Below are 115343 nucleotides of genomic sequence, written 5' to 3' on the forward strand. Positions count from 1 at the left end.
AAGAAAAAGAACTTCAAGTTTATTCTTTAACAGACTACTCTACGCTAGTAGAGGCGGCAAACGAAGCGGGATACATTGGAGAAGAAGCGATGGAAAAGCTATTTAAATGGCGTGAAAATCCTTCAGATCCTTCATGGATGAACTAAACTAAAAACCCCCTATATAGAAAGGGGGTTTTTGTTATGACTGGCGCAGCTTCAGTACAAGTTCTTCGCTAGGCGTTACGTACACCGTTTGCTGATTATCGTACGTCACAAAACCAGGTTTAGCACCGCTTGGTTTTTTTACGTGGCGAATTTTTGTATAGTCCACTGGTACCGAACTTGAATTCTTGGCTTTACTAAAGTAAGCAGCAAGGTGAGCCGCTTCTAAAATTGTTTCTTCTGAAGGCTCTTGGCTGCGGATAACAACGTGAGAACCCGGTATATCTTTCGTATGAAACCAAACGTCATCACGAGCAGCAAGGCGATTTGTTAAATACTCATTTTGCTTATTGTTTTTTCCAACTAAAATCGTCGTGCCGTCGCTTGAAACGTATTGTTCAAGTGTAGGCGTGGTGTTTTTTTGTTTTTTTGCTTGCTTTTGCTGACGGTTGCGCAAATATCCTTCTTCCACAAGCTCTTCGCGAATCTCGGCAATGTCTTTGTGAGTAGCAGTATCCATTTGCTGAATAAGTGATTCAAAATACTGTACTTCTTCGTTTGCTTTTTCAATCTGTTCGATTACAATCGAAACGGAATTTTTCGCTTTTTGATACTTTGTAAAATAGCTTTGAGCATTTTGAGACGGTGATTTTTGCGGATCTAATGAAATCGTAAGTGTACCGCTATTTTCATCGTAATAATTAATAACATCCACTTTCGCATCTCCTTTTTTGACAAGGTGTAAATTTGCCGTAAGGAGTTCACCGGCTAGCTGATAATCAGATGCTTTTTCTGCATTTTGCAGCGTTTGCTCAAGTTTTTTTATTTTTTTCTCATTTTTCTTTTTCTCGGTGGAAATAAACTGTACTAAATCATGCGCTTGCTGCTTTACACGATCTCGCTCTGCTTTCCCGTAGTAATAGCGGTCAAGAAGCTCGCTGATAGTTGCATACGTTTTTTTCGTACCCTCTAAATGCGTTAATTCGAGTAAATAAAAATAGTCTTTTTGATTAACGGTTGTCAGAGTCGGTGTAAACTGACCTTCTTTGATCAGCGTCATGGTTTCGACGAATGATTTTGGAAGGGTAGAACGATTCGCTAAGCCAGAGCGAAACACTACTTCATTTGCAATTAAAGGAGAAAGCCCTGAGAAGGTCTGCACTAGCTGGTTAGCTAGCTTTCCGCTATTAAAATCAATTTTTTTAACCACGGTTTCCTCGTCCGCTTCAAATGGATGAAGCTTATCTTGGCTAGGAGGCAGTACGTAAGGAGCTCCGGGTAGAAGCGTACGATGCCTGTTCAAGGCCATTGGAACATGCTTAATACTGTCGATAATCGTTTGTTTTTCTTTATCTACAAGTACAACATTACTATGTCTTCCCATGATTTCAATAATAAGCTGCTTGTACGTCACGTCGCCAATTTCATTTCGTCCTTTTGTTTCAATGACTAAAATGCGGTCTAATCCAAGCTGATACACTTGTTCAATAATGCTTCCTTCTAAATGCTTGCGAAGAAGCATACAAAACATAGGAGGCTCAGATGGATTTTCATAGGGCTCATTTGTAAAATGAACGCGTGAATAGTTAGGGTGAGCTGAGATTAAAAGTTTGCGGTTTTCACCTTTAGCGCGTACTTGTAAAATCAACTCGTTTGGAAACGGCTGATATATTTTTGAAATTCGTCCTGAAACCAAGGTCTCAGATAATTCTTGTAAAATGCCATATGTAAAAATACCATCAAATGACACAGTGCTCACATCCTTAAGTAATTGAAAATTGTCCTATAGAAAAGTATAGCATTTTTTAGGACGAGTCTGAATAAGCATACGATATAAGATTGTAACAATCTAATAGGTGCATTTACAAATAAAAGGGTGTGAAAAGATGCAATGAAATGGTATGAATTAGGTGAAAAAGCAATAGTAGAAGTAACAAAAACAGACAGGCAGCATGGTCTTACACACAAAGAAGTAAAAGCACGTCAGCAGCAACAAGGGTTTAATGAATTGACTGAAGGAGAGAAAAAACCAGCCATTCTTGTGTTTCTAGAGCAGTTTAAAGATTTTATGGTACTGGTTTTACTAGCTGCCACGCTTATTTCAGGGCTTTTAGGAGAATACATCGATGCAATTGCTATCATTGCTATTGTGGTAATTAATGGGTTTCTCGGGTTCTTCCAAGAAAGAAAAGCAGAGAAATCTCTTCATGCATTAAAAGAGCTTTCGGCTCCTCAAGTAGCAGCCATGCGTGAAGGGAAATGGGTTAAGTTACCATCTAAAGAGCTGGTGGTAGGAGACGTTGTAAAGTTTTCGAGCGGAGACCGTATTGGAGCTGACCTTCGGATTATGGAAGCCAAAAGTCTAGAAATTGAAGAATCAGCGCTTACGGGAGAGTCTTTGCCTGTTGGTAAGCAAATAAAAGCATTGTCAGGAGATGAAGTGCCGCTTGGAGATCAGGACAATATGGCGTTTATGGGTACCCTTGTAACCAGAGGAAGCGGAACAGGTATCGTTGTAGGGATTGGAATGAAAACAGCAATGGGGCAAATTGCTGATTTACTTCAAAATGCTGAAGCCATGATTACTCCTCTTCAACGGAAGTTAGAGCAATTGGGCAAAATTTTAATTGTTGTAGCTCTTGCACTTACTGTATTAGTTGTTGGGATTGGTGTGCTGCAAGGGCATGATTTATACAGTATGTTCTTAGCGGGAGTTTCCTTAGCTGTTGCTGCCATACCCGAAGGTCTTCCTGCCATCGTAACCGTGGCGCTATCTCTTGGTGTACAGCGCATGATTAAGCAAAGATCCATTGTTCGCAAACTTCCTGCTGTTGAGACACTAGGATGCGCGTCAGTCATTTGCTCAGACAAAACGGGCACATTAACGCAAAATAAAATGACGGTTACCCACCTCTGGTCGGGAGGAATGACGTGGAGAGTATCAGGGACAGGGTATGAACCTACGGGCGTATTTTCACGAGAGGAAAGAGAAGTTGATACACGGAGTGAAAAACCGCTTCAGCAGCTTTTGGTGTTTGGTCTGCTTTGCAATCAAACGTCCATCTCGAGAAAAGATAAAGAATATGTTATCGACGGGGATCCTACTGAAGCGGCTTTGCTTGTTGCCGCGATGAAAGCGGGGCTGACAAAAGAAAATATTCAAAAGCAGTTTACGATTATTGAAGAGTTTCCATTTGATTCAACGCGTAAAATGATGAGTGTAGTCATTGAAGACGCATCTCATAAACGCTATGTGATAACAAAAGGTGCTCCGGATGTGCTGCTTATAAACAGCAAAAATATTTTGTGGGAAAGCAGACAACAAACGCTGTCGGTAACGGTTCATAATGAAGTAAAAGGAGCGATTGATCAGTTAGCTAGCCAAGCGCTTCGAACCATTGCTATTGCATATCGACCGTTAGGAGAACATGAGAGCGTTCATACAGAGAAGGAAGCAGAAAAAGACCTGACTTTCCTCGGGCTTCAAGGAATGATTGATCCGCCAAGACCAGAGGTCAAGCAAGCGGTCAAAGAATGCCGAGACGCAGGCATCAAAACCGTTATGATTACAGGTGACCACGTTATTACAGCACAGGCGATTGCAAAACAGCTCGGAATTTTACCGAAAAACGGTCAAGTCTTGGAAGGAACGGATTTATCCAAAATGACGCAGGAAGAGCTAGAAGAAGTAGTAGATGATGTTTATGTATATGCAAGGGTATCACCTGAGCATAAGCTTAAAATTGTTAAAGCTCTTCAAGCAAAAGATCACATTGTAGCGATGACGGGCGACGGCGTAAATGACGCACCGGCTATTAAAGCAGCAGACATAGGCATCGCAATGGGCATCACCGGGACAGACGTAGCAAAAGAAGCGTCTTCACTCGTTTTGCTTGATGATAATTTTGCCACTATTAAATCAGCGATCAAAGAAGGGCGAAATATCTATGAAAATATTCGGAAGTTTATCCGTTACTTGCTTGCATCAAATGTAGGAGAAATTTTAGTTATGCTCTTTGCGATGATTTTAGCACTTCCGCTTCCGCTAGTGCCCATTCAGATACTATGGGTAAACTTAGTAACAGACGGTTTGCCTGCGATGGCTCTTGGCTTAGACCAGCCAGAGGACAACGTGATGAAGCGCCATCCAAGGCATCCGCGCGAAGGTATTTTTGCAAGAGGATTAGGATGGAAAGTAGTCAGCCGCGGATTTTTAATTGGAGCTGCTACACTTGCTGCGTTTATGATTGTTTACGACAATGACCCAGATCGGTTGCAGTATGCTCAGACGATTGCATTTGCCACACTTGTCATGGCACAGCTTATTCACGTATTTGACTGCCGAAGTGAAAAATCAATTTTTGATCGGAATCCATTTCAGAACTTATATCTTGTAGGGGCTGTTATTTCATCTATTATCCTTATGCTGGTGGCCATCTACTATCCGCCGCTGCAGCCTATTTTCCATACAATGGCCATTGCACCGCGGGAATGGCTCGTTATTTTAGGACTTGCAAGCCTTCCAACTTTTTTACTTGCCGGTTCACTTTTAACAAGAAAAGCTTCATAAATTGTGCTATACTTTAATACAGGCTGTCCTAAATGAGAAAACTCATGAAGGCAGCCTTTACAGGTTGAATAAAGAAGAGAGATTTCTTTTTTTTGCTAACACTTTCTTTTATGATACTTTTTATGTAAGATGTACATAGTGGATGTGATGATAATGATAAAAAGTATGACTGGTTTTGGCCGCGGAAAAGCGGAAGTGGAAAATCGATCAGTAACAGTGGAAATGAAGTCTGTTAATCATCGTTTTTGTGAAATTGTTATTCGTATGCCAAGACAATTAATTGAAATTGAAGATAAAATAAAAAAAATCGTTCAAACATACATAAAACGTGGTAGAGTAGAAGTATTTGTTACTATTTCAGGTGAAGAAATGGCAAAAAAGAAACTGCAGACGGATTGGCAGCTGCTTGAGGAATACATGAATGCGTTGCAGCAAGTACAAGAAAAGCATGGGCTGCCACAATCTGTTCAAATTCAAGACATTTTACACATGCCTGAAGTAATGACAACTTATGAAGAAGAAGCTGATCAGACGAGTATTCATGGTGCAATCTTTGAAGCCGTTGACGCTGCTGTGCATCAGTTAGTGGATATGCGGAAACGAGAGGGATCAGAGCTGTATCACGATTTGATGGGGTACTTACAGGATATTCAAGACATTCGCGAAAAAATTACACAGCTTGCTCCTGAAGTTGCTGAACAATATCGCGAGCGTATTAAAAGAAAGCTGAGCGATTATTTAGAAGGTGCTTTCGATGAGCAGCGAGTGCTGACTGAAGTAGCTATTTTTGCTGAAAAAGCAGATATTAGCGAAGAACTTACGAGAATTCAAAGTCATGTTTCACAATTTATTCAAGCATTAAATACACCTGATTCAGTAGGACGCAAGCTGGATTTTCTTGTTCAAGAGCTGAATCGTGAAATGAATACAATCGGTGCGAAGGCAAATAATGGTACTATTGCTCAGTATGTTATTAGTATGAAAGCACAATTAGAACGCATAAAAGAGCAGGTTCAAAATATTGAATAGCCTTCGTGTAAGATAAAGATTATATTGGTATAGCGGGAGGCTTCTTATGAGCGGTAAATTAGTGAACGTTGGATTTGGAAATTTTATTTCTTCTAATCGTATAATCTCTGTCGTTCATCCTGAATCAGCTCCAATCAAACGCATTATTCAAGATGCAAAAGATCGAGGCTCTTTAATAGATGCAACGCAAGGACGTAAAACACGATCTGTTATTGTTATGGATAGCGATCATGTTATTTTAGCTCCTGTACAGCCAGAAACTGTGTCACAGCGACTTATAAACAAAGAAGAATTATTAGAAGGGTAGGTCACTTGAACCGATGATTGAAAGAGGTTTATTAATTGTTCTTTCCGGACCATCAGGTGTTGGAAAAGGAACGGTACGAAAAGCATTGTTTGAGCAAGAAGACATTAAATTGCAGTATTCTATCTCTGCAACAACAAGAAAGCCCCGCGAAGGTGAAGTAGACGGTGTTGACTATTTCTTCAAACCACGCGAAGAGTTTGAGCGCATGATTGAAAATAAGAAATTATTAGAGTGGGCTGAATACGTAGGTAACTACTACGGTACCCCGGTTGATTATGTAGAACAAACGTTATCTGAAGGCAAAGACGTATTTCTAGAAATTGAAGTGCAAGGTGCTCTTCAAGTGAAAGAAGCGTTTCCAGAAGGTTTGTTCATCTTCTTGGCACCGCCGAGTTTGTCAGAGCTTAAAAGTCGTATCGTAAACCGCGGTACTGAAACAGAAGATTTAATCAATAACCGTATGCGCGTGGCAAAAGAAGAAATTGAACTTATGGACGCCTACGATTATGTTGTAGAAAATGACAAAGTAGAAAATGCTTGTGCTCGCATCCGTGCTATCGTAACGGCTGAACACTGCCGTCGTGATCGTATTTCTGCGCGCTATAAAAGAATGCTGGAGGTAGAATAAACATGCTTTATCCATCAATTGATTCCCTAATGGAAAAATTAGATTCTAAGTACACGCTTGTGACAGTAGCTGCAAAACGTGCACGTCAATTACAGCTTCACAATGATACGCCGATTGAAAAGCCGGTTTCTTATAAATTTGTAGGCTGTGCTTTAGAAGAAATTAATGCTGAACAATTAAGCTATAAGCAAGGTGTAGCAGAAGAAGATTCTAAACATCAGTAAGTGAAAAAATAACAACCTACTTTATAGGTTGTTATTTTTTTGATGCTTTTGTTTGTATTCAAGCAGGATAGTGAATGTCTCATTACAAAAATGGTATAATAATTAAATTGAAAAGCTTTAGATAGTTACCCGAGTAAACAAGCGGATGCTGGTTGAGCGGGATAAATAGATGGGGGCATAATGATGAAGGGAAAACGAATTTTATTATGTGTTAGCGGCGGGATCGCCGTATATAAAGCCGCAGCTTTAACAAGTAAATTAGTACAAGCAGGAGCGGAAGTTAAAGTAATGATGACTGCTTCGGCATGCGAGTTCGTAACGCCGCTTACGTTTCAAGCTCTGTCTCGAAACCCAGTTTATACAGATACGTTTGATGAAAAAGATCCATCTGTGATTGCACATATTGATTTAGCAGATTGGCCTGATTTAATTTTAGTAGCTCCTGCTACGGCAAATATGATAGGGAAAATAGCAAATGGTCTTGCAGATGATATGATTTCCACAACGCTGCTCGCTGCTACTGCACCTGTGTGGATTGCACCTGCAATGAATGTTCATATGTACGATCATCCAGCTGTTAAAAAAAATATGAGCACTCTTTCATCATTTGGTTACTCTTTTGTAGAGCCTGGAGAAGGGTATTTGGCATGCGGTTATGTAGGAAAAGGCCGTCTTGAAGAGCCAGAAACAATTGTTTCACTAATCGGATCTTATTTCTCACAAGCATCAGATACACAAAAGATCCTTGAAGGTGTGAATGTATTGGTTACAGCAGGACCTACGGTAGAACGCATTGATCCCGTCCGATTTTTCACCAATCGTTCTACCGGGAAAATGGGCTATGCTCTTGCAGAACAAGCTGCTAAGTTAGGTGCATCGGTAACACTTGTAACGGGACCGACGAATTTAGAGTATCCAAAAGGAGTGCAGGTTGTTCAAATTGAAAGTGCGCAGCAGATGCTTGAAGCTGTTATGCAGCGCTATCATGAAGCAGATGTTGTTATCAAATCAGCCGCAGTGGCAGATTACCGACCAAAGCATGTGTTTGATCAAAAGATGAAAAAGCAGCCTGGTGCAGCAGTATTAGAGCTAGAGAGAACAACAGATATTTTACGCACGCTTGGAGAGCAAAAAGAACACCAGCTTTTAGTCGGCTTTGCAGCAGAAACAGAACAAGTGGATGAATATGCACAAAAGAAACTTTTATCTAAAAACTTGGATATGATTGTAGCCAATAACGTAACGACAGAGGGAGCAGGTTTTGGGACGGACACAAATATTGTGACGCTCTATAAGCGAAGCGGAGAGTCTAAAGAACTTCCCATTCTTTCAAAACACGATGTAGCTACCGAGGTGTTAAAAGAAGTGAAGGAAATGTTAGAAGGGCTGAGAAAATGAGTGTAGCTAGTGTAATTGTGGACGTGGCTGCTAAACAAACAGATCGAGCTTTTGACTACGCCATTCCTGACAAATGGAAAGGAATTATTGTTCCGGGTATGCGAGTTGTCGTTCCGTTTGGTCCAAGAAAAGTTCAAGGGTTTGTGGTGGCTCTTAAAGAAGAGGCTGAAGTTAAGCGTGTTAAACCAATCGCTGACTTGCTTGATTTAACGCCGGTTCTGACTCCCGAACTGTTAGAGATTGGGCACTGGCTAACAGAAAAAACGCTTTGTTTTATGATATCGGCTTTTCAAGTCATGCTGCCTGCGGCGATGAAAGCAAAATATGATAAAGAACTGTCACTCCTTTCAAAAGAGGCATACGAACAGCTTCATGAGCAAGTCAAGCCGTTTTTTCAGTCAAGATCCTCGCTGAAGTGGAGTGAAGTGGAAAAAACAGCCGCTGCTACTGCTTTTCACCGTGATATTCAAAAAGGTCTAATTGAAGTCGTCTACGTGGTGAAAAACAAAGGAAACAAAAAAACGGCAAAAGGCGTAAAACTGAATCGAAGCCTTGAAGACATTCAACAGTTTATGAACGAGTTAAATAAGCAGGCAGAAAAGCAAAAGCAAGTGCTGTCTTTTATGCTCGAGCGAAATGAAGAAGTAGCCATAAAAGAAATAGCGGAAGATTTGCAGATTACCTCCGCTCCTATAAAAGCGCTGATTAACAAAGGACTCTTAGCGGAAACGGAAATTGAAATATACCGTGATCCTTATCAAGATCGATACTTTACACCGTCAAAGCCATTTCAATTGACCGATGAACAAGCTGAGGCAATCGCACCGATTCTGCGGGACATCGAAGAAAATCTTCACGATGTGTTTTTAATGTATGGAGTAACGGGAAGCGGAAAAACAGAAGTGTATCTCCAATCAATTGATCAAGTGCTGAAAAAAGGAAAAGAAGCGATTATGCTTGTTCCGGAGATTTCCCTTACCCCTCAGATGGTCAAGCGGTTTAAAGAGCGGTTCGGCTCAAAAGTTGCTGTGCTTCATAGCGGCTTGTCTACTGGAGAAAAATACGATGAATGGCGAAAAATTCAGCGAAAAGAAGTATCCGTTGTGGTAGGGGCCCGCTCTGCTGTATTTGCTCCATTTGAAAATTTAGGCCTTCTTATTATCGATGAAGAACATGAGACGAGTTATAAACAAGAAGAAAACCCCCGTTATCATGCAAAAGATGTAGCCATTTACCGAGGGCAGCATCATCAGTGTCCAGTCATTTTAGGAAGTGCAACACCAACGCTTGAGTCCTTTGCAAGAGCGCAAAAAGGTGTATATAAGCTACTGACGTTAAAGCAAAGAATGAATAAGTCATCGATGCCGTCGGTGGATATTGTTGATATGAGAGAGGAACTTCGCAGCGGCAATCGCTCTATGTTTTCAACTATGCTGTTTGAAAAGATGAAAAACCGTTTGGGAAAAGGAGAGCAAATCGTTTTATTTTTAAATAAAAGAGGCCATTCTTCTTTTGTTATGTGCAGGGACTGCGGTTACGTTCCGACATGTGAGCACTGTGAAATTTCACTAACGTATCACCGCTATCAAAATAAATTAAAATGCCATTACTGCGGACACGAAGAACATGTGCACACTGAGTGCCCGGAATGCCACAGCGAACATATCCGCTTTTTTGGATCTGGTACACAAAAAGTGGAAGAAGAATTAACAAAAGTGCTGCCTGAGGCTAGAGTCGTGCGAATGGATGTTGATACGACAAGCCGAAAAGGCGCGCATGAAAAGCTCCTGAACAAGTTTGCAAGTGGAGAAGCGCAAATTTTACTAGGGACGCAGATGATTGCCAAAGGGCTAGACTTTCCAAACGTCACGCTTGTAGGCGTTTTAACAGCAGATACGATGCTGAATTTACCTGACTTTCGTGCATCTGAAAAAACGTTTCAGCTTTTAACACAAGTAAGCGGAAGAGCAGGACGCCACAAGCTTCCAGGAGAAGTAGTGATTCAAACGTACACGCCTGAGCACTACAGCATTCAACTTGCGAGTCAGCATGATTACGATGCGTTTTATAAGCAGGAGATGGAAATTCGTAAAATGCATAAATATCCGCCTTTCTTTTACTTGGCGCTTGTCACCGTATCTCATGAAAATATTGCAAAAGTGGTGTCTGTTACAGACAAAATTTCGCAGTATCTGGGTCAGAAACTTTCGCCGCAAACAACGATCTTAGGGCCAGTCGCATCTCCCATTGCTAAGATAAAAGATAGATATCGCTATCAATGCATGTTAAAATACAAGCTGGAACCAAGCCTGATTCCGCTGTTGAAATATATATTAGAACGTTATCAAGCGGAAATGCAGAAGGAAAATTTAACGATTACAATTGATTTGAATCCATACTCGATGATGTAACTAGTCGTCTTGATGGCGTTAAAGAAGAAGCTTTTTGGATATAAATAGAAAGAATAAAGGAGGTGCCTATTTGGCTAAGCTTAAGCTTGTTTACCATCCTAATGAAGTACTTGAACAAGAGTGTGAAGTCGTTAAAAACTTTGATAATAAATTAGCGAAATTACTAAACGGCATGTATGATTTAATGCTTGAAGCAGACGGTGTGGGTCTAGCTGCTCCTCAAGTAGGAGTTCTGCAGCAAGTGGCAGTGGTAGACGTGGACGATCGACACGGTAAAATTGAGTTAATTAATCCGGTAATTATTGAGCAACGAGGCGAACAAATCGGTCCAGAAGGCTGCCTAAGTTTTCCGGGCCTTTTTGGTGACGTGGCTCGAGCTGATTATGTGAAAGTACGTGCGCAAAATCGTAAAGGAAAACCTTATTTTATAGAAGCAAAAGGTTTTTTAGCACGAGCCATTCAACATGAAATTGATCACTTACACGGTGTATTGTTCACGGAAAAAGTAACAAAGTATTACGAAGAGGATGAACTAGAAGGGTAGGTTTTACACGATGAAAGTCGTATTTATGGGAACGCCGGATTTTTCAGTGCCGGTTTTACAAACATTACTTAAAGATGGATATGAAGTGGTCGCAGTGGTTACACAGCCGGACCGACCAAAAGGACGCAAGCGCGTATTAACACCTCCTCCTGTAAAAGTTGAGGCGTTAAAACATGAAATACCTGTACTGCAGCCAGAAAAGATTCGTTTAGAAGAAGAATATCAGCAAGTGTTAGCGTATGAGCCTGACCTAATTGTAACAGCGGCTTTTGGTCAAATTTTACCAACTCCTATTTTAGAAGCGCCTAAATACGGCTGTATTAACGTACATGCTTCTCTGTTACCTGAACTGCGCGGAGGCGCGCCGATTCACTATTCAATTCTACAAGGTAAGCCGAAAACTGGTGTTACAATTATGTATATGGTAGAAAAATTAGATGCAGGTGATATCTTAACACAGGTAGAAGTTCCGATTGAAGAACGTGATCACGTGGGCACACTTCACGATAAACTCAGCGCTGCTGGTGCAAAATTGCTTTCAGAAACCATTCCTTCTCTTGTGAAAGGTGAAATTACGCCGGTTAAACAAAACGATGGCGAAGCGACATTTGCTTCTAATATTAAGCGTGAACAAGAGAAAATTGATTGGGCCCGTACAGGAGAAGAAATTTATAATCATATCCGCGGACTTCATCCTTGGCCCGTTGCTTATACAACAGCAGACGGTCAAGTCATGAAAATTTGGTGGGGAGAGAAAGTATCCGCATCAAGCAAACCGGGTACCGTTTTATCACTTGAAGAGGACGGATTTGTAGTAGCAACTGGAAATGAAACAGCTATTAAAGTGACGGAACTTCAGCCGGCTGGAAAAAAACGTATGGATGCAGCGCAGTATTTACGAGGTACATCTGTTGAAGTCGGAACAGTATTAGGGGATGTCAATGAGTAAGTACAACGTTCGAGACATAGCTTTAGATATTTTACTAGCTATTGAAAAAAATCAGGCATTCAGCAATCTATTGTTAAATAACAGTATACAAAAACGTGGTATTCAAGGGAAAGATGCAGGGCTGTTAACGGAAATCGTGTATGGAACGATTCAAAGACGCGATACGTTAGATTACGGGTTAGCCCCTTTCTTGAAAAATCCCAAAAAAATTCAGCCTTGGGTGCGAGTGCTGCTTCGTTTATCTCTTTATCAGATGATGTATTTAGACCGAGTACCTGACCGGGCAATCCTTCATGAAGCAGTAGAAATTGCTAAAAAACGTGGTCACAAAGGAATTGCCTCAATGGTAAACGGCGTTTTACGAAATATTCAGCGCAGCGGCACGCCTTCTTTAGAAGAAATACAAAATCCTGTGGAACGCTTGGCAATTGAAACGAGTCATCCAGTATGGCTTGTAAAACGCTGGGTGGAACAATATGGATTGGACAAAACACGCGGAATCTGTTTAGCTAATTTAATGGCCCCTAAACAAACAATCCGAGTAAACAGTGCACGCTTTACGCAAAATGAAGTAAAAGAAGCGCTAGAAAAAGAAGGTATTGTTGTAGAACCAGGCCATTTTGTAGAAGAAGCGCTAGAAGTTCAAAAAGGAAATGCAGCTCATACACAAGCATTTCGTGAAGGAATGTTTACCGTTCAAGATGAAAGCTCTATGTTAGTAGCTCATGCACTAGGTGCAGAAGCAGAAGAGCTGATTTTAGATAGCTGTGCTGCACCGGGAGGAAAATCAACTCATATTGCAGAGCAGCTTAAAAACAGTGGTAGAGTTATTTCCTTGGACATTCATGACCATAAAGTAAAGCTGATTGCCCAGCAGGCAGAGCGTCTGCATCTTACCAATATTGAGCCAACGGTTCAAGACAGCCGCAAAGCCGGTGAACAGTTTGATAAAGAAATGTTTGACCGCATTTTAGTAGATGCCCCGTGCTCAGGTTTTGGTGTGATGAGACGTAAACCTGATTTGAAATATACAAAAACTGAGCAGGATGTAAAGCAGCTGGCGCGTATTCAACAAGATATTTTAAATGCGGTTGCGCCTTTATTAAAAAAAGGTGGGACCCTCGTATATAGTACATGTACAATTGATCGGGATGAAAATGGGGATGTTGTAGCAGCATTTTTAGCAGATCATGCTGATTTTCAAAAAGACGAAACGCTTGCTGCACGCATGCCGCAAAGACTTAAACAAAACGTAAAACATGGTGAAATTCAATTGTTGCCAGATGCACAAAGCGATGGATTTTATATTGCATGTTTACAGAAGAAGGTGTAAAAATGGAAGAAGTAGCTAAAAGAAAAGCAAAAGCAGAAGAAAAAACGCAAAAACCATCTATTTATTCATTAGAAATGCACGACCTAGAAAATTGGTTAGTGGAACATGGTGATAAGAAGTTCCGTGCTAAACAAATTTTTGACTGGTTATATGTTAAACGCGTAACGGACTTTGACGATATGTCAAACTTATCTAAAGGATTACGTGAACAATTAAAAGACAAATTTGCATTAACGACATTAAAAACAGTTGTTCAGCAAACGTCTGGAGACGGCACGATGAAGTTTTTATTCGAACTCCATGACGGTTATACGATTGAAACGGTGCTTATGCGTCATGAATACGGAAATTCTGTCTGCGTAACAACTCAAGTTGGCTGTCGCATCGGCTGTACGTTCTGTGCGTCTACTCTTGGAGGTTTAAAGCGTAACTTAGAAGCTGGAGAAATCGTAGCGCAAGTAGTAAAAGTACAAAAAGCGCTAGATGAACAAGGAGAACGCGTGAGCTCTGTCGTAATTATGGGTATTGGGGAGCCATTTGATAACTATGATGAAATGATGCGCTTCTTAAAAACAATTAACAGTGATGATGGATTAAATATTGGTGCACGTCATATCACAGTATCGACAAGTGGAATCATTCCAAAAATCTATAAATTTGCTGATGAAAAAATGCAAATCAATTTTGCGATTTCACTTCACGCTCCAAACAATGACATCCGCTCACGCTTAATGCCGATTAACCGCGCGTATAAACTTCCTGATTTAATGGAAGCCATTAAATATTATACGGATAAAACGGGAAGACGTATTAGCTTTGAGTATGGTCTATTCGGAGGAGTAAACGATCAAGTAGAGCATGCGGAGGAATTAGCGGATTTGATTAAAGACGTTAAATGTCACGTGAACTTGATTCCGGTAAACTATGTGCCTGAGCGTGATTATGTTCGTACACCGCGTGAACAGATTTTTGCATTTGAACGTACGCTTAAAAAGCGTGGCGTTAACGTGACTATTCGACGTGAGCAAGGTCATGACATCGATGCAGCTTGTGGCCAATTACGTGCGAAGGAGCGTAAAGAAGAGACGAGGTGATTGTATGGCAACTGTCTTCATGACAGACCGAGGGAGAGTTAGACAACACAATGAAGATAACGGAGGGGTATTTTTGAACCAACATAATCAGCTGCTTGCAATTGTGGCTGATGGTATGGGAGGTCATCGAGCTGGCGACATCGCCAGTGAGATGGCGGTTCAAAAATTGCAAATAGCGTGGGAAGAAGCGAACAAAGTAACGTCTCCTGATGAGGCGACGCAGTGGATTCGTACGCATGTTTCGCAAATTAATCAAGATATTTATCGGTATGCTCAGGAGCATGAAGAGTGTAAAGGCATGGGTACGACAGTTGTACTTGCTTTATGCGCCGATACGTTTTGTGCGATTGGTAATATAGGAGACAGCAGGTGCTATATTTCCAATGAATATGGATTTCAACAAGTAACAGAAGATCATTCTCTTGTGAATGAACTCGTAAAAAATGGTCAAATCACAAAAGAAGATGCTGAACATCATCCGCGAAAAAATATCTTATTGCGAGCACTAGGTACCGAAGAAAATGTTAGTTTAGATGTAAAAACAATTGAAGTGGAAAAAGAAGATCGATTATTATTATGTTCAGATGGACTGACAAATAAGGTAACGGAACAAAAGCTGAACGAAACGTTATCAACAAGTTCATCACTTCACGAAAAGGGTACGAGCCTGATTCAATTAGCAAATGAGCTTGGTGGAGAAGACAATATTACACTTGCAATTGTGGACTTTACATCTGAAAGTGGGTGAGAGTGTTGCTAATAGGTAGACGGCTAAACGACCGTTATAAGGTATTGCAAGTAATTGGTGGAGGCGGAATGGCAAACGTCTATTTAGGTCGCGACATGATTTTGGATCGTGATGTGGCAATTAAAGTGCTTCGTTTAGACTTTGCAAGTGACGATGCGTTTATAAAGCGTTTCCATCGAGAAGCTCAATCTGCTACGAGTATTGCTCATCCTAATATTGTCAGCATTTATGATGTTGGAGAAGAAGAAGATATTTACTATATCATCATGGAATATGTACCGGGTATGACATTAAAGCAATACATTCTGCAAGAATCACCATTATCTCTTGATAAAGCCATACATATTATGACGCAGATTACATCAGCTATTGCCCATGCTCATCAGTACGGAATTATTCACCGGGATATTAAGCCTCAAAATATTTTAATTGATCATGATGATACCATTAAAGTTACTGACTTCGGCATTGCCGTAGCACTAAGTTCTACAACCATTACGCATACTAATTCTGTTTTGGGATCTGTTCATTATTTATCTCCTGAACAGGCAAGGGGAGGGCTTGCGAATAAGCGTTCTGATATTTATTCGCTTGGCATCGTCCTATTTGAATTGCTAACGGGTCGAGTCCCTTTTTCTGGGGAATCGGCTGTGTCAATTGCATTAAAACATTTACAGACAGAAACACCTTCTCCAAAAAGGTGGAATCCATCTATCCCTCAAAGCGTGGAGAATGTTGTATTAAAAGCAACAACTAAAGATCCATTTTACCGATACAGTTCCGTCGAAGAACTCGAAGCGGATTTACAGTCTGCTGTTCATCCAAATCGTTATAATGAACAAAGATTTACGGTGCCTGATGATGAAGAAGTGACAAAAGCCATTCCCGTTATTAAGGAGGATTTTGTTGAATCCGAAGAAACGCACGTACCTGTGAGAAAACCACCTCACTTAGAGCGCGAAGAACAAGAAGAAGAAGAAGTAAAGCCGAAGAAAAAAAAGAAGAAAAAGAAAAAAGGCAAAAGCAAGCTGATTGTAACGCTTGTTTTAATTTTTTTGCTGCTGGCAGCTGCTAGCGTAGCCGCCGTTACATTCATTCCGGCTTTATTACTGCCAAAAGACGTAAAGGTTCCTGATTTACATAATCAAGATTATGAATCAGCTGTAACCGATTTAGTTTCTTTAGGCTTTAAAGTGAAGAATCCTAAAGATATATCTGATAATAAGGTGGAAGAAGGCGACGTGGTTAAAACGATGCCAGAAGCGGGAGACGTGATCAAAGAAGGCTCTAACGTCATTATTTATCGAAGTACAGGAAAGAAAAAAGAAGCATTTAACCGGTACATTGGAAGAAGCTTTACGGAAGTAAAAAGTCTGTTAGAAAAGCAGAATTATAAAGATATCCAATCCATCGAAGTTGAAAGCACAGAACCAAAAGGCAATATTACAGATCAGACGCCTAAAGAAACCGAACAAGTCGTGCCGGAAGATACAACGGTTACTCTATGGGTAAGTAAAGGTCCGCCGAAGATTGCATTAAAGGATTTCTCGGGCTGGACGGAAAAAAGCGTAAAAGATTATGCATCAGATGAAAATATTGAAGTGGACGTAAAAACAGCGTATTCCGACACTGTTGAAAAAGGTCTTGTGATGTCTCAAAAGCCTGCAGCAGAGCAGAGTATTGAGCAAGGTGATAAGCTCACCATTACGGTCTCAATGGGCAAAGAGCCAAAAGCTCCTCAAACGGTGTCAGTGGATGTTACCATTCCGTATAAAGAAGAGGCTGACACCGAAGCAAGCACGGAACAAGGCGACGCAACGGAAACAAGCGATGCCACTGAAACAGAAGAGGAAAAGCCAAAGCCGCAAAAAGTACAAATTTATATCGAAGATGCAGATAACGATATGTCGGTTCCTGCTAAAGAACTAACGATTACTGAAACAACAAAAGAATCATTCGATGTTTTAGTTGATGAAAATGAAAAAGCGTCTTATAAAATTGTCCGAGACGGGGAAGTTATTGAAGAAAAAGACGTTGAATATCCAGAGTGATAGGAGTGAGGTTATGCCAGAAGGAAGAATTATTAAATCCCTTAGCGGATTTTATTATGTTCTTCATGACGGACAAGTAACGCAATGTCGAGGACGAGGTGTTTTTCGTAAAAAGAAGGTAACGCCTTTAGTCGGTGACAATGTAGTATTTCAGGCGGAAAATAAGCTTGAAGGATATATACTTGAAATTAAAGAACGTAAAAATGAATTAGTTCGTCCCCCAATTTCAAATGTTGATCAGGCGCTGCTTGTTTTTTCAGCGATTGAACCTGATTTTAGTACAATGCTTCTTGACCGATTTTTAGTGTTAGTGGAGTCTAATCATATTGAACCTATTATTTGTATTTCAAAAGTAGATCTTTTATCACAGCAGCAAAAGCAAGAAATCGAGCAATATGCCGAAGAATATCGTAAAATAGGATATGAGGTCATTTTAACGTCGACAGTCACAGAAAAAGGCATGGAACGAATTCAGCCGTTATTTGAAGATCGCGTAACGGTTATTGCTGGACAGTCAGGTGTAGGTAAATCTTCACTGCTAAATACGCTTAAACCAGAGCTTGAGTTAAAGACAAATGATATTTCAATGTCACTTGGAAGAGGAAAGCATACAACACGTCATGTAGAACTGATTTCGTTTGGTGAAGGTTTAGTAGCTGATACGCCAGGCTTTAGCTCACTGGAATTTTTAACGTTAGAAGTAGAAGAGTTGACCGATTGTTTTCCTGAAATGTCGCGTTTGAGTGAACAGTGTAAATTTCGAGGTTGTTTGCATGTGAAAGAACCAAAATGTGCGGTGAAAGAAGCATACGAACAAAAAGAAATTCCGAGTTATCGCTACGAACATTACTTGCAATTTATTGAGGAAATTAAGCAAAGAAAGCCGAGGTATTAAAAATGACAAAAATCGCACCTTCCATTTTATCTGCCAATTTTTCAAAGCTTGCTGAAGAAATTCGTGAAGTTGAAGCAGGTGGAGCAGACTACATCCATATAGACGTCATGGATGGCCATTTTGTTCCTAATATTACAATTGGACCGCTTATCGTTGAGGCTGTACGCCCTGTCACAACACTGCCATTAGATGTGCATTTAATGATTGAAAACCCAGATCAATACGTTCCAATGTTTGCAAAGGCGGGTGCTGATATTTTAACGGTACATGCTGAAGCGTGTACTCATTTGCACCGCACCATTCAATTAATCAAAGAGCACGGCATGAAAGCAGGCGTTGCTTTAAATCCTGCAACGCCAATTGACGTGGTAAAGCATATCTTAGAAGATATCGATCTTATTTTATTAATGACGGTGAACCCAGGCTTTGGAGGACAAAACTTCATTCCAAGTGTACTGCCGAAAATCGAGCAAATCTCTCAGCTTATTGAAATCCGTCACCTTTCTATTGAAGTAGAGGTTGATGGAGGAATTAATGAAGAAACAGCAAGAAAATGTGTAGAAGCAGGAGCAAATGTCTTAGTGGCTGGCTCAGCTATTTATAATCAAGAAGATCGAGCTGGCGCAATCAGCCAAATTCGCACAACTGTTCAAGCGTAAGTAATAAAAGCTGCTGTGTACAACGGGTAGAACTTGTACACAGCAGCTTTTTCTTTTAGGATAAAGAAAACATATTTATTTCGTTCATTTTTTAATAGAAAAGGAGCATATACATAATGAAAATTCATATTCTAGCAGGGGGACCGGATGAACATATGCCACTCCTGCACCAATCAAATGATGTAAAGTGGGTAGGAGTAGACCGGGGCGTATTCCTGCTTCTTCAACAAGACATTTTGCCCGTGAAAGCATTCGGAGATTTTGATTCCATTACAAATGCGCAGCTTAAGCGAGTGAGAGAAGCATTACAAGATGTTGAATTGTATCCTGCGGAAAAAGATGCAACTGATTTGGAACTTGCTTTTGAGTGGGCAATAGAGCAAAAACCGGACAGTATTTGTATCTTTGGAGCAACAGGTGGAAGACTTGACCACATGTTTGGAAGCATTCAGCTCCTGTACAAAGGCTTAAAAAAGAAAGCGAATGTACAAATGATTGACAATCAAAATATCATTCAATTGTTTGAACCAGGCACTTATCATGTTGATCGTTTAAAGGAGTTTCACTATATTTCATTCGTTCCTTTTGCAGGCGGTGTAAAAGAGCTTACGCTAGAAGGTTTCAAATATCCTCTCAATAAGCATGAAGTAGAACTCGGCTCAACTTTATGTATTAGCAATGAACTTATTCAACAAAGAGGTACTTTTTCATTTACAAAAGGCATATTAATGATGGTAAGAAGCAATGATAAACGTTGCTTGTGATGAAGTATGGAAAATGAGAGCAGGACATAGGGCTTTCTTTAAAAGGAGATAAAGTGTGGAGACGGTTAGGAGGGACAGTATGAAATTCTATACAATCAAACTTCCAAAGTTTTTAGGTGGGATCGTAAAGGTCATGCTTAATTCGTTTAAAAAAGATTAACAACGCCGGAATAATAAAAGAAGCACCATAAAATATGGTGCTTTTTCATTATAAAGATTAAACGCGTTGAACTTTACCAGACTTAAGGGCTCTAGCTGAAACGTACACACGTTTTGGTTTACCGTTCACTAAGATACGTACTTTTTGAACGTTAGCACCCCATTTACGCTTAGTAGCGTTCATTGCGTGAGAACGTGCGTTACCTGAACGAGCTTTTCTACCAGTTACTACACATTTGCGTGCCATGATTTTCCCTCCTAACACCAAAAAAACTACTCAATTCTGTTTTGAGAAATACTATATTAATTTATCACAGCCTTAAAGAGAATGCAATAGTTCTGGAGAAAAGCTTTCAAGAAATTTTCCTTGACATATAAAATGAATCTATGTTCAATAATATAGAGAGTAGGAATAGGTATAACTTGGGCAATTACTTATTTTAAGACAAGTTGATACCCAATACTCTCATCTTTAAAAGGGACAAGCTGGACGCCTCTTTTAAAACGAGATTGATTATAGTAGAATATTTATAACCTATGAAAGTAGAAAGGGGAACGAGTATGTCCATCGAAATGAAAACGAAGTATGGTCAAATTGATATTTCTACAGATGTAATTGCAACAATTGCTGGAGGAGCAGCTGTTGATTGTTACGGGATTGTCGGAATGGCTTCAAAAAATCAGCTTAAAGATGGTCTTACAGAAATTCTTCGCAAAGAAAACTTTACACGAGGTATTGTGGTAAGACAAGAAGAGGATGACGTACATATCGACATGTACATTATCGTAAGCTATGGAACAAAAATTTCTGAAATTGCTCATAATGTGCAAACAAAAGTAAAATACACGCTGGAACAAACGGTTGGTCTAACGGTTGATTCAGTAAATATTTATGTGCAGGGTGTTCGTGTAACGAACGTTTAATTAAGGAGGAAGATTCGTGTCAATGACAACGTTGGACGGAAAGCGGTTTAGAGAAATGGTGCTTCAAGGAGCCCAGCATCTATCTAACAATGCAGATTACGTGGATGCGCTGAACGTTTTTCCTGTACCAGATGGTGATACTGGAACAAATATGAACTTATCGATTACGTCTGGTGCTAAAGAAGTGAAAAATAAACTATCTGATCACATCGGTCAAGTGAGTCAAGCTTTGTCTAAGGGCTTATTGATGGGCGCGCGCGGTAATTCAGGAGTTATTTTATCTCAAATATTCCGCGGTTTTGCGAAATCGGTTGAGCAAAAGTCAGCGATTACAACAGTTGAGTTTGCTGAAGCTCTTGAGCTTGGTGTAGAAACTGCTTATAAAGCTGTTATGAAACCAATCGAAGGAACCATTTTAACAGTAGCTAAGGATACTGCTAAAAAAGCAGCGGCTGTTGCTAAAAAGCAATCTGATATGATTCTGTTCATGGAAGAAGTACTTAAGGAAGCTAATGCTTCGTTAAATCGCACGCCAGATCTTTTACCCGTGTTAAAAGAAGTAGGCGTAGTGGATAGCGGAGGTCAAGGGCTTGTTTTAATTTATGAAGGGTTTTTAGCTGAATTAAAAGGTGAAAAACTTCCGGGTGTACCCATGTCAGCTCCTTCGATGAATGAACTTGTAAATGCTGAGCATCATAAGCATGCGCAAAGCCATATGAATACAGAAGATATTGAATTTGGCTATTGTACAGAATTTATGGTAAGGCTGGAAGAGGATAAGCCCGCAGCTAAAACATTTTCTGAAGAAACGTTTCGCCAAGATTTAAGTAAATGGGGCGACTCGTTGCTTGTAGTATCTGATGATGAAATTGTGAAAGTTCATATTCACGCCGAGCATCCTGGAGAAGTGTTAAACTACGGGCAGCAATATGGAAGTTTAATTAAAATGAAGATTGAAAACATGAGAGAACAGCATAGCAGCATTGTTTCAGATGAAGAAAAGCCTGCAGTAAAAAAGGCTGAAAAACAGCCCTTTGGCATTGTTACTGTATCAATGGGAAAAGGAATTGCTGAATTGTTCAAGAGCCTTGGGGCAACGGTTGTCATTGAAGGCGGACAAACAATGAATCCAAGTACGGAGGATATTGTCAAAGCGATTGAAGAAACAAATGCAGAACAGGTACTTATTTTACCTAATAACGGAAATATTGTAATGGCTGCTAACCAAGCGGCTGCTGTTGCGGGCAGTCACGTTTCGGTTGTCCCGTCTAAAACGGTTCCTCAAGGAATGACAGCGCTGCTATCATTTAATCCTCAGCAAAGCTTAAAAGAAAACGAGGAAGCAATGACAGAAGCTCTGCAGCACGTAAAAACAGGGCAAGTAACGTATGCAGTTCGCGATACAAATATTGATGGTCTTGAATTAGCTAAAGGCGATTTTATGGGTATTGCCGAAAAGAAAATCGTCGTAAAAGATTCAGAGAAATTAGAAGCAGCGAAAAAGCTATTGACTTATATGATTGATGACGAAGCGGAAATCCTTACGATTCTTCAAGGAGAGGATGTCTCAGACGATGAAGCTGAAGCGCTAACATCGTTTGTAGAAGAAACGTTTGAAGAAGTTGAGGTAGAGCTTCATAAAGGAGATCAACCTTTATATTCTTACATTTTTGCAATTGAATAACAAAAAAAGAAGCACTCCTCTCAAGGGGCGCTTCTTTTTTGTGTTTTTTAAGTTAAATACGAACTATTTTATTTTTACATGTTGTAATCGTTCGGTATATTAGGTATATTAGTTGAAAAGAACCCGTTTGTATGGTAGTTTTGAAAACTGATTGAGTCAAATGTGAAAGAAAACAGCATGAGAGGAGAGGCAACAGTGGATATTTTAAAAGGAACAGGTTTATTGTTATTAGTTTTATTTTTATTTTGGTTGTTTAGCAACAAGGCACCTTATGGCATGAAAGCGATGGGGGCTCTGGCAAGCGGAGCGGTGGCTGCGTTTCTCGTAGAGGCCTTTCAGTCATATGTAGGAGGAGATTTACTAGGTATTTCATTCTTAGGTGAAGTTGGAAAGGCTGCAGGAGGAATGGGAGGAGTTGCAGCAGCTGCACTAGTTGCTTTGGCGTTAGGAGTATCTCCTGTATATGCTCTTATGATGGGCGTGGTGTGTTCAGGACTAGGCTTGCTCCCTGGATTTTTTGCGGGATACCTCATGGCATTTGTAGTGAAATTTATTGAGAAAAAGGCACCTGCTGGTCTAGACTTATTAGGCAATATCTTAATTGCAGCACCTTTAACAAGATTAATTGGTAATGCATTCTCACCTATTGTAGATGCGACGCTTTTAAATATTGGAGGAATTATTAAAGATACAACAAGTGCTAGCCCTATTTTGATGGGAATTATTTTAGGGGGAGTTATTACAGTAGTAGCAACGGCTCCGCTTAGCTCAATGGCTTTAACGGCTATGCTAGGGTTAACGGGATTGCCTATGGCGATTGGAGCTCTTGCTGTGTTTGGTTCTTCTTTCATGAACTATGTGCTGTTTGATCGATTAAAAATTGGGGATCGTCGTACAACCATTTCAGTTGCAGTTGAACCTTTAACACAAGCGAATATTATTTCAGCCAATCCAATTCCTATTTACATTACCAACTTTGTTGGAGGGGCACTAGCGGGTGTAGTTGTGGCTCTGTTCGGATTAGTAAATGATGCTGCAGGCACGGCAACGCCAATCGCAGGACTTGCAGTGATGTTTGGGTTTAATGACCCTATGAAGGTCACAATTTGTGCAGTACTTTGTGCACTAGCGGGAGCATTAGCTGGGTTTATAGGTTCAGTTGTTTTTAAAAACTTTAAAATTAAAACAGTAGACGATGTAGCTTCAGAGCAAGAAGCAGCGTAAGTAATTCATCTTTTCCTGCATAACATAGCAAAAAAAGCGGTGTGCTTATCCTATTTTTATGGATAAATACACCGCTTTTTTTGTGCGTGAATCTCTAATAAAAATGAGAATTTTTAAATTTTTTAAGAGCGTGAAACAAAGCTTCCAAAAAGTCAAAAGCTCAAGTAACATATAAGTAATAACAATGTCTAAATAGCAGGGGGAAAATCCTTATGAAATATAAATCTGTCTTTGATATTATTGGTCCGGTAATGATTGGACCATCTAGTTCACATACGGCTGGTGCAGCGCGTATTGGACGCGTTGCCCGAACACTCTTTGGTAAGCAGCCCACAAAAGTTGTGGTTTCATTGTACGGTTCTTTTGCTCAAACGTATAAAGGGCACGGAACAGACGTAGCGTTGATTGGCGGTATTTTAGATTTTGATACATTTGATCAGCGTATTCCGGAGTCTTTGGACTTGGCTAAAAAAGAAGGAATTGACGTCACATTTGTTGAGGAAGCGGCAATCACCGACCATCCGAATACTGCTCGCATCAAAATGAGCGACGGATTAAAGGAAATTGAAGTTGTTGGAATTTCAATTGGTGGAGGAAAAATTCAAATTACGGAGCTTAACGGATTTGAATTAAATTTATCAGGCATGAATCCAGCTATTCTCGTTGTGCATAATGATCGATTTGGTGCCATTGCGACCGTTACAAATATTTTGATGAAACATTCAATTAATATCGGACATATGGAAGTATCTCGCAAAGAGCGCGGCGAAGTAGCGCTTATGGCAATTGAAATGGATACGAATATTGAAGATGATGTAATTGAAGAGTTAAAAACATTGCCTCACATTATTCAAGTAACAAGAATGGTTGAATAGGAAAGGCCTGGGAGAATAAATCGAATAATTATATATGGTTCTAAAGTGAAAATAAGACAGAATAATAGCGGAGGTTACTATGTTTCGAAATGTAGCAGAACTAGTAGAATTAGCAGAAAGTCAAAATGTAAAAATTGCAGAGATTATGATTCAACAGGAAATAGATATCACGGGAGTTACTCGTGAAGAAATCATGGAAAAAATGGACCGGAACTTAACGGTTATGGAAGAAGCGGTTGAACGCGGTTTAAAAGGGGTACAGTCTGTTACAGGTTTAACAGGCGGGGATGCAGTGCTGCTTCAAAACTATATTCAAAGCGGAAAATCTTTATCTGGAAATTTAATTTTAGATGCAGTTAGCAAAGCTGTAGCGACAAACGAAGTAAATGCGGCAATGGGTACAATCTGTGCAACGCCTACTGCTGGATCTGCAGGGGTAGTGCCAGGAACGCTGTTTGCAGTGCAACATAAGCTAAATCCCACTCGTAAAGAAATGATTGAATTTTTATTTACATCAGGTGCTTTTGGGTTTGTTGTAGCCAATAATGCGTCTATTTCAGGAGCAGCAGGCGGATGTCAAGCAGAAGTTGGTTCAGCTTCAGGTATGGCAGCTGCAGCGATCGTTGAAATGGCAGGAGGTACACCTAGTCAGGCAGCTGAAGCAATGGCAATTACTCTCAAAAATATGCTAGGATTAGTATGTGACCCAGTAGCGGGGCTAGTAGAAGTTCCATGTGTGAAACGAAACGCAATGGGAGCGGCGAATGCAATGATTGCAGCAGATATGGCCTTAGCAGGCATTACAAGTCGTATTCCATGTGATGAAGTCATTGATGCTATGTATAAAATTGGTCAAACAATGCCGGTTGCATTACGAGAAACTGCACAAGGAGGCTTAGCGGCAACACCAACAGGTCGCGAGCTTGAAGCGAAGATCTTTGGTATTGCATTAAATAAAAGTGAATGAACTAACAACTATTTCAATTAAAACCATTAAAGGTATTGGAGATGAAACAGCACAAGCATTAGAGGATATGCATATTCACAGTGTGCATGACTTGTTAGAACATTTCCCATACCGCTATGAAGATTATGAGTTAAAAGATTTGGCTGAAGCAAAGCACGACGAAAAGGTCACCGTAGAAGGAAAGGTTCACAGCGTCCCCTCGCTTACGTATTACGGCAAAAAACGTTCGCGCCTTACGTTTCGGCTGCTAGTAAACCGCTATTTGATTACGGTTACTTGTTTTAATCGCCCTTACTATAAATCAAAGTTAGAAATCGATCAAACTGTTACGGTTACAGGGAAATGGGATCAGCATCGGCAAACGATTAACTTGCAGGAGCTTCAATTTTCTCCGTTTGTTAAAAATCAAACGATTGAGCCTGTTTACTCAGTTAAAGGCAGCTTAACGGTCAAAGGAATGCGGAAGTTCGTCTCTCTTGCGTTGAAGAATTATGGGAGCAGCATTCAGGATATGCTCCCGGCCTCTATTCGTTCTAGGTACAAACTAGTAACGCGTGAAGAAGCGGTTAGAAGTATTCACTTACCTCGTGATCATGAAGATTTAAAACAAGCGAGACGTCGGTTTGTCTATGAAGAATTTCTACTTTTTCAATTAAAAATGCAGGCGCTGAGAAAGCGCGAAAGAGAAGAAACGCCTGGAATGAAGCAAGCATTTGATTCAACTGAGCTGGTAAACTTCACGAACTTGCTGCCGTTTCCGTTAACAAGCGCTCAAAAACGTGTAGTAAACGAAATTACGCACGATATGAAATCGCCTTATCGCATGAATCGCTTGCTGCAAGGTGATGTAGGGTCAGGTAAAACAGTCGTAGCAGCGGTTGCTTTATACGCCACTGTTTTAGCGGGACATCAAGGTGCTTTAATGGTACCGACTGAAATTTTAGCTGAACAGCATGCAGAGTCATTAACTGCGATGCTTGAAAAGGTAGGCATCAGCGTAGGCTTGCTAACAGGGTCTGTTAAAGGAAAAGCAAGAAGAGAGCTGCTTCAGCGAGTGAGAGACGGAGATGTTCATGTATTAGTAGGTACACATGCCTTAATTCAAGACGAAGTTATATATAATAGTTTAGGGCTCGTCATTACGGATGAACAGCACCGCTTTGGAGTTGGACAGCGCCGGGTTTTACGTGAAAAAGGAGAAAGTCCGGATGTACTGTTTATGACGGCGACTCCTATTCCAAGAACCCTTGCTATTACGGTGTTTGGAGAAATGGATGTGTCCATTATCGATGAAATGCCAGCAGGACGTAAGGCTATTGAAACGTACTGGGTAAAACATGATATGCTTGAACGTATTTTACATTTCGTTGAAAAAGAAATACACGATGGCAGACAAGCTTATGTTATTTGTCCGTTGATTGAAGAATCGGACAAGCTGGATGTTCAAAATGCAATTGATGTGCATGCAACACTCACTCACTATTTTAATGGAAAAGCAAGCGTTGGTCTCATGCACGGAAGATTGTCACCTGATGAAAAAGAAGAAGTGATGAAACAGTTTAGCGTAAATGACGTGCAGATTTTAGTATCAACAACGGTTGTAGAAGTAGGAGTGAACGTTCCGAATGCAACCGTAATGGTCATTTATGATGCAGAGCGCTTTGGGTTATCTCAGCTTCATCAGCTAAGAGGACGCGTAGGACGAGGAGATGCACAGTCATATTGTATTCTACTCGCGGATCCGAAATCAGAAGTTGGAAAAGAACGAATGACCATTATGACGGAAACAAACGATGGATTTGTATTATCAGAAAGAGACTTAGAGCTTCGTGGGCCTGGTGATTTCTTTGGTAGAAAACAAAGCGGGATGCCTGAGTTTAAAGTAGCAGATATGGTGCACGATTACCGTGCGCTTGAAGTAGCTCGAGAAGATGCTGCTAAGCTTGTAAATTCCGACAGTTTTTGGACAGAAGAGCAGTTTGCGCTGCTGAGAATACAATTAGAAGCAACGGGCGTATTAACTGGAGAAAAATTTGATTAGTAAAAGAGGCTGAAAGTAGTTTAGTTGAAGGGAAATCCGAACGATGAATCGAGATTCTTGATGAAGAATCCAACTCGTTCGGATTTTTTCATTGGCAGGGTGAACGTCGGTTTCATGTATGTAGATACTTTTAGCGGCTGTTAATAGTCATGAATATCCATAGTGTGATGCACAGAATACAGCATGTGAAAAATGTTGCAATTAGAAGGCAATGATTATATACTGCTATTAGTACCTAGTATTAAAAGTTCGGATGGTGGACAATGAAGCGCAGTAAAAAAGAAAGACAGCAGCTATTAAAAACGACAATTGAAGAAAACCCATTTATTACGGATGAAGAACTAGCAGACCGTTTTTCAGTGAGCGTTCAAACAATTCGATTAGACCGCCTAGAGTTGTCGATTCCTGAACTGCGAGAACGTATTAAGCATGTAGCTTCAAAACAACTAGACGAGGAAGTGCGTTCGCTTCCGATTGAAGAAGTAATTGGAGAAGTTATCGACATTGAACTAGATCAATCAGCGATATCTATTTTTGATGTGAAAACAGAGCATGTGTTTCAGCGTAATCAAATTGCTCGTGGTCACCACCTTTTTGCGCAAGCTAATTCGTTAGCTGTCGCTGTTATTAACAACGAACTAGCGCTCACAGCAGATGCGTCGATCCGTTATCATCGCCCTGTTAAGCTTCATGAACGAGTGATAGCAAAAGCGAAAGTTCTGTCAACTAGTGAAGTGCGAACCACCGTTGAGGTAAACAGCTATGTAGGGCAAGAGCAAGTGTTCTCTGGCACTTTTAAAATGTATCGTTCTACAAAGGATAAATAATAAAAAGGATGAGACCCAACATGAAACTAGCTATTGATGCAATGGGCGGAGATCATGCACCGAAAGCCATTATTGAAGGTGTAGAAAAAGCTACTGCTCAATTTAAAGAATTACATATTACGTTAATTGGAAACGAATCAGAAATAAAAAAGTATTTAACGAATTCAGATCGTATTTCGATTATTCATACAGAAGAAACCATTGATGCAACTGACGAGCCAGTGCGAGCTGTGCGTCGTAAAAAACAAGCATCTATGGTATTAATGGCAAATGAAGTAGCCGAAGGTCGTGCCGATGCTTGTATTTCAGCAGGAAATACAGGTGCGTTAATGACAGCGGGACTTTTTATTGTAGGTCGCATCAAAGGCATTGAACGCCCAGCACTTGCTCCGACGCTTCCGACACTAGATGGAAAAGGCTTTTTAATGCTAGATGTTGGTGCAAATGTTGATGCCAAGCCTGAACATTTGCTCCAGTACGCTGTGATGGGGTCGGTGTATGCCGAAAAAGTACGCGGCATTAAAGCTCCTAGAGTGGGACTGTTGAACATTGGAACTGAAGATAAAAAAGGAAATGACTTAACCAAACAAGCTTTTCAGCTACTAAAAAACGCTGATCTCAATTTTGTAGGCAACGTAGAATCTCGTGATTTGCTAAACGGCGTAGCCGATGTGGTTGTAACAGATGGTTTTACAGGAAATATGACTCTTAAGAGCATTGAGGGAACGGCGCTTTCCTTGTTTTCAATGATTAAACAAGAATTAATGAGCACGTTAAAAAGCAAGTTAGCCGCAGCGGTACTCAAGCCTCAGCTGCAGGGTTTAAAAGCGAAAATGGATTACAGTGAATATGGAGGAGCAGGGCTGTTTGGATTGCATGCGCCTGTTATCAAAGCGCACGGTTCGTCGGATGCGAATGCAGTATTTAGCGCGATTAAGCAAGCTGTGAATATGGTGGAAAACAATGTGTCTTCCACTATTCAAAAAGCAATCGAACAAACTGCTAATGAAGAAAAGGAGAGATAAGAAATGGGGAAAATTGCTTTTATCTTTCCAGGCCAAGGGTCACAAACTGTTGGTATGGGAAAAGATTTATATGATGAAACAGAGGAAGCAAAAAAGCTGATTGATACAGCTGACGAAGCTTTAGGGTTCAGTCTTTCAAACATTATTTTTGAAGGGCCTCAAGAAGAATTGACTTTAACTTATCACGCTCAACCTGCTCTTTTAACAACGAGTGCAATGCTGCTTGAAGCGTTTAAAACGAGCGGAATTACACCCGATTTTGTTGCGGGTCACAGTCTAGGAGAATACAGTGCGCTTGTGGCTGCTGAGGTTTTATCGTTTAAAGATGCTGTTGTGGCTGTTCACAAAAGAGGTCGCTATATGGACGAAGCTGTACCAGCAGGTCAAGGTACAATGGCAGCAGTGCTTGGCATGTCTGCGGAAGATCTAGAAGCCGTTACCGCTCAAATTACAAACGAAGGCGACACTGTTCAGCTTGCAAATATTAACTGTCCGGGTCAAATTGTTATTTCAGGTACGGTAAATGGCGTAGAAAAAGCAGGAGCTCTTGCCAAAGAAAAAGGTGCAAAACGCGTGATTCCTTTAGTGGTAAGCGGTCCGTTTCACTCTAGTTTAATGAAGCCAGCTGCTGAAAAATTACGTGATACGCTAGAAACAGTGGGCTTTAGCGATGCGAAAGTTCCAGTCATAGCAAACGTAACAGCAAAGCCGGTTACTGACAGTCAAGATATTCAAAACAAGCTAGTGGAACAACTGTATTCTCCAGTGAGATGGGAAGAAACAGTTGAGACACTTCTTGCAGAAGGTGTAGATACATTTGTTGAAATTGGACCAGGAAAAGTATTATCAGGTCTTGTGAAAAAAGTAAATCGCCGTGCGGCTGTTTACGCTGTTAATGATCTTACATCATTAAAATCAACGATTGACGCACTAAAAGGGGGAGAATAACATGTTACAAGGGAAAGTTGCAGTTGTAACAGGCGCTTCTCGCGGAATTGGTCGTGCCGTTGCAATTGAGCTGGGAAAGCTTGGTGCTAAAGTAGTTGTAAACTATTCTGGAAGCGAAGCGAAAGCTCTTGAAGTTGTGGATGAAATTAAAGGACTAGGAACGGATGCAATTGCTGTACAAGCAAATGTGGCAGAAAGTGATTCTGTACAAGCAATGATAAAAGAAGCGATTTCTACATTTGGTTCAGTAGATATTTTAGTAAACAACGCGGGCATCACACGTGATAATCTTCTTATGCGTATGAAAGAAGACGAATGGGATGATGTTATTAATACAAACTTAAAAGGCGTGTTTTTGTGTACAAAAGCGGTTACTCGTCAAATGATGAAGCAGCGCGCAGGACGCATCATTAACATTTCATCAATTGTCGGCGTCAGCGGTAATGCTGGACAAGCAAATTATGTAGCAGCAAAATCAGGCGTGATTGGTTTAACAAAAACAACTGCCAAAGAATTAGCAAGCCGCAATATTACAGTGAATGCAGTTGCTCCTGGTTTCATTGCAACAGACATGACGGATAAATTGAATGAAGAAGTTCAGGCGGAAATGTTAAAGCAAATTCCTCTTGCAAGTTTTGGCCAGCCTGAGGATGTTGCGAACGCAGTTGCGTTTTTAGCATCAGATGCAAGCCGTTATATTACCGGTCAAACGATTCACGTTGACGGCGGAATGGTGATGTAAAAAAGGCACTTTACGAAAAGTGCAATTTGGTGATAAAGTACAAAGGGACGTTTACTAGGCGACCGATAAACTTTATTATTCAACCATAGTATTTTAGATGGAAATCATCTATAATGACTTGAGGGGAGGTGAAGAACAATGGCAGAGGTACTAGAACGCGTAACAACAATCATTGTTGATCGTCTTGGTGTAGACAAAAGTGAAGTGAAACTAGAATCTAGTTTCAAAGAAGACTTAGGTGCTGACTCTCTAGACGTAGTTGAATTTGTAATGGAGCTTGAAGAGGAATTCGATATCGAAATTTCTGACGAAGAAGCTGAAAAAATTTCAACTGTAGGAGATGCAGTTAATTACATACAGAGCCAAATTTAATCTGTAGTATATGTATGAAAAGCCCCGTTAAACAGCGGGGCTTTCTCTTCTTTTTAAGAATTTCAAAAAAAGACCTCTTTTTTTTGAAAAGGTAGTGTATCTTTTAGGATACCTCGTTTTATAATGAGAGATGGTAGGGAAAAACTACGAAACAATTGAAGCAGGTAAGCGGAGGTATTTTATGCCTAAACAATATTCAAATCGAGATCGAAAGATGAACGTGAAATTCAAGCAAAATTTTGCCGAGTTTCAAAAGGAAATTGGTATTCATTTTACAAATGAAGCGCTTCTTTTTCAAGCATTTACACATTCATCCTATGTGAATGAGCATCGCAGAAGACCGTATGAAGACAACGAGCGTCTTGAGTTTTTAGGAGATGCCGTATTAGAGCTAACCGTATCACAATTTTTATTTAAAAAGTATCCAACGATGAGTGAAGGTGAGTTAACGAAGCTTCGTGCAGCAGTTGTGTGTGAACCGTCGCTTGTTACTTTTGCAAATGAAATGGATTTTGGTAAACTAGTGTTACTTGGAAAAGGTGAAGAGATGACGGGCGGCCGATCTAGACCGGCTTTACTGGCCGATGTGTTTGAAGCATTTATCGGAGCTCTTTATTTAGACCAAGGGCTTGATACGGTAGTAACGATTCTAAAAAAAGTTGTCTTTCCAAAAATTAATGAAGGTGCTTTTTCTCATGTGATGGATTTCAAAAGCCAGCTTCAAGAAGTGATTCAACGTGATGGAGTTGGACAATTAGAATACAAAGTTTTGCAAGAAAAAGGTCCAGCGCATAATCGCGAATTCTTATCTCGCGTATCGTTAAATGGTGAAGAGCTCGGCGTTGGTGTAGGCCGTTCGAAAAAAGAAGCAGAGCAAAAAGCAGCTCAAGTAGCTATTACGAAAATTAGAGCAAGTCAAACGAAATAAAATGATCCCCCTCTTAACGCATTCGTTATAAAGGGGGATTTGCTATGAAAAGATTACATGTGTGAGGGGGGATTTCTATGTTCCTCAAACGATTAGATATTGCAGGGTTCAAATCGTTTGCAGAAAAAGTATCGATAGATTTTGTGCCAGGTGTAACGGCGGTAGTAGGACCGAATGGGAGCGGAAAAAGCAACATTACGGATGCTATACGCTGGGTGCTTGGAGAACAGTCAGCCAAATCGCTTCGTGGAGGGAAAATGGAGGACATTATTTTTGCAGGAAGCGAATCACGCCGTGCGGTAAACGTGGCTGACGTAACGCTGACTTTGGAAAATGATGACCAGTTTCTCCCGCTTGATTATCATGAAGTTAGTATTACAAGGCGCGTGTACCGCTCAGGAGACAGTGAATTTTTTATTAACAACCAGCCGTGCCGTTTAAAAGATATTGTCGATTTATTTATGGACTCAGGACTTGGAAGAGAAGCTTTTTCGATTATCAGTCAAGGAAAAGTAGAAGAAGTACTAAGCAGTAAATCTGACGAGCGCCGTAAAATTTTTGAAGAAGCAGCAGGTGTATTAAAATACAAAACGCGTAAACGAAAAGCGGAGCTTCGGCTTCTCGAAACGCAAGAAAATTTAAATCGAGTAGTAGATATTCTTCATGAAATTGAAGGTCAGTTAGAGCCTTTACAGATTCAATCGTCTATTGCAAAAGATTATTTGCAGAAAAAAGAAGAATTAGAGCACATTGATGTGGCTGTTACGGTATTTGAAGTTGAAGATCTTCATCAGAAATGGGAAAAATTAAAAGCTGAAATGGCTCAGCACGAGCAGCTTGAAGAATCTCTCGCGACCAATATTCGCACGCGTGAAGGAGAAATTCAGACCCTTCGTTCGCATATTCAGCAAATCGATGAACAGCTAGACTCTTTACATAAAAAACTACTATATGTAAGTGAAGAAGTAGAAAAGCTAGAAGGCAAAAAAGAAGTATTAAAAGAGCGTAAGAAAAATGCTTTTCAAAATAAAGAGCAGCTGGAACGTTTAGTAAAAGAGTATACTCATAAGCATCAAGAGCTAAGTAAAGCAAAAGACAGCGAAGGAAAAGATCTTGAGCAATCTCAAAAAGAAGTGCAAGAGATACGTCTGAAGCTTACTGAGCAGGAACAGTTGTTCAGGCAGTACAGTGAGAATCTAGAAGAAAAACTTGAACAGATGAAAAGCGAATATTTTGAATTAGCGAACGCTCAAACATCCGCTCGAAATGAAATTTCATTTTTAGAGCAGCAAAAAATGCAAACGTTTGAAAAAGAGCAGCGCTTAACAAAATCCAACGAGCAATACGTTCAACAGCGCCGTGAATTAACGCAGCGAAAAGAAGCGGCGATCAAAAGGCTCGCTCAGTTTCGTCAAGAGCTTCAGCAGGCTGTACAAGTGTATAAGCAGCAAGGAGAGAAGCTTGAGTCATTAAGGCAAGCCTATCGTAAACAAGAGTCTACGCTTTATCAAGCTTATCAGTACGTGCAACAGACAAAATCACGAAAAGAAATGCTTGAAGAGATGCAAGAAGACTATGAAGGTTATTTTCACGGTGTAAAAGAAGTACTAAAAGCGCGTGATGGGAAGCTTGCAGGTATTAAAGGTGCCATTGCTGAGCTAATTAATGTCCCAAAAGAGTATGAAACAGCGCTTGAAATTGCGCTTGGAGGAGCAGCTCAGCACATTGTCGTTCAAGACGAACAAAGTGCCCGTCAGGCAATTGGCTTTTTGAAACAAAACGGTTACGGAAGAGCTACATTTTTACCACTGACGTCTGTAAAAGACCGTTATGTTCCGGCTCAAACTATTTCTATGCTAGAGAGTCACGAAGCGTATGTAGGAATCGCTTCATCTCTTGTTAAATACGAAGCTACTTACGACCGAGTTATTAAAAATTTGCTTGGAACCGTTATTGTTGTCAATGATTTAAAAGGCGCGAATGAACTTGCCCGTCTTGTGCAGCATCGCTATCGTTTTGTGACCGTTAAAGGGGATGTGGTCAACCCCGGTGGTTCGATGACAGGCGGTTCAATGAAGCAAAAGTCCAACTCTTTGTTAGGCCGTCAGCGTGAAGTGGAAGCCATTACGGCAAAAATAGAAGAGATGGAACAAAAGACGCTTGTGCTCGAGCAAGATGTGAAAGATAAAAAGTCACAGATTGAAGAGCTTCAACAGGAAATTAATAAACAGCAGGCATTTGTGGAACGCTTGAAAGACAAAGAGCAGGAATCTGACCGAGAAGTAAAGCAAATTGACATCGAAGAAAAAGCAGTGAATGACCGCTTAACCATGTATGATCATGATATTGCTAGCTTTAGACAAGATCAAACAAGCTTGTCCGCTCGAATTGATGAGCTGCATACGAGTTTGCAGGGAAATCAGCAGCAGGCAAATGTATTAGAGAAAAACATTGAAGAGTTAGCTGCACGCAAGCATACACAGCAAACGTCTAAAGAAACGGTTCAACATGAGCTTACAGAAGTAAAAGTGCTTCTTGCGAAAAAAGAACAGTTCCTCACAAATCAGCAAGAAAAATACGAAAGAGTGTGCTTTGAGCTTGATCAAACCATTCAGCGTTTGTCTGAAGCTACAGATGATCTTTCTCTTTTAACGAGTGAAATCACGAGCAACGACTCGGGTGAACTTCAGCTCGAAGAAGCGGCGCATGAGCGAATAAAAGAAAAGACAGAAACGTTACAATTAATGGATGACTGCAGATCAGAGCGGTTGAAAGCCCAGAATAAGCTTGAAGACGAAGAAAGGGTTGTAAAAGAGCTCCAGCGTCAGTACAAACAAATTACAGATGCTTTAAAAGATGAAGAAGTCAAAATCAATCGAATTGACGTAGAGCTAGACAGCCGTCTCCAGCAGCTGACAGAAGAGTACGAAATTAGCTTTGAAGCAGCAAAAGAAAAGTATCCTTTAACATTAGATATTCAAGAAGCAAGGAAAAAAATCAAGCTCATTAAGCTGGCAATTGATGAATTAGGAACCGTAAACTTAGGTTCTATCGAACAATACGAACGCGTTTCAGAACGCTATGAATTTTTAAATACGCAGCGAGCTGACCTCGACGAAGCGAAAAATACCCTGTATCAAGTGATTGAAGAAATGGACGAGGAAATGAAGAAACGTTTTTCTGATACGTTCTCTCGTATCCGCAATGAATTTGGTACAGTGTTCTCTTCACTATTCGGAGGAGGAAAAGCGGATTTGAAATTAACGGATCCGAAAGATTTATTAAATACAGGGGTGGAAATTGTTGCCCAGCCTCCTGGGAAAAAACTGCAGAATCTAGGGTTGCTGTCAGGCGGCGAGCGTTCGTTAACAGCCATTGCCCTCCTGTTTTCTATTTTGAAAGTACGTCCGGTGCCGTTTTGTGTGCTAGATGAAGTGGAAGCGGCGCTTGATGAAGCGAACGTTCATCGCTTCGCTACGTATTTACGCAAATTTAGTAATCAAACACAGTTCATTGTTATTACTCACCGAAAAGGTACAATGGAAGAAGCTGACGTACTGTACGGTGTGACAATGCAAGAATCTGGCGTATCGAAATTAGTCTCTGTTCGTTTAGAAGAATCAAAGCAATATGTTTAACTCATAGAATGAAAGGGTGGTACGAATGAGCTTTTTTAAGAAATTAAAAGAAAAAATTACAATGCAAACGGATTCTGTTACACAAAAATTTAAAGATGGACTATCAAAAACACGCAATTCTTTTTCGGAACGTGTGAATGATCTAGTGTCTCGCTATCGTCAAGTAGACGAAGAGTTTTTTGAAGAATTAGAGGAAATTTTAATTAGCGCTGATGTCGGTGTGGCTACCGTGTTGGATTTAATTGATGACTTAAAATCGGAAGTGAAACGCCGTAATATTAAGGACCCTCAAGATGTACAGGCTGTCATCTCTGAGAAATTAATTGATATTTATGAATCTGGTGAAGAGCAGATTGGTGAATTAAATATGCAGCAAAATGATTTAACGGTTATTTTGTTTGTAGGGGTAAACGGCGTTGGGAAAACAACAACAATTGGGAAAATTGCACATAAATTCAAACAAGAAGGCAAAAAAGTCGTAATGGCGGCAGGAGATACGTTCCGTGCCGGTGCGATTGAGCAGTTAGAAGTATGGGGAGAACGCGTTGGTGTTGATGTTATTAAGCAATCTGCAGGCTCTGACCCTGCCGCTGTCATGTATGACGCTGTTCAGTCAGCCAAGGCTCGAAAAGCAGATGTTTTATTATGTGATACAGCAGGTCGCCTTCAAAACAAAGTGAATTTAATGAAAGAATTAGAGAAAGTAAAGCGTGTTATTGAGCGAGAAATTCCTGGTGCTCCGCATGAAGTGCTTCTCGTACTTGATGCGACGACGGGTCAAAACGCTTTAAGTCAGGCTAAAACATTCTCAGAAGCAACGAACGTGACTGGAATTGTGTTAACAAAACTAGATGGTACGGCTAAAGGCGGGATTGTTCTTGCCATTCGAAACGAACTGAAGCTTCCTGTTAAATTCGTTGGACTTGGAGAAAAAGTAGACGACCTTCAGCCGTTTGACACGGAGCAATATATCTATGGGTTATTTGCCAATGCTGTAGAAGAAGAAACAGAAAAAGAGGCGTAATCTAAAAAGAGGCTGGGATAAAAGTATCTTCGTTGAAGGAAGATCCGAACGATTAATCGTTCGGATCTTTTTATTAGTAGGGTGGACGCAGGTTTCATATTTAGTCGTCTTTAAGTTGAAGTAATTTAGTTATGTTACCATCTCTTTTAAGTGGAAAAATGTGAGGTGTTAAGGAAAAAACTTGACATTCAAACCTCGCCTAGTTAAACTAATAACATGTAAAGGCTTTTCACTTAACAAGGGGGCGGTCAGATGGTTGAAAAGAGCGTGCATATGCTCGAGAAAACAACAAGAATGAATTACTTATTTGACTTCTATCAGGCGCTGTTGACGCCCAAACAAAGAAGTTATATGTCACTTTATTACTTGGATGATTATTCCCTCGGTGAAATAGCGGAAGAATTTGATGTGAGTCGTCAAGCAGTTTATGATAATATAAAACGTACAGAGCAAATGCTTGAACAATATGAGGAAAAGCTATTGTTATTTCAACGGTTTCAAGAGCGTCAATCAATTGTTCAACAACTGAAAGACGAACTTGCAGCCGACTTACACAAGAACAGTAAGCTTTCTTCTCTTCTTGATTCGCTCGAGAAATTAGATTAGGGGGCGGCGTATATGGCATTTGAAGGATTAGCCGACCGTTTGCAAAGCACACTGCAAAAGTTAAAAGGAAAAGGAAAAGTTAACGAAGCTGATGTTAAAGAAATGATGCGTGAAGTTAGACTTGCCCTTTTAGAAGCCGATGTAAACTTTAAAGTAGTAAAAGACTTTGTTAAGCGCGTAAGCGAACGTGCTGTAGGTCAAGACGTTCTTAAGAGCTTAACGCCTGGACAGCAAGTTATTAAGGTTGTACAAGAAGAATTAACTGCACTTATGGGCGGAGAGCAAAGCAAGATTGCAGTAGCTCCAAAAGCTCCAACTGTAATTATGATGGTTGGACTTCAAGGTGCAGGTAAAACAACAACAACTGGTAAACTTGCCAATTTATTACGTAAAAAATATAACCGTAATCCATTGCTTGTAGCAGCAGATATTTATCGTCCGGCAGCTATTAAACAGCTTGAAACACTAGGGAAACAGCTTAGCATGTCTGTTTTTTCATTAGGTGATCAAGTAAGTCCTGTGGAGATTGCGAAACAAGCTATTGCTCATGCGAAAGAAGAGCATCACGATTATGTATTAATTGATACAGCGGGACGTTTGCATGTTGATGAAAATCTAATGGAGGAGTTAGAACAGATCAAAGAGCTTTCTAACCCAGACGAAATTTTCCTTGTTGTCGATGCGATGACGGGTCAAGATGCAGTAAACGTTGCGGATAGCTTTAATAAGCAATTAGGATTAACTGGCGTTGTATTAACGAAACTAGACGGCGATACGCGCGGTGGTGCAGCGCTTTCTATTCGTGCAGTAACTGATACACCAATTAAGTTTGTCGGTCTTGGAGAAAAGATGGATGCTATTGAAGCATTCCACCCAGAGCGTATGGCTTCCCGTATCTTAGGTATGGGTGATGTGCTGACGCTTATCGAAAAGGCTCAGGCAAATGTAGATGCTGAAAAGGCAAAAGAGCTTGAAGCTAAGCTGCGCACGCAGTCATTTACATTCGATGACTTTTTAGATCAACTTGCTCAGGTGCGTCAAATGGGACCGCTTGATGAGCTAATTGGTATGCTTCCGGGCGCCAATAAAGTAAAGGGGCTCAAAAACCTGCAGGTTGATGAAAAGCAAATTAATCATGTAGAAGCAATTATTCGTTCGATGACGAAAGCGGAAAAAACAAACCCTGAAATCATTAATTCAAGTCGAAGAAAGCGTATTGCAAAAGGAAGCGGACGTTCTGTACAAGAAGTCAACCGTTTGCTTAAACAATTTGAAGACATGAAAAAAATGATGAAACAAATGACAAATATGTCAAAAGGCAAGAAAAAGGGTATGAAACTTCCATTCTTTTCATGATAAAATGCTTGATTTGAACTGAAAAAACCAAAGAAAATAAAATATTTTTCTAGTGTTAAGAAAAAAACCTTTACAAACATTTTACCTATTTGATATTATATTATCTTGTTGAAACATATTCGGAGGTGCTTTATAAAATGGCAGTAAAAATTCGTTTAAAACGTATGGGAGCTAAAAAATCTCCTTTCTATCGTATCGTAGCAGCAGACTCTCGTTCACCACGTGATGGACGTTACATCGAAGTAGTTGGAACTTACAATCCTGTAGTTCAACCAGCTGAAGTTAAAATCGATGAAGAGCTAGCTCTTAAATGGTTACAAAATGGTGCTAAACCATCTGATACAGTTCGTAACCTTTTCTCTAACGAAGGCATCATGGAAAAATTCCATAATGCTAAATTAGGAAAATAATTTCACTCGAGATGACATCACTAATCGAAACAATTGTAAAGCCGCTTGTTGATTATCCAGCTGATGTTAAAGTGGAGGAACAAGAAGATGAACGTCAAGTGACTTACATCCTTACTGTTCACCAAGAAGATGTCGGCAAAGTAATCGGCAAACAAGGCCGCGTTGCAAAAGCGATTCGAACTGTTGTGAATGCAGCAGCATCACAGCAAGGTAAAAAAGTGTATGTGAAAATTCAAGAGTAATCAAAAAGGGAGAGGGATAACCTCGCCCTTTTTTTATGTTATGATAAGATGAACGTTTTGATCACAGTAAGTCTTTTGCGAGCAAGAAGCAGCTATTTCAATATGCATGTAAAAAGCACAAGGTCACTATCTTGAGGGCGGAGGGAACGTTTTGAACATTATTCAAAAAGTGGTTGTGAAACAAGTGTTAACTGAAGCAAGCAAACAAGATCTTGAAAATCGTTTTATAAACCGCAAGCAGGCGCTTGAAAAGGAAATGGAACAGCTGAAATTTCAGTTAAAGCACATGGAAAAAGCCAATAAAGGTTCTTCTTTATTACATAGTCAATTTGAAAAAGAAAAATCCGCTCGCCTTGAAAAAATTGAAGTGTTGAACTTTCAGCTGACGCAATTAGAAAAGCTTCCTTTAGGGAGCGAACTCGTTGAAACGGAACTGGATGCCTTAGTAGAGGTAAAAATCGGCGATGATTGGGAAAAGATAAAAGAAAGTAAAACAATTATTATAAAAGATAGCAAAGTTGTTGAGATTAGATAGAGGTGAAGAAGCATGAAATGGTTTAAGGTTGGAAAAATTGTGAATACCCATGGTGTAAAAGGAGAAATTCGTATTGTATCAACTACGGATTTTGCTGATGAGCGCTATGAAAAAGGAAATAAACTTTATATCTTCAAAGAAAAGCAAAGCGAGCCGGTGGAAGTAACGGTAGCAAGCCATCGCAGGCATAAAAATTTTGATCTGCTTACATTCGAAGGCTATCACAACGTAAATGATGTTGAGCAGTACAAAAACTGCGAAGTGAAAATTCCTGAGGAGCAGCTAACGGATTTAGAAGACGGTGAATTTTATTTCCACGAAATTATTGGCTGTACAGTAAAAACAGAAGACGGAGTAGAGGTAGGAACGGTCAAAGAAATTTTAACGCCGGGAGCTAATGATGTGTGGGTCGTTAAAAAAGGCGGAAAAGAAGTTCTTATTCCTTACATCGACGACGTTGTACAATCTATTGATATAGAGGAAAAAGAGATTGTTATTACAGTAATGGAAGGGTTATTGGACTAATGAAAATTGATGTACTATCGCTATTTCCTTCTATGTTTGACGGTGTTTTTGGTGAATCAATTTTGAAAAAAGCACAGGAAAAAAATGCGGTTGAACTGAATGTAGTTAATTTCCGAGAATATTCTACGAACAAACATCAAAATGTGGACGATTATCCTTACGGCGGAGGTGCTGGAATGGTATTAACACCTCAGCCTATTTTTGACGCTGTAGAAAAGCTGACTGAAACAGCTAAGAAGCCCCGGGTAGTTTTGCTTTGTCCGCAGGGCGAACGCTATACACAGGCAAAAGCAGAAGAACTAGCAGCAGAAGAGCATTTAATTTTTATTTGCGGTCATTACGAAGGATATGATGAACGAATTCGTGAGCAGCTGGTAACTGATGAAATTTCAATTGGTGACTATGTATTAACTGGAGGAGAGCTTGGTGCAATGGTTGTGATCGATAGCGTTGTTCGCCTGCTTCCTGATGTGCTTGGCAATAATCATTCAGCTGTACAAGACTCACACAGTACAGGTTTACTAGAGCACCCCCACTATACGCGTCCTGCTGATTTTAGAGGCTTAACAGTTCCTGAAGTACTTATGTCAGGAAATCATAAAAAAATTGAACAGTGGCGCCAAAAAGAGTCTTTAAAGCGCACGTTGCTTCGAAGACCGGATATGCTTGAAAAGATGGAGCTAACGGAAGAGCAAAAGAAACTAGTAGCTCAATTAAAAGAGGAAAACAACCTTTCATAAATCCATAAAATTTATGCATAAACTCTGTTGCATACGGTATAAGAGTGTGCTAAGATAGATTTTGTGGCTTGGGCAGATGTCTGGTCACTTATAACGATGTTCCGCTGCAATGATTGAAAAGCATTGGTATGAGCGTCTGTTGGAAGGAGTTGAAACACGCGATGCAAAAATTAATCGAAGAGATTACAAAAGAACAATTAAAAACAGATCTTCCTACGTTCCGTCCTGGTGATACTGTACGTGTACACGTAAATATCGTTGAGGGTACTCGTGAACGTGTTCAGGTATTTGAAGGTGTTGTTATTAAGCGTCGTGGCGGTGGTATCAGCGAAACATTTACAGTACGTAAGATTTCTTACGGTGTAGGTGTAGAGCGTACATTCCCACTTCATACGCCAAAAATTGCAAAAATCGAAGTAATGCGCCGCGGTAAAGTACGCCGTGCGAAACTTTATTACCTACGTGAATTACGTGGTAAAGCTGCGCGTATTAAAGAAATTCGATAATAGTAAAGGGGAGCTTGTTTATACAAGCTCCTTTTTTCAAATGTTTTTTTATAACGATTCGTTCTCTGACAGTGAAAAATAGACGTACAAGTCATCATTTTTTTATTCTATTTATTTATTAGGCGTTTCAAACATTATCGTTTAAAATAAAGGTATGACATAAGAGTTGGAGGACTGAAGATGGCTCGAAAGAAAAATGAACTGTGGGAATGGATAAAAGCAATCGCCATTGCCGTACTGTTAGCTGTTGTAATTCGCTATTTTTTGTTTGCACCGATTGTAGTAGATGGACTTTCTATGATGCCTACGCTGCATGACCAAAATCGAATGATTGTAAATAAGTTCTCCTATAAGATTGGTGATCCTGATCGCTTTGATATTATTGTTTTTCATGCTACAGCGGAAAAAGATTACATAAAACGTATTATCGGACTGCCGGGTGATCATATTGAGTATCGAAATGATACGCTATATGTAAATGGAAAAGCTTATAAAGAGCCCTATTTAGATCAGTATAAAAAAGAAGTGATTGACGGTAATTTAACCGAAGATTTTAAACTAGAAGATGTAACAGGTAAAAAGACCGTGCCAGAAGGCTATTTGTTCGTGATGGGAGACAATCGACGCTACAGTAAAGACAGCCGTCAGATTGGCTTTGTGAGCATGGACAAGGTGCTTGGTAAAACGAGTGCCGTATACTGGCCGATTAAAGAAGCGCGTTTTGCAAAGTAAAATATAAAAGGTGAGTAAAATATGACAATTCAATGGTTTCCTGGCCATATGGCCAAGGCCAGAAGACAAGTAACTGAAAAGCTAAAATTGATTGATATTGTATACGAACTGGTTGATGCACGCATTCCGCAATCATCGCGAAATCCAATGATTGATGAGATTATTGTGAACAAGCCCAGAATCGTATTGTTGAATAAAGTGGACAAAGCGGATCCGCGCGTCACTCAGCAGTGGTTAGATTATTACAAAGAACAAGGTATTTATGCCTTAGCTATTGACGCACAAGCAGGTAAAGGAATGAAACAAATTGTTTCGTCTTCTAAAGAACTTCTTCAAGAGAAGTTTGACCGCATGCGCGCAAAAGGAGTTAAAAAACCCCGCGCTATCCGTGCGATGATTGTAGGGATTCCTAACGTCGGTAAATCAACGCTAATTAATCGCCTTGCCAGCAAAAAAATCGCCAAGACGGGAGATCGTCCAGGTGTGACGCAGGCACAGCAGTGGATTAAGGTAGGAAACGAGCTAGAGCTGCTTGATACGCCAGGTATTTTGTGGCCTAAGTTTGAAGATGAAACAGTTGGATATAAGCTTGCGACAACGGGTGCTATCAAAGATACCATTTTAAATATGCAAGATGTCGCTGTTTATGCGCTGCGCTTCTTAACTAGCCATTACCCAGAACAATTAAAGCAGCGTTATGATTTAAATGAAATCCCTGAAGACATTGTAGAGCTTTTTGATGCAATTGGGTCGCGCCGCGGCTGTTTAATGGGTGGCGGCATGGTGGATTACGATAAAACAGCTGAGCTTGTTCTTCGAGAAATTCGAACGGATAAAATTGGCACCTTTACATTTGATGATCCAAGTGAAGCTGAACAACAGCTGTAAGCAACACATTGCGAACTGAAGCAAAAAACGCCTCTGCCTTTTCAGCATGAGGCGTTTTTTATGTGAAAGTGCCGCGTGAAAATGTTGATATAAAGAAGGTGGAGCTAATGAAAAAGAGTATTAAGGAAATAAAAGAGGAACTAAAGCAAGTGAGAAGCCCGGAAGATGCTTTATTTAAGGCATATGCGCAAGATGAGCGTAAAGGTGTGCAGCAGGTTATTATTCAAAAACAAAGGCAATTTGAAGCGGCTGAGCGCTTGAAGCAACAGTTTGATGAAATGATGGCATATGAAAATGAATTATATAGGCAAGGAGCAACTTATATTGCCGGAGTAGACGAAGTAGGAAGGGGACCGTTAGCAGGACCGGTAGTAGCAGCTGCTGTTATTTTGCCTCCCGATTTTTTTCTCCCTGGTCTGACGGATTCAAAGAAGTTATCAGAAGCAAAGCGAGAAGCGTTTTATGAAGAAATTTGTAAAAAAGCTGTCGCTATCGGTATAGGGATTATAGACGCAGAGGTCATTGATTCTATTAATATTTACGAAGCAACAAAAAAGGCAATGACTGAAGCCATTGAACTGCTGGCAGTTCAGCCTGATGAACTGCTCATTGATGCGATGAAGCTGCCGGTGCCTATTTCGCAGCAGTCAATCATTAAAGGCGATGCTACAAGCATTTCAATTGCTGCAAGTTCTGTTATTGCAAAAGTGACGCGAGATCGAATGATGAAAGAACTTGGTGAACGCTATCCTGCATACGGATTCGAAAAACATATGGGATATGGAACAAAACAACATTTAGAAGCAATCGAACAATATGGAATTTTGCCAGAACACCGCCGATCTTTTGCACCGATAAAAAACCAAGTAAACTAGAACATGATACCCGAGCATATCTCTGCTTTTTAGCGCATGTTTCAATGCGGGATTCTAGGCTTAAAAAGAATATAGCCTATGTAAGCGGAGATATTGCAGCGGGAAAAATTCGTAAATTATTTTCCTCTCAGTCTGCTTTAGTTATGAAGGTTGATTTACATGATCAACCACACGTTTAACGTCCGCAGAGCCTCATCTACTTCATAAGGTATGGTTAAGTACTATCTCCATAAAAATATCAATTTTCTTATTATTTCAATATTTTTCACTAGAATAGTAGACAATTAGACAATTATTTTTATACAATGAAAGCGCAGTCTATTTTGTGCAGTATAGTTTTGTGGTTGATTATGTTAGGAGGATGGGAAATGAATATCCATGAGTATCAAGGAAAAGAACTACTCAGAAAATATGGGGTTGCAGTACCAAACGGTCGAGTAGCTTTTACTGTTGAAGAAGCAGTTGAAGCAGCAAAGGAATTAGGTTCACAAGTATCAGTGGTGAAAGCACAAATCCATGCTGGTGGACGCGGTAAAGCGGGCGGTGTCAAAGTAGCAAAAAACTTAGATGAAGTTCGTACATATGCACAAGATATTTTAGGAAAGACCCTCGTAACGCACCAAACAGGCCCTGAAGGAAAAGAAGTTAAGCGCTTGTTAGTTGAAGAGGGATGCGATATTAAGAAAGAATACTACATCGGTTTAGTTCTTGATCGTGCAACGTCTCAAGTTGTATTGATGGGTTCTGAAGAAGGTGGAACTGAAATTGAAGAAGTGGCGGAAAAAACGCCTGAAAAAATCTTTAAAGAATATGTAGATCCTGCGATTGGTTTACAAGCATTCCAAGCTCGCAGACTTGCATTTAATATTAATATTCCAAAAGAATTAGTTGGAAAAGCAGTTAAATTCATGACAGGTTTATATACAGTATTTGTTGAAAAAGACTGCTCAATTGCAGAGATTAACCCTCTAGTTGTAACAGGTGACGGAGACGTTATGGCATTGGATGCGAAGTTAAACTTTGATTCAAATGCGCTGTATCGCCAAAAAGATATTCTTGAATATCGTGACCTTGAAGAGGAAGATGCTAAAGAAATTGAAGCATCTAAATACGACTTAAGCTACATTTCACTAGACGGTAATATCGGTTGTATGGTAAACGGTGCAGGTTTAGCGATGGCAACGATGGATATTATTAAGCATTACGGAGGCGACCCTGCTAACTTCCTGGATGTTGGGGGCGGCGCAACTGCTGAAAAAGTAACAGAAGCATTTAAAATTATTTTATCTGACCAAAATGTAAAAGGTATTTTCGTTAATATTTTCGGCGGAATTATGAAATGTGATGTTATTGCAACAGGTGTTGTTGAAGCAACGAAACAAGTTGGATTAAGCCTTCCATTAGTTGTTCGCTTAGAAGGAACAAACGTTGAACTTGGAAAAGAAATTTTACAAAAATCAGGCTTAAATATCACAGCTGCTGAATCTATGGCAGACGGCGCACAAAAAATCGTTTCACTAGTGAAATAGAAAGGCTGGGGGATAGGAATGAGCGTATTTATTAATCAAGATACAAAAGTAATTGTACAAGGAATTACAGGCGGAGTTGGCCTTTTTCATACACAGCAAATGTTAGAATATGGAACAAAAATTGTTGGTGGCGTAACGCCGGGTAAAGGCGGCTTAGAAGTAGAAGGTGTTCCGGTATTTAATACGGTTGCCGAGGCGAAAGAAAAAACAGGCGCAACGGCTTCTGTTGTATATGTTCCACCAGCATTCGCAGCTGACTCCATTATTGAAGCAGTTGACGCAGATTTAGATTTAGTTATTTGTATTACAGAAGGTATTCCAGTATTAGATATGGTAAAAGTAAAGCGTTATATGGAAGGAAAACGTACGCGTCTTGTAGGGCCTAACTGCCCAGGTGTTATTACACCGGAAGAATGTAAAATTGGCATTATGCCAGGGTACATTCACAAAAAAGGTCATGTAGGTGTAGTTTCGCGTTCTGGTACATTAACATATGAAGCTGTTCACCAACTTTCTGAAGCTGGAATTGGCCAATCAACAGCTGTTGGTATCGGCGGTGACCCGGTGAATGGCACGAACTTTATCGATGTATTAAAAGCGTTTAATGAAGATGAAGATACGTATGCAGTAATTATGATTGGGGAAATCGGCGGTACAGCAGAAGAAGAAGCGGCAGAATGGGTAAAAGCAAATATGACAAAACCTGTTGTCGGCTTCATTGGCGGTCAAACAGCGCCTCCAGGAAAACGTATGGGCCATGCTGGTGCGATTATTTCAGGTGGTAAAGGGACAGCGTCTGAAAAAATTAAAACAATGAATGAGTGCGGTATCCAAGTAGCTGAAACACCATCTGTTATGGGAGAAACACTTATTAAAGTGTTAAAAGAACAAGGCATTTACGAGCAGTGTAAGACTCATTAATAGAAGACATATAGCCTCCTTTGACCGGGGGCTATTTTGTCCATTTAAAAAGGAGATTGTAGAATGTCTGGTTTACGGGAAAAATTAATTCATTTAGCACATTGTCCATCTGTTAATTGGAAACAAATTTTTACGCTACTTCAACAGAATTCTTCATTACAAAATCTCTACGAGTACTCTCCATCACAGCTTCAAAAACTATTGACTCTCTCGATTGAACGTGCTAATCAAATAAAAAAAGATTTGCAAACTATTCCAATACGAGATATTCTAGATAAATATGACGCTGAGAATATTCGATGTGTCACCATCTTAGATGATGAATATCCTGAACTTTTGCGCCATATTTATGATCCGCCTTGGGTATTATTTGCAAGGGAGAACTTGTCTCTTCTACACGCTCCGGCAAGCTTAAGCGTTGTAGGAACAAGAAATCCTACTTCATATGGAACTGCAGCTTTAACTCGTATTGTTAAGCCGATGCTGCATGAAGAATTTGTCGTTGTGAGTGGGCTAGCCTTAGGAATTGACCAGGCTGCTCATGAACTGGCTATCGCTGAAAAAGCTAAAACGATTGCAGTTTTAGGCGGAGGGTTTTATAATATTTACCCAAGAGGAAACCAAAATTTAGCAAGAGAAATTGCGCAGCATCATTTGCTGCTTTCTGAATATGCCCCGTTTATGAAGCCGACGAAATGGTTTTTCCCTCGCAGAAACAGAATCATTAGCGGATTAACAGGAGGCACGTTGGTGGTGCAAGCAAAAGAAAGAAGTGGATCTTTTATTACCGCCGACCAGGCGCTTCAGCAAGGAAGAGAAGTATTTGCCATACCGGGTTCTATTTTTGAAGAAACATCATGTGGAACGAATAAGTTAATCCAATTAGGGGCAAAACTTGTGCAAAGCGCTGCTGATATTACAGATGAAATGATGTATATAAGATGAATGTTTCAAAGTAGTCATATTCTTGCATGGTATGAAATACTAGTGAGATACGTAGGAAAATCGTATGACTTATCTTTTTGACATTTGACAAACAAGAACCAAATATTTAATAATAATGAAGATTTTATTCTACCTCTTGAGGAGGAACAAATAGATGTCTGACTACCTAGTAATTGTAGAATCGCCTGCAAAGGCTAAAACAATTGAACGTTATTTAGGAAAGAAATATAAAGTAAAAGCATCGATGGGACATGTTCGCGATTTACCTAAAAGTCAAATGGGAATTGATATTGAACAAGATTACAACCCGAAATATATTACAATTCGCGGGAAAGGCCCGGTTTTAAAAGAACTAAAAACAGCGGCTAAAAAAGCAAAAAAGATTTACCTAGCAGCCGATCCAGACCGTGAAGGAGAAGCGATTGCATGGCATTTGGCGCACAGTTTGGATGTAGACATTGCATCGGACTGCCGCGTAGTATTTAACGAGATTACAAAAGAAGCGATTAAAGAATCTTTTAAACATCCACGAGCAATTAATATGGATTTAGTAGATGCTCAACAAGCACGACGTATTCTTGACAGGCTGGTTGGCTACAATATCAGTCCATTGCTGTGGAAAAAAGTGAAAAAAGGATTAAGTGCCGGAAGGGTTCAATCAATTGCAGTGCGGTTAATTATTGATCGTGAAAAAGAAATTGCAAAGTTTATCCCAGAAGAATACTGGACGGTAAAAGCAACTTTTCAAAAAGGGAACGACCAGTTTGAAGGCCAGTTAATCGAATATCAAGGGAAAAAAGTAGAGCTATCGAATGAAGATGATGTAACCAACATTGTTAAACAATTAGATGGAAACGAATTTTCAATTTCTAAAGTAACAAAACGTGAGCGAAAGCGTAATGCGGCTCCTTCTTTTACCACGTCTTCATTACAGCAAGAGGCAGCGCGGAAACTGAACTTCCGAGCGAAAAAAACGATGATGATTGCGCAGCAATTATATGAAGGAATTGATTTAGGAAAAGAAGGTACAGTAGGTCTTATCACGTATATGCGTACCGATTCTACTCGTATTTCAGAAACAGCTCAAACAGAAGCTAGAGATTACATTACGAACGCGTACGGAAATCAGTTTGTGGCAACGGAAAAGCGTAAAGAAAAGAAGAATTCAAATGCGCAAGATGCCCACGAAGCGATTCGTCCAACTTCAGCTCTTCGTAAACCAGGAGAGGTAAAAGAGTTCTTATCGCGTGATCAGTATCGACTGTATAAGTTAGTATGGGAGCGCTTCGTTGCTAGTCAAATGGCACCTGCCATTATGGATACAATGGCTGTAGATTTGAAAAATGGAGACGTAACATTTAGAGCGAACGGCTCAAAAGTTAAATTTCCAGGCTTTATGAAAGTGTATGTTGAAGGCAATGATGATCAAGTGGAGGAAAAAGAAAATCTTCTTCCAGACTTAGAAGAAGGAGAAGTAGCTTATTCTAAGGACATCGATGAAAAGCAGCATTTCACACAGCCGCCGCCAAGATATACCGAAGCTCGTTTAGTTAAGACATTAGAAGAGCTAGGCATTGGCCGACCGTCTACATATGCTCCAACACTTGATACGATTCAAAAGCGCGGATACGTAGCGCTCGATAACAAGCGTTTTGTTCCAACAGAACTTGGAGAAATTGTACTAGAGCTTGTATTGGAGTTTTTCCCGGAAATTTTAGATGTAGAGTTTACAGCTAAAATGGAAAACGATTTGGATGAAGTGGAAGATGGTAATGTTCAATGGGTGCGTGTTATTGACGAATTTTACAGTGATTTTGAAAAACGCTTAGAACATGCTGAAAAAGAAATGCGCGAAGTGGAGATTAAAGATGAACCTGCCGGAGAAGACTGTGAAGAATGCGGTTCACCTATGGTATACAAAATGGGACGCTACGGAAAATTTATGGCATGCTCTAATTTCCCTGACTGTCGCAACACGAAGCCAATTGTAAAAGAGATTGGCGTAAAGTGTCCGAAATGTGAAGAAGGAAATATCGTTGAGCGAAAATCGAAGAAAAAGCGTACATTTTATGGCTGTGATCGATTCCCGGGCTGTGACTTCGTATCTTGGGATAAACCGATTGCAAGAAAATGTCCGAAATGTGAAAATCTGCTTGTAGAGAAGAAACAGAAAAAAGGAACTCAAGTGGTCTGTACAAGTTGTGATTATAAAGAGGAAGCTCAGCAGTAAAAGAGAATGGGATGAATTCCCACACTTTAAATTTAAAAATAGCAGTTATATAAGATGCGGCGACATTGCTTCATGTGCTAAAATGGAAACGTTATTAGCGACATTGAGTAATGTCGCATTTTCTTTGTCCCGTTAAAAAAGGAAAAGACAAGTGAATGAATAAGCAAAATGATAGAAAAGATAGAAATGAAGTTGGAGGATTTACAATGAATGAACAAGTAATTAATGTTATTGGAGCAGGTCTTGCTGGAAGTGAAGCAGCTTGGCAAATCGCAAAGCGCGGTTTGAAAGTCCGTCTTTATGAAATGAGACCAGTAAAGCAAACACCTGCTCATCATACGGACAAATTTGCTGAATTAGTATGTAGTAATTCACTGCGTGCGAATACATTAACAAATGCAGTGGGTGTGCTAAAAGAAGAAATGCGATTATTAGACTCTGTCATTATTCGTTCAGCAGACGAGTGTGCGGTTCCAGCAGGTGGAGCACTGGCTGTTGATCGTCACGAATTTGCCTCTCGTGTGACGGAAAGCGTTAAAAACCATCCGAACGTAACGGTTGTTAATGAAGAAATTACGGAAATTCCACAGGGACCAACTGTTATTGCAACAGGTCCGCTAACGTCAAAAGATTTATCGGAACAGCTGCGCGCGTTAACAAGTGAAGATTATTTATATTTTTACGATGCGGCTGCACCTATTATTGAAAAAGACAGCATTGATATGGATAAAGTATATCTTAAATCTCGCTATGACAAAGGGGAAGCTGCCTATTTAAACTGTCCGATGACAAAAGAAGAATTCCAGCGCTTTCATGAAGCATTAATCAATGCAGAGACGGTTCCTTTAAAAGAATTTGAGAAAGAAATTTATTTTGAAGGATGTATGCCGATTGAAGTGATGGCTTCACGCGGAGAAAAAACAATGCTCTTTGGACCAATGAAACCAGTTGGGTTAGAAGATCCGAAAACAGGAAAGCGACCTTATGCAGTTGTTCAGCTTCGTCAAGATGATGCAGCAGGTACACTATATAATATTGTAGGTTTCCAAACACATTTAAAATGGGGAGCACAAAAAGAAGTATTAAGCTTAATCCCAGGTTTAGAAAATGCAGAAGTAGTACGCTACGGAGTTATGCATAGAAATACGTTTATTAATTCTCCTAAATTGTTAAAGCCTACGTATCAATATCGCGAGCGTGACGACTTATTCTTTGCTGGACAAATGACGGGAGTAGAAGGATATGTAGAATCAGCTGCGAGCGGATTAATGGCAGGAATGAACGCGGCTCGACTTGTGCTTGGTGAAGAATTGGTTGTATTGCCGCAGGAAACAGCGATTGGCAGTATGGCTCACTATATCACACATACAAACGCCAAAAACTTCCAGCCGATGAATGCCAACTTTGGCTTATTCAAAGAATTGGAAGTGCGAATCAAAAACAAACAAGAACGAAATGAAACGCTGGCTAAACGAGCATTGGAAACTATTCAGAATTTTACAATAAAATAATCAAAATTGTTTGCAAGGGCTACTTAATTGTGATAATATTTAGTAGCCCTTGTGAGGTGATAACATTGGAATTTGTTAAAGATGTATTAAATTCCTTTCTAGAATATTTACAAATTGAGAAAAATTATTCAAAATATACAGTTGACTGCTATGAAAAAGACATAGGTATCTTCATGTCTTTTATGCAGGAAGAGCAAATACAAAACCTACAAAGTGTTACATATGCTGATGCAAGGCTGTTTTTAACACGCCTATATGAAAAGCAGTATTCAAAAAGATCGATGTCACGCAAAATTTCTTGTTTGAGAACGTTTTATCGTTACTTAAATAGAGAAGAATTAGTAGAAGATAATCCATTTGCGCTCGTTACCCTTCCTAAAAAGGAAGAGAGAAATCCTCGCTTCCTGTATGAAGAGGAGATTGTGAAATTATTTCAAATGAATGACTTAACAACTCCGTTAGGGCAGCGTAATCAGTCTCTCTTAGAATTGCTGTATGCCACCGGAATACGAGTGAGTGAATGTGCATCTATTAAGCTTAGCGATATAGATTTTTCACTTCAAACTTTGCTCGTATATGGCAAAGGGAAAAAACAACGGTACGTGCCATTTGGCTGTTATGCCAAGGACGCCCTTAGAGTATATATAGATAATGGAAGAAAGCTTCTTTTAAAAAAGGCTCCTTCTGATACTCATTCGCTCTTTTTAAATTATAAGGGGACACCGTTGACAGACCGAGGCATACGCTTAGTCATTGATCAGTTAGTAAAGAAAACCGCTGAGAATATACATATTAGTCCACACGTTTTGCGGCATACTTTTGCGACTCATATGTTAAATGAAGGGGCAGATTTACGTACAGTTCAAGAAATGCTAGGTCATGAACATTTATCAACCACTCAAATATACACACATGTGACGAAGGATCGTTTAAAGGCAGTTTATATGAATCACCATCCTCGCGCATAAAAGGAGGAGTTAATTTGTCTACTTTCCATGCTACTACGATTTTTGCAGTTCAGCATAACGGTCAATGTGCCATGTCTGGGGACGGACAAGTAACGTTTGGAAATGCTGTTGTGATGAAACATACTGCTCGAAAAGTAAGACGTCTATTTCAAGGGCAAGTTCTTGCCGGCTTTGCAGGTTCAGTAGCTGATGCATTCACTCTTTTTGAATTATTTGAAACGAAGCTTGAAGAGTATAACGGAAATCTTCAGCGTGCAGCCGTGGAGCTTGCTAAACAATGGAGAAGTGACAAAGTATTGCGAAAGTTAGAAGCAATGCTTATTGTTATGAACAAAGATAACTTACTGTTAGTATCAGGAACGGGTGAAGTTATTGAACCGGACGACGGCATTTTAGCAATTGGATCAGGCGGAAATTATGCTTTATCAGCGGGACGTGCATTAAAACAACATGCAGGCGAACATTTAACAGCTAAAGAAATTGCAAAAGCAGCTTTAGATGTAGCAAGTGAGATATGTGTTTATACAAATGATCATATTATTGTAGAAGAACTGTAGGAAAGGGGATTTTTTTATGAATTCTCATTTAACACCTCGACAAATTGTAGAAAAGCTCGATCAGTATATTATTGGTCAAACGAAGGCAAAGAAAGCGGTCGCTGTTGCGCTGCGAAATCGCTATCGCCGCGGTCTGCTAGACGAATCTTTACGTGATGAAGTTGTGCCGAAAAACATTTTAATGATTGGTCCTACAGGTGTGGGTAAAACCGAGATTGCACGCCGCTTAGCTAAGCTTGTCGGTGCACCTTTTATTAAGGTTGAGGCAACAAAATTTACGGAAGTTGGATATGTAGGACGCGATGTGGAATCAATGGTTCGTGATTTAGTGGAAACGTCAGTTCGACTTGTGAAAGAAGAAAAAATGAACGGCGTGCGTGATCGTGCAGAAGAAAATGCAAACAAGCGGATAGTGGAGCTTCTTGTTCCAAGCAAAAAGAAGCAGCAATCGTTTAAAAATCCGTTTGAAATGATTTTTTCAAACGGTACACAGTCAAGCGATGCGGATCCTGATCAAGATGAGGAAACGAATATTGCAACGAAGCGCAAGCAGATTGCTCATCAGCTTGCTCTAGGAGAGCTTGAAAATCATTATGTCACAATTGAAGTAGAAGAGCAACAGCCTTCTATGTTTGATATGTTACAAGGTTCGGGTATGGAACAAATGGGCATGAACATGCAGGATGCCTTAAGCAATTTTATGCCTAAAAAACAAAAAAAGCGCAAACTTACTGTTAAAGATGCACGAAAAGTATTAACAAATGAAGAAGCGCAAAAATTGATTGATATGGATGAAGTGACGCAAGAAGCTGTGAATCGTGCAGAACAATACGGAATTATTTTCATTGACGAAATTGATAAAATTGCTCAAAAAAGTGGTAATTCATCTTCCGCTGATGTTTCACGTGAAGGCGTGCAGCGAGATATTTTACCAATTGTAGAAGGATCAACGATTGTTACCAAATATGGTGCAGTCAAAACTGATCATGTTTTATTTGTAGCAGCTGGTGCTTTCCATGTATCAAAACCGTCGGATTTAATTCCAGAATTGCAAGGTCGATTCCCAATTCGCGTTGAATTAACGAAGCTAACCGTTGAAGATTTTATAAACATTTTAGTAGAGCCAGATAATGCGTTATTAAAGCAATATGCGGCATTATTGGAAACTGAAGGTATACAAATTGAATTTTCTGACGATGCTATACGTAAGATTGCAGAAATTGCATATCAGGTAAATCAAGATACAGACAATATTGGTGCAAGAAGGCTTCATACGATTTTAGAACGTTTGCTAGAGGATTTATCGTTTGAAGCACCAGAAGTAACATTAGAGAAAATTGTGATTACTCCGCAGTATGTGGAAGAAAAATTAGAAAAAATCGCTAAAAACAAAGATTTGAGTCAATTTATTTTATAGAACTGAAATCGCAGGAGGAAGAGTACTAATGGATTTATTAGGGAAAACTAGAAAGATTAATGCAATGCTACAAAAAGCAGCTGGTAAACCAGTAAACTTTAAAGAAATGGCTGAAACACTTTGCGAAGTGATCGAATCAAACGTATTCGTAGTAAGTCGTCGCGGTAAATTATTAGGAATCGCTGTTAAACAGCAAATTGAGAATGCGCGCATGAAAGATATGTTAGAAGCACGCCAGTTCCCAGAAGAATATACTCAAAGCCTATTTAACATTCAAGAAACATCTTCTAATTTAAACATTGAAAGTCAATATACAGCTTTCCCAGTTGAAAATAAAGACTTATTTGATGCAGGACTAACAACAATCGTTCCAATTATCGGAGGCGGAGAGCGTCTAGGTACGCTTGTACTATCTCGTTTAGACCGTCAGTTCGAAGACGATGATTTAATCCTTGCTGAATACGGTGCAACGGTAGTAGGTATGGAAATTCTTCGTGAAAAAGCAGAAGAGATTGAAGAAGAAGCGCGTAGCAAAGCTGTTGTACAAATGGCAATTAGCTCATTATCATACAGTGAGTTAGAAGCTATTGAGCACATCTTTGAAGAGTTAAATGGAAATGAAGGACTATTAGTCGCAAGTAAAATTGCTGACCGCGTTGGAATTACACGTTCAGTAATCGTAAATGCGCTACGTAAATTAGAGAGTGCTGGCGTTATCGAATCACGTTCGCTAGGAATGAAAGGAACTTACATTAAAGTTCTTAACAACAAATTCTTAGTAGAGCTTGAAAAATTAAAATCTAACTAAGTTTATGAACCAAAAAGCACACGGGCAAAGCCCGTGTGCTTTTTTTATATGCTCTCAGTATGAAAAGGTTCGCTCTGGATTAAGACGATTCGTTCACTATTTTTATAAATCTTTAACAAACTTCATATAAAAATCTAAAAATTATATTATAGAATCTTTAAATAGTAAAAAGATACTAGTTGATTACAAATCGTTACTTTTATTACATATTGTTCAGGACTTATGGTATGTATTTTGAATTTAAATTAAAAAAATAGAGCTAAAGTACAGCATTGATGTTAAAATATGCTTGGAAATCGAATGAAAATTTTGGTTTATAGTCCAAAAGTTCTTAAAAAAGGATAGACATTGCATGAAGTTTTTCTTACAATAAGTTCTATGGTACTAAAGTCGAAATTTGTCTCATTTTTGAGAAAAATAGAATAGGTAAGCAGGTGTAAGAATTGAGTTTGTTTTCAACTACTTTTCAAACAATTGAAAATGGAATTAGCTACGCGTCACAAAAGCAGCAGACGATTGCACAAAATATCGCAAACGTTGATACTCCAAATTATAAATCGAAAACAGTATCGCGTACGAGTGAATTTCGAGATTTATTACATAACGAGTTAGAAGCATATCAGACTGATTCAAAACATATCCCATTTTCCGATTCATCCCAGCGAGTGATTACCCAGCAAGGAAACACTTCCTATCAAGCAAATGGAAACAATGTGGATATGGATAAAGAGATGGCGGATATGGCTGAAAATCAAATTTACTATGAGGCGCTAGTAGATCGCTTAAACGGAAAATTTAATTCTCTTCAAACAGTCATTAGAGGGGGGAAATAAGTTTGACTATTTTTCAAAATATGAATATTACATCTTCAGCTTTAACTGCCAATCGTTTAAGGATGGACGTTGTTTCATCTAACATGGCGAATGCTGAAACGACAAGAGGGACGTACGTTAATGGTGAGTGGCAGCCTTACAAAAGAAAAATGGTTGTCATGCAGTCTGATCGTTCGCCTTCTTTTTCGTCTCTCTTACACTCCGAAATCAATAAAAGTCAAAACAATGGTGTAAAAGTCACAGATATCGTAGAAGATAATACTCCTTTTAATTTAGTATATAATCCGACGCATCCAGATGCGAATGACCAAGGGTACGTGCAGATGCCGAACGTAGATCCCTTAAAGGAAATGACGGATTTAATTAGTGCTACTCGATCCTATGAAGCAAACGTGACGGTCTTTAATACAAACAAAAATATATTAACAAAGACGTTAGAAATTGGAAAATAAAGGAGCGATAAAATGATTAATGGTATCAGCAATCAAATAGCAATAGCAAAAACAGCCGCTTCGACTGGCACTGGACAAACAACTCAACAGTTTTCAACGTTTTTAAAAGACTCAATCAATGAGTTAAACAATGCTCAACGCGCTTCGGATATAGCGACTGAAAAGCTTGCTAAAGGAGAAAATGTCGAACTCCAAGATGTAATGATTACTGCTCAAAAAGCAAGTATTACGATGCAAACGGCTCTTGAAATACGCAATAAAGCTGTTGAAGCCTATCAGGAAATGATGAGAATGCAAATGTAATTGAGCGGTTATTAAAGAAAATGAAAATAGTAATAACCGGAGGAATACCATGAATGAAAGAATAGCTCTTTATCGAGATAAGATGAAAGTCTTTTGGAATAACCGCAAAAAAGGACAGAAAATAGCCCTTATCGCTGCTCCTCTTGCGGCTATTCTAGTCATTAGTTTAGCATCTGTTTTCTTAAACAAAGATAAATTTGTCCCTCTTTATAGCAATCTATCGGCTCAAGAAACAGGACAAATCAAAGCAGAGCTTGATGCTAGAAGCGTTCCTTCAGAAATCTCTGATAATGGAACAACCATTTCGGTGCCTGAACAAAGCGTTGACTCGCTAAAAGTTGATTTAGCTGCACAAGGAATTCCTGATAGCGGAAGTATCGACTATTCGTTTTTTGGGAAAAATGCGAGCTTTGGTATGACAGACAATGAATTTGATGTGTTAAAACTCGATGCGATGCAAACTGAATTGGCTAACTTAATGAAAAACATTCAAGGAGTCAACGATGCAAAAGTGATGATTACCCTTCCCAATGAAAGTGTATGGGCGACTGAAAAGCAGGGAGAAGCCTCTGCATCGATTGTGCTTAATACAAAGGCTGGTTATAAATTTGATGATCAGCAAATTAAATCTCTTTATCATTTAGTATCCAAAAGTGTGCCAAACCTTCCTACAGATAATATCGTCATTATGAACCAATATTTTGAGTACTTTGATTTAAAAGGAAATGAACCGGATTCAGCTTCTAGCTCATTTGCTTCGCAGAACGAAGCGAAAAAAGAAGTTGAGCGGGATATTCAGCGTCAAGTACAGCAAATGCTAGGAAGACTGGTCGGTCAAGACAAAGTAATGGTCTCTGTTACAGCAGATCTTGATTTTACACAGGAAAATCGCGAAGAAAAGCTAGTAGAGCCTGTTGATAAAGATAATATGCAAGGAATTGCCGTTAGCGCTGAAAAAATCAATGAAACATTTTCTGGTAAAAATGCTCAAGATGGAGGCGTTGCTGGAACAGGAGAAGAAGATACAACAAATTACTCATCTAGCACAGCAAGTGGAGACGGAGACTACGAAAAAAACGAAGAACGTATTAATTATGAAGTGAATCGAATTCATAAAGAAATCGTTGAAAGTCCATACAAAATTCAAGACCTTGGCATTCAAGTAATGATAGATCCCTCCAATGCAAAAGGGAAATCACAAGTGTCCGATACACTTGAGTCAGACGTTCAAAAAATGTTAGGTACAATTGTCCGTACTTCTATTTCAAAAGATGCAAATACGAAAGCTCTCTCGGATAACGCGGTCAGCGATAAGATTACCGTTTCCGTTCAGCCGTTTAATGGACAAGAAACAGCTGACAGCACAGCAAGTTCGATTCCATTGTGGATGTATATAATCGGAGGAGCACTGCTGCTTATTATTGTTGTTCTTATTGTGCTGTTGGTTAGGAAAAGGCGTCAAGACTTAGATGAAGACGAATATGATGAAGAGTATGATGAAACTTTTGAAGCATATGAAGCGGCACAAAAAGCCCCTGTTTTAAGTGCTGAACAGCAAACAAAAAGCAATCTTGAAACGTTAGCGAAGCAAGACCCGGAAGAGTTTGCAAAGCTGCTACGAACATGGATTAGTGAGGATTAGGAGGAAAGCTAATGGTAAAGGCTATGCAAAAAAATGAGTTAACTGGAAAGCAAAAAGCAGCAATTTTGTTGATTTCTCTCGGTCCGGATGTATCAGCTTCTATCTATAAACATCTCAGTGAAGATGAAATTGAGCAACTAACGCTTGAAATTTCTTCAGTGAGAAAGGTAGAGCCGTCCCTAAAAGAAGCTGTGCTTCATGAGTTTGAACAAATAACGCTTGCTCAAAACTACCTTGAAAAAGGAGGAGTAAGCTATGCGAAACAGGTGTTAGAAAAAGCACTTGGACCAGAGCAGGCTATGATGATTATCAATCGATTAACTTCTTCTTTGCAAGTTCGTCCGTTTGACTTTGCCAGAAAAGCTGATCCTATGCAGCTGTTAAATTTTATTCAGCATGAGCATCCTCAGACGATTGCCCTTATTTTATCTTACTTAGAACCGCCGCAGGCAGGACAAATCTTATCATCACTGCCTCAGGAAAGGCAAGCGGATATTGCAAGGCGGATTGCAACGATGGGAAGTACGTCTCCGGAAGTCATTAATGAAGTGGAGCAAATTTTAGAGAGAAAGCTTTCAGCTACCGTTACCCAAGACTATACTCAAACAGGTGGTTTAGAAGCAGTAGTTGAAGTATTAAATGGAGTGGACCGAGCGACTGAAAAAATTATTATTGATACGCTTGAAATTCAAGATCCGGCATTAGCAGAAGAAATCAAACAGCGAATGTTTGTATTTGAGGATATCGTAACGCTCGATAACCGTTCTATTCAGCGTGTGATACGAGATGTAGAAAATGATGATTTATTGTTGAGCTTAAAAGTAGCAAGTGAAGAAGTGAAATCTATTATTTTTAAAAATATGTCTAGCCGTATGGTGGAAACGTTTAAAGAAGAAATGGAATTTATGGGCCCTGTGCGTTTGAAAGATGTAGAGGAAGCCCAGTCACGTATCGTTGCTGCAATTAGACGTTTAGAAGATGCTGGTGAAATTGTACTAGCTCGAGGTGGAGGAGACGATATTATTGTCTAATATCATTAAATCAACTTATACGAACAAACTTTCAGACGAAAATGCTAAGCACATTCAAGTCATTCCATTTGGTTTTCCGATACAAGATGAGCCGACAGAAGAACATCTTCAGCAAGAAAATGCACAGCACGTTATTGAACAAGCGCATAGTGAAGCTGAAATGATAAAGGCCGAGGCAGACGCTTACCGCAAACAAGCTCAAAACGAAGTTGAACGTTTGAAAAAGCAGTGGGAAGAAGAGAAGGTGCTGCTGTTTCAACAAGAAAAAAAACGCGGCTATGAAGAAGGGTACGAAGAAGGGCTGCTTCAAGGGAAACAAGAGTACGAACATGTATTAGCCATGTCGCGAAACATTGTTGACGAAACAAAGAATCAGTACTACGAATATATAAATCAATCTGAAGAAGTCATTTTTGAATTAGGTTTCACCCTAGCAGAAACGCTTTTAAATGAGCAGCTTCAAAGAGATGAATCATTTTTATCACTTGTTGCAAGGTCTTTAAAAGAAGTTAGAGAACATAAAGAAATCCAGCTTTTTGTTTCTCCCAAAAAATATGCATATGTATGTGAACATAAACGAGAACTGTTCGATTTATTAAACGGAGAAACCGGGCTGTTTATTTATGCAGATGAAAATCTTCAGGAAATGGATTGTGTCATCGATTCCTCTTATGGGCGTCTTGTTGCTTCTTTTGATAGTCAGTTAATGGAAATGAAGAAAAAATTAAAAGAACGTTTGTTAGAGGGGAGTAAACATGAAAGTCACACAACTCATTCATGAAATCCCGCGCACATCTTCTTTTAAACGGTACGGGAAAGTCAGCCGAGTAGTAGGAATGATGATTGAATCTAAAGGACCTAGAACGTCAATAGGAGATGTTTGTTTTATTCATCTCAGTGAACGAGGAGAAAAAATTCGTGCAGAAGTTGTTGGTTTTAACGGTGAGCACGTCGTTTTAATGCCTTATACGTCTGTTCGATATATCGGACCTGGCTGCCTAGTGGAAACAACAGAAAAACCTCTGCAGGTAAGCGTGGGGAAAGAGTTAATAGGTCAAGTGCTTGATTCGTTAGGCAACCCTTTAGATGGGTCTGAACTTTCTCATTATTTGCCTTTTGTTTTAACCGATCAAGACCCCCCTAATCCTTTAGAGCGCCCGCCTATTGAACAGCCTATTGAAGTAGGTGTACGGACGATTGATAGTTTGTTAACCGTAGGCCGAGGGCAGCGCATAGGTATTTTTGCAGGAAGCGGTGTTGGGAAAAGTACGCTGCTTGGGATGATTGCTCGTAATACAAAAGCAGATATCAATGTCATTGCCCTTGTAGGCGAGCGAGGAAGAGAAGTTAGAGAATTTATTGAACGAGATCTTGGAGAGGAAGGGTTAAAGCGCTCCGTTGTAGTAGTTGCTACCTCGGATCAGCCTGCTCTACTTCGAATGAAAGCAGCATATACAGCTACTTCTATTGCTGAATACTTTCGAGATGAGGGGCTGAGCGTCATGATGATGATGGATTCTGTTACCCGTGTAGCAATGGCTCAGAGAGAAATTGGATTAGCCGTAGGTGAACCTCCGACTACCAAAGGTTATACACCATCTGTTTTTGCTAGCTTGCCAAGGCTGCTTGAACGTACAGGGACTAATCAACATGGATCTATTACCGCTTTTTACACTGTATTAGTAGACGGTGATGATATGAACGAACCTATTTCGGATACGGTGCGAGGCATTATAGACGGACATATTGTACTAGACAGGGAGCTTGCCAATAAAGGTCAATATCCGGCCATCAATGTCTTAAAAAGCGTTAGTCGCGTGATGAACCATATCGTAAGTGAACGGCATAAAGAAGCAGCTGAAAAACTGCGTTCATTAATGGCTACCTACGCTAATTCTGAAGACTTAATTAACATAGGTGCCTACAAAAGAGGATCTTCTGCTTACATTGATGAGGCAATCCACTATCATCCTGTCATTGAGGCGTTTTTAAAGCAAAAAACGAACGAACATCCATCGTTTGAAACAAGTGTAACAAAGCTCTGTGAACTGTTTGTGAAAGGTGAGTAAATATGGCATATGAATTTAGGTTATCTAAAATAATGGCAATTGAGTCAAATGAAAAAGATGAACTGCTATCTCAATATAATCAGTCCTTACAGCAGTTTGAAACAGCGGGTGAAAAGCTTTATAAAAAGTTAAAAGAAAAAGAAACGCTGATTGAACAGCATACGGGCAAAATGAAGCAGGGGCTTTCTATTTTAGAAATTACATCATTTCAGCAGTTTTTAACAAGTGCCGAACGAGTGATTGAAAGGCTGCAACAAGAGGTCATGTTTGCCAGACAGCAAATGAACTTAAAGAAACTGAAGCTAGAAGAAAAGAATATAGAAGTAAAGAAGTATGAAAAATTAAAAAAGAAAGACTACGATTCTTATATAACAGCGGAAAAACAATTAGAAGCGAAGCAAATGGATGAGCTGTCTTTACAGCAGTACATGCTGCATAGAAATTAGGTGAAAAACATGGCTAAACGAAAAGAATTAAGAGAAGAGTACGAAGAAGAAAACTATGAAGATGGGAAATCTTACAGTAAAAGCCAGGTGTTTTTATTTTTAATCTTTATTCCAGCGGTGTTCCTCATCTTGGCAGCTTACATTGTCCTGACACTTTTAGGCGTCAATATAAATGATAAGGTTTCTGCTGTTACACACGCTATTCCATTTGTATCAAGTGAGCAGTCACAAAAAAATGAAAATATTCAAGAAAGCAATGAAGAAATACAAAAGCAGGTTGAGAGCCTTCAAAAGAAGCTGAGCACGAAAGAAAAGCAAATTTCAGCCTATGAGAAAACGATCAGTACAAAAGATCGTCAAATGGATGAACTAAAAATTGAAATGCGTGATATGGAAGAAAAAGCCGATGACGAAGCGAAAAAACAAAAGAACAATCAGCTGGCGAAAAAAGATGTCATTGCTACCTATGAAAACATGTCTCCTAAAAATGCAGCGCTCATTTTTGCCGAATTAAAAGAAGACAAAGCGGTCGCGATGCTTAAGCAGTTCAAAGCAAGTACAAGAACGGCAATCTTAGAAAAAATGGATCCGAAAGTAGCTGCACGCTATACGACATTGTTAACAGATCAGATTGATGAATAAAAGCAGAGGTGAAAACAGTGGAAATTTCACTACGTCCAGCAGCTGCATCAAAGGTAAACTGCGATGAAAAAGCGGCTGTTATTCAGACTCAGGGTTTTTTTGAAGAAATCGTTCAACAGCTTCAGCAGCTAAATGCGCAACCTTTAGCGAGCCGGGAGAAATCATTGAATGAACAAGCGATAAATCAAGACGTCTTTAACGCGGTCGGGTTAATTGCGATTCAGTTAAGCGAAGCAGAATATGAAGGAGATGAAGGAGATGAACCGTCTGTCTTATACGAACATCTAGCCGAAATGATCAGTAGTATTCCAAGTAGTCTAGATTTGGAACAGCCGCTTCTAAAGCTGCAGCACGTGTTAACAGAAATGCAGCAGGAACCTGTTTCATCTAAAACAGACAGTCAAGAACAATATTTGTCTTCTATTTCTAGCTTGTTGACTATATGTAAAAACACGTCGTCTGCGTTTCAAACAGAATTCGCTGAGCTGATGGAAGAACTACAAAAACCGCAGCTACAGTCAGTGAAGCTTTCAGATACGCAGCTTCAAGGCTTGGAGAAAGCTGCTGTTGAAAAAATAGAGAAAATTCATAAACAACCACGTGTATTAACCGATACCTTACATGAAAAGCGCTCAGCTGATTTTTTCGCCGTTGTTCATTCAACTTCAAAAAATTCGCTAAAAGATATGAGCGCTGTTCGTAAAGAAGAAAAAGGGCCGCTATTTAATCAGCTTCCATGGAAAAAAGATGTGGTTTTAGGTAACCCAAGTATAGATAGTGAAAGTTCTTTCACTGCTAAAACAGCCGGGGTGACGTTAAAAAATAACCCATCAGCTTTTGGAGCTGGAGAAATGCTTAAGATCCAAGAGTTTTCTATTGATCTAGGGCAAGCAAACTCTGATCATCAACAGTCTGACAATCTGGTAAATGAGCTGCAAAAAATATGGAGTAAAGCTTCGATCAGTACTGAAGAAGGAGCATCTAAGCTTTCCATTAAATTGTTTCCAAAGCAGCTAGGGACGATTTCGATTGAAGTGCTTCAACAAGACAATGAAACAATTGCGCAGGTTGTGGTAACGTCAGCGAAAACAAAAGAGCTGTTAAATTCCAACCTTTTCAGTTTACGACAAGCTCTTGCGTCTCAACGCGTAGCGGTTGATCAAGTGGATGCGGCGGGCGTTCAAGCAGCTCCAGAAAGTTCTGTAACAGAGATGAATGCTTTTGGTAAAGAAGAAAAAGAGCCGCAGTTTTCTATTGATTTAAGCCAAGTAAAATCAGACTATCAGCAGTCTAGGGATTTGGTGAATAATCTGGAAAAAATATGGAGTGAAGCTTCCATCAGTATTGAAGAAGGAGCATCCAAGCTTTCCATTCAGTTATTTCCAAAGCAGCTAGGGCCGATTTCAATTGAAGTGTTTCAACAAGACAATGAAACGGTTGCACAAGTAGCTGTATCGTCAGCGAAAACAAAAGAGCTGTTAAATGCCAACCTTTTCAGTTTACGACAAGCTCTCACGTCTCAGCATGTATCCGTTGATGAAGTGGATGTGGCTACTGTTCAAGCAGCTCCAAAAAGTTCAGTAACAGATATGACTGCTTTTGGTAAAGAAGAAAAAAGGCCGCAGTTTTCTATTGATTTAGGGAAAGCGAAATCAGATTATGAACAGTCTAGCGATCTGGTAAACGAGCTGCAAAAAATATGGAGTAAAGCTTCAGTTGGATCTGAAGAGGGGGCGTCCAAGCTTTCCATTCAGCTATTTCCAAATCAGCTAGGCACAATATCAATTGAAGTACTTCAACAAGACGATGAAACGATTGCGCAGGTTGTGGTAATGTCAGCGAAAACAAAAGAGCTGTTAGATGCCAATCTTTTCAGATTACGGCAAGCTCTCGGGTCTCAGCATGTATCGGTTGAACAAGGGGATGTGGACGCTGTTCATACAGCTTCAGAAAGTTCTGTGAAAAATATGACTGCTTTTCCTAAAGAAGAAAAAGTACCGTTTTTTAATCAGCTTCCATGGAAAAAAGATGTGGTTGTACCCAACGGAAGTATAGATACCAATAGCTTTTTGGAAAATAGCGAAAGTCCGGCAGGTACACACACAACCGGGGCGCCAGTAGAGAATCAGCCATCATCCTTTGGAAGTGGAGAAATGCCTAAGCTTCAGCAGTTCTCTATTTATCTAGGGCAAGCAAAATCTGACTATCAGCAGTCTAGCAATTTGGTAAACGAGCTTGAGAAAGTATGGAGTAAAGCTTCGTTTAGTGCCGAAGAGGGAACATCCAAGCTTCTCATTAAGTTATTTCCCAAACAGCTAGGTGCGATTTCAATTGAAATGCTTCAGAAAGACAGCGAAACGGTTGCGCGAATTGTCGTATCGTCAGTAAAAACAAAAGAGTTATTGGACTCCAATCTTTCAACTTTGCGGCACGGTCTCGCGTCTCAGCATGTATCAATTGATAAAATCGATGTGCTGCTGTCAGAACAAGCGATGTCGTATAACAATGAAAACGATCAGCAAAAAGAAAGACAGGAAAAAGAGCTGTTTAGAAACGAAGAGGAAGATCAAGATTCACAACACTTGGAAGAAGGGGCTTCATTTTTGTCTTCTTTTGAAGCAGCGCTTATTAACTACAACGTATAGGTGATAACAATGACAAATGAAATTACGTCTGACTTGTATCTAAGTAATAGGGAAACACAAGTGAAGCAAACGGGAAACAGCTCGCTTGGCAAAGATGACTTTTTGAAGCTTTTGATTGCTCAGCTTCAAAATCAAGATCCAATGAATCCAATGGAAGACAAAGACTTTATTGCTCAAATGGCTCAGTTTTCATCTCTTGAACAAATGACAAATATGAGCACATCGCTCAATACGTTTGTAACGCAGTCTCAGGCTTCTCCTATTTTAAAAGGAAGCGAATTAATTGGTAAAACCGCTGCATGGTTAGATGAAGAAGGAAATAAAAAGCAAGGAGTCATTTCAACAGCATCCGTCAAAAACAATGAGGTATCGTTTACGATCAACGATGAAAATCATACGGTACTTTCGCTAAACGATATCTTAGAAGTAAGCAGTTAACCAACCAAATTTAAGGAGTGATTTTATGTTACGTTCGATGTATTCAGGAATCAGCGGCATGAAAAATTTTCAAACTAAATTAGATGTCCTAGGAAATAACATTGCCAATGTTAATACATACGGCTATAAAAAAGGACGTACAACGTTTCAAGATTTAGTAAGTCAGCAGGTAGCAGGAGCGACGGCACCGGGAGCTAACCGTGGAGGTGTTAACGCTAAACAAGTTGGGTTAGGTTCACAAATTGGCACGATTGATACAGTTCAAACGGCAGGAAGCATTCAGTCAACGGGACGTCCGCTTGATTTGGCTATTTCTGGGGATGGGTATTTTGTTGTAAATGATGGAAACACAAATTATTACACAAGAGCAGGTAATTTTTATTTGGATAGCAGCGGTAATTTGGTAACGGGTGATGGACTGTATGTACAAAAAACTGGAGGAGGGAATATTAATATTCCTTCAACAAGTAAGAGCTACAGTATAGGAGCAAATGGGAAGGTTAATATCATAGATGCTAACGGAAATATAACTCCAAATACACCAACAATTGAACTTGCTAAATTTGCAAATAATGAAGGACTCCAAAAGGCAGGAGGAAATTTATTTACTCAAAGCGTAAACTCAGGAAATCCTTTGCTAGGAGCTCCAGGAGCCAACGGTACAGGAACCTTCGTCTCAAGCGCCCTTGAAATGTCCAACGTTGATTTATCCGAGGAATTCACGGACATGATTGTTGCACAGCGCGGATTTCAAGCGAATACAAGAATTATCACAACATCCGATGAAATACTGCAAGAATTAGTGAATCTAAAACGATAGGCGGGAGGAAGGAGTAGGTATTACTCCGGTTGATTATGATCACTTTAACGAGGCTAAACGGCAAAACATTTACGTTAAATGCTCTTTACATCGAGCAGGTTGAGGCATTTCCAGATACAACTATTACGCTAACAAATAACAAAAAGCTAGTGGTAAAGGATTCAGTTGAAGAAGTGAATGAGAAAGTGACGAGTTATTATCAGCGAATTAACGTATTAGGGTTGCAGCAAACGACGGAGGAATAAAGTGTGTTCAAAAATAAGCTAATTAGTAAGATGATTATTATCCTGCTTTCTCTTACTTTAATAGGAAGCATTGCGGTTATTGTGACGTTAAAGTATACGGAGCAGGCAAGTACCGAAAAAGGTCCATCTATCGACGATGTGATTAAAGCTTCTGTGGATGTAACGGATATCAAAACCAATTTAAAAAGCAATAACTACATCAGCATCTCCTTTAAAATTCAAATGGATAGTAAAAAAGCGGCAGCAGAGCTTCAAAAAAGAGACTTTCAAGTAAGAGACATTATTATCAAACGGCTCTCCGATATGAGTGCTCAAGATTTTGAAGGAACGCAAGGGCTCAGTACGTTAGAAACAGATATTGCAAAGCAAATTGATCAATTAATGGAAAACGGACATGTTGTTAAAATTTATACAACGTCTAAAGTGTTGCAGTAAAGAAAAAGGGAGGGAAGCTAGTGGCTGGGGATGTATTATCACAAAATGAAATTGATGCCCTATTATCCGCGTTATCAACCGGAGAGATGGATGCGGATGAGCTAAAAAAGGAAAATAAAAAACAGCGTATTCGTACATATGATTTTAAACGCGCGCTGCGTTTTTCAAAAGATCAGATTCGCAGTTTGACGCGAATTCATGAAAATTATGCGCGCATGCTCATCAACGTCTTTTCGGCACAGCTTCGTAACGTTGTACAAGTGTCCGTTGTATCAGTGGATCAAATTCCGTATGAGGAGTTCATTCGCTCTGTTCCGAAAGTAACCATCTTAAATGTGATAGCTGTCCCTCCTTTAGAAGGGCATATCATTATGGAAGTCAATCCGAACATTGCCTATGCGATGCTTGACCGCTTGCTCGGGGGACAAGGCGAGAGCAGTGGGAAAATTAGTAACTTAACGGAGATTGAAACGAGCTTGGTTCGAAACTTGTTAGAGAAAACGTTAGACAGTATGAGAGAAGCTTGGAGTTCTATTGCGGAAATTGAACCTGAAACATCAGAGTTTGAAGTGAATCCTCAGTTTTTGCAGGTAATTTCACCAAATGAAATTGTCATCGTCATTTCATTAAACGTACAAATTGGAGATGAAACGGGCATGATCAATCTATGTATTCCGCACGTGACGCTTGAGCCGATTGTGTCCAAACTGTCCGTTCATTACTGGATGCAATCTTCGAAAAAAGAACCTAACGTACAAGAGGTTGAGCAGCTAAAGGAACAAATTAATGATGCGGAATTGCAGGTTTTAGCCGAGCTAGGAAAAGCGGATATTTCCATTGAAGATTTCCTAGCATTAGATGCGGGAGATGTTATTCGACTGCAAACAAGCGTTCATAATCCGTTAACTATTTACGTCGGAGAACAACCTAAATTTATTGCACAGCCTGGAAAAGTCAGTCGGAAAGTCGCTGTGCAAATTCTAGATGATGTTAAGAGGAGGAACGAAAGGAATGAACGATGACATGCTTTCGCAAGATGAAATTGATGCGTTGTTAAAAGGAACTTCTTCACTTGACGAGTTTTCAGAGCCGAATAAGTCAAGTCAAGTAGACGATTACTTTACGGAAATGGAAAAAGACGCGCTTGGCGAAATTGGAAATATTTCGTTTGGCAGTTCAGCAACAGCGTTATCGGCTTTATTGAATCAAAAAGTCGATATTACCACACCGTTTGTATCGCTCGTGTATAAAGAAGAGCTGACGGATGAATTTCCAAATCCTCATGTTGCTGTGCAAGTTCAGTACACAGAAGGCTTTTCTGGTACGAATTTGTTAGTTATTAAACATGAAGATGCAGCTGTTATTTCAGATTTGATGCTTGGTGGAACGGGAGAGAATCCGACGGAAATCATGGATGAAATTAAGCTGAGTGCAGTGCAGGAAGCGATGAATCAAATGATGGGTTCTGCAGCGACGTCTATGTCTACGGTATTTCAAAAGAAAATTGATATCTCTCCGCCGAGCTTAGATATTTTAAATATTCAAAAAGGAGAAGGTACAGAGCTGATTCCCCAAGATGACGTCTTTGTAAAAGTCTCTTTTAATTTGAAGGTAGGCACATTAATCGATTCCAATATTATGCAGCTGTTATCGATATCTTTTGCCAAAAGTTTGGTGGAAGAGCTCTTAGTTCCAAGCGCAGAAGGTACGGAAGCTTCTATTGAAAAAGAATCAGGTCTTAATGAAAAGCAAACAGAACAGCCAGCAGCTGAATACATACAGCATGAAGAAACACAGCAGGCAGAACCTGTTCATGTACCAGTTGATGTTCAGCCCGCATCGTTTTCAGAGTTCGAGCACGTGTCTTCTCCTCAAGGGGATTCACGAAATTTAGACATGCTGCTTGATATCCCGCTTCAAGTTACCGTGGAGCTTGGAAGGACTAAGCGAACGGTTCAAGAGATTTTAGCATTATCTTCTGGTGCAATCATTGAACTTGATAAACTAGCAGGCGAACCGGTAGATATCTTGATTAATAGCAAATTAATTGCAAAAGGTGAAGTGGTCGTCATTGACGAGAATTTTGGCGTTCGCGTAACTGATATTATTAGTCAAAGAGACCGTATTAACAAACTAAAGTAATGATTTTTAGGAGGAGTAGAGATGGGAAACCGAATTTTAATTGTAGATGATGCTGCATTCATGCGCATGATGATTAAAGATATTTTAACGAAAAATGGATATGAAGTAGTAGCCGAAGCGGCAGACGGCCAGCAGGCTGTAGAGTTATTTAAAGAGCATACACCAGATCTTGTCACAATGGATATTACGATGCCTGAAATGGATGGAATTACGGCCTTAAAAGAAATTAAAAACATAAAAAGTGATGCCAAGGTGATCATGTGTTCAGCGATGGGACAGCAGGCAATGGTGATTGATGCCATTCAAGCAGGGGCAAAAGATTTTATCGTTAAGCCGTTTCAAGCAGATCGTGTATTAGAGGCAATTTCAAAAGCAATTGGATAAACAACAGATTGGCGGGACTTTCCCGCTAATCTTACACTATGTTGAAGTAAGAGGTGGCAGACATTGCTGCGAAAGTTCGTAATTGTTGCGCTGTTAATAAGCGTATTAGCAGGATCAAATCAAATCGTCTATGCAGAAAGTGGATCTGCATCGGTAAAAGAATGTTTGGAGAAAACGGAGAAGTGTTCAGAGAGTGAGAGTACTGATTCAAAAGAAAAAACTGAACTCCAGGCGACGCCTGCGCTTTCAGCTGGAGATATCGTGAAGATGATATTCGCGTTTTTACTTGTAATTGGGCTGCTTTTTGCGCTCTTAAAATTTGTAAATAAAAAAGGAAGGCTGCTACAAAAAAATAAAGTCGTACAAAACTTGGGTGGTACAAATGTTGGAAGCAGCAAGTCTGTACAAGTAGTCAAAGTTGGAAATCAGCTTTTTGTTATTGGAGTCGGTGAAAATGTGCAGCTTCTTTCAGAAATTACAGGGCAAGAGAAACAGCAGCTGCTTACGCAGTATGAGGAACAACAGAAAAACGAGGGCGAATATAAAGTCGTACTACCGTCTTTTTTAGAAAAATTCACTTCTAAAAAAGAAGAGAAATCTAGTCATTCTTTTCAGCAGCTTTTTCAGCGAGAAATGAATGAAATGAAAATAAAAAGACAAAACGCACTGAAAGAGTTAGAAAGGAACAAAAAGAACGATGAATGAAGTTATGAATCTCTTTAACTCGAGCAGTCCTACAAATATTTCAACTTCTGTCCAGCTTTTGTTGCTGCTGACGGTGTTTTCAGTAGCTCCTGGGATTTTAATCATGATGACCTGCTTTACACGAATTGTCATTGTGCTTTCATTTGTACGTACGTCGCTTGGGACACAGCAAATGCCTCCTAATCAAGTATTAGTTGGTTTATCGCTGTTTTTAACATTTTTTATTATGGCACCAACTTTTTCTCAGGTAAATGAACAGGCGCTTCAGCCGCTTTTAAAAGAAAAAATCACGTTGAATCAAGCCTATAAAAAAGCAGCTGAACCAATGAAAGAATTTATGAGTGCTCATACAAGACAAAAAGATTTAGCTCTTTTTTTAGAATATGCGGATATAGATAAACCATCCTCTGTTCAAGATATTCCCTTAACTGCGCTCGTTCCAGCTTATGCGATCAGTGAGCTAAAGACGGCATTTCAAATTGGATTTATGATTTTTATTCCTTTTCTCATTATCGATATGATTATAGCAAGCGTGCTGATGTCTATGGGAATGATGATGCTTCCTCCCGTTATGATTTCGCTCCCATTTAAAATTTTACTATTTGTACTGGTTGACGGCTGGAATTTAGTTGTTAAATCATTATTAATAAGTTTTCAATAGGTGATAGACAATGAATGGAGAATTTGTCATTTCGTTAGCAGAAAAAGGCGTGTATACGATTTTAATTGTATCTGGTCCTCTATTACTGCTGGCCCTTGTAGTTGGGCTCATTATTAGTATTTTTCAAGCAACTACCCAAATTCAAGAGCAAACTCTTGCTTTTGTTCCTAAGATTGTAGCGGTCTTAGTAGGGATTGTATTTTTTGGTCCGTGGATGTTATCGAAAATGATTTCATTTACATATGAAATTTTTGCAAATCTGTATCGGTACGTAGGATAGCTATGAGTCAGTTGATCTTATCCTATCCCGCGTTTTTACTAGTACTAGTGCGGGTAACGTCTTTTTTCATCACTGTTCCGCTATTTTCATACAAAACGATTCCCGCAGTTCATAAGGTAGGTTTGTCTGCCTCGCTATCCGTCATTATTGCGACAACGATTGATTTACCCGTCGTTTCGTTAGATGCACAGTTTGTACTTTTAGTAGTAAAAGAATGTGCTGTTGGGTTGTTTATTGGTTTGACTGCGTATGTATTTATTATGGCTATTCAAATCGCCGGAGGTCTCATCGATTTTCAAATTGGGTTTGCCATTGCCAATGTAATAGACCCGCAGACAGGGGCGCAAAGTCCGATACTAGGTCAATATTTATATGTATTTGCTCTTCTATTTTTATTATCGACCAATGGGCATCATTTATTAATAGATGGCATTTATAATAGTTATTTAATTATTCCGTTAGACAAAGTAGCTTTCCCTGTGGGAAGCCAAGCATTTGCTACACACATCATAACTGTTTTTTCATCGATGTTTTTAGTAGCCGTTCAAATGTCTTTGCCTTTGGTTGGTTCATTATTTTTAGTCGATATCGCGCTTGGCATCGTCGCGAGAACGGTTCCGCAGTTAAATATTTTCGTAGTTGGATTTCCGGTGAAAATCATCGTTGCTTTTATTTTACTAATTGTAGTGATGGGGAGCATGTTTTATATGATGCAAATCATATTTGAACAAATGATAGAAGCGATGCGCGCGATGATCCGCATATTAGGAGGGGTGTAGCTTTGTTTTTAGTAAAAGTTGATTTGCAATTTTTTGCAGGAGAAAAAACGGAAAAAGCTACACCTAAAAAAAAGCAGGACTCTCGAAAAAAAGGACAGGTAGCTAAAAGTCAAGACGTTACCACTGCGCTCATTCTTTTAATGGTTTTTCTTTATTTTTTGTTTGGAGCCAAACAATTTTTACAGCAAATGATGAAGCTGTTAAGAGAAGCTTTTCAAACGTATATGCTTGAGGAAGTGACGGCAGAGCGCGTATTTGCGATGTTTAAGCATCTTCTTCCTTCAATTGCTCTTGCAGCGGGTCCTGTCATGCTCGCAGCTTTTGTTGCTGCGCTCGGAGCGAATTATATGCAGGTTGGCATTCTTTTTTCCACGGAGTCCCTTCAGCCTAAGTTAGAAAAGATTAACCCTATTAGCGGAGCCAAACGAATTTTTGCCATGAGAGCGCTGGTAGAACTAATCAAGTCAACGCTGAAAATTATGTGTATCGGAGCCGTCACGTTTTTTATCTTATGGATTCACATAGAAGATGTATTAAATTTATCTCAAAAAAGTATAGGGGACTCGCTGGTTGTTCTGTCTAAGCTTGTTTTTCAAATGGGACTTGCAGCTTCGCTTATGCTTTTATTTTTATCGCTGCTTGATTATTTGTACCAAAAGTTTGATTTCGAGAAAAATATTCGAATGTCAAAGCAAGATATCAAAGATGAGCATAAAAACATTGAAGGAGATCCTCTAATCAAATCAAAAATAAAGCAAAAGCAGCGTGAAATGGCAATGTCTCGCATGATGCAAGAAGTTCCAAAAGCAGATGTCGTCATTACAAACCCTACTCATTATGCCATTGCTTTAAAATATGATGAAGAAAAAATGGATGCTCCCTATGTTGTAGCCAGCGGCGTAGATTTTATTGCTCAAAAGATCAAAGGAATTGCCAAAAGTCATGAAATTATCATGGTAGAGAACCGCCCGCTGGCAAGAGCGCTTTTTGATCAAACCAAAGTAGGGGATGCGGTTCCAGAAGAGTTTTTTAAAGCGGTGGCTGAAATATTAGCTTACGTATACCGCATTCAAAATAAAATGTAACGTTACGCTATTGTAAGGAGAGAAAAATTAATGTCTGCAAGAGAACTGCCAGTTGTTATAGGTGTTGTACTCATTATCGTTATGCTTGTTATTCCGTTGCCTTCATGGTTATTAAGTATTTTAATCATGATTAACATTTCTCTTGCGCTGCTTGTACTGCTCGTTTCCATGAACATGAAAGAACCTTTAGAGCTATCGGTGTTTCCGTCTTTGCTGCTGGTTCTTACGCTGTTTCGATTAGGTTTGAACGTATCGACAACCCGTTCAATTTTAGGAACAGGAGAAGCAGGCGGAGTAGTGGAAACATTTGGCCACTTCGTGATTGGTGGAAATCCGTTAGTGGGGTTTGTTGTCTTTATTATTTTAATTATCATTCAGTTTCTCGTTATTACAAAAGGAGCGGAGCGTGTTTCTGAAGTAGCCGCACGTTTTACCTTGGATGCGATGCCAGGGAAACAAATGAGCATTGATGCAGATTTAAATGCAGGTATGATTTCAGAAAAACAAGCAATTGACCGCCGTGAAAAAATTCAGCGCGAAGCAGATTTTTACGGAGCAATGGATGGAGCTAGTAAATTCGTCAAAGGTGATGCCATTGCAGGGATTGTCATTACCCTTATTAACATCTTGTTTGGAATTATTATCGGCATGCTGCAAATGGGAATGTCCATCACTGAAGCATCCCAAACGTTTACTTTGTTAACAGTAGGCGATGGATTAGTGAGTCAAATTCCAGCCCTCATGATTTCAACAGCGACAGGAATTATCGTCACGAGAGCTGCTTCAACAGGCAATTTGAGCGAAGATATTACACGGCAGCTGTTTGCTTTTCCCGTTATGCTTTATGTAACTGGAGGAACAATTGCCGCTCTTGGTTTAATCACGCCAATTAATGATGTCATTACAATGCCTATTGCTATTTTATTAGGGGTGGGAGGCTATTATTTGTCTCAGGCTAAAAATCAGGCGGTTCGTGAAGAAATGGCCCCTACTGAAGAAGAGCTAGAAGACAATGAAATGAAAAGTCCAGAGAGTGTTGTCAATCTATTAAGCGTTGATCCGATTGAATTTGAATTTGGATATGCATTAATTCCGCTTGCTGATACGAATCAAGGAGGCGATTTACTCGATCGAATTGTTATGATTAGGCGCCAGCTGGCACTTGAGCTAGGATTAGTCATTCCAGTTGTTCGTATCAGAGATAACATTCAGCTTCAGCCCAACGAATACTGTCTTAAAATAAAGGGCAATGAAGTGGCGAAAGGGGAGCTGCTGCTCGATCACTACTTAGCAATCAGTCCCGGAATGGATGATGAGTTGATTGAAGGAATTGATACGTTAGAACCAGCTTTTAAAATGCCTGCGAAATGGATTAGCGAGTCGGTGAAGGAGCAGGCTGAGATGTTTGGGTATACCGTTGTGGACCCACCGTCGGTTGTGTCTACGCACATAACAGAAGTTATAAAATCGTATGCGCATGAGCTGATTGGAAGGCAGGAGACAAAGCAACTAATTGATCACACAAAAGAAACGTATCCTATTTTAATTGAGGAAGTAACGCCTAATCCGCTTTCCGTTGGAGACATTCAAAGGGTACTGGCAAAACTTTTAAAAGAGAGCGTCTCAATTCGAAATTTACCCATTATTTTTGAGGTGCTGGCCGACTACGGAAAAATGACGTCAGACACCGATTTGTTAACTGAATATGTCAGGCAAGGACTTGCAAGGCAAATTACCAGTCAATATACGGTCCAAGAAGGTCTGCTTCGAGTTCTTACCCTTTCAGGAAAAGTTGAAAAAACGATGGCGGAAGCTGTTCAACAAACGGAGCATGGGAACTATTTATCACTAGACCCTAACGTTTCACAAGCTATTGTGGAAAGTATAGCTAAGCAAATAGAAACACTTTCTTTTCAAGAACAGTCTCCAATTGTGTTATGTTCTCCTGCAGTGAGGATGTACGTGCGTCAAATCACTGAGCGGTATTTTCCTCATATGGCGGTTTTATCATATAACGAGTTAGAAGCAAATGTTGAAGTTCAAAGTGTTGGAGTGGTGGATATCTGATGAAAGTAAAAAAATATTTAGTAGAATCTATGCCGCAAGCTATGAAAGCCATTCGTTCAGATTTAGGTGAGGAAGCGGTTATTTTACATTCGAAACAAATTCGAACAGGAGGTTTTCTTGGCTTATTTACTAAGGCGAAAATAGAAGTATTGGCAGCTGTCGATCCCGTAGAAAAGCTGAGCGTAAAGAAGAACTCAGCGCCGCCAGAACCCAGTATGGAAGATAATCAATCTTTTATGAAGCAGCAGCTTAGTGAGTTAAATACTCTTGTCTCACAAATGAGTCAAATGCCAAAGGTTTCTTCAGGTTCATATCCAAAAGTAGTGGAAGATGTGCTTGCTTATTTGCGTTTGCAAGAAATAGACGAAGCTATTTTAGAAAACTTGGAGGCTCCTATGCTAGAGTACTACTACTTACATCGCCCTAACTCAAACCAACTCATGAAGTGGACGAAAAACTGGTTTACCAATCAGTTTAAAGCAAGTGAATGGAGCGGTCCTTTCAAAAAATATGTAAATGTAGTAGGGCCAACAGGTGTCGGTAAAACAACCACTCTTGCTAAATTGGCTGCAAAGTGTGTCCTAGAACAAAATCAAAAAATAGCATTTATCACAACGGACACCTATAGAATTTCAGCGATTGAGCAGCTCAAGACGTACGCTTCGATCTTAAATGCGCCTTTAACGATTTGCTATAACGGAGAAGATTTTAAAAAAGCTTTGCTGGAAACAAAAGCATACGATGTGATTTTTATTGACACAGCAGGCCGTAACTTTTTAGAACCGCAATATGTAAATGATTTAAAGAAAATTATTACGTTTCAAGAAGATTTGCAAACGTTTCTTGTTCTAGCACTAACGTCAAAAGCATCAGATATGAAAGCTATATATGAACGTTTTTCTAGTCTCCCTGTTAATCAACTGATTTTTACGAAGCGAGATGAAACAACTCACAAAGGCTCGCTTTTAAATATGTTGTATCGTTACGACCAACGAGCTGCTTTTACAACAAACGGGCAGGATGTACCAGAAGATGTTTCGTCATTTAAAATAGAAGAGTTTATCGACGATGTGTTTGGAGATTGGAAAGATGAATGATCAAGCAGCAGTTTTAAGAGAAAAAGTGTTAAAGAAACATCAAAACTCTTTAAGGAATTGTAAAACGATAGCCGTGTTAAGCGGAAAAGGAGGAGTTGGAAAGTCGAATCTATCATTAAACTTATCTCTTGCGCTAACGAAGCAAAAGCAAAGAGTTCTTCTTTTTGACATGGATATAGGGATGGGAAATATTGATATTTTGATTGGACAAACTGCTTCCTATACGATGGTTGATTTGCTAGAAAAAAAGCTTTCCATCCAGCAAATTATTAAAAAAGGTCCTGAAGATTTAGCTTATGTGGCTGGTGGAACGGGAATTTCCTCTGTATTTGAATGGTCTCCATCGGACCTTGCTCATTTAATACAAGAATTGAGTTCTTTGACAAATCAATACGATTACATGATTTTTGATATGGGAGCGGGCATGTCAGAGAGTGTGCTTAAGTTTTTAAAAGCTGTAGATGAAATGATCGTGGTCACAACACCCGAACCTACATCTATCACAGATGCTTACGCTGCTATTAAGCTAGCAGCTTCCTATTCTGTATCAGCACCGGTTCGTCTTATTATTAACAAAACGCTTTCTGACAAAGAAGGAAATGAGACGTATGAACGATTTAACCGAGCTGTTCAGCAGTTTTTGAACATATCTATTTCTCTATTAGGTATTGTGCCAAACGATCAAGCTGTCCAGAAAGCGGTCAATCGCCAAATGCCTTTTTTGCTTCAAAACCCAACATCTAAAGCAAGTGTATCACTAATAGAAATGGTGAATATTCTTATTCCTCAAGACAATAGGATAACGGCTAAAAACGAGGGAATGTTTATTCGGCGCCTCAAACGATTTTTTCTTGAAAGGTAGGAAATGAGAGTGAATGAAATAAAGGTGCTTATTGTAGATGATTCTGCATTTATGCGAAAGCTAATCGGCGATTTTTTAGCATGTGACAGTCGTTTTCACGTTGTGGGTACCGCACGTAACGGTGAAGAAGGGTTGAAAAAAGCGCTCGAGCTGTCGCCAGACATTGTGACACTTGATATCGAAATGCCTAAAATGAATGGCTTAGATATGTTAAAGCAGCTTATGCGTGTGAAGCCCCTTCCTGTTGTCATGTTATCGAGTACAACAATAGAAGGTGCTGAAAATACGCTGACCGCTATGCAGTACGGCGCAGTTGATTTTGTTGCTAAACCTTCGGGAGCTATTTCGCTGGACTTACATAAAGTGAAAGATGAGCTTATCTCTAAACTATTGCTTGCTAGTAAAGCCAACATATCTTCAAGCAGTCATCAGCACGTGCAAAACAGAAGTGTATATAACCTCCCGATGGGGACGAAAGTGAACAAAATGATTTGTATTGGCACTTCTACTGGAGGACCGCGTGCGCTGCAAGAAGTATTATCAACTGTTTCAAAAGACATACACGCACCTATTTTTATTGTGCAACATATGCCTCCAAACTTCACAAAATCATTAGCGGTTAGACTAGATCAGCTAGCTGATATTGAAGTGAAAGAAGCACAAGACAATGAAATCGCGCGCTCAGGATGTGCGTACATTGCGCCTGGAGGTTTTCATATGACGGTTGTAGAGAAAGAAGGACAGCTCAGCATTTGTTTAGACACTTCTTCACCTGTAAAGGGACATCGCCCCTCAGTGGATCGTTTGTTTCAGTCGATTAGTAAAATTTCAGGTTATCAAAAACTTGCTATTGTGTTGACGGGAATGGGGGCGGATGGAACGGAAGGCATTATTGATTTAAAGAAAAATAAAGACGCGCTTATATTGGCTGAATCTAAAGAAACAGCTGTCATTTATGGGATGCCCAAATCAGCTGTTTCTACAAAGCTTGTTGATTATATTGAACCGCTGCGAAACGTTGGAAGCTTTATTTCTCGCTACGCACAGAAATAGGAGGGAAAGTTACGATGGATATGAATCAATATCTAGAAGTGTTTATTGAAGAAAGCAAGGAACATCTTCAAAACGTTAACGACCAGCTAATGCGTTTTGAAAAAAATACCGATGATCTTGGTTATGTAAATGAAATTTTTCGGTCTGCTCATACGTTAAAAGGTATGTCTGCAACAATGGGATTTGATGATTTAGCACAATTAACCCACAAAATGGAAAACGTGCTAGATGCCGTTCGAAATCATCAAACCGACGCTCACACGGAAGTTCTTGATGCTTTGTTTGAATCAGTCGATGCGCTAGAAATAATGGTTCAATCTATTTCTGAAGGCGGCGATGGTCAGCTTGATGTCAAATTGCTTGTTCAAAAGCTGCAGCGTATTGTAGCAGAGGAACCCGCAGCAGAGCATGCGGCTTGTTCTATTGAGTATGATGAGTTCGTACAAACGCTGCTCAGTCAAACAGCAGGGCAAGGATTTAATACGTTTGAAATAACCGTACAGCTCGAACGCACCTGTCTGTTAAAAGCTGCGCGTGCATATATGGTATTTGATGTGTTAGAGCAAGCGGGAGACGTCATTAAGTCAGCGCCAACTGTTCAAGATATCGAACAAGAAAAATTTGAATCATCTTTTATCGTTATATTAGTAACAAGCGAATCGCAAGAAAAGCTGAAGGCGAGCATTATGGAGGTCTCTGAAGTAGAAAGCGTGAAAATTTCTGCGCTCCCCATAAAAAAGGAGACAGAAATGCAGGAGCTTGTTTCACAAGAAGCAGCAGCTATACAGGAAGTTACTGTGTCAGCACCTTCTAAATCGCCTGTTGAAGAGAAAAGACAGCTCTCAAATAACAAGACGATTCGAGTCAATATTGACCGTTTGGACAGTCTCATGAACTTGTTTGAAGAACTAGTTATTGATAGAGGCAGGTTAGAACAAATATCAAAAGAATTGAATAATAGCGAATTAGACGAAACGGTAGAGCGGATGTCCCGTATTTCTGGAAATTTGCAAACGATTATTTTAAATATGCGTATGGTGCCTGTAGAAACCGTTTTTAATCGGTTTCCCCGTATGATGAGACAGCTTTCAAAAGATTTAGGGAAACAAATTGAACTTCAAATTGTCGGAGCTGATACAGAGTTGGACCGGACCGTCATTGATGAAATTGGAGATCCGCTTGTTCACTTATTAAGAAATGCCGTTGACCACGGAATTGAAATGCCTCAAGCACGCTTAAAGAACGGAAAGAATGAAAAGGGAACGATTCGCCTTAAAGCTTATCATAGCGGAAATCATGTCTTTATTGATTTAGAAGATGACGGGGCGGGCATCAATCGTGAAAAGGTATTGCAAAAAGCGTTAGATCGAGGAATTATCGATGGGGAAACTGCTGAAACGCTGACGGATAAACAAGTGTACGAGCTCATTTTCGCTTCGGGCTTTTCGACGGCTGAACAAATTTCAGATGTTTCCGGACGAGGAGTAGGTCTAGATGTCGTGAAAAACACGATTGAATCGCTAGGGGGTTCTGTAACGATCGATTCTAACGAAGGATACGGTTCGCGTTTTGCTATTCAACTGCCGCTCACTCTGTCTATCATTTCTGCTTTACTCGTGCAAATGAGTGAAGAGCGCTATGCCTTGCCGCTTTCTTCGATTATTGAAACAGCTATTGTTCAGCCGAAAGAGGTCATGCATGTACATGGTCAAAAGGTTATTGACTTTCGAGGAGCCATTATTCCTCTTATTGATTTAAAAGAACTATTTACTGTGCCTAACTCGGTACAAAGAGATCATTATTCCGTCGTTATTGTGAAAAAAGGAGAAAAGACCGCCGGGCTAATTGTTGATTCTTTTATCGGTCAGCAGGAAATTGTTTTAAAATCTTTAGGTCATTATCTGCCGGGTGTATTTGCTATTTCAGGAGCCACGATTTTAGGCGATGGACAAGTAGCACTTATCATTGATTGCAACGCTTTGATCAAATAACAAATGCTGTAAAAAGAAAGGGAGAAAGGCATGAAAATTATTGTGTTTCAATTGGGGGACGAGGAGTACGGAATTTCAGTAGAAGAAGTGCAATCGATTGAAAAGATTCAGCACATAACACGCGTTCCTGGAGTAAAAGAATATGTAAAAGGTGTTATTAATCTTCGCGGTGTTATTACACCGATTATTGATTTGCGCACTCGTTTTAACTTACAAGAACAGCTTAACCATGAGCTGACACGTATTATTATGGTTCGTCTTAATGATGTAGAAGCAGGTTTGATTGTGGATGCGGCAAATGATGTAGTAGACATTGATGAAAAAACGATTGCTTCAGTGCCTGAAACAGTTGAAGGAACAGCTGTAGAATACTTGAACGGAGTTGTTAAAGTAGATAGCCGTTTAATTGTTCTTCTAAATTTACCTAAAGTGCTCTCTTTAGAAGACCACCTCCAGTGAGCCAAGCGAATAATGGATATCACGCTGAAGTTTGTAGGAGTTGAAGAATCGTGAGAGATGATAAACAAGTGATTAAGGTAGGAATTGCCGAGATGAATGTTACACATGCACCCGCAGTGCTTCGAACAGCGGGATTAGGGTCATGTGTAGGAGTTGTCGTTTACGACTCTGTTCACTCAGTAGCTGGGCTCGCTCATGTAATGCTTCCCGATTCAAGCGGGGCTAAATGTCCTTTTAATAGAGCTAAATATGCAGATACAGCCATTTTTGATTTGATAAATATGTTGATTAAACAAGGTGCACATAGAAGATTATTAAAAGCAAAAATAGCAGGGGGCGCACAGATGTTTCAATTTGAACCAAGAAATGATGTGATGCGAATTGGCCTTCGAAATGTTCAAGCAGTGGAGAGAGAACTGCATAGAAACAGTGTAGAAATTGCAGCAAAAGCTACAGGAGGACACAACGGACGCACAATTGAATTTGATCCTCAAACGGCTATTTTAAAGGTTCGTACGATTAATGAAGGGATAAAAACGATATAAAGCGCGCTCTGACCGTTGACCGTTTAATAGCGCTATAAAAAGGAGTTGAAAGACCCTTGAAAAGTATACAAGAAGTTGAAGAACATAAAATTTGGCAGGAATGGATAGAGACGAGAGACTCCCATGCGGGAAACATGCTTGTTAAAAAGTATATGCCGCTTGTTAACTATCACGTTCAGCGGATTAGTGTAGGGCTGCCGAAGAATATTCATAAAGAAGAGCTTCGTAGTTTAGGATTAATCGGCCTTTACGATGCTTTGGAAAAGTTTGATTACGGTAGAGACTTAAAGTTTGATACATATGCGTCTTTTCGAATTCGAGGGGCGATAATAGACGGGCTTCGTAAAGAAGATTGGTTATCAAGAAGCGCAAGGGAAAAGACGAAAAGAATTGAGCAAGCAACAGAAGCACTTGAACAAAGATACTTGCGCAGAGTTGCACCAAGTGAGGTTGCAAAAGAAGTAGGCATGACAGAAGCAGATGTTGTTCATACAATGAATGAAGGCTTCTTAGCTAACGTTTTGTCAATGGAAGAACAGCCAAAAGAGTATGAAGATGGAGAGCAAAAATACACGATTAAAGATGAAAAAACGCTCTCTCCTGAAGAGGAGCTAATTAACGACGAACGATATCAAGAGCTCGCTGAAGTTATCGAGCAGCTAAATGAAAAAGAGCAGCTTGTTGTTTCATTATTTTATAAAGAGGAGTTGACTTTCACAGAGATCGCGCAGCTGTTAGGGCTATCCACTTCACGCATTTCTCAAATTCATTCGAAAGCGCTGTTTAAAATGCGTACGAGTTTAAGCAAAATAATTTAACAAAGAGGTAAAGTGATGGGGTTTTTACTCACAGTTAGTTTTTTAATTCATGGTCTATCACTGTTTTGCATTATTCTTTTATATATGCAAGTGACCAAAGTGAAAAGGATTGAACGCTTGCACCAGCAAAATATAAATAAAATGGAAGCTGCAATGAGTTCATATCTCGCTGAATTTCAGGAACAAAACGAGCAGTTTTTACGGCAGCTTCGTGAGCGTTCAACTTCGCTTTCTTCCGAAATGGAAGAAAGCAGCGCCAAATCACCTTTGGTAGATGAAGAAGACGTGCCTGTTCAAAGGGTGGATCTAAAAAGTGAGCCTTCCCAGTCGCTGCATGAACTTCTCTCTATAGAAGAAAATCAGAAACATATAAGCACATCTTTTGATGAATTAACTACAGACCAAATTCAAGATTTGTCAGGTGAAGAGATAAAAGAATTTTCCGTTTATTTAAAGGGAAAAGGTTTAACAATTGAAGAAATTGCAAAACATTTACACAGAGGGAAAACTGAAATTGAATTATTATTGAAATTTCATCAATAAACTTAATGAAACGCTTGCTTGTGAAAAAGGAGTATGCTATATTAGTTTTTGGTGTTATTACACACGCTTGTTGATTCGGTTGATGGTGCTACTTTTTGTAGTTTCGGCTGAAGATGATATAAGCGGAGGAGACTTAAAACCATTAGGAGGAAAAACACATGTCAGTAATTTCAATGAAACAATTACTAGAAGCTGGTGTACATTTCGGTCACCAAACTCGCCGTTGGAACCCAAAAATGAAGAAATATATCTTCACTGAGCGTAACGGCATCTACATTATCGATCTTCAAAAAACAGTTAAGAAAGTAGAAGAAGCGTACAAATTCGTTAAAGAATTAGCTGCAGACGGCGGTACTGTTTTATTCGTAGGTACGAAAAAACAAGCTCAAGATTCTGTTAAAGAAGAAGCAGCTCGCGCTGGTATGTACTTTGTTAACCAACGTTGGTTAGGTGGTACATTAACTAACTTCTCAACTATCCAAAAACGTATCAAACGTTTAAAAGATATCGAAAAAATGCAAGAAGACGGTACTTTCGAAGTACTACCTAAGAAAGAAGTAGTTCAACTTAAAAAAGAGTTAGAGCGTCTTGAAAAATTCTTAGGCGGCATTAAAGATATGAAACAACTTCCAGATGCATTATTCATCATTGACCCTCGTAAAGAGCGTATTGCAGTAGCGGAAGCTAAAAAATTACACATTCCAATCGTTGGTATCGTAGACACTAACTGTGATCCAGACGAAATTGATTATGTAATCCCTGCAAACGATGATGCAATTCGTGCTGTTAAACTTTTAACTTCTAAAGTTGCTGATGCTATTCTAGAAGCTAAACAAGGTGAAGAAACAGCAGTTGAAACTGAAACAACTACTGCTTAATTCCGTGAAAGGTGATAAGAGGGAATAGCCTTTTATCACCTTTTTTTGAAAAGATTTAACCCATTTATATACATTAATTACATACCCAAACAAGGAGGCTACACATTATGGCAATTACTGCTCAAATGGTAAAAGAACTACGTGAAAAAACAGGCGCTGGTATGATGGATTGTAAAAAAGCGTTAACTGAAACTAACGGTGATATGGAGCAAGCAATCGATTTCTTACGTGAAAAAGGTATTGCAAAAGCTGCTAAAAAATCAGACCGTATTGCTGCTGAAGGTCTAACTTACATCGAAACTCAAGGTAACGAAGCTGTTATCTTAGAAGTTAACTCTGAAACTGATTTCGTTGCGAAAAACGAAGGTTTCCAAAAATTAACAAAAGAATTAGCTGCTCACATCTTAGCTAACAAACCAGCTGACGCTGCTGAAGCTGCTACTCAAAAAATGGAAAACGGTGCAACTGTTGAAGAACACATCAACTCTGCAATCGCTACAATCGGAGAAAAATTATCTCTACGTCGTTTCGCTGTAGCAACAAAAACTGATGCTGATGCATTCGGTGCTTACCTACATGCTGGCGGACGTATCGGTGTGTTAACAGTATTATCTGGTACAACTGAAGAAGCTGTTGCAAAAGACGTTGCTATGCACATCGCTGCAATCAACCCTAAATACATCTCTCGTGACCAGGTTTCTGCTGAAGAAACTGAGCGTGAGCGCGAAGTATTGACTCAACAAGCATTAAACGAAGGCAAACCAGAAAAAATCGTTGCAAAAATGGTTGAAGGTCGCCTTGGCAAATTCTTTGAAGATATTTGCTTACTTGATCAAACATTTGTTAAAAATCCTGATCAAAAAGTACGTCAGTTCGTTGAGAGCAAAGGCGCTACTGTTGAAAGCTTCGTTCGTTTTGAAGTAGGAGAAGGTATTGAGAAACGTCAAGACAACTTCGCTGAAGAAGTAATGAACCAAGTTAAAAAGTAAGGGTTTGACCGTATAGGGAACACTGTGTGTTCCCTTTTTTACAAAAGAGATCTCACCGTTAACGATGGAGGTAAGCATGAGTCAAGCAAAATATAATCGTATCGTATTAAAGTTAAGTGGAGAAGCATTAGCTGGTGAAGATGGTTTTGGTATTAACCCATCCATCATCAAATCTGTTGCTGAACAAGTAAAAGCCGTTTATGAATTAGGTGTGGAAATTGCTGTAGTCGTTGGTGGTGGAAACATTTGGCGTGGTAAAATTGGTAGTGAAATGGGTATGGATCGTGCAGCTGCTGATTATATGGGAATGCTAGCAACAGTAATGAACTCGCTGGCTCTTCAAGATAGCTTAGAGAACATTGGTGTGCAAACACGAGTTCAGACTTCTATCGAGATGAGACAAGTAGCAGAGCCTTATATTAGAAGAAAAGCTGTTCGACATCTTGAGAAAAAACGCGTTGTTATTTTCGCTGCGGGTACAGGAAACCCTTATTTCTCTACAGATACAACAGCAGCTTTGCGTGCAGCTGAAATCGAAGCTGACGTTATCTTAATGGCTAAAAACAACGTAGATGGCGTTTATAATGCAGATCCTAAGCTTGTACCTGATGCTGTAAAATATGAAACATTAACATATATTGATGTTTTAAAAGATGGACTAGCTGTTATGGATTCTACAGCTTCTTCATTATGTATGGACAACGATATTCCGCTAATTGTTTTCTCAATTACGGAAGAAGGCAATATTAAACGTGCCGTTACAGGCGAAAACATTGGAACAATTGTAAAGGGGAAATAAACATGCCAAAACAAGTGTTGCAAAACGCAAAAGAAAGAATGGAAAAAGCAATTCAATCATTTAGCCGCGAACTAGCATCAATTCGCGCTGGACGTGCAAGCGCGTCACTTCTTGACCGCGTAACGGTAGAATACTACGGTGCACCAACACCGATTAACCAATTGGCGCAAGTAAGCGTACCGGAAGCTCGTATGCTTGTTATTCAGCCTTATGACAAATCACAAATTGGTGAAGTCGAAAAAGCTATTTTAAAATCTGATTTAGGATTAACACCTACAAGCGATGGAACTATTATCCGTTTATCGATTCCTGCTTTAACGGAAGAGCGTCGTCGTGAGTTAGTGAAAATGGTTAAAAAATATGCTGAAGAAGCAAAAGTTGCGGTTCGTAACGTACGCCGTGATGCAAACGATGATTTCAAAAAGTTAGAGAAAAAAGGTGAAATTACTGAAGACGATCTACGCGGCTACAGTGATGACATTCAAAAACTAACAGATGACCATATCGTAAAAGTGGATAAAGTGGCAAAAGATAAAGAAGAAGAAATTATGGCAGTTTAAGTCATTTCAAGGTAAAATATATTGTAAAAGACCCTCTATTGTTTACAGGGGGTTTTTTTGTTAATAATGTGTAGTAAGAAAAAACTCACATAAGCTACACGTTTATGTGAGAGCGTACAACGGGGGACCTTTGCATGTTAAGAAAATTTCAAGCATGGAAGAAAAGTCAAGATTTAAATACACTGTCTTTGTCAGAACGAAAAGATCAAGTGAAACAGCACCCTGTTCCTGAACATATTGCAATTATTATGGATGGGAACGGTCGTTGGGCGCAAAAACGAGCTCTTCCTCGCATGATGGGCCATCATGAAGGAATGAAAGTAGTACGTCATGTGACCAGACTGGCCAATGAATTAGGTGTTAAAGTATTAACTTTATATGCATTTTCCACTGAAAATTGGAAGCGCCCCAAAACTGAAGTTGAGTTTTTAATGAAACTGCCAGAGGAATTTTTAACAACCTTTTTGCCTGAGCTAATTGAAAAAAATGTGCAAGTTCGTATTATGGGAGATAAAAGTGAGCTCCCTGCCCATACGATTCGAGCCGTGGATAAGGCAATTGAAAAAACAAAGCATAACACGGGGATGATTTTAAACTTCGCGCTTAATTACGGTAGCCGTCACGAAATTGTGGGCGCTATTCGGTCATTGGCAGAAGATGTAGAACAGGGAAAAGTGGCTTCCTCTTCTATTTCAGAAAATTTATTTTCTTCCTATTTAATGAGCAAAAGCCTTCCAGATCCGGATTTGCTTATTCGCACAAGTGGTGAGCTTCGCTTAAGTAACTTTATGCTTTGGCAGCTAGCGTACACAGAGTTTTGGTTTACAAAAGTATTATGGCCAGATTTTAAAGAAAATCATTTAATCGAAGCAGTCGAGGCGTTTCAAAAGCGCGGTCGCCGCTTTGGTGGTGTATAAGAAGGTGTGGAAAACAAAATGAAACAGCGCATTATCACCGCGATTGTAGCACTTGCGGTATTTGTGCCGATTGTTTTAATTGGAGGGTTACCTTTTACCCTTATCATGTATGTGATCGGAACAGTTGGTGTAATTGAGCTTTTAAAAATGAAACATTTGAAAGCAATGTCTTTTCCAAGTATCATTAGTTTATTGCTAACTTGGGTGTTTTTACTACCAAACGGAAGAGATGTTGCATTTCAATTCGTAAGTGAACATAAGATAGAAGTAGCGCTTGCTGCTGTCCTTCTTTTATTAATGTACACGGTTGTAGTTAAAAATAAATTTACCTTCGATGACGTTGGGTTTATTTTATTAACAACAGTATATGTTGGCTTTGGCTTTCATTATTTTATCGAGGTTCGTCAAGAGTTCGGGTTAGCTTATTTGTTCTTTGCTTTCCTTATTATTTGGGCGACGGATTCCGGAGCTTATTTTATTGGACGAGCAATGGGGAAACGAAAGCTATGGCCGGAAATCAGTCCCAATAAAACAATTGAAGGTTTTGTTGGTGGCGTCGTATGCGCTATTATAGTAGCCATTGTATTTAAGCTGTTAGCAAATATTGATCAAACTATGATCGAGCTACTTGTAATTGGTATTATCGTATCGTTATTTGGACAGATGGGTGATCTTGTACAATCAGCGTTCAAACGTCACTATGGCGTAAAAGATTCAGGGAAAATTTTACCGGGTCATGGTGGGATTTTAGACCGTTTTGACAGTTTAATGTTCATCATGCCAATTTTAGCTTTTTTATTATCTCTATAAAAAAGATGTCTTTGTTTTAATAGGAGTGAATATACTTGAAGAAAATTTCCTTGTTAGGAGCTACAGGTTCAATCGGTACTCAAACCGTTGATATTGTTCGAGCGCATCCTGAGCATTTTGAGCTCTCAGCAATCTCTGTAGGTCGAAATATTAACGAAGCAAGAAAGATTATTCAGCAGTGTAAGCCAGCCCTTGTTTCTGTAATGAAGAAAGAAGATTGTCTGTCACTGCAAGCAGAATTCCCTTCTATTCGATTTGTTTATGGAGAAGAAGGACTTGTGGAAGTAGCAACTCATCCTTCTACAGAAGTGTTGGTAAACGCTGTTCTTGGAAGTGTAGGGTTGACTCCTACGCTAGAAGCAATCAAAATGAGAAAAACAATTGCTATTGCAAATAAGGAGACACTTGTTACCGCTGGTCACCTTGTCATGGAAGCAGCCAAGGAATATGGCGCTGATATTTTACCGGTAGACAGTGAGCATTCAGCTATTTTTCAAAGTTTGCAAGGGCAAGATCAAAAAGCAATAGACCGTTTAATTTTAACGGCTTCTGGAGGGAGCTTTCGAGATAAGACGAGAGCAGCACTACAGGGAGTAACGGTTGAAGATGCGTTAAATCATCCAAACTGGTCAATGGGAGCTAAAATTACAATTGATTCGGCAACGATGATGAATAAGGGACTAGAAGTGATTGAAGCACATTGGCTTTTTGATCTTCCCTATGAGAAAATTGATGTATTGTTACATAAGGAAAGCATCATTCATTCTATGGTAGAGTATTCTGATACAAGCGTTATTGCTCAGCTTGGAACGCCCGATATGCGCGTGCCAATTCAATACGCGTTAACGTATCCAAGACGCATGTCTTTGCCTGACACCAAGCGTTTAAGTTTGGCGGATATTGGTCAGCTTCACTTCGCTAAAATGGATGAAGAGCGTTTTCGCTGTTTAGCTTTTGCATTTGAGGCTGGCAAAGCGGGTGGAACACTTCCGACTGTTTTAAATGCAGCTAATGAAGAAGCTGTTCAAGCCTTTCTAGATGGTCACATTACATTTTTACAAATTGAAGATGTGATTGAAAAAGCAATGAATGAACATACTGTAATACAGAAACCTTGTTTATCTACTATTAAAGAAGTAGATTTAGAAGCAAGAGAGTTTGTTAGATCCGCCATCTCTCGATAATGTGCGTGCGAGAGAAGCCACTCCCTTATTTTTGGTGGGTGGAGGTTTGACTCTATTACATGAAGGGGGTAATACCCATTGAACACAGTCATTGCGTTTGTCGTCATTTTTGGAGCTCTTGTATTCTTTCATGAGCTTGGTCATTTAGTTTTTGCAAAGCGTGCAGGCATCTTATGCCGTGAGTTTGCCATTGGGTTTGGTCCCAAAATCTTTTCATTTAAACGAGATGAAACAGTTTATACCATTCGCTTACTGCCTCTAGGTGGATTTGTTCGAATGGCTGGAGAAGACCCGGAAATGATTGAAGTTAAGCCTGGTCAAATGGTGGGCCTCATATTTGATAAGGAAGGCAAAGTAAATAAAGTCATTATTAATAACAAGGAACAGCATCCAAATGCAAAAGTTATTGAGGTAGAGCAAGCAGACTTAGAGCATAATCTATTTATTTCAGGTTATGAAGAAGGTGAAGATGAACATCTGCAAAAATTCGAGGTAGCAGAAGAATCTTACTTTGTTATGGACGGAGAAGACATTCAAATTGCACCTTACAGCCGTCAGTTTGCTTCCAAAACTCTTGGTCAGCGTGCGCTAGCCATTTTCGCTGGTCCGCTAATGAACTTTATATTAGCCTTTGTTATTTTTATCGTTCTTGGGATTTCTCAAGGATATGTTGTTGACAAACCTGTGATGGGCAAATTAACATCAGATGGAGTAGCCGTTGATGCGGGACTTAAACAAGGAGATAAAGTTCAAGCAATTGATGGACAAAGTGTTTCAACGTGGGATGATGTCGTAAAAGTAATTCAAAAACATCCTGAACAGCAAATTACATTCACGGTTCAGCGCGGCGGCAAAACCCTAGATATTCCAATTACACCTGAAAGCCGCAAGGTTGGGGAACAGACAATTGGATTAATTGGCGTATATGCACCGGTTGAAAAGTCATTCATTGGTTCGATCACGCACGGAGCTACTGAAACATATACGTGGATGAAAGAAATTTTAACGGGCCTTGGGAAGCTTGTGACAGGACAGTTCAAACTGGATATGCTTTCTGGTCCTGTAGGTATTTACGCAGCAACCGATCAAGTAGCACAGTCAGGCATTTATTACCTAATGAAATGGGCAGCCGTTTTAAGTATTAACTTAGGAATTGTTAATTTGCTTCCACTTCCTGCTTTAGATGGAGGACGACTGTTATTCTTCGCTGTAGAAGGAATTCGCGGTAAGCCAATTGATCGTCAAAAAGAAGGGATTGTTCATTTTATCGGTTTTGCTTTATTAATGCTGCTGATGCTCGTTGTAACGTGGAACGATATTCAAAAGTTCTTTTTATAGGACATACGCTCAGCGAGGGATATTCCCTCGCTGATTATATGAAAATTGCGGCATGGTCCGCCTTAAAAAATAAGATAGAGAAGTAAGCAAAGAGGTGCGAGGTTATGAGACAAAGTTCTACATTGATTCCTACATTAAGAGAAGTGCCAGCTGATGCGGATATAAAAAGCCATCAGCTTCTATTGCGCGCAGGTTATATGCGTCAAAATGCAAGCGGCGTGTACAGCTTTTTACCGCTTGGTAAGCGTGTATTGCAAAAAGTTGAACAAATTGTTCGTGAAGAGATGGACCGTGCAGGTTCTGTCGAATTATTGATGCCTGCTTTACAACAAGCTGAATTGTGGCAAGAGTCTGGCCGCTGGTATTCATATGGGCCTGAGTTAATGCGTATGAAAGATCGTCACGGCCGTGAATTTGCTTTGGGAGCAACACACGAAGAAGTTATCACAAGCTTGCTTCGTGACGAAGTGAAGTCATACAAACGTTTACCACTAAATTTATATCAAATTCAAACGAAGTTCCGTGATGAAAAACGTCCACGCTTTGGCTTATTACGCGGTCGTGAATTTATTATGAAAGATGCATATTCGTTTCATGCTTCTCAAGAAAGTTTAGATGAAGTGTATGATAAAATGTTTGCTGCCTACAGCCGCATCTTTGAGCGCTGCGGATTAAATTTCCGTGCGGTTATCGCTGATTCAGGTGCAATGGGCGGAAAAGATACGCATGAATTTATGGTTCTTTCTGAAATCGGCGAAGATACAATTGCTTATTCAGATACATCTTCTTATGCAGCAAATGTTGAAATGGCACCGGTTGTAAATACGTATGAAAAATCAGATGAAGCTGAAAAAGAATTAACAAAGGTGGAAACACCAAATCAGCATAGCATTGAAGACGTAGCTGCTTTCTTAAATGTTGAAGCGACTTCTTGTATCAAGTCCCTTTTATTTAAAGTAGATGATCGTTTTGTGCTTGTACTTGTTCGCGGGGATCACGAAGTAAACGATATTAAAGTGAAAAACTATTTTGAAGCTTCCGTCGTTGAACTGGCAACTCCAGAAGAAACAAAAGAAGCATTAAAATGCGCAGTTGGTTCAGTAGGACCGATTGGTGTAAGTGATTCAGTAGAAGTGGTAGCTGATCATGCGGTAAAAGCAATCGTTAACGGTGTATGCGGAGCAAATGAAGAAGGTTATCACTATACAAATGTGAATGAACGTAACTTTAATGCAACTTACGAAGATTTCCGCTTCATCCAAGAAGGAGATCAGTCACCGGATGGACAAGGTGTTATTAAGTTCGCTAAAGGTATTGAAGTCGGACATGTCTTTAAGCTAGGAACTCGCTACAGTGAAGCGATGGGAGCAACGTATCTAGATGAGAACGGACGCAGCCAGCCAATGATTATGGGTTGCTATGGTATCGGTGTTTCTCGTACAGTAGCTGCGATTGCAGAACAATTCAATGATGAAAACGGTCTTCTATGGCCAGAGGCTGTTACGCCTTATCAAGTGCACGTTATTCCAGTTAACGTGAAAAATGATGAACAGCGTGAACTAGGTGAGAAATTATATAATGAGTTATTAGATAATCGCTTTGAAGTGCTGTTAGATGACCGCCAAGAGCGTGCAGGAGTAAAATTTGCAGATTCAGATTTAATTGGTCTTCCTGTTCGAGTAACAGTTGGTAAACGTGCATCTGAAGGAATTGTAGAAGTAAAAGTACGGAAAACTGGGGAGTCACTAGAAGTGTCAGTTGACAATCTTGTTTCAACAGTGAAAGAACTGCTAGCGAAGTAGTGAAGCAGCGGGGATTTGTATCCCTGCTGTTTTTATGTTTATAAACAGAACATATGACAGAATAGAAGTCATTTATGTTAAAATAGATTGCACTCATTTATAAAAGGAGGCAGAAAACTTGGAAGCACAAACGCTAGGAAAAAAAGAGCGTTTTAAGTTGCTGCTGCAGCAGTTAGAGCTGACGAGTGATCAAATTGTTCCTTATTTTGAAAACGCAGCGATTGAAAAGCTCGTCATTCAGAAAGAACAAAAAAAATGGCATTTTCATTTTTCTTTAGAAGGGTTATTACCTTTTGAGATCTATGAGTTATTCCATGCTCGCATGTCTTCAGCTTTTTCTCATATTGCGAGTGTTTCTTTTTCTATTCAAACCGTTAATAAAGAATGTACGGAAGAGCATGTACAGTCATATTGGAAGCATTGTATTGGAGAAATGCAGGGAATATCCCCGCTTTTACAGTCGCTTTTACAAGATCAAATGCCGAGATTGAACGGTGCCAAATTGATTGTGAACGCACGACATGATGCAGAAGGAACGGCTTTACGTAAAAAGTACAGTCAGTTAATTGCTGATCAGTATGCGTCCTATGGCTTTCCGAACCTTCAGCTAATGACGGAAGTTGTACATTCAGAAGAAGCATTTCAGCAGTTTGTAGAGCAACGAAAACAAGAAGATACAGAAAAAGTATTACAAGCCATCACAGAAATGCAAAATAGAGAAAATGAAAAAAGTGATGGACCAGACCTACCAAAAGGTCCGCTTACAATTGGATATACGATTAAAGACGAGACGGTTCGCCTAGACTCCATTGTGGATGAAGAAAAGCGAATTGCCGTTGAAGGATACGTATTTGATGCAGAAACTAGAGAATTACGAAGCGGACGTACGCTTCTTATTTTTAAAGTGACAGATTATACAAACTCTATTATGGTTAAAATGTTTTCACGTGACAAAGAAGATATTCCTTTACTTCAAGCGATTAAAAAAGGAATGTGGGTAAAGGTTCGCGGAAGTGTACAAAATGATACATTTGTCCGTGATTTAGTTATGATTGGAAATGATGTCAACGAGATTACCGGTCCTGCTAGACAAGATACAGCGCCTGAAGATGAAAAGCGTGTGGAGCTTCACTTGCATACGCCAATGAGTCAAATGGATGCCGTTTCATCTGTTGGAGCTTTAGTCGGACAAGCTAAAAAATGGGGACATCCGGCTGTAGCGATAACTGATCATGCGGTTGCACAGTCGTTTCCTGAAGCATATGGAGCCGGGAAAAAGAACGGCATTAAAATACTGTACGGAGTGGAAGTTAATTTAGTAGACGACGGCGTGCCGATTGCCTATAATCCGAAGCATGTGGATTTGACAGAAGCAACTTACGTAGTATTTGACGTCGAAACAACCGGTTTGTCAGCCGTATACGATACCATTATTGAACTTGCTGCCGTGAAGATGAAAGAAGGAGAAATCATTGATCGATTTGAACGGTTTGCAAATCCTCATCATCCTCTGTCTGCAACAACAATTGAGCTGACGGGTATTACAGATGATATGGTCCAAAATGCGCCTGAAATCTCAGAAGTACTTCGTGATTTTCACGAGTGGATGGGTGACAGTATTTTAGTCGCTCATAATGCAAGCTTTGATATGGGATTTTTAAATATGGGACTGCAAAAAATCGGTTTAGAAAAAGCAGCTAACGGCGTTATTGATACGCTTGAACTCGGAAGATTTTTGTATCCGCATATGAAAAACCATCGTTTGAATACTTTAGCTAAAAAGTTTGATATTGAACTTGTGCAGCATCACCGCGCGATTTATGATGCGGAAACAACTGGCTATTTGTTAAATAAAATGCTGAAAGATGCATTTGAACGGGAAATTACAATGCATGATCGCTTAAATGATTATATGGGAGAAGGGAATGCTTATCAGCGGGCCCGTCCTTATCATGCGACTCTTTTAGCACAAACCGACGTAGGATTAAAAAATCTATTTAAACTTGTTTCGATTTCTCATTTAAATTACTTTTATCGAGTTCCGCGAATTCCAAGATCTCAGCTTGACAAATATCGAGAAGGCATCTTGATTGGAACCGCATGTGACCGAGGCGAAGTATTCGAAGGCATGATGCAAAAAGGAATTGATGAAGTAGAAGGAGTAGCTGAATTTTATGATTACATCGAAGTACAGCCTCCTGACAACTACAAGCACTTAATTGAACTAGATTTAGTGCGAGATGAGAAAGCCTTAAAAGATATTATTAGCAATATTGTGAAGCTTGGTGAAAAGATTGGAAAGCCGGTTGTAGCAACAGGGAATGTTCACTATCTAAATCCGGAAGACAAAATTTACCGAAAAATTTTAATTGGTTCACAAGGCGGGGCTAATCCTTTAAACCGTCATCAGCTGCCGGATGTTCACTTTAGATCAACGGATGAGATGCTGAATTGTTTTTCATTTTTAGATGGGGATAAAGCGAAAGAAATTGTTGTTCATAATACGCAAAAAATAGCCGATATGATCGATGATATTAAACCAATTAAAGATGATTTATATACGCCGAAAATTGAAGGTGCGGACGAAGAAATGCGTGAAATGAGCTATGCGATGGCACGCAGCATCTACGGTGAAGAGCTGCCTGAAGTAGTAGAAGCTCGTCTAGAGAAAGAGTTGAAAAGTATTATCGGCCACGGGTTTGCCGTTATTTACTTGATCTCGCATAAACTCGTTAAAAAATCATTAAATGATGGTTACTTAGTTGGTTCACGTGGTTCCGTAGGGTCTTCATTTGTTGCGACGATGACGGAAATTACAGAAGTAAACCCACTGCCGCCGCATTATGTGTGTCCAAAATGTAAGAAATCCGAGTTTTTTAATGACGGTTCCGTAGGTTCTGGATTCGATCTGCCGGACAAAAGCTGCGACGATTGTGGCGTACCGTTTATTAAAGATGGACACGATATTCCGTTTGAAACGTTCTTAGGATTCAAGGGAGACAAGGTTCCCGATATCGATTTGAACTTCTCCGGAGAGTATCAGCCGCGAGCTCATAACTATACAAAAGTACTGTTTGGAGAAGATAATGTATACCGTGCGGGAACAATCGGTACAGTTGCCGAAAAAACAGCTTATGGCTATGTAAAAGGCTATGCTGGTGACCGCGATTTACATTTACGAAACGCAGAAGTGGATCGTTTAGTAGCAGGATGTACGGGCGTAAAACGTACAACTGGTCAGCATCCAGGAGGAATTATTGTTGTACCGGACTATATGGATATTTTCGATTTTTCACCCATCCAGTTTCCAGCTGACGACCGTAATTCCGAATGGAGAACAACTCATTTTGACTTCCATTCGATTCATGATAATTTATTAAAACTTGATATACTCGGACACGATGATCCGACCGTGATTCGCATGCTTCAAGATTTAAGTGGAATTGATCCAAAAACAATTCCGACGGATGATCCTGAAGTGATGAAAATTTTTAGTGGAACGGAATCACTTGGCGTAACAGAAGAACAAATTATGTGTAAAACAGGAACGCTTGGCATACCTGAATTTGGAACGCGCTTTGTGCGTCAAATGTTAGAAGATACGAAGCCAACGACGTTTTCAGAACTTGTTCAAATCTCGGGACTGTCGCATGGGACGGACGTATGGCTTGGTAATGCGCAGGAGCTAATTCGCAATGATATTTGCAACTTAAGTGAAGTAATCGGCTGTCGTGATGACATCATGGTTTATCTAATTTATCAAGGTCTTGAACCTTCACTTGCTTTTAAAATTATGGAGTCTGTGCGTAAAGGGAAAGGGCTAACACCTGAATTTGAAGAAGAAATGATCAAAAATGGTGTTCCGGACTGGTATATTGATTCTTGTAAAAAGATTAAGTACATGTTCCCTAAAGCCCATGCGGCTGCTTATGTATTGATGGCCGTGCGTATTGCTTATTTCAAAGTGCACCACGCGCTTCTTTATTACGCAGCATACTTTACGGTTCGTGCAGATGACTTTGATATTGATACGATGATTAAAGGATCAACTGCCATTCGAGCGAAGATGGAAGAAATCAATGCCAAAGGTTTAGATGCATCTCCTAAAGAGAAAAACTTATTAACGGTGCTTGAGCTTTCTTTGGAAATGTGCGAACGAGGCTATTCATTTAAAAAAGTAGATTTATATGAATCGAGCGCAGACGAATTTTTAATTGACGGCACATCTTTAATTCCACCGTTTAATGCCATTCCTGGTCTTGGCACAAATGCAGCGCTGAACATTGTAAAAGCTCGTGAAACGGGAGAGTTTTTATCGAAAGAAGACTTGCAGCAGCGAGGCAAAGTATCGAAGACGATTTTAGAGTATCTAGACAACCATGGATGCCTTGAATCATTACCTGATCAGAACCAGCTTTCTCTTTTCTAACATTTGCATAAAATAAGCGGTTATGATATAGTAATTGTGGAAATGCTAAGGATACGGACGAGAAAGAGTGGGGAAACCCGCTCTTTCTTATTGATATGAACTTACTGTCATAGTAAGTAGTATGGAGAACGAATCGGCTTCTAGCATGATTCGTTTTTTCTGTAGATTTTCAATCACCATGATTGATTTATTATGTGACGTTTAAAATCCTGCAACACAAATGACAACATTTCCACTCTAGTAGGTTAGACCTCTTATAGAGTGCAAAATAAAAATAGCAAATAAACCACTCTTTTTTGATATAAGAGACATAAAAAACGCGTAACCTAAACATACCATGCAATGTCTCGAAGGGAGGATTAGAATGAGTAAAAATGTAAAACAAACAGTGGAAGAAATGGTTTCCCCTATCTTAGAGGAAATGAATTTAGAGCTTGTTGAAATTGAATACGTAAAAGAAGGAAAAGATTGGTTTTTACGTGTGTTTATCGACTCTGATACCGGCGTGGATATCGAAGACTGCGGAGCAGTAAGTGAAAAATTGAGTGAGAAAATGGATGCAGTAGATCCAATCCCTCATAACTATTTTTTAGAAGTATCATCGCCTGGTGCGGAACGCCCATTAAAAAAAGATAAAGATTTTGAACGTGCAATTGGTAAGCATGTATACATAAAAACATATGAACCAATTGAAGGTGCAAAAGAATTTGAAGGCGAATTACAATCATTTGACGGAGAAACTGTCACATTATCTATTCGTATCAAAACACGCACAAAAACGGTGATTTTACCATATGACAAAGTCGCTTTTGCTCGATTAGCGATTGTATTTTAATGTGTAGGGGCCAATATTAAAGGGGGATTATCCAACGATGAGCAGTGAGTTATTTGATGCCTTAGTCATTCTTGAAAAAGAGAAAGGCATTAGCAAAGATGTAATTATTGAAGCAATTGAAGCAGCGCTAATTTCTGCTTACAAACGCAACTTTAACCAAGCGCAAAACGTACGCGTTGATTTAAATTTAGAAAGAGGTTCAATGCGCGTGTTTGCTCGCAAAGATGTGGTTGATGAAGTATATGATCCACGTCTAGAAATTTCGGTTGAAGAAGCACAAACAATCAACCCTAACTTCCAGCTAGACGATGTGGTTGAAATCGAAGTAACGCCAAAAGACTTTGGACGCATCGCGGCTCAAACAGCAAAACAAGTTGTTACACAGCGTGTTCGTGAGGCGGAGCGCGGCGTTATCTACTCAGAGTTCAGCGATCGTGAAGAAGATATTATGACAGGTATTGTTCAGCGTCAAGATTCTCGCTTCATTTACGTGAGCCTTGGCAAAATTGAAGCATTGCTTCCTCAAAGCGAGCAAATGCCAAATGAGCAGTATAAACCTCATGATCGTATTAAAGTGTATATTACGAAAGTAGAAAAAACAACAAAAGGACCACAAATCTATGTTTCACGTACGCATCCAGGTCTTTTAAAACGTCTTTTCGAAAAAGAAGTTCCGGAAATCTATGACGGTACAGTTGAATTAAAATCAGTAGCTCGCGAAGCTGGAGACCGTTCAAAAATCTCTGTTCATTCTGAGTATGCTGAAGTAGATCCGGTCGGCTCTTGTGTTGGGCCAAAAGGTCAGCGCGTACAGGCTGTTGTGAATGAACTAAAAGGTGAAAAAATTGACATCGTTCGCTGGTCAAATGACCCAGTTGAATTTGTTGCCAATGCCCTAAGTCCATCTAAGGTAGTAGATGTGATTGTAGATGAAAATGAAAAAGCAACAACTGTTATCGTTCCTGACTATCAGCTGTCACTTGCAATTGGTAAGCGTGGACAAAATGCACGTCTAGCCGCTAAGCTGACAGGCTGGAAAATTGATATTAAAAGTCAATCAGAAGCTGAGCAAGAAGGTATGGTTGTAAAAAGCAGCGATGATATGCTAGTAAGTCAACATGCATTTGATTCAGATGAAGATATGGAATAAGAGGTGAGCCAAGGTGAACAATCGTAAAAAAGTCCCGATGCGAAAATGTGTGGCCACTGGAGAAATGAAGCCTAAAAAAGAGCTAGTACGCGTTGTACGTTCAAAAGAAGGCGACGTTTCAGTTGATGTAACGGGTAAAAAGTCCGGGCGCGGAGCTTATGTAAGCAAGGATAAAGAAGCAATTTTATTGGCAAAAAAGAAAAATGTGCTTTCGACACATTTAGGCGCGTCAATAGATGAAGCGGTTTATGAAGAGTTGCTAGCGCTTGTAGAAAAGGAGAAACAGTCACGCTAATGAATGAACAGTGGATCTCTTTTTTAGGGCTTGCAAACCGTGCACGCAAATTGATTTCTGGAGAAGAACTTGTGGTTAGAGAAGTTCGGAAACAAAAAGCAAAGTTAGTACTTTTAGCAAGCGATGCGTCTGAAAACACAAAGAAAAAAGTAACGGATAAATGTTCTTACTACAACGTTTCGGTTAGAATGGTTCCCGATCGCTACACGCTAGGTCAAGCGATTGGTAAAGATGCTCGAGTTGTGGTAGCCGTTATGGACGAGGGATTTGCTAAAAAGCTAGCAACGATGCTCGGTTAATTTTATGGGGGTGAAAGTATTGAATAAAAATACAAAATCAACAGCTAACAAAGGAAACAATAAAGGTAACAAAAAGTCACAGGCACCAAAAGGTAGACCAGCTCCAGCAGCTGCAAAAGAGTTACCGGAAAAAGTAACGTTTGTCGGAAGCTTAACGGTTTCTGAGTTAGCAAAAGAATTAGGCAAAGAGCCTTCTGAAATTATTAAAAAATTATTTATGCTTGGTGTAATGGCAACAATTAACCAAGAGTTAGATAAAGATTCTATCGAACTAATTGCCGGAGAATACGGTGTAGAAGTTGAAGAAGAAGTAGTAGTAGATGACACTGCTTTTGAATCATTAGAAATTATTGACGACGAAAAAGACCTTCAAGTGCGTCCTCCAGTTGTTACAATTATGGGTCACGTTGACCACGGTAAAACGACGCTTCTTGACTCTATCCGTAACACAAAAGTAACGGCTGCAGAAGCAGGCGGTATCACGCAGCATATCGGTGCTTATCAAGTTGTGGTTGATGAAAAGAAAATTACATTCCTTGATACACCAGGGCATGCTGCATTTACAACAATGCGTGCTCGCGGTGCGCAAGTAACGGATATTACAATCCTTGTTGTTGCAGCAGACGATGGTGTAATGCCTCAAACAATTGAAGCGATTAACCATGCAAAAGCGGCAGAAGTGCCAATTATTGTTGCGGTTAACAAAATGGATAAAGAAGCAGCAAATCCAGATCGCGTTATGCAAGAACTAATGGAGCACGGCCTTGTAGCTGAAGAGTGGGGCGGAGAAACAATCTTCTGTAAGCTTTCAGCCATTTCAGGTGAAGGGATCGATCAATTACTTGAAATGATTTTACTTGTAAGTGAAGTAGAAGAGTTAAAAGCAAATCCTAACCGTCGTGCAGCAGGTACAGTTGTAGAAGCACAGCTAGATAAAGGCCGTGGGTCTGTAGCAACGCTTCTTGTTCAAACTGGTACACTACGCGTAGGTGATCCAATCGTAGTCGGAAATACGTTTGGCCGCGTTCGCGCAATGGTAAATGATATCGGCCGCCGTGTGAAGGAAGTAGGACCATCTACTCCGGTTGAGATTACTGGCTTAAACGAAGTTCCATTAGCTGGAGATCGTTTCTTAGTATTTGAAGATGAGAAAACAGCTCGTCAAATCGGAGAAGCTCGTGCTCAAAAGCAGCTTGAACAACAGCGCGGTGAAAAATCTCGCGTAAGCTTAGATGATTTATTTGAAAAAATTAAACAAGGTGAAATGAAAGACTTAAACCTTATCGTAAAAGCAGACGTACAAGGTTCTGTAGAAGCATTGGCTGCTGCTCTTCAAAAGATTGATGTAGAGGGTGTAAATGTTCGTATTATCCATACGGGTGTAGGTGCAATTACAGAATCTGATATCATTCTTGCAACTGCTTCTAACGCAATCGTTATCGGCTTTAACGTGCGTCCAGATGCTGGAGCAAAACGTACAGCTGACGTAGAAAACGTAGATATTCGTCTTCACCGCATTATTTATAAAGTAATTGAAGAAATTGAATCTGCGATGAAAGGAATGCTTGACCCTGAGTTTGCTGAAAAAATCATCGGTCAAGTGGAAGTACGTCAAACATTCAAAGTATCAAAAGTTGGTACAATCGCAGGAAGTTACGTAACAGACGGTAAAATTACGCGTAACAGTGGAATTCGTTTAATCCGTGACGGAATTGTTATCTTTGAAGGTGAAGTAGATGTGCTAAAACGCTTTAAAGACGATGCAAAAGAAGTCGCTCAAGGATATGAGTGTGGTATTACAATTAAAAACTTCAATGATATTAAAGAAGGAGATATTATTGAAGCATATGTAATGGAGCAAATTGATCCTAAATGATTGGACTAGTGGAGTGTGAATGCTTAATTTACGATGCTGCTTCTCTTAAAGAAAAACGTGCCGTGCTTCAGCGCATCTTGATGCGCTTGAAGCAGCGGTTTAACGTATCGGTTTCAGAAACTGATTTTCAAGATGTGTGGCAACGAACAAAAATTAGCATTGTCGCAGTCTCATCTAGCCGTGTCACAACGGAACAAGAACTGCAAAAAGCGCTAAGCTTGATTGATTCTTTTCCAGAGATTGAACGTACCATTACAACTTTTGATTGGTTATAAAAGGGGTGACACAGATGAACATAAGAGCAACTAGAGTCGGAGAACAAATGAAAAAAGAGATGGGCGAGATTTTAAATCGTAAAATCAAGGATCCGCGCATCGGTTTTGTGACTGTAACAGATGTTCAAGTATCAGGCGATTTACAGCAAGCGAAAGTTTATATCTCTGTTTTAGGAGATGCTGAACAGCGTGAGAATACGTTAAAAGGCCTTGCGAAAGCAAAGGGATTTATCCGCTCAGAAATCGGTCAGCGCATTCGCTTACGTAAAACACCTGAAATTACGTTTGAGTTTGATGAATCAATTGATTATGGTAATCGAATTGAATCATTGCTTCATGAAATAAAAAAAGAAAGCGATGACCATCAAGAGAACGAATAAGATCAGTGAATGTAGAAACAAAAAAGGGTGTCTCAAAAGTGGTTTTTGCTTCTGAGACACCCTTTTTTAAATGAAAAGGAGATGAAGAATGAGTGGACGGTGTTTTAGTTTTACATAAACCAGCTGGCCTGACTTCGCACGACTGTGTGTTTAAAGTCCGAAAGCTGCTTCGTACTAAAAAAGTAGGGCATACAGGCACATTAGACCCAGATGTTACAGGGGTATTGCCTATTTGTATCGGTAGAGCTACCAAGATTGTAGAATATCTAACAGGAGCTACTAAAACCTATGAAGGGGAAGTTACACTCGGGTTTTCTACAACAACAGAAGATTCTTCCGGAGAGGTTGTAGAAGAAAAGAAAGTAGCGGATTCTTTTTCACGTGCTCAAATCGAAGAAGTGCTGTCTTCGATGACAGGAGAACTTCAGCAAGTCCCTCCAATGTATTCAGCGGTAAAGGTCAAAGGTAAAAAGCTATATGAATATGCAAGGCAAGGAATCGAAGTAGAGCGCCCAGTTAGAACCATTCATATCTATAACTTTGAACTGCTGGATGATCGCGCTACATTTGAGGGAGAACAAATTTCCTTCAAATTCCGCGTAACGTGCAGCAAAGGTACATATGTGCGAACGCTTGCTGTGATGATTGGAGAAGCTCTTGGCTATCCATCTCATATGTCGTATTTGCAGCGAACGGGTTCCGGGCAGTTTTCACTCAAAGATTGTGTGACATTTGAAGATATTGAACGGGCGGTAGAAGAAGAAACGATCAATGAGAAACTACATTCGATCGAAGAAGCTCTTAATCATTTGCCGAAACTTCAAATTAGTGATACATTAGCAGAGAAAGTGAAAAATGGCGCGGTATTGCCGTGTACGGAAGATGAAGAGTTAAAAAAAGAACCCTTCTTTTTAATGATAAATTCTGCAGGCAAGTGCTTAGCAATTTATGCTCAGCACCCAACAAAAAAACATTTAATGAAGCCGGTTAAAGTGTTGGCAATCGACTAGACCGGTTAGGGAAAAGGTGAACTGTGTTTTGGAAACGATTGAAATTCGACATCCACACCACTTTCAACGAGAAGCTGTTCAACAATCAGTGTTAGCGCTTGGTTATTTTGATGGTGTGCATTTAGGGCATCAGCAAGTGATAAATTCAGCAAAACAGTTAGCCGATGAAAAAGGCATAGCTAGTGCTGTGATGACGTTTACTCCTCACCCTTCTGTGGTGCTCGGGCGCAATGTGCAGCACATTGATATGATCACACCGCTTCAAGAAAAAAAGAAACTCATTGAGGAAATGGGAATTGACTTTTTATATATCGTTCATTTTGATAAACAGTTTGCAGCACTATTGCCTCAAGAGTTTGTTGATCAGTATATTATTGGACTGAATGTACAGCATGTGGTAGCTGGATTTGACTATACGTATGGAAAGTTAGGTAAAGGAACAATGGAAATACTACCATTTCATTCTCGATCAAAATTCACGCAAACAACAATTGATAAGTTAACAAATGGCGAAGAAAAAATTAGTTCAACGCTTATTCGCGAAAGTTTAGCAAATGGAGATATGCATCGAGTAAAAGAGCTGCTTGGCCGCTATTATGAAGTGTCAGGTACAGTGACTCATGGAGAAAAGCGAGGCAGGCAAATAGGTTTTCCTACTGCTAACATCGCTTTAGACGATGAGTATTTACTTCCACGCATCGGTGTGTATGCTGTTGAGCTTCAGCTTCACGGTAAGTGGTATGCAGGAGTGTGCAACGTGGGCTACAAGCCGACTTTTCACGATAATTTAGAAAAGCCAACAATCGAAGTCCACTTATTATCATTTGACGAGCAAATCTACGATCAGCACGTAACGGTGAAATGGCACCGAATGATTCGCTCAGAAAAAAAGTTCAGCGGCATCGAAGAGCTTGTCGGTCAGATCTCAAAGGACAAGGAAGAAGCCCTTGCTTATTTTGAAGGAATTCAAAAAAACAATAAATAAAAAAATATATATAAATAGCTGCTACGACTTGCTTTTTGTTCTAATAAGTAGTAACATAACACTTGTATGTAAAACAACCATTGCTTGGCATTACGATTCACCAACGTTTTGCTCGGTAACTGGGGTTTAATAATAAGGAGGTGAATAGGATGGCTATCACACAAGAGCGTAAAAATGAAATCATTAGTGAGTACAAAACTCATGCGAACGACACTGGTTCTCCAGAAGTTCAAATCGCTGTCCTAACAGAGCAAATTAACAATCTAAACGGTCACTTACGTACTCATAAAAAGGATCACCATTCACGTCGTGGTCTTTTAAAAATGGTAGGTCGACGTCGTAACTTACTTAACTACCTACGTAACAAAGACGTTACTCGTTATCGTGAGTTAATCAACAAACTTGGTTTACGTCGATAATAAGAAGAAAGCGGGAGCATTCCCGCTTTTTTAGTATGTACATTTAAGAAACATTAAAGATGCTACATAATGTGAAAAAAGCTATTGTTTTTGGATATTTCGTTTATAATAAAACTATCACATTTGATTACATACATATTTTATATGTAGAGAGGGGTACTCGTCGATATGGAACAAGAAAAACGAGTGTTCTCTGTAGATCTAGCTGGACGAAAGCTAGAAGTTGAAGTTGGCCAGTTGGCAAAACAAGCAAATGGCGCAGCATTAATCCGCTATGGAGACACAGTTGTATTAAGTACAGCAACGGCTTCAAAAGAGCCTAAAAATGTAGATTTCTTCCCGTTAACAGTAAACTATGAAGAGCGTTTATATGCAGTCGGTAAAATTCCAGGTGGATTCATTAAGCGTGAAGGCAGACCAAGTGAAAAAGCAATCTTGGCTAGCCGTTTAATCGACCGTCCGATTCGTCCTTTATTCGCAGATGGTTTCCGAAACGAAGTTCAAGTTGTCAGCGTTGTAATGAGCGTAGACCAAAACTGTTCTTCAGAAATCGCAGCAATGTTTGGTTCTTCATTAGCATTATCAGTATCTGATATTCCATTTGAAGGTCCTATTGCAGGCGTAATCGTAGGCCGTGTAGACAATGAATTTGTTGTAAACCCAACGGTAGATGAGCTTGAAAAAAGCGATATTCATCTGACGGTTGCTGGTACAAAAGACGCAATCAACATGGTTGAAGCAGGCGCTGATGAAGTACCGGAAGAAGTAATGTTAGAAGCAATTATGTTTGGACACGAGCAAATTAAAAAATTAATTGCGTTCCAAGAAGAAATTGTAGCAGCAGTAGGCAAAGAAAAAGTTGAAGTTGAGCTTTATACTGTTGATGCTGACCTTGAGCGTCAAGTTCGCGAAATTGCAGAAGGTGACATGAACCGTGCTGTTCAAGTTCAAGAAAAGCATGCGCGCGAAAATGCGATTAAAGAAGTGAAAAGCGCTGTAGCTGCAAAATTTGAAGAGCAAGATGTAGAAGAAGAAGTACTAAATCAAGTGAATGAAATTTTGTCGAAGCTTGTTAAAAGTGAAGTGCGTCGCTTGATTACAGAAGAAAAAGTACGTCCTGATGGCCGTAGTATTGACGAAATTCGTCCACTTTCTTCTGAAACAAACTTGCTTCCACGTACACACGGATCTGGATTATTTACGCGTGGACAAACTCAAGCGCTTAGCATCTGTACATTAGGTGCACTTGGCGATGTGCAAATTTTAGATGGTTTAAGTGTAGAAGAATCTAAACGCTTCATGCATCACTACAACTTCCCTTCATTTAGTGTTGGTGAAACTAGACCGATGCGCGGACCGGGTCGTCGTGAAATTGGACATGGTGCGCTAGGTGAACGTGCACTTGAGCCGGTTATTCCAAATGAAAAAGATTTCCCTTATACAATTCGTCTTGTATCTGAAGTATTAGAGTCAAACGGTTCTACTTCACAAGCAAGTATTTGTGCAAGTACGCTTGCAATGATGGATGCTGGGGTTCCAATTAAAGCACCTGTAGCAGGGATTGCAATGGGTCTGATCAAATCAGGTGAACACTACTCGATTCTAACGGACATTCAAGGAATGGAAGATCACCTAGGAGACATGGACTTTAAAGTAGCAGGTACCGAAAATGGCGTAACTGCGCTTCAAATGGATATTAAAATTGACGGGTTATCTCGTGAAATTTTAGACGAAGCCCTTCAACAAGCGAAAAAAGGCCGTATGCAAATCTTAAATCATATGATGTCAACGATTGCTACGCCTCGTCAAGAGCTTTCTCAATATGCGCCTAAGATCCTTACAATGGCGATTAACCCTGATAAAATTCGTGATGTTATTGGACCAAGCGGCAAGCAAATCAATAAAATCATCGAAGAAACAGGCGTTAAAATTGATATCGAACAAGATGGTACAATCTTCATTTCTTCTATTGATCAGCCGATGAATGAAAAAGCGAAGAAAATCATTGAAGATCTTGTACGCGAAGTTGAAGTCGGCCAAATGTACTTAGGAAAAGTAAAACGAATTGAAAAATTCGGTGCATTTGTAGAAATCTTCAGCGGAAAAGATGGGCTTGTTCATATTTCAGAGCTTGCAGAAGAGCGTATTGGAAAAGTAGAAGACGTTGTAGCGATTGGTGACGAGCTTTTAGTTAAAGTCATGGAAATTGATAAACAAGGTCGCGTTAACTTATCTCGTAAAGCAATTTTAAAAGAACAAAAAGAAAAAGAAGAAAAAGCAAAAGAAACAAAATAATCTTCTTTTACTACTATATAGATATTGTGAAATCGTCCATACATGAAGAAAATCCATGTGTAGGGCGATTTTATCGTTTGTAGATGTTTGTTCTACCTTGTCCTCTTTATACATATTTTAAATGGTAAAGGGGGAAGGATAAGTGAAGAGAACCATTGTGCAATTTACAGCATTTCTATTTTTACTGGCAATTACATATAAATCTATTTATAATCCTTTTGCTGAAGCATATATAGAAGCACTTAAATCCGATGTACAACTTGTATCAGCTCAGCATGATGCGTTATATCAAAAGATTGAAGAAAAAGCAAAAGATTATGAAAAGCCAGCGGCGAATGCACGAATCGATCCTGTTTGGAAACGGGTTCCTGGCTATAACGGCATAAAAGTTGATCTTGCTGCTTCTTATAAAAATATGAAACCTGCGGGTAAATTTGATGAAAAAAAATTAGTGTACAAACAGGTTAGACCAAAGGTTCACTTGAAGGATTTACCACAGGAACCTATCTACCGTGGACACGATGAAAAGCCTATGGTATCGTTTACAGTGAACGTAGCATGGGGGAACGAGTATTTGCCTAAAATGTTAGAAGTGCTGAAAAAGCACCATGCTAAAGCAACCTTCTTTTTAGAAGGAAAATGGGTTAAAAATAATCCAGATATGGCAAAAATGATTGTAGACGCAGGGCATGAAGTGGGAAATCACTCTTATTCTCATCCTGATATGGCCACTTTATCGGCTAGTCAAATCAATCAGCAGCTTAAAAAAACGAATGATATTATTACATCTACTACGGGACAAAAAGTAAAATGGTTTGCTCCGCCGAGCGGCAGTTTTCGCCCCGAAGTAGTAACGCTTGCTTCTCAGTTAAAAATGAGTACCATCATGTGGACAGTTGATACAATCGATTGGCAAAAGCCGAGTTCAGAAGTGTTAATTAATCGAGTAATGAAAAAGATTCATCCAGGGGCTATTGTACTGATGCACCCGACTGAATCAACGGCTGAATCGCTTGACCAATTGTTAACCGATATTGAACGCAAAGGCCTGAAAGTTAGCGATGTGTCAACGATGCTAGATGAAGAACGAATGATGAAACTACCTTCTTCTACTAAGAAGTAAGTGAGATAAGCAAAAGGGAGGCACTAGCTTGATAAAACGATATACGTGCAAAAATGGTGTAAGAATTGTATTGGAAAATATCCCAACTGTTCGATCTGTGGCCATTGGGGTATGGATCGGAACGGGTTCTCGAAGTGAACACCCTGAAATTAATGGTGTATCACATTTTCTTGAACATATGTTTTTTAAAGGAACAAAAACAAGATCTGCTCGTGAAATTGCAGAAAGCTTCGACCGCATTGGGGGACAAGTAAATGCATTCACTTCTAAAGAATACACGTGCTACTATGCAAAAGTATTAGACGAACACGCAGATCAAGCGCTAGATGTGCTGGCGGATATGTTCTTTAATTCTTCATTTGATGAAGAGGAATTAGCTCGTGAAAAAAATGTTGTATATGAAGAAATTAAAATGTATGAAGATACACCTGACGATATTGTACACGATCTATTAGGAAAAGCCGTATATGGCAATCATCCATTAGGGTATCCAATTTTAGGAACGGAAGATACGTTAAAAACATTTAACGGTGATTCGCTTCGTCAATATATGGAGCAGATGTATATTCCTGAAAACATCGTTATTTCAGTAGCTGGAAACATTGATGAGAGTTTTATACAACAGGTGGAAAACTATTTTGGTACATATACGTCAAGTCATTCCGCTCATCAATATGTTCAGCCTGAGTTCCATACAAATCATATTGCGCGCAAAAAAGAGACAGAACAAGCTCATCTTTGCCTTGGCTTTAAAGGTTTGCCAATCGGCGGAGAAGATGTATATAGCTTAATTGTATTAAACAACGTGCTTGGCGGAAGCATGAGCAGTCGTTTGTTCCAAGAAGTCCGCGAACAGCGCGGCTTGGCTTACTCTGTTTTCTCTTATCATTCTTCTTATCGAGACAGTGGTCTTGTAACGATTTATGGGGGAACTGGAAGCCATCAGCTCGACGTATTATATGATACGGTTCAAGAAACGCTTTATGATTTGAAAGACAAAGGTATTACAGATAAAGAACTTGCTAACAGCAAAGAGCAGCTGAAAGGAAACTTAATGCTGAGTCTTGAAAGTACAAATAGCCGTATGAGCAGAAACGGAAAAAATGAGTTAATGCTGGGCTATCACCGTTCATTAGATGAGATTTTAGACCTTGTTAATGCCGTGACTAAAGATAGTGTAAATGGTCTTGCACGAGATATTTTCAAAGACGAATTTGCGCTTTCATTAATAAGCCCGAGTGGAGATTTACCTAAGGGTTTTAAAGGAAATTAAACCATAAAAGTAAGGTTGGCTAAAATAATTGAGCCAGCCTTATTTTTATGTCATTTTTTGTATGGTTGTTCAATAAATTAGATGAAAGGAGGGATTTCATGAGATTAAGTGAGCTGAGTGGAAAAGAAATTGTAGATGTTAAGCGAGCAGAGCGTTTGGGTATTTTAGGGCAAACAGATCTTGAAATTAATGAACATACGGGACAAATTAATGCGCTTATTATTCCATCTGTGAAGTGGTTTGGATTTCGAAAACAAGGGGATGAAGTGCGAGTGCCGTGGGGGAATATCGAAAAAATTGGTACGGATATGGTGATTGTAAATGTTCATCAGCTAGAAAACATAAATAATGAGTCAACAAAATAACAAACGAGATGCTTCCTGCATCTCGTTTCTTTTATTTTCAGGGATAAAGATTCACCGATTCCTGTGTGTTTACATAGTATGTTGAAGAAAAGCAATAGGCATTCTAGGGCGTAATGATAGCACTTTACATCTCGATGGTTTAAGCGAAGGATACATCTATTTAATGTTAAAGAAGGTGAAAATGAAACATGTTAACGGATTTGCACATAGCTGTAATTGGCGGTGATGCTAGGCAGCTTGAAGTCATTCGAAAATTAATTCAATTAGATGCAAAAACCTCTCTTATTGGTTTTGATCAGCTAGATCATGGTTTTACAGGTGCGACAAAATATCAGATAGAGGAGCTGGATTTTTCAGATGTTGACGCCATCATCCTTCCAGTGCCTGGAACAAATCACGAAGGGCAAGTAGATACTATTTTTTCAAATGAAAAAGTAGTATTGACTGAAGAAATACTTAAAAAAACGCCTGAGCACTGCATTATTTATTCTGGTATTAGCAATGGGTATTTAAACGAATTAGTCAAAACGACAAACCGTAAACTCGTTCAGCTATTTGAGCGTGATGATGTAGCAATTTATAACTCTATTCCTACTGTTGAAGGTACCATCATGCTTGTTATTCAACATACGGATTTTACCATTCACGGTTCAAATATTTCTGTCCTAGGTTTAGGAAGAGTAGGAATGAGCGTGGCGAGGTCCTTTGCTGCACTTGGTGCCAATGTAAAAGTAGGAGCTAGAAAATCTGAACATTTAGCACGTATTGCTGAAATGGGTTTGCAGCCTTTCTATCTTTCTGAACTCGATAAAGAAATTGCTGATAGTGATATATGTATTAACACCATTCCATACCCCATCTTAACGGCTAAGACATTATCTAATGTCCCGACCCACGCGCTCATTATTGATTTAGCTTCAAAGCCTGGAGGAACCGATTTCCGCTATGCAGAAAAACGAGGAATTAAAGCTATTTTAGCACCTGGTCTTCCAGGGATTGTGGCTCCAAAAACAGCAGGTCAGATTGTCGCTAATGTATTAGTGAATTTATTAAAAGACGCTGCGGATGCGAGAGAGGAGAAAAAATAATGTCATTAAAAGGTAAAAGAATAGGATTCGGCTTGACCGGATCTCACTGTACGTATGATGCGGTTATGCCAGAAATTGAAAAGCTTGTTAATTTGGGAGCAGAAGTGTTACCGGTTGTTTCTTACACTGTACAATCCACAAATACTCGTTTTGGAGATGGAGAAGACTGGGTGAAGAAAATTGAGGAATTAACAGGTCATGCCGTCATCAATACAATTGTAAAAGCAGAGCCTCTAGGACCAAAGATTCCGCTTGATTGTATGGTAGTTGCCCCAATCACTGGGAATACTATGAGTAAGTTTGCGAATGCAATGACTGAATCTCCGGTACTCATGGCAGCTAAAGCAACGCTTCGTAATAATAAGCCAGTGGTACTGGGAATTTCGACTAATGACGCACTAGGGCTAAATGGTGTAAACTTAATGAGGCTAATGGCGACTAAAAATATTTATTTTATTCCATTTGGTCAAGATGACCCGGTGCTTAAACCAAATTCAATGGTAGCGCGTATGACGATGTTATCAGACACGGTGTACGCAGCGCTTGAAGATAAACAGATTCAGCCTGTTATTGTCGAAAGGTTCCGCGACGGTCAAGAGTCATAGGACATATATGCCTCTTGCTGTTGTATGAATCTGTTCAATACTGCGGCTGTAAGAGAACTCTCAATCTCAAAGAAGAGAAGATTTTAAAAATCTTCTCTTCTTTGACGCAATGAAGCATAATAATATGTTAAAATAGTCAGTATATGCAGATAAATGTTGAGTAGTTGAAAATTGTTGGAGGCGGTATTAAAATGACAAGAGAATTACATGTAGCAGTAGTAGGAGCAACAGGTGCAGTAGGACAACAAATGATTAAAACCCTACAGGAGCGTAATTTTCCAGTTGGTAAATTAACGTTATTATCTTCAGCTCGTTCAGCTGGTAAAAAAGTGTTGTTTAACGAAGAAGAAGTTGTTGTGCAAGAAGCAACTCCTGATAGCTTTGAAGGCGTAGACATTGCTTTATTCAGTGCAGGCGGCAGCATTTCAAAAGCACTTGCACCAGAGGCAGTAAAACGCGGAGCAATCGTTGTAGACAACACAAGCGCTTATCGAATGGATGAAAATGTCCCGTTAGTTGTGCCGGAAGTGAACGAAGATGCATTACACGCACATAACGGAATCATTGCTAATCCAAACTGCTCTACAATTCAAATGGTAGCAGCATTACAGCCATTACGCGAAACATACGGCTTATCTAAAGTGCTAGTATCAACGTATCAAGCCGTTTCTGGAGCAGGCGCTGCTGCAATTAATGAATTAAAAGAACAAGCTAAAGCTATTTTAGAAGAAAAAGAGTTTACACCGGAGATTTTACCGGTTGGTGGAGATAAAAAACATTATCAAATTGCTTTTAATGCCATTCCGCAAATTGATAAATTTCAAGATAACGGTTTTACATTTGAAGAAATGAAAATGATTAATGAAACGAAAAAAATTATGAGCATGCCTGAATTGCCAGTAGCTGCTACTTGTGTTCGTCTACCGGTTGTAACAGGTCATTCAGAGTCAGTGTACATTGAAATTGAAAAAGACGGTGTAACGGTAGCTGATGTGAAAAATTTATTGGCTGATGCACCTGGTATCGTATTGCAAGATGATCCAGAAAATCAAGTATATCCAATGCCAGCAGATTGTGTAGGTAAACGAGATGTGTTTGTCGGCCGTATTCGTAAAGATTTAGATCGCGATAACGGTTTCCATATGTGGATCGTTTCTGATAACTTGTTAAAAGGTGCAGCTTGGAATTCTGTACAAATTGCAGAATCACTTATTAAGCTTAGCTTAGTAAAATAAGCGCAACCAGAGTGTCTCGGAACATGATGAGGTGTAAGTATGAAAATAATCGTCCAAAAATTTGGAGGAACTTCCGTTCGTAACGAAGAAGGAAGAGCAAGAGCAATCTATCATTTAAATAATGCATTAAGTGAGGGTTACAAAGTAGTCGTTGTTGTATCGGCAATGGGACGAAAAGGTGAACCGTATGCAACGGATACATTGCTTTCACTTGTTGATGGAAATAAAGCGTCTCTTAACAAACGTGAGCTTGATATGCTTATGGCATGCGGAGAATTAATTTCATCGGTTGTGTTTACAAATTTATTAAACGAAAATGGGATTAAAGCTACAGCATTAAACGGTGCACAGGCAGGGTTTGTGACGAATGATGATTTTACCAATGCCAAGATACTAGAAATGAAATGCGACCGTTTGTTAAAAGAATTAGAAGAATATGATGTCGTTGTCGTAACAGGCTTTCAAGGGGCAACTGCTGAAGGTGATACAACAACGCTTGGACGCGGAGGTAGCGATACATCTGCTTCAGCGTTAGGTGCAGCCCTTATGGCTGATTACATTGACATTTTCACGGATGTAGAAGGTGTGATGACAGCGGACCCGCGTATTGTAGAAGATGCAAGACCGCTATCCGTTGTCACATATAACGAAATATGCAACATGGCTTATCAAGGTGCAAAAGTAGTTCACCCACGTGCCGTAGAGATCGCCATGCAAGCAAAAGTACCGATGCGCGTCCGTTCCACGTATGCTGATTCAGAAGGTACGCTCGTTACATCTCAAGGTGAAGCACAGCAGCGTGGAAGCGATGTGCAAGAACGCCTTGTAACAGGAATCGCCCACGTATCTAACGTGACTCAAATTAAAGTTTTTAGTAAAGAAGGCCATTATGATACGCAAGCAGAGGTATTCAAAGCAATGGCACAAGAAAAAATCAGCGTAGATTTTATCAATATTTCACCGAAGGGTGTTGTATATACGGTAACAGATGAAGCAACTGACAAAGCAATTGATGTGCTTCATGCGCTAGGGTATGAGCCGGCTGTTATTCGCAACTGTGCCAAAGTATCAACGGTTGGAGCAGGAATTGCAGGGGTGCCTGGTGTTACATCTAAAATTGTTACAGCTCTTTCTAGCGAAGGTATTCAGATTTTACAATCTGCTGACAGCCATACGACGATTTGGGTGCTTGTAAAAGAAGAGGATTTAAAGAAAGCCGTTAATGCTCTTCATGGTGCCTTTGACTTGTCAAAAGCACCGCAAAAAAGATAAACTACATGTTCCGTTAGCTATAAGCTAACGGTTCATTACATGAATAGGGATAATGCAATTTCAAGGAGTGAAAACATGATTGATTTTGGGAAAGTCGCAACAGCGATGGTAACGCCTTTTGATCATAAAGGAAATATTGATTTTGAAAAAACAACGCAGCTTATTAACTATTTAATCAGCAACGGTTCAGATGCGTTGGTTATTGCAGGAACAACTGGTGAATCTCCTACGCTTTCAACAGAAGAAAAGCTGGCGCTGTTCCGCCACTCAGTAAAGGTAGTAGATGGCCGTGTACCTGTTGTTGCAGGTACAGGAAGCAATAATACGTATGCATCAATTGAATTAACGAAAAAGGCAGAAGAAATCGGCGTAGATGCGATTATGATTGTAGCACCTTATTATAACAAGCCGAATCAGGAAGGCTTATATCAGCACTTTAAAACAATTGCTGAAAGTACAGAGCTGCCTGTCATGTTATACAATATTCCAGGGCGATCCGTGATCAATATGTCTGTGGATACAATTGTACGCCTAGCTGAACTGCCAAATGTTGTAGCGTTAAAAGATGCAAGCGGCGACCTTGACGCAATGACAGCTATTATCGCACAAACAAGCGATGATTTTGCTTTATACAGCGGTGATGATGGCTTAACACTGCCGGTATTAGCAATTGGAGGAACTGGGATTATTTCTGTTGCCTCTCACGTTATTGGAAATGAAATGCAAGAGATGGTTAAGTTGTATGAGTCAGGAAATCCGAAAGAAGCAGCAAAAATTCATCAGCGTATCGTACCTGTGATGAAATCTCTTTTTGCGGCTCCAAGTCCAACGCCTGTTAAAACAGCTTTACAGCTAAAAGGGTTAGACGTAGGATCGGTACGATTACCTTTAGTTCCGTTAACGGAAGAAGAACGCCAAACGTTAGTTAGCACATTAAATACGCTATAAGCTATAAGTATGTTTTTTAAACGTCTCTTCATTGACCGTATATACGAGTTGATGAAGAGACGTTTTTTTCTTATAAGATAATAGAAGAGCATATGACGGAAATAGACGAATGAAATTTCTTGTATTCCAATTCTTACTTCAGTTATAATGTAAGCAAATGAAATTGTACGGGTGAAAGTAAGTAGGAGGAACTTATGGTACTAGAAAAGACAGAAAATATTAAAATTTCAGCCTTGGGTGGAGTCGGAGAACTTGGAAAAAACATGTATGTGGTGGAAATTAATGAAAACATATATGTGTTAGATGCAGGGTCAAAGTTTCCGGGAGGGGAAATGTTAGGAATTGATATTGTCATTCCTGACATTACATATTTAGTAGAAAATCAGCAGAACGTAAAAGGCATTTTTGTTACTCATGGACACGAAGAGCAAATTGGGGCTATTCCCTTTATACTTCAAAAATTGGACGTGCCGGTATATGGTACAGAATTAACGCTAGCACTTATCAGAGAAAAGTTAAAAGAGTATGGAATTAAAAAATATGAAGCTTTACATCCTATCACTTCGTCAACGGTTTTATCGTTTGAAGGAGTGGATATTTCATTTTTTAGAACGCAGCACAGTATACAAGATTCAGTCGGCATTTGTTTACAAACCAATCAAGGTGCGATTGTATATACAGGTGATTTTAAATTTGATCAAAACTCAGTCAGCATTCAAAGCGCTGATATTGGAAAAATGGCTGCCATTGGGGAAAAAGGCGTCCTGTGTTTGCTTTCAGACAGTACAAATGCGGATAAGCCAGGCTATACAGTTTCCGAGGCCGTCATCGGACAAAATATTACCGACGCTTTTTATAAAAGCAAAGGTCGAATCATTGTTGCTGCATACAGTTCCAATCTGCACCGTATTCAGCAAATTATTCATGCCGCATATCAGCATGGCCGTAACCTGATCGTTATGGAAAAGAGTATGCTGAAAATCATTGATATTGCAGCAAAACTTGGACATT

General features: G+C 39.6%; 115 protein-coding genes (2 of these 115 running past the window's edge). 113 read left to right on the top strand and 2 right to left on the bottom strand.

Annotated features, from left to right (window positions below; genetic code table 11):
- Positions 1–146 carry the 3' portion of an orotate phosphoribosyltransferase gene (gene pyrE, locus ACH0CI_RS03260; RefSeq protein ID WP_406900861.1) on the top strand. The gene continues 493 nt to the left of window position 1, outside the view, so 146 of the gene's 639 nt are visible here — the last part of the coding sequence; its start codon lies off the left edge, out of view; its stop codon occupies positions 144–146.
- A 34-nt stretch (positions 147–180) separates the two neighbouring features.
- Here the strand turns inward: pyrE and ACH0CI_RS03265 are convergent, their stop codons facing one another.
- Complete coding sequence (locus tag ACH0CI_RS03265) at positions 181–1893, bottom strand: Rqc2 family fibronectin-binding protein (protein WP_028411460.1); 1713 nt, start codon at positions 1891–1893, stop codon at positions 181–183.
- Between the two features lie 141 nt (positions 1894–2034).
- On the opposite strand from ACH0CI_RS03265, the gene ACH0CI_RS03270 reads away from it, so the two are divergent.
- The 17 genes from ACH0CI_RS03270 (at position 2035) to spoVM (ending at position 19907) form a co-directional block, all read left to right on the top strand.
- Complete coding sequence (locus tag ACH0CI_RS03270) at positions 2035–4713, top strand: cation-translocating P-type ATPase (RefSeq protein WP_406900862.1); 2679 nt, start codon at positions 2035–2037, stop codon at positions 4711–4713.
- Positions 4714–4866: 153 nt separating this feature from the next.
- Complete coding sequence (locus tag ACH0CI_RS03275; protein ID WP_098433319.1) at positions 4867–5742, top strand: YicC/YloC family endoribonuclease; 876 nt, start codon at positions 4867–4869, stop codon at positions 5740–5742.
- A 46-nt stretch (positions 5743–5788) separates the two neighbouring features.
- Positions 5789–6049, top strand: coding sequence for a DUF370 domain-containing protein (locus ACH0CI_RS03280; RefSeq protein WP_013084831.1), 261 nt, complete (start codon positions 5789–5791; stop codon positions 6047–6049).
- 13 nt (positions 6050–6062) lie between these two features.
- Positions 6063–6677: a guanylate kinase gene (gmk, locus tag ACH0CI_RS03285; protein WP_013058927.1), complete on the top strand. Its 615-nt coding sequence runs from the start codon at positions 6063–6065 to the stop codon at positions 6675–6677.
- 2 nt (positions 6678–6679) lie between these two features.
- Positions 6680–6901, top strand: coding sequence for a DNA-directed RNA polymerase subunit omega (rpoZ, locus tag ACH0CI_RS03290; RefSeq protein WP_013058926.1), 222 nt, complete (start codon positions 6680–6682; stop codon positions 6899–6901).
- A 180-nt stretch (positions 6902–7081) separates the two neighbouring features.
- Positions 7082–8299: a bifunctional phosphopantothenoylcysteine decarboxylase/phosphopantothenate--cysteine ligase CoaBC gene (gene coaBC, locus ACH0CI_RS03295; RefSeq protein WP_406900863.1), complete on the top strand. Its 1218-nt coding sequence runs from the start codon at positions 7082–7084 to the stop codon at positions 8297–8299.
- Complete coding sequence (gene priA, locus ACH0CI_RS03300; RefSeq protein WP_406900864.1) at positions 8296–10710, top strand: primosomal protein N'; 2415 nt, start codon at positions 8296–8298, stop codon at positions 10708–10710. The genes coaBC and priA overlap by 4 nt, the downstream gene beginning before the upstream one ends.
- 70 nt (positions 10711–10780) lie before the next feature.
- Complete coding sequence (gene def / locus ACH0CI_RS03305) at positions 10781–11254, top strand: peptide deformylase (protein ID WP_013084828.1); 474 nt, start codon at positions 10781–10783, stop codon at positions 11252–11254.
- A gap of 10 nt (positions 11255–11264) precedes the next feature.
- Positions 11265–12203 (top strand): methionyl-tRNA formyltransferase, encoded by a 939-nt coding sequence (gene fmt, locus ACH0CI_RS03310; protein ID WP_406900865.1) that lies wholly within the window; start codon positions 11265–11267, stop codon positions 12201–12203.
- Positions 12196–13536, top strand: coding sequence for a 16S rRNA (cytosine(967)-C(5))-methyltransferase RsmB (rsmB, locus tag ACH0CI_RS03315; RefSeq protein ID WP_176343455.1), 1341 nt, complete (start codon positions 12196–12198; stop codon positions 13534–13536). The genes fmt and rsmB overlap by 8 nt, the downstream gene beginning before the upstream one ends.
- Positions 13537–13538: 2 nt before the next feature.
- Entirely contained in the window at positions 13539–14630 is a 1092-nt protein-coding gene (gene rlmN / locus ACH0CI_RS03320; protein WP_028411453.1) for a dual-specificity RNA methyltransferase RlmN, read from the top strand.
- Between the two features lie 4 nt (positions 14631–14634).
- Positions 14635–15378, top strand: coding sequence for a Stp1/IreP family PP2C-type Ser/Thr phosphatase (locus ACH0CI_RS03325; protein ID WP_028411452.1), 744 nt, complete (start codon positions 14635–14637; stop codon positions 15376–15378).
- Between the two features lie 5 nt (positions 15379–15383).
- Positions 15384–17429 (top strand): Stk1 family PASTA domain-containing Ser/Thr kinase, encoded by a 2046-nt coding sequence (pknB, locus tag ACH0CI_RS03330; protein WP_406901370.1) that lies wholly within the window; start codon positions 15384–15386, stop codon positions 17427–17429.
- 13 nt (positions 17430–17442) lie between these two features.
- A complete protein-coding gene (rsgA, locus tag ACH0CI_RS03335) occupies positions 17443–18324 on the top strand; it encodes a ribosome small subunit-dependent GTPase A (protein WP_406900866.1) in 882 nt (293 codons plus the stop codon).
- Positions 18325–18326: 2 nt separating this feature from the next.
- The gene (gene rpe / locus ACH0CI_RS03340; RefSeq protein WP_013058916.1) at positions 18327–18983 is read left to right on the top strand and encodes a ribulose-phosphate 3-epimerase; all 657 of its coding nucleotides are present in this window, start codon (positions 18327–18329) and stop codon (positions 18981–18983) included.
- 116 nt (positions 18984–19099) lie between these two features.
- The gene (locus tag ACH0CI_RS03345; RefSeq protein WP_028411450.1) at positions 19100–19747 is read left to right on the top strand and encodes a thiamine diphosphokinase; all 648 of its coding nucleotides are present in this window, start codon (positions 19100–19102) and stop codon (positions 19745–19747) included.
- Between the two features lie 79 nt (positions 19748–19826).
- Positions 19827–19907 carry a stage V sporulation protein SpoVM gene (spoVM, locus tag ACH0CI_RS03350; RefSeq protein WP_016765421.1) on the top strand — a complete coding sequence of 27 codons (81 nt, stop codon included), beginning with the start codon at positions 19827–19829 and terminating at the stop codon, positions 19905–19907.
- Positions 19908–19964: 57 nt separating this feature from the next.
- On the opposite strand, the gene rpmB is transcribed toward spoVM, so the two are convergent.
- Positions 19965–20153: a 50S ribosomal protein L28 gene (rpmB, locus tag ACH0CI_RS03355; RefSeq protein WP_013058914.1), complete on the bottom strand. Its 189-nt coding sequence runs from the start codon at positions 20151–20153 to the stop codon at positions 19965–19967.
- A gap of 314 nt (positions 20154–20467) precedes the next feature.
- Here rpmB and ACH0CI_RS03360 point away from each other — a divergent pair, with 314 nt between their 5' ends.
- From ACH0CI_RS03360 to ACH0CI_RS03830, 95 genes are all read left to right on the top strand, one after another.
- Complete coding sequence (locus ACH0CI_RS03360; protein ID WP_013058913.1) at positions 20468–20830, top strand: Asp23/Gls24 family envelope stress response protein; 363 nt, start codon at positions 20468–20470, stop codon at positions 20828–20830.
- 16 nt (positions 20831–20846) lie between these two features.
- Positions 20847–22514: a DAK2 domain-containing protein gene (locus tag ACH0CI_RS03365; RefSeq protein ID WP_335706609.1), complete on the top strand. Its 1668-nt coding sequence runs from the start codon at positions 20847–20849 to the stop codon at positions 22512–22514.
- A gap of 195 nt (positions 22515–22709) precedes the next feature.
- Positions 22710–23738, top strand: a complete 1029-nt coding sequence (locus ACH0CI_RS03370) for a PTS sugar transporter subunit IIC (protein ID WP_016765419.1) — start codon at positions 22710–22712, stop codon at positions 23736–23738.
- Positions 23739–23950: 212 nt separating this feature from the next.
- Complete coding sequence (sdaAB, locus tag ACH0CI_RS03375; RefSeq protein WP_028411448.1) at positions 23951–24613, top strand: L-serine ammonia-lyase, iron-sulfur-dependent subunit beta; 663 nt, start codon at positions 23951–23953, stop codon at positions 24611–24613.
- Between the two features lie 79 nt (positions 24614–24692).
- Positions 24693–25580, top strand: a complete 888-nt coding sequence (gene sdaAA, locus ACH0CI_RS03380; RefSeq protein WP_013084817.1) for an L-serine ammonia-lyase, iron-sulfur-dependent, subunit alpha — start codon at positions 24693–24695, stop codon at positions 25578–25580.
- The gene (recG, locus tag ACH0CI_RS03385) at positions 25573–27621 is read left to right on the top strand and encodes an ATP-dependent DNA helicase RecG (RefSeq protein ID WP_033579773.1); all 2049 of its coding nucleotides are present in this window, start codon (positions 25573–25575) and stop codon (positions 27619–27621) included. The genes sdaAA and recG overlap by 8 nt, the downstream gene beginning before the upstream one ends.
- Positions 27622–27884: 263 nt before the next feature.
- Positions 27885–28448, top strand: coding sequence for a transcription factor FapR (fapR, locus tag ACH0CI_RS03390; protein WP_013058909.1), 564 nt, complete (start codon positions 27885–27887; stop codon positions 28446–28448).
- A 20-nt stretch (positions 28449–28468) separates the two neighbouring features.
- Positions 28469–29473 carry a phosphate acyltransferase PlsX gene (gene plsX / locus ACH0CI_RS03395; protein ID WP_406900867.1) on the top strand — a complete coding sequence of 335 codons (1005 nt, stop codon included), beginning with the start codon at positions 28469–28471 and terminating at the stop codon, positions 29471–29473.
- A gap of 3 nt (positions 29474–29476) precedes the next feature.
- The gene (gene fabD, locus ACH0CI_RS03400) at positions 29477–30421 is read left to right on the top strand and encodes an ACP S-malonyltransferase (RefSeq protein WP_406900868.1); all 945 of its coding nucleotides are present in this window, start codon (positions 29477–29479) and stop codon (positions 30419–30421) included.
- A gap of 1 nt (position 30422) precedes the next feature.
- Positions 30423–31163: a 3-oxoacyl-[acyl-carrier-protein] reductase gene (gene fabG / locus ACH0CI_RS03405; RefSeq protein WP_013058906.1), complete on the top strand. Its 741-nt coding sequence runs from the start codon at positions 30423–30425 to the stop codon at positions 31161–31163.
- A 138-nt stretch (positions 31164–31301) separates the two neighbouring features.
- Entirely contained in the window at positions 31302–31535 is a 234-nt protein-coding gene (gene acpP / locus ACH0CI_RS03410; RefSeq protein WP_013058905.1) for an acyl carrier protein, read from the top strand.
- A 181-nt stretch (positions 31536–31716) separates the two neighbouring features.
- The gene (gene rnc, locus ACH0CI_RS03415; protein WP_406900869.1) at positions 31717–32463 is read left to right on the top strand and encodes a ribonuclease III; all 747 of its coding nucleotides are present in this window, start codon (positions 31717–31719) and stop codon (positions 32461–32463) included.
- A gap of 77 nt (positions 32464–32540) precedes the next feature.
- Positions 32541–36101, top strand: a complete 3561-nt coding sequence (smc, locus tag ACH0CI_RS03420; RefSeq protein ID WP_028411444.1) for a chromosome segregation protein SMC — start codon at positions 32541–32543, stop codon at positions 36099–36101.
- A 25-nt stretch (positions 36102–36126) separates the two neighbouring features.
- The gene (gene ftsY, locus ACH0CI_RS03425) at positions 36127–37125 is read left to right on the top strand and encodes a signal recognition particle-docking protein FtsY (protein ID WP_013058902.1); all 999 of its coding nucleotides are present in this window, start codon (positions 36127–36129) and stop codon (positions 37123–37125) included.
- Positions 37126–37398: 273 nt separating this feature from the next.
- Complete coding sequence (locus ACH0CI_RS03430; RefSeq protein ID WP_025750337.1) at positions 37399–37731, top strand: putative DNA-binding protein; 333 nt, start codon at positions 37399–37401, stop codon at positions 37729–37731.
- Positions 37732–37743: 12 nt separating this feature from the next.
- Positions 37744–39087 carry a signal recognition particle protein gene (gene ffh, locus ACH0CI_RS03435; RefSeq protein ID WP_028411443.1) on the top strand — a complete coding sequence of 448 codons (1344 nt, stop codon included), beginning with the start codon at positions 37744–37746 and terminating at the stop codon, positions 39085–39087.
- 137 nt (positions 39088–39224) lie between these two features.
- On the top strand, positions 39225–39497 hold the full coding sequence (gene rpsP / locus ACH0CI_RS03440) for a 30S ribosomal protein S16 (RefSeq protein WP_013058899.1): 273 nt from the start codon (positions 39225–39227) through the stop codon (positions 39495–39497).
- Positions 39498–39508: 11 nt separating this feature from the next.
- Complete coding sequence (locus tag ACH0CI_RS03445) at positions 39509–39739, top strand: KH domain-containing protein (RefSeq protein WP_013058898.1); 231 nt, start codon at positions 39509–39511, stop codon at positions 39737–39739.
- A gap of 151 nt (positions 39740–39890) precedes the next feature.
- Entirely contained in the window at positions 39891–40274 is a 384-nt protein-coding gene (locus tag ACH0CI_RS03450) for a YlqD family protein (RefSeq protein WP_013058897.1), read from the top strand.
- A gap of 12 nt (positions 40275–40286) precedes the next feature.
- On the top strand, positions 40287–40799 hold the full coding sequence (gene rimM, locus ACH0CI_RS03455) for a ribosome maturation factor RimM (RefSeq protein ID WP_028411442.1): 513 nt from the start codon (positions 40287–40289) through the stop codon (positions 40797–40799).
- Positions 40799–41539, top strand: coding sequence for a tRNA (guanosine(37)-N1)-methyltransferase TrmD (gene trmD, locus ACH0CI_RS03460; protein ID WP_014458419.1), 741 nt, complete (start codon positions 40799–40801; stop codon positions 41537–41539). The genes rimM and trmD overlap by 1 nt, the downstream gene beginning before the upstream one ends.
- Positions 41540–41700: 161 nt before the next feature.
- Complete coding sequence (gene rplS, locus ACH0CI_RS03465) at positions 41701–42045, top strand: 50S ribosomal protein L19 (RefSeq protein WP_013084808.1); 345 nt, start codon at positions 41701–41703, stop codon at positions 42043–42045.
- A gap of 180 nt (positions 42046–42225) precedes the next feature.
- Positions 42226–42777: a signal peptidase I gene (gene lepB, locus ACH0CI_RS03470; protein ID WP_013058893.1), complete on the top strand. Its 552-nt coding sequence runs from the start codon at positions 42226–42228 to the stop codon at positions 42775–42777.
- Between the two features lie 21 nt (positions 42778–42798).
- The gene (ylqF, locus tag ACH0CI_RS03475) at positions 42799–43665 is read left to right on the top strand and encodes a ribosome biogenesis GTPase YlqF (protein WP_025750333.1); all 867 of its coding nucleotides are present in this window, start codon (positions 42799–42801) and stop codon (positions 43663–43665) included.
- A 107-nt stretch (positions 43666–43772) separates the two neighbouring features.
- The gene (locus ACH0CI_RS03480) at positions 43773–44540 is read left to right on the top strand and encodes a ribonuclease HII (RefSeq protein ID WP_033579775.1); all 768 of its coding nucleotides are present in this window, start codon (positions 43773–43775) and stop codon (positions 44538–44540) included.
- Positions 44541–44908: 368 nt separating this feature from the next.
- Positions 44909–46069: an ADP-forming succinate--CoA ligase subunit beta gene (gene sucC, locus ACH0CI_RS03485; RefSeq protein WP_013058890.1), complete on the top strand. Its 1161-nt coding sequence runs from the start codon at positions 44909–44911 to the stop codon at positions 46067–46069.
- Positions 46070–46087: 18 nt separating this feature from the next.
- Positions 46088–46990 carry a succinate--CoA ligase subunit alpha gene (gene sucD / locus ACH0CI_RS03490; RefSeq protein ID WP_013058889.1) on the top strand — a complete coding sequence of 301 codons (903 nt, stop codon included), beginning with the start codon at positions 46088–46090 and terminating at the stop codon, positions 46988–46990.
- A 63-nt stretch (positions 46991–47053) separates the two neighbouring features.
- Positions 47054–47935, top strand: a complete 882-nt coding sequence (gene dprA, locus ACH0CI_RS03495; protein ID WP_406900870.1) for a DNA-processing protein DprA — start codon at positions 47054–47056, stop codon at positions 47933–47935.
- 154 nt (positions 47936–48089) lie between these two features.
- On the top strand, positions 48090–50165 hold the full coding sequence (topA, locus tag ACH0CI_RS03500) for a type I DNA topoisomerase (protein ID WP_028411437.1): 2076 nt from the start codon (positions 48090–48092) through the stop codon (positions 50163–50165).
- A gap of 206 nt (positions 50166–50371) precedes the next feature.
- Complete coding sequence (gene trmFO / locus ACH0CI_RS03505) at positions 50372–51676, top strand: FADH(2)-oxidizing methylenetetrahydrofolate--tRNA-(uracil(54)-C(5))-methyltransferase TrmFO (protein WP_335706614.1); 1305 nt, start codon at positions 50372–50374, stop codon at positions 51674–51676.
- A 65-nt stretch (positions 51677–51741) separates the two neighbouring features.
- On the top strand, positions 51742–52644 hold the full coding sequence (xerC, locus tag ACH0CI_RS03510) for a tyrosine recombinase XerC (RefSeq protein WP_014458427.1): 903 nt from the start codon (positions 51742–51744) through the stop codon (positions 52642–52644).
- 14 nt (positions 52645–52658) lie between these two features.
- Positions 52659–53201, top strand: coding sequence for an ATP-dependent protease subunit HslV (gene hslV / locus ACH0CI_RS03515; protein ID WP_013058884.1), 543 nt, complete (start codon positions 52659–52661; stop codon positions 53199–53201).
- A gap of 16 nt (positions 53202–53217) precedes the next feature.
- The gene (gene hslU / locus ACH0CI_RS03520; RefSeq protein WP_013084801.1) at positions 53218–54618 is read left to right on the top strand and encodes an ATP-dependent protease ATPase subunit HslU; all 1401 of its coding nucleotides are present in this window, start codon (positions 53218–53220) and stop codon (positions 54616–54618) included.
- A gap of 28 nt (positions 54619–54646) precedes the next feature.
- Positions 54647–55426, top strand: a complete 780-nt coding sequence (codY, locus tag ACH0CI_RS03525) for a GTP-sensing pleiotropic transcriptional regulator CodY (protein ID WP_013058882.1) — start codon at positions 54647–54649, stop codon at positions 55424–55426.
- Positions 55427–55869: 443 nt separating this feature from the next.
- Positions 55870–56259 carry a flagellar basal body rod protein FlgB gene (gene flgB, locus ACH0CI_RS03530; RefSeq protein WP_028411435.1) on the top strand — a complete coding sequence of 130 codons (390 nt, stop codon included), beginning with the start codon at positions 55870–55872 and terminating at the stop codon, positions 56257–56259.
- A 2-nt stretch (positions 56260–56261) separates the two neighbouring features.
- Positions 56262–56711, top strand: coding sequence for a flagellar basal body rod protein FlgC (flgC, locus tag ACH0CI_RS03535; protein ID WP_028411434.1), 450 nt, complete (start codon positions 56262–56264; stop codon positions 56709–56711).
- A gap of 12 nt (positions 56712–56723) precedes the next feature.
- Positions 56724–57014, top strand: coding sequence for a flagellar hook-basal body complex protein FliE (gene fliE / locus ACH0CI_RS03540; protein WP_028411433.1), 291 nt, complete (start codon positions 56724–56726; stop codon positions 57012–57014).
- Positions 57015–57063: 49 nt separating this feature from the next.
- On the top strand, positions 57064–58656 hold the full coding sequence (gene fliF, locus ACH0CI_RS03545) for a flagellar basal-body MS-ring/collar protein FliF (RefSeq protein ID WP_406900871.1): 1593 nt from the start codon (positions 57064–57066) through the stop codon (positions 58654–58656).
- Positions 58657–58667: 11 nt separating this feature from the next.
- Positions 58668–59687: a flagellar motor switch protein FliG gene (fliG, locus tag ACH0CI_RS03550; RefSeq protein ID WP_025750326.1), complete on the top strand. Its 1020-nt coding sequence runs from the start codon at positions 58668–58670 to the stop codon at positions 59685–59687.
- Positions 59680–60468, top strand: a complete 789-nt coding sequence (gene fliH / locus ACH0CI_RS03555) for a flagellar assembly protein FliH (RefSeq protein ID WP_182029288.1) — start codon at positions 59680–59682, stop codon at positions 60466–60468. Before fliG ends, fliH begins: the two co-directional genes overlap by 8 nt.
- Positions 60443–61756 carry a flagellar protein export ATPase FliI gene (fliI, locus tag ACH0CI_RS03560; RefSeq protein ID WP_406900872.1) on the top strand — a complete coding sequence of 438 codons (1314 nt, stop codon included), beginning with the start codon at positions 60443–60445 and terminating at the stop codon, positions 61754–61756. The genes fliH and fliI overlap by 26 nt, the downstream gene beginning before the upstream one ends.
- Positions 61757–61758: 2 nt before the next feature.
- On the top strand, positions 61759–62202 hold the full coding sequence (gene fliJ, locus ACH0CI_RS03565) for a flagellar export protein FliJ (protein WP_406900873.1): 444 nt from the start codon (positions 61759–61761) through the stop codon (positions 62200–62202).
- 9 nt (positions 62203–62211) lie between these two features.
- On the top strand, positions 62212–62844 hold the full coding sequence (locus tag ACH0CI_RS03570) for a MotE family protein (protein WP_033579781.1): 633 nt from the start codon (positions 62212–62214) through the stop codon (positions 62842–62844).
- Positions 62845–62861: 17 nt separating this feature from the next.
- Positions 62862–65489: a flagellar hook-length control protein FliK gene (locus tag ACH0CI_RS03575; RefSeq protein ID WP_406900874.1), complete on the top strand. Its 2628-nt coding sequence runs from the start codon at positions 62862–62864 to the stop codon at positions 65487–65489.
- 9 nt (positions 65490–65498) lie between these two features.
- Positions 65499–65927, top strand: coding sequence for a flagellar hook assembly protein FlgD (gene flgD / locus ACH0CI_RS03580; protein WP_154991810.1), 429 nt, complete (start codon positions 65499–65501; stop codon positions 65925–65927).
- Between the two features lie 25 nt (positions 65928–65952).
- Positions 65953–66747 (top strand): flagellar basal body rod protein FlgG, encoded by a 795-nt coding sequence (gene flgG, locus ACH0CI_RS03585; protein WP_033579783.1) that lies wholly within the window; start codon positions 65953–65955, stop codon positions 66745–66747.
- Between the two features lie 35 nt (positions 66748–66782).
- The gene (locus ACH0CI_RS03590; RefSeq protein ID WP_025750317.1) at positions 66783–66992 is read left to right on the top strand and encodes a flagellar FlbD family protein; all 210 of its coding nucleotides are present in this window, start codon (positions 66783–66785) and stop codon (positions 66990–66992) included.
- Between the two features lie 3 nt (positions 66993–66995).
- Positions 66996–67427, top strand: a complete 432-nt coding sequence (gene fliL / locus ACH0CI_RS03595) for a flagellar basal body-associated protein FliL (RefSeq protein ID WP_028411424.1) — start codon at positions 66996–66998, stop codon at positions 67425–67427.
- Between the two features lie 20 nt (positions 67428–67447).
- Positions 67448–68449: a flagellar motor switch protein FliM gene (fliM, locus tag ACH0CI_RS03600; RefSeq protein ID WP_335707562.1), complete on the top strand. Its 1002-nt coding sequence runs from the start codon at positions 67448–67450 to the stop codon at positions 68447–68449.
- Positions 68439–69569, top strand: a complete 1131-nt coding sequence (fliY, locus tag ACH0CI_RS03605) for a flagellar motor switch phosphatase FliY (protein ID WP_335707561.1) — start codon at positions 68439–68441, stop codon at positions 69567–69569. Before fliM ends, fliY begins: the two co-directional genes overlap by 11 nt.
- 21 nt (positions 69570–69590) lie before the next feature.
- Positions 69591–69953 (top strand): response regulator, encoded by a 363-nt coding sequence (locus ACH0CI_RS03610; protein ID WP_028411422.1) that lies wholly within the window; start codon positions 69591–69593, stop codon positions 69951–69953.
- 63 nt (positions 69954–70016) lie between these two features.
- A complete protein-coding gene (locus ACH0CI_RS03615) occupies positions 70017–70658 on the top strand; it encodes a flagellar biosynthetic protein FliO (RefSeq protein WP_028411421.1) in 642 nt (213 codons plus the stop codon).
- Complete coding sequence (gene fliP, locus ACH0CI_RS03620) at positions 70651–71319, top strand: flagellar type III secretion system pore protein FliP (RefSeq protein ID WP_028411420.1); 669 nt, start codon at positions 70651–70653, stop codon at positions 71317–71319. Before ACH0CI_RS03615 ends, fliP begins: the two co-directional genes overlap by 8 nt.
- Before the next feature lie 10 nt (positions 71320–71329).
- A complete protein-coding gene (gene fliQ / locus ACH0CI_RS03625; protein WP_033579787.1) occupies positions 71330–71599 on the top strand; it encodes a flagellar biosynthesis protein FliQ in 270 nt (89 codons plus the stop codon).
- A gap of 2 nt (positions 71600–71601) precedes the next feature.
- Complete coding sequence (fliR, locus tag ACH0CI_RS03630; RefSeq protein WP_028411419.1) at positions 71602–72378, top strand: flagellar biosynthetic protein FliR; 777 nt, start codon at positions 71602–71604, stop codon at positions 72376–72378.
- 2 nt (positions 72379–72380) lie between these two features.
- On the top strand, positions 72381–73463 hold the full coding sequence (gene flhB, locus ACH0CI_RS03635) for a flagellar biosynthesis protein FlhB (RefSeq protein WP_033579789.1): 1083 nt from the start codon (positions 72381–72383) through the stop codon (positions 73461–73463).
- A 30-nt stretch (positions 73464–73493) separates the two neighbouring features.
- Complete coding sequence (gene flhA / locus ACH0CI_RS03640; protein ID WP_033579790.1) at positions 73494–75530, top strand: flagellar biosynthesis protein FlhA; 2037 nt, start codon at positions 73494–73496, stop codon at positions 75528–75530.
- Positions 75530–76627: a flagellar biosynthesis GTPase FlhF gene (flhF, locus tag ACH0CI_RS03645; RefSeq protein ID WP_406900878.1), complete on the top strand. Its 1098-nt coding sequence runs from the start codon at positions 75530–75532 to the stop codon at positions 76625–76627. The genes flhA and flhF overlap by 1 nt, the downstream gene beginning before the upstream one ends.
- Positions 76620–77489: a MinD/ParA family protein gene (locus ACH0CI_RS03650; protein ID WP_028411415.1), complete on the top strand. Its 870-nt coding sequence runs from the start codon at positions 76620–76622 to the stop codon at positions 77487–77489. Before flhF ends, ACH0CI_RS03650 begins: the two co-directional genes overlap by 8 nt.
- Positions 77490–77498: 9 nt before the next feature.
- Positions 77499–78542 carry a protein-glutamate methylesterase/protein-glutamine glutaminase gene (locus tag ACH0CI_RS03655; protein ID WP_033579791.1) on the top strand — a complete coding sequence of 348 codons (1044 nt, stop codon included), beginning with the start codon at positions 77499–77501 and terminating at the stop codon, positions 78540–78542.
- 14 nt (positions 78543–78556) lie between these two features.
- The gene (locus ACH0CI_RS03660; protein WP_406900879.1) at positions 78557–80533 is read left to right on the top strand and encodes a chemotaxis protein CheW; all 1977 of its coding nucleotides are present in this window, start codon (positions 78557–78559) and stop codon (positions 80531–80533) included.
- Positions 80534–80563: 30 nt separating this feature from the next.
- Positions 80564–80992, top strand: a complete 429-nt coding sequence (locus ACH0CI_RS03665) for a chemotaxis protein CheW (protein ID WP_014458457.1) — start codon at positions 80564–80566, stop codon at positions 80990–80992.
- Positions 80993–81042: 50 nt separating this feature from the next.
- Positions 81043–81537, top strand: coding sequence for a chemotaxis protein CheD (locus ACH0CI_RS03670; RefSeq protein WP_028411411.1), 495 nt, complete (start codon positions 81043–81045; stop codon positions 81535–81537).
- A 56-nt stretch (positions 81538–81593) separates the two neighbouring features.
- Positions 81594–82355 carry a FliA/WhiG family RNA polymerase sigma factor gene (locus ACH0CI_RS03675; protein ID WP_025750299.1) on the top strand — a complete coding sequence of 254 codons (762 nt, stop codon included), beginning with the start codon at positions 81594–81596 and terminating at the stop codon, positions 82353–82355.
- Positions 82356–82370: 15 nt separating this feature from the next.
- A complete protein-coding gene (locus ACH0CI_RS03680; protein WP_033579793.1) occupies positions 82371–82898 on the top strand; it encodes a hypothetical protein in 528 nt (175 codons plus the stop codon).
- A gap of 158 nt (positions 82899–83056) precedes the next feature.
- A complete protein-coding gene (gene rpsB / locus ACH0CI_RS03685) occupies positions 83057–83776 on the top strand; it encodes a 30S ribosomal protein S2 (protein ID WP_013058850.1) in 720 nt (239 codons plus the stop codon).
- A 107-nt stretch (positions 83777–83883) separates the two neighbouring features.
- Positions 83884–84765, top strand: a complete 882-nt coding sequence (tsf, locus tag ACH0CI_RS03690) for a translation elongation factor Ts (RefSeq protein WP_013058849.1) — start codon at positions 83884–83886, stop codon at positions 84763–84765.
- A 76-nt stretch (positions 84766–84841) separates the two neighbouring features.
- Positions 84842–85564, top strand: a complete 723-nt coding sequence (gene pyrH / locus ACH0CI_RS03695) for a UMP kinase (protein ID WP_028411409.1) — start codon at positions 84842–84844, stop codon at positions 85562–85564.
- 2 nt (positions 85565–85566) lie between these two features.
- Complete coding sequence (gene frr / locus ACH0CI_RS03700) at positions 85567–86124, top strand: ribosome recycling factor (RefSeq protein ID WP_013058847.1); 558 nt, start codon at positions 85567–85569, stop codon at positions 86122–86124.
- 134 nt (positions 86125–86258) lie between these two features.
- Complete coding sequence (locus ACH0CI_RS03705) at positions 86259–87041, top strand: undecaprenyl pyrophosphate synthase (protein ID WP_028411408.1); 783 nt, start codon at positions 86259–86261, stop codon at positions 87039–87041.
- A gap of 18 nt (positions 87042–87059) precedes the next feature.
- Positions 87060–87851, top strand: a complete 792-nt coding sequence (locus tag ACH0CI_RS03710) for a phosphatidate cytidylyltransferase (protein WP_406900881.1) — start codon at positions 87060–87062, stop codon at positions 87849–87851.
- 35 nt (positions 87852–87886) lie between these two features.
- Positions 87887–89035 carry a 1-deoxy-D-xylulose-5-phosphate reductoisomerase gene (gene dxr, locus ACH0CI_RS03715; protein WP_406900883.1) on the top strand — a complete coding sequence of 383 codons (1149 nt, stop codon included), beginning with the start codon at positions 87887–87889 and terminating at the stop codon, positions 89033–89035.
- 78 nt (positions 89036–89113) lie between these two features.
- Positions 89114–90373 carry an RIP metalloprotease RseP gene (rseP, locus tag ACH0CI_RS03720; RefSeq protein ID WP_406900884.1) on the top strand — a complete coding sequence of 420 codons (1260 nt, stop codon included), beginning with the start codon at positions 89114–89116 and terminating at the stop codon, positions 90371–90373.
- A gap of 104 nt (positions 90374–90477) precedes the next feature.
- Positions 90478–92175 (top strand): proline--tRNA ligase, encoded by a 1698-nt coding sequence (locus ACH0CI_RS03725; protein ID WP_028411404.1) that lies wholly within the window; start codon positions 90478–90480, stop codon positions 92173–92175.
- A 118-nt stretch (positions 92176–92293) separates the two neighbouring features.
- Positions 92294–96604: a PolC-type DNA polymerase III gene (locus ACH0CI_RS03730; RefSeq protein WP_406900886.1), complete on the top strand. Its 4311-nt coding sequence runs from the start codon at positions 92294–92296 to the stop codon at positions 96602–96604.
- A 364-nt stretch (positions 96605–96968) separates the two neighbouring features.
- Positions 96969–97439: a ribosome maturation factor RimP gene (rimP, locus tag ACH0CI_RS03735; RefSeq protein WP_028411402.1), complete on the top strand. Its 471-nt coding sequence runs from the start codon at positions 96969–96971 to the stop codon at positions 97437–97439.
- Between the two features lie 37 nt (positions 97440–97476).
- Complete coding sequence (nusA, locus tag ACH0CI_RS03740; RefSeq protein WP_028411401.1) at positions 97477–98589, top strand: transcription termination factor NusA; 1113 nt, start codon at positions 97477–97479, stop codon at positions 98587–98589.
- A gap of 13 nt (positions 98590–98602) precedes the next feature.
- Positions 98603–98884, top strand: coding sequence for an RNase P modulator RnpM (rnpM, locus tag ACH0CI_RS03745; protein WP_013058838.1), 282 nt, complete (start codon positions 98603–98605; stop codon positions 98882–98884).
- Entirely contained in the window at positions 98884–99183 is a 300-nt protein-coding gene (locus ACH0CI_RS03750; RefSeq protein WP_028411400.1) for a YlxQ family RNA-binding protein, read from the top strand. Before rnpM ends, ACH0CI_RS03750 begins: the two co-directional genes overlap by 1 nt.
- 19 nt (positions 99184–99202) lie before the next feature.
- A complete protein-coding gene (infB, locus tag ACH0CI_RS03755; RefSeq protein ID WP_406900888.1) occupies positions 99203–101059 on the top strand; it encodes a translation initiation factor IF-2 in 1857 nt (618 codons plus the stop codon).
- The gene (locus ACH0CI_RS03760; RefSeq protein ID WP_013058835.1) at positions 101056–101334 is read left to right on the top strand and encodes a DUF503 domain-containing protein; all 279 of its coding nucleotides are present in this window, start codon (positions 101056–101058) and stop codon (positions 101332–101334) included. The genes infB and ACH0CI_RS03760 overlap by 4 nt, the downstream gene beginning before the upstream one ends.
- Before the next feature lie 14 nt (positions 101335–101348).
- A complete protein-coding gene (gene rbfA / locus ACH0CI_RS03765) occupies positions 101349–101714 on the top strand; it encodes a 30S ribosome-binding factor RbfA (protein ID WP_013058834.1) in 366 nt (121 codons plus the stop codon).
- Positions 101715–101806: 92 nt separating this feature from the next.
- A complete protein-coding gene (truB, locus tag ACH0CI_RS03770) occupies positions 101807–102724 on the top strand; it encodes a tRNA pseudouridine(55) synthase TruB (RefSeq protein ID WP_028411398.1) in 918 nt (305 codons plus the stop codon).
- Positions 102725–102752: 28 nt separating this feature from the next.
- The gene (gene ribF / locus ACH0CI_RS03775) at positions 102753–103709 is read left to right on the top strand and encodes a bifunctional riboflavin kinase/FAD synthetase (RefSeq protein WP_034265210.1); all 957 of its coding nucleotides are present in this window, start codon (positions 102753–102755) and stop codon (positions 103707–103709) included.
- A 149-nt stretch (positions 103710–103858) separates the two neighbouring features.
- Positions 103859–104128, top strand: a complete 270-nt coding sequence (gene rpsO, locus ACH0CI_RS03780) for a 30S ribosomal protein S15 (protein WP_013058831.1) — start codon at positions 103859–103861, stop codon at positions 104126–104128.
- Positions 104129–104296: 168 nt separating this feature from the next.
- Entirely contained in the window at positions 104297–106423 is a 2127-nt protein-coding gene (gene pnp, locus ACH0CI_RS03785; RefSeq protein ID WP_014458473.1) for a polyribonucleotide nucleotidyltransferase, read from the top strand.
- A gap of 142 nt (positions 106424–106565) precedes the next feature.
- A complete protein-coding gene (locus ACH0CI_RS03790; RefSeq protein WP_033579798.1) occupies positions 106566–107546 on the top strand; it encodes a polysaccharide deacetylase family protein in 981 nt (326 codons plus the stop codon).
- A 28-nt stretch (positions 107547–107574) separates the two neighbouring features.
- A complete protein-coding gene (locus ACH0CI_RS03795) occupies positions 107575–108819 on the top strand; it encodes a M16 family metallopeptidase (RefSeq protein WP_028411394.1) in 1245 nt (414 codons plus the stop codon).
- Between the two features lie 98 nt (positions 108820–108917).
- Positions 108918–109184, top strand: coding sequence for a YlmC/YmxH family sporulation protein (locus tag ACH0CI_RS03800; RefSeq protein ID WP_406900889.1), 267 nt, complete (start codon positions 108918–108920; stop codon positions 109182–109184).
- A gap of 188 nt (positions 109185–109372) precedes the next feature.
- Entirely contained in the window at positions 109373–110272 is a 900-nt protein-coding gene (gene dpaA / locus ACH0CI_RS03805) for a dipicolinic acid synthetase subunit A (RefSeq protein ID WP_013058826.1), read from the top strand.
- Positions 110272–110877 (top strand): dipicolinate synthase subunit B, encoded by a 606-nt coding sequence (locus ACH0CI_RS03810; protein WP_013058825.1) that lies wholly within the window; start codon positions 110272–110274, stop codon positions 110875–110877. Before dpaA ends, ACH0CI_RS03810 begins: the two co-directional genes overlap by 1 nt.
- A 191-nt stretch (positions 110878–111068) precedes the next feature.
- Positions 111069–112112, top strand: coding sequence for an aspartate-semialdehyde dehydrogenase (asd, locus tag ACH0CI_RS03815; protein ID WP_335707556.1), 1044 nt, complete (start codon positions 111069–111071; stop codon positions 112110–112112).
- 39 nt (positions 112113–112151) lie between these two features.
- Entirely contained in the window at positions 112152–113384 is a 1233-nt protein-coding gene (dapG, locus tag ACH0CI_RS03820) for an aspartate kinase (RefSeq protein ID WP_028411393.1), read from the top strand.
- Between the two features lie 75 nt (positions 113385–113459).
- Positions 113460–114332: a 4-hydroxy-tetrahydrodipicolinate synthase gene (gene dapA, locus ACH0CI_RS03825; protein ID WP_013058822.1), complete on the top strand. Its 873-nt coding sequence runs from the start codon at positions 113460–113462 to the stop codon at positions 114330–114332.
- Between the two features lie 194 nt (positions 114333–114526).
- A protein-coding gene (locus ACH0CI_RS03830) for a ribonuclease J (RefSeq protein ID WP_406900890.1) crosses the window boundary here: on the top strand, positions 114527–115343 show its 5' portion. Its footprint extends 851 nt past the window's final position; only the first 817 of its 1668 coding nucleotides appear in the window; its start codon is at positions 114527–114529; its stop codon lies off the right edge, out of view.

The sequence above is a fragment of the Priestia sp. 179-F W1.4 NHS genome (assembly GCF_045369295.1).
In the GTDB taxonomy this organism is placed as follows: domain Bacteria; phylum Bacillota; class Bacilli; order Bacillales; family Bacillaceae_H; genus Priestia; species Priestia zanthoxyli.

Coding starts and splice junctions, on each gene's coding strand:
- ACH0CI_RS03270 (WP_406900862.1), top strand. CDS start 2,035: ATGAAATGGTATGAATTAGGTGAAAAAGCAATAGTAGAAGTAACAAAA.
- ACH0CI_RS03275 (WP_098433319.1), top strand. CDS start 4,867: ATGATAAAAAGTATGACTGGTTTTGGCCGCGGAAAAGCGGAAGTGGAA.
- ACH0CI_RS03280 (WP_013084831.1), top strand. CDS start 5,789: ATGAGCGGTAAATTAGTGAACGTTGGATTTGGAAATTTTATTTCTTCT.
- gmk (WP_013058927.1), top strand. CDS start 6,063: ATGATTGAAAGAGGTTTATTAATTGTTCTTTCCGGACCATCAGGTGTT.
- rpoZ (WP_013058926.1), top strand. CDS start 6,680: ATGCTTTATCCATCAATTGATTCCCTAATGGAAAAATTAGATTCTAAG.
- coaBC (WP_406900863.1), top strand. CDS start 7,082: ATGATGAAGGGAAAACGAATTTTATTATGTGTTAGCGGCGGGATCGCC.
- priA (WP_406900864.1), top strand. CDS start 8,296: ATGAGTGTAGCTAGTGTAATTGTGGACGTGGCTGCTAAACAAACAGAT.
- fmt (WP_406900865.1), top strand. CDS start 11,265: ATGAAAGTCGTATTTATGGGAACGCCGGATTTTTCAGTGCCGGTTTTA.
- rsmB (WP_176343455.1), top strand. CDS start 12,196: ATGAGTAAGTACAACGTTCGAGACATAGCTTTAGATATTTTACTAGCT.
- rlmN (WP_028411453.1), top strand. CDS start 13,539: ATGGAAGAAGTAGCTAAAAGAAAAGCAAAAGCAGAAGAAAAAACGCAA.
- ACH0CI_RS03325 (WP_028411452.1), top strand. CDS start 14,635: ATGGCAACTGTCTTCATGACAGACCGAGGGAGAGTTAGACAACACAAT.
- rsgA (WP_406900866.1), top strand. CDS start 17,443: ATGCCAGAAGGAAGAATTATTAAATCCCTTAGCGGATTTTATTATGTT.
- rpe (WP_013058916.1), top strand. CDS start 18,327: ATGACAAAAATCGCACCTTCCATTTTATCTGCCAATTTTTCAAAGCTT.
- ACH0CI_RS03345 (WP_028411450.1), top strand. CDS start 19,100: ATGAAAATTCATATTCTAGCAGGGGGACCGGATGAACATATGCCACTC.
- spoVM (WP_016765421.1), top strand. CDS start 19,827: ATGAAATTCTATACAATCAAACTTCCAAAGTTTTTAGGTGGGATCGTA.
- rpmB (WP_013058914.1), bottom strand. CDS start 20,153: ATGGCACGCAAATGTGTAGTAACTGGTAGAAAAGCTCGTTCAGGTAAC.
- ACH0CI_RS03360 (WP_013058913.1), top strand. CDS start 20,468: ATGTCCATCGAAATGAAAACGAAGTATGGTCAAATTGATATTTCTACA.
- sdaAB (WP_028411448.1), top strand. CDS start 23,951: ATGAAATATAAATCTGTCTTTGATATTATTGGTCCGGTAATGATTGGA.
- sdaAA (WP_013084817.1), top strand. CDS start 24,693: ATGTTTCGAAATGTAGCAGAACTAGTAGAATTAGCAGAAAGTCAAAAT.
- fapR (WP_013058909.1), top strand. CDS start 27,885: ATGAAGCGCAGTAAAAAAGAAAGACAGCAGCTATTAAAAACGACAATT.
- plsX (WP_406900867.1), top strand. CDS start 28,469: ATGAAACTAGCTATTGATGCAATGGGCGGAGATCATGCACCGAAAGCC.
- fabD (WP_406900868.1), top strand. CDS start 29,477: ATGGGGAAAATTGCTTTTATCTTTCCAGGCCAAGGGTCACAAACTGTT.
- fabG (WP_013058906.1), top strand. CDS start 30,423: ATGTTACAAGGGAAAGTTGCAGTTGTAACAGGCGCTTCTCGCGGAATT.
- acpP (WP_013058905.1), top strand. CDS start 31,302: ATGGCAGAGGTACTAGAACGCGTAACAACAATCATTGTTGATCGTCTT.
- rnc (WP_406900869.1), top strand. CDS start 31,717: ATGCCTAAACAATATTCAAATCGAGATCGAAAGATGAACGTGAAATTC.
- smc (WP_028411444.1), top strand. CDS start 32,541: ATGTTCCTCAAACGATTAGATATTGCAGGGTTCAAATCGTTTGCAGAA.
- ftsY (WP_013058902.1), top strand. CDS start 36,127: ATGAGCTTTTTTAAGAAATTAAAAGAAAAAATTACAATGCAAACGGAT.
- ACH0CI_RS03430 (WP_025750337.1), top strand. CDS start 37,399: ATGCTCGAGAAAACAACAAGAATGAATTACTTATTTGACTTCTATCAG.
- ffh (WP_028411443.1), top strand. CDS start 37,744: ATGGCATTTGAAGGATTAGCCGACCGTTTGCAAAGCACACTGCAAAAG.
- rpsP (WP_013058899.1), top strand. CDS start 39,225: ATGGCAGTAAAAATTCGTTTAAAACGTATGGGAGCTAAAAAATCTCCT.
- ACH0CI_RS03445 (WP_013058898.1), top strand. CDS start 39,509: ATGACATCACTAATCGAAACAATTGTAAAGCCGCTTGTTGATTATCCA.
- rimM (WP_028411442.1), top strand. CDS start 40,287: ATGAAATGGTTTAAGGTTGGAAAAATTGTGAATACCCATGGTGTAAAA.
- trmD (WP_014458419.1), top strand. CDS start 40,799: ATGAAAATTGATGTACTATCGCTATTTCCTTCTATGTTTGACGGTGTT.
- rplS (WP_013084808.1), top strand. CDS start 41,701: ATGCAAAAATTAATCGAAGAGATTACAAAAGAACAATTAAAAACAGAT.
- lepB (WP_013058893.1), top strand. CDS start 42,226: ATGGCTCGAAAGAAAAATGAACTGTGGGAATGGATAAAAGCAATCGCC.
- ylqF (WP_025750333.1), top strand. CDS start 42,799: ATGACAATTCAATGGTTTCCTGGCCATATGGCCAAGGCCAGAAGACAA.
- ACH0CI_RS03480 (WP_033579775.1), top strand. CDS start 43,773: ATGAAAAAGAGTATTAAGGAAATAAAAGAGGAACTAAAGCAAGTGAGA.
- sucC (WP_013058890.1), top strand. CDS start 44,909: ATGAATATCCATGAGTATCAAGGAAAAGAACTACTCAGAAAATATGGG.
- sucD (WP_013058889.1), top strand. CDS start 46,088: ATGAGCGTATTTATTAATCAAGATACAAAAGTAATTGTACAAGGAATT.
- dprA (WP_406900870.1), top strand. CDS start 47,054: ATGTCTGGTTTACGGGAAAAATTAATTCATTTAGCACATTGTCCATCT.
- topA (WP_028411437.1), top strand. CDS start 48,090: ATGTCTGACTACCTAGTAATTGTAGAATCGCCTGCAAAGGCTAAAACA.
- trmFO (WP_335706614.1), top strand. CDS start 50,372: ATGAATGAACAAGTAATTAATGTTATTGGAGCAGGTCTTGCTGGAAGT.
- hslU (WP_013084801.1), top strand. CDS start 53,218: ATGAATTCTCATTTAACACCTCGACAAATTGTAGAAAAGCTCGATCAG.
- codY (WP_013058882.1), top strand. CDS start 54,647: ATGGATTTATTAGGGAAAACTAGAAAGATTAATGCAATGCTACAAAAA.
- fliE (WP_028411433.1), top strand. CDS start 56,724: ATGATTAATGGTATCAGCAATCAAATAGCAATAGCAAAAACAGCCGCT.
- fliF (WP_406900871.1), top strand. CDS start 57,064: ATGAATGAAAGAATAGCTCTTTATCGAGATAAGATGAAAGTCTTTTGG.
- fliG (WP_025750326.1), top strand. CDS start 58,668: ATGGTAAAGGCTATGCAAAAAAATGAGTTAACTGGAAAGCAAAAAGCA.
- fliI (WP_406900872.1), top strand. CDS start 60,443: ATGAAAGTCACACAACTCATTCATGAAATCCCGCGCACATCTTCTTTT.
- fliJ (WP_406900873.1), top strand. CDS start 61,759: ATGGCATATGAATTTAGGTTATCTAAAATAATGGCAATTGAGTCAAAT.
- ACH0CI_RS03570 (WP_033579781.1), top strand. CDS start 62,212: ATGGCTAAACGAAAAGAATTAAGAGAAGAGTACGAAGAAGAAAACTAT.
- flgD (WP_154991810.1), top strand. CDS start 65,499: ATGACAAATGAAATTACGTCTGACTTGTATCTAAGTAATAGGGAAACA.
- flgG (WP_033579783.1), top strand. CDS start 65,953: ATGTTACGTTCGATGTATTCAGGAATCAGCGGCATGAAAAATTTTCAA.
- ACH0CI_RS03590 (WP_025750317.1), top strand. CDS start 66,783: ATGATCACTTTAACGAGGCTAAACGGCAAAACATTTACGTTAAATGCT.
- fliY (WP_335707561.1), top strand. CDS start 68,439: ATGAACGATGACATGCTTTCGCAAGATGAAATTGATGCGTTGTTAAAA.
- ACH0CI_RS03610 (WP_028411422.1), top strand. CDS start 69,591: ATGGGAAACCGAATTTTAATTGTAGATGATGCTGCATTCATGCGCATG.
- fliP (WP_028411420.1), top strand. CDS start 70,651: ATGAATGAAGTTATGAATCTCTTTAACTCGAGCAGTCCTACAAATATT.
- fliQ (WP_033579787.1), top strand. CDS start 71,330: ATGAATGGAGAATTTGTCATTTCGTTAGCAGAAAAAGGCGTGTATACG.
- fliR (WP_028411419.1), top strand. CDS start 71,602: ATGAGTCAGTTGATCTTATCCTATCCCGCGTTTTTACTAGTACTAGTG.
- flhA (WP_033579790.1), top strand. CDS start 73,494: ATGTCTGCAAGAGAACTGCCAGTTGTTATAGGTGTTGTACTCATTATC.
- flhF (WP_406900878.1), top strand. CDS start 75,530: ATGAAAGTAAAAAAATATTTAGTAGAATCTATGCCGCAAGCTATGAAA.
- ACH0CI_RS03650 (WP_028411415.1), top strand. CDS start 76,620: ATGAATGATCAAGCAGCAGTTTTAAGAGAAAAAGTGTTAAAGAAACAT.
- ACH0CI_RS03660 (WP_406900879.1), top strand. CDS start 78,557: ATGGATATGAATCAATATCTAGAAGTGTTTATTGAAGAAAGCAAGGAA.
- ACH0CI_RS03665 (WP_014458457.1), top strand. CDS start 80,564: ATGAAAATTATTGTGTTTCAATTGGGGGACGAGGAGTACGGAATTTCA.
- ACH0CI_RS03680 (WP_033579793.1), top strand. CDS start 82,371: ATGGGGTTTTTACTCACAGTTAGTTTTTTAATTCATGGTCTATCACTG.
- rpsB (WP_013058850.1), top strand. CDS start 83,057: ATGTCAGTAATTTCAATGAAACAATTACTAGAAGCTGGTGTACATTTC.
- tsf (WP_013058849.1), top strand. CDS start 83,884: ATGGCAATTACTGCTCAAATGGTAAAAGAACTACGTGAAAAAACAGGC.
- pyrH (WP_028411409.1), top strand. CDS start 84,842: ATGAGTCAAGCAAAATATAATCGTATCGTATTAAAGTTAAGTGGAGAA.
- frr (WP_013058847.1), top strand. CDS start 85,567: ATGCCAAAACAAGTGTTGCAAAACGCAAAAGAAAGAATGGAAAAAGCA.
- ACH0CI_RS03705 (WP_028411408.1), top strand. CDS start 86,259: ATGTTAAGAAAATTTCAAGCATGGAAGAAAAGTCAAGATTTAAATACA.
- ACH0CI_RS03710 (WP_406900881.1), top strand. CDS start 87,060: ATGAAACAGCGCATTATCACCGCGATTGTAGCACTTGCGGTATTTGTG.
- ACH0CI_RS03725 (WP_028411404.1), top strand. CDS start 90,478: ATGAGACAAAGTTCTACATTGATTCCTACATTAAGAGAAGTGCCAGCT.
- rimP (WP_028411402.1), top strand. CDS start 96,969: ATGAGTAAAAATGTAAAACAAACAGTGGAAGAAATGGTTTCCCCTATC.
- nusA (WP_028411401.1), top strand. CDS start 97,477: ATGAGCAGTGAGTTATTTGATGCCTTAGTCATTCTTGAAAAAGAGAAA.
- ACH0CI_RS03750 (WP_028411400.1), top strand. CDS start 98,884: ATGAATGAACAGTGGATCTCTTTTTTAGGGCTTGCAAACCGTGCACGC.
- ACH0CI_RS03760 (WP_013058835.1), top strand. CDS start 101,056: ATGATTGGACTAGTGGAGTGTGAATGCTTAATTTACGATGCTGCTTCT.
- rbfA (WP_013058834.1), top strand. CDS start 101,349: ATGAACATAAGAGCAACTAGAGTCGGAGAACAAATGAAAAAAGAGATG.
- rpsO (WP_013058831.1), top strand. CDS start 103,859: ATGGCTATCACACAAGAGCGTAAAAATGAAATCATTAGTGAGTACAAA.
- pnp (WP_014458473.1), top strand. CDS start 104,297: ATGGAACAAGAAAAACGAGTGTTCTCTGTAGATCTAGCTGGACGAAAG.
- ACH0CI_RS03800 (WP_406900889.1), top strand. CDS start 108,918: ATGAGATTAAGTGAGCTGAGTGGAAAAGAAATTGTAGATGTTAAGCGA.
- dpaA (WP_013058826.1), top strand. CDS start 109,373: ATGTTAACGGATTTGCACATAGCTGTAATTGGCGGTGATGCTAGGCAG.
- ACH0CI_RS03810 (WP_013058825.1), top strand. CDS start 110,272: ATGTCATTAAAAGGTAAAAGAATAGGATTCGGCTTGACCGGATCTCAC.
- asd (WP_335707556.1), top strand. CDS start 111,069: ATGACAAGAGAATTACATGTAGCAGTAGTAGGAGCAACAGGTGCAGTA.
- dapG (WP_028411393.1), top strand. CDS start 112,152: ATGAAAATAATCGTCCAAAAATTTGGAGGAACTTCCGTTCGTAACGAA.
- dapA (WP_013058822.1), top strand. CDS start 113,460: ATGATTGATTTTGGGAAAGTCGCAACAGCGATGGTAACGCCTTTTGAT.